We start from the raw sequence: 110,718 nt of genomic DNA, 5'->3' as shown, positions 1-110,718 counted from the left end.
CTGGTCAGGCGAAACACGCATTCGGGCACTCCATCCTTCCCTTGCCGCTCCGATATGGGAGCGGTCGGCTATTCCTTCAACAGGCGGCCCAAAGGATGCACCGCGCGGGCATTGGGCTGAAACCCCGTCAGCCGGGGCGAAACGGCCGACCAGCGCAGCGGTGCGGCGATGGGGATGAAGGGCATATGCACGATGAAGGCGGCATCGGCCTCCTTCAGCTTCAGCGCACGCTCCGGCAGAGAGAGCGTGTCGCGCGCCTCCTCCAGCGCCTTTTCGGCCGCCTTGTCGCACGGCAGACCGGCCGCGCAGTTGATCCGGCGCAGATACCAGGTCGCGCTGTCACTGGGGGAGACCGAATCGATCAACCGGAGATCGGCGGCCTCTTTCGCCCCCACACGCACCGCTTGAAGCCCGATCGCGCGCAGATCGCTGGCGAGGCGGGCAAAGAGCATCCGGGAACCAGGGCCGTCGGGCAGCGCGATCCGCAGCGGCGGCACCTCATCATAGCTCGCGATCCAGGCGTTTACGCGCGCGCTGGCAAGTGCAAGGCGCACGTCGCGGCCGAGCCTGATCCAATCGGGCAAAGCAGGGTCGCCCGCCATGTCCAACTTCTTTGGCAGGAGGGAGAGCACAGGCCGCCAATCGCGCACGCCGGACAAAGCGGCGATCGCATCGCGGTCGATCGCCATGGCCACTGCATTGCGATTGTCGGCCCGGCCCAGAAAGCCGCTTTTCGCAGTCACGGCCAGGCCGAACAGCCCCTGCGCCGGATCGAAGCGCAATTGCGCCGGCGGCAGATTGGCGGCGCGGGCGATGGGCAAATCGGCGAACGTGCCGCCCAGGACGCTGGCGCTCGTGCCACGCTTGAACCGGATCAGCGCCAGCGCGGCGCGTTCGCTCCGCATCTGCACGGGATAATGAACCTGCGGATCTTCGGCGGCGTCCTTGGGAATCAGCGCTTCGAGCGCGATGACGCCGTCTTTTGACGATAGGATCCGATAAGGGCCGCTGCCTTGTGCGCGGCGGATCAGCCCCAACTCCGGCTGGGCGAGCAGGGGCAACAATAAGGGACGGGGCGCTTTCAGGCGAATCTCGATCACCTGCGGCGTGACCGCCACGATCTTGTCCACCGCGCCTAATAGCATTGCCAGCCGGTTGTTGCCGCCATCGCTCATCGCGGCGCGCAGGCCCGCAACCACGTCATTGGCCGTGACCGGACGGCCATCAGCCCAGGCGGCATCGCGCAGCCGGAAGATATAGCTCATCCCGTCATCGGAGACGTTCCAGCGTTCGGCGAGACCCGCTTCGATCTGGCCGGCGGCGTCGAACGAGACGAGTCCCTGCGCCACGGCGGGCAGAAACGCCGCCTGCGGTGCGGATGGCTCGGTGCGTGCGGGGATCGCCAGCGCCGGCTGCGATCCGATCACACTCACGCTGAGCGGACCATCATCTCCCACATCTCCGCAAGCGGCGGGGAGGAGCAGCGCCAGAGACGCGAGGAGGCAGGCGAAGGGACGCATGGATGCGATCAGGTCTTAACGCGGAAGATCAGCGCTGTCATGCACACCGGGATGCCGCCACCACATCTCGCGCTTGGACGTCATAACCTTCATCATGCTGGTGCGGACGGCGGGACTTGAACCCGCATTTCCAGAGGAAGGCAGATTTTAAGTCTGCTGCGTCTACCGATTTCGCCACGTCCGCTTGTGCGCAGACCAAAACCGCAGATGGCGCGCGGGGTCAAGCATTGGCTTTTGCGCATGGGCATCGGCGGGCGGACCGGCTAAGGGAGTGCGATGCAGCCGATCATCTCGATTTCCAATCTCACCAAGACTTATAAATCCGGCCATCAGGCGCTCAAGCGCGTCGATCTGGATATCCGCAAGGGCGAAATCTTCGCGCTGCTGGGGCCGAATGGCGCGGGCAAGACGACGATGATCAGCATCATCTGCGGGATCGTGAACCCCAGTTCGGGCACGGTGACCGCGGATGGGCATGACATCGTGCGGGATTTCCGGGCGGCGCGGACAAAGATCGGGCTGGTCCCGCAGGAATTGCACACGGATTCGTTCGAGACCGTGATGGCGACCGTCACTTTTTCACGCGGCCTTTTCGGCAAGGCACCCCATCCGGCGCATATCGAGAAGATCCTGAAAGACCTGTCGCTCTGGGAAAAGCGCAACACCAAGATCCAGGAACTGTCCGGCGGGATGAAGCGCCGGGTGATGATCGCCAAGGCGTTGAGCCACGAACCCCAGATCCTGTTCCTCGATGAGCCCACCGCGGGCGTGGATGTCGAGCTGCGGCGCGATATGTGGGGGCTGGTGCGCGAATTGCGGGAAAGCGGCGTGACGATCATCCTGACCACCCATTATATCGAAGAGGCCGAGGAAATGGCCGATCGGATCGGGGTGATCACCAAGGGCGAACTCATCCTGGTGGAAGACAAGAGCGTGCTGATGCAGAAGCTCGGCCGCAAGACGTTGACGCTCAATCTTTCCGAACCGATGACGACGATCCCAGCCGAACTGGGCGAATGGGCATTGACGCTGAAGGCCGATGGCAATGAGCTGGAATATGTGTTCGACACCAATGCCGAACGCACGGGCATTCCTTCCCTGCTGCGGCGGATGAGCGATCTGGGGATCGCCTTCAAGGATTTGAACACCCGGCAAAGCTCGCTTGAGGAGATATTCGTGAATCTGGTCCACACGCCGGCGGGAGAGGCATCATGATGTTCAACCGCCACGCCGTCTGGTCGATCTACAAATTCGAAATCGCGCGTTTCGGGCGGACGATCCTCACGAGCCTGCTGACCCCGGTGATCACGACTTCGCTCTATTTCATCGTGTTCGGATCCGCGATCGGATCCCGGATGACCGAGGTGGGTGGCGTTCCTTATGGCGCGTTCATCGTGCCCGGACTGATCATGCTTTCGATGTTCACCGAGAGCATCTCCAACGCCAGCTTCGGGATCTACATGCCCAAATGGGCCGGCACTATCTATGAACTGCTGTCGGCCCCCGTATCGCCTTTCGAGACCGTGGTGGCCTATGTGGGCGCCGCGGCGACCAAATCGCTGCTGCTGGGGCTGGTGATCTTCGCGACCGCGCATCTGTTCGTGGACGTGCAGGTGGCGCATCCATTGCTGATGCTGGGGTTCATGGTCCTGATCGCGGCGACATTCTGCCTGTTCGGCTTCATCATCGGCATCTGGGCGAAGAGCTTCGAGCAATTGCAGGTGGTGCCGCTGCTGATCGTGATGCCGATGACGTTTCTGGGCGGTGCCTTCTATTCGATCGACATGCTGCCCGCCGCATGGCGCACGGTCGCTCTGTTCAATCCCATCGTCTATCTGATCAGCGGCTTTCGCTGGACCTTCTTCGGCAAGGGCGATGTGGCGATCGGCATCAGCCTGGCGGCGACCTGCGGATTTCTGGCGATCTGTCTCGTCATCATAAGCTGGATGTTCAAGACAGGGTATCGGCTGAAGAACTGAGGGGCGGAGAGGGGCTTTCAGAACGCCGTCATGCTGGACTTGTTTCAGCATCCATTCGTCCGTCCGCAATATGGTCGCGACTTCTAAATGGACCCTGAAACAAGTTCAGGGTGACGGGGGGCGCCGGATAGGCCAGCATCGCCGTCAGACGTTCAGGCGCTCGCGCATTTCCTTGCCTGGCTTGAAATAGGGGACGCGCTTGGCGTCCACCTCGACCGCTTCTCCGGTGCGAGGATTGCGGCCGGTGCGGCCGCCCCGCGCGCGGGTGGAGAAGGCGCCAAAGCCGCGCAGCTCGATGCGGCCGCCTTCGGCCAGCCGCGCGCTGATCTCATCGAAGAACACATCGACGATGCGCTCGATATCCTTGGCCGACAGATCGGCATTTTCGGCGGCCAGCTTCTGGACAAGTTCGGACCGGATCATCGCATTCCCCATAGTGAAGAACGCCCGAGAGGCGTCCCCACAACGCCCGGTCGGTCCGTTCTACGGACGTCAAAATGTATGTGGCCAACGGACAGCATCAATTGACTAACATCGATCAACATGCCGAAATTCCGGTTTATTTGCAAGCCGTTGCCGCCCGCGTCCGCCGGATTTCAGCCGATCCCTTCCAAAATGGCGTCAAATTTGCGCACGCAATTGTAAAGGCACAAAAAAACGCCGCCGCCCGGATGGGCGACGGCGTCATTCTGTGCGTGTGGACTAAAGTCCGATTACTTCTTCTCTTCGGTCCGCGCCTTCAAAGCCTCGCCGAGGATGTCGCCCAACGACGCGCCCGAGTCGGACGAGCCATATTGCGCAACAGCCTGCTTCTCGTCGGCGATCTGCATCGCCTTGACCGAGAAGTTGGGCTTCTTGGAGCGATCGAAGCCGATGACCATGGCATCGAACTTCTGGCCAACCTGGAAACGCTCCGGACGCTGCTCGTCGCGGTCGCGGCCGAGATCGGTGCGCTTGATGAAGCCAGTCGCGCCATCGTCGCCCTGCTGGACTTCGAGGCCGCCATCGCGAACTTCGAGGACCGTGACGGTGACGATCGCATTCTTGTTGAGGCCCGAAGCCGCAGCGTTGGCGGTGCCGCCGACAGCGGGCGCGCCCTTTTCAAGCTGCTTCATGCCGAGCGAGATGCGCTCCTTCTCGACATCGATGTCGAGAACGATGGCCTTCACGCTCTCGCCCTTGCGATGCAGGTTGAGCGCGTCTTCGCCGGAGATGCCCCATGCGATGTCGGACATGTGAACCATGCCGTCCACGTCGCCATCCAGACCGATGAACAGGCCGAATTCGGTGGCGTTCTTGACTTCGCCTTCGACTTCGGTGCCCACGGGATGACCGGCAGCGAATGCTTCCCAGGGATTGTTGATCGCCTGCTTGAGGCCCAGCGAGATGCGACGCTTGTCTTCGTCGACCTCGAGGATGATGACGTCCACTTCCTGCGAGGTGGAGACGATCTTGCCCGGATGCACGTTCTTCTTGGTCCAGCTCATTTCGGAGACGTGGACCAGACCTTCGATGCCGGCTTCCAGCTCAACGAACGCACCATATTCGGTGATGTTCGTCACGCGGCCCGACAGCTTGGCACCGATCGGATATTTGGCCGACGCGCCATCCCATGGATCGCTTTCGAGCTGCTTCATGCCGAGGCTGATGCGCTGCGTTTCGCGGTTGATGCGGATGATCTGCACCTTCACCGTGTCGCCGATGTTGATCATCTCGGACGGGTGATTGATGCGCTTGTAGCTGAGATCGGTGACATGGAGCAGGCCATCGATGCCGCCCAGATCGACGAACGCACCATAATCGGTGATGTTCTTCACGATGCCTTCGATCACCTGGCCCTCGGTGAGCGTCAGGATCAGGCCCGAACGCTGTTCCGCGCGGGTCTCTTCGAGGATGGCGCGACGCGACACCACGATATTGCCGCGGCGACGGTCCATCTTGAGGATCTGGAAGGGCTGGGGGATGTCCATCAGCGGGGTGACATCGCGCACCGGGCGGATATCGACCTGCGAACCGGGCAGGAAGGCCACGGCGCCGTTGAGATCGACGGTGAACCCGCCCTTGACGCGGCCGAAGATGACGCCTTCGACGCGGGCGCTCTCGGTGAACTCGGCTTCGAGCTTGTCCCAAGCGGCTTCGCGGCGGGCGCGATCGCGCGAAAGCATCGCTTCGCCATGGACGTTCTCGACGCGATCGACATAGACTTCGACTTCGTCGCCGACCTTGAGATCAGCCTTCTGGCCCGGCGCTGCGAATTCGCGCAGCGGCACGCGGCCTTCGGATTTCAGGCCCACGTCGATGACGGCCATGTCTTTTTCAATGGCGGTGACGGTGCCCTTTACGACGCGGCCTTCAAAGCCTTCGTCTTCGCCACCAAGAGATTCGTTGAGCATTGCCGCGAAATCGTCGCGGGTCGGGTTTGGCAGTGTAGCCATGTGTTAGAGTGTCCTGTCTTCTACTTTATCCGGCCAGCCGGTTGTATCCGGCGGTCTTGACCAGAACTGCCGCAAGAACCCCATGCCCATGCGGCATCCAGCGTTTTCAGGCACTTATGGGCGCCGGCAGGGAAAGCGAAAAGGGCGCGTCAAGCAGGCGGCCTATCGCCGTGCCGCTCTCGCGCCTTGCAACTCAAACCCTCGGGGACGGTCAGCGGTCCGCTGCGCCGATCCGGGCGTCCACAAGCGCAATCGCACGCTGGACGGCCGCGTCTATAGAGAGGAAGCTGGTATCGAGCAAGTCTGCATCCTCTGCCTGGGCCATGGGCGCGGTCACCCGCCCGGCGTCACGCCGATCGCGTGCGCGGATATCGGTCAGCACATGATCGAAGCTCATCTGGCTGCCCGATTTCTGCATCTCCGCATGACGGCGCAGCGCACGCGTCCTGGGTGTGGCGGTGATGAACAATTTGGCGTCGGCATTGGGCGCGATCACGGTGCCGATATCGCGACCGTCCAGCACCGCGCCGCGCTTGCGCCTGGCGAAATCGCGCTGACGCTTCATCAGCGCGGAGCGGACGAGCGGGTGGGCGGACACGATCGAGGCGACCCGCCCCATTTCTTCGCCCTTCAGCGCGGGATCGGCGAGCAAGGCATCATCGAACGAGCAGGCCGCCAGTGCATCCTGTTCATTTTCCGCCTCACCATGGCCATGAACCAGCGTATGCGCCACCGCACGGTATAATAGCCCGGTGTCCATGTGCGGCAGATTGTAATGCGCGGCGAGGGCGCGCGCGATTGTGCCTTTGCCCGATGCGGCGGGTCCGTCGACGGCGATGATCATGGAGTTTGAACGACTCGATTCTGCAAAATCTCCACAAGGGAGAAAAAATCTGGAAAACTGGTGGCGATCGGCGCGATATCGTCGATCGTGAGGGCACTTTTAGAGACCAGGCCGGCGATGACGAAGCTCATCGCGATGCGGTGATCGAGCCTTGACGCGATCGTGCCGCCCCCGGGCAGGGGATCGCCACCCGAACCCTGGATGATGAGGCCATCGGGCGTTTCCGTGGCGATGACGCCGATCGCTGCCAGACCTTCGGCCATCACGCTGATCCGGTCCGATTCCTTGACGCGCAATTCGTCCAGCCCGCGCGTCACGGTCTGTCCCTGCGCGCAGGCGGCGGCGATGAAGAGAATCGGAAACTCGTCGATCATCGACGGTGCGATCTCGGGGGGCACTTCGATTCCGGTCAGCGAGGAATGGCGCACAGCCACATCCGCCACGGGTTCGCCGCCCACGATCCGCTCGTCCAGCAGCGTGATATCGCCGCCCATCGCGCGCAGGATTTCGATCAGCCCGGCACGAGTGGGGTTCAGCCCGACATTCTCCACCACCACATCCGACCCCGGTACGATCAGCGCGGCCACGATCAGGAAACCGGCAGAGGAGGGGTCTCCCGGCACGTCGATCACCTGCGGCCTGAATTCAGCCTCGCCATGCAGCGAGATGATCCGCGTGCCATCGCTTTCGGTCTCCACGTCCAGCTTGGCACCGAAGCCGACCAGCATCCGCTCGCTATGGTCGCGCGTCGGAACAGGCTCGATCACGCGGGTGATCCCCGGCGTGTTGAGGCCGGCAAGCAATATGGCGGATTTCACCTGCGCCGAGGCGACGGGCAGGCGGTATTCGATCGGAACGGCGGGGCAGAGCCCGCGCACCATCAGCGGCAGACGCCCGCCGGGGCTGGCGGTGAAGGCCGCACCTGTCCGGCTGAGCGGGTCGATCACGCGGTTCATCGGGCGGGCGGAGAGCGAGGCGTCTCCGGTGAAGGTCACGGTGATCGGGTGGCTGGCGACCAGGCCCATCAGCAGGCGGGTGGAGGTGCCGCTATTGCCCATGTCCAGCGCGGTCCGCGGCTGGAGCAGGCCACCCACGCCCACGCCGTGCACCGTCCAGATCCCGTCATCCCCGCGTGCGACGTCAGCGCCCATCGCGCGCATCGCGGCGGCGGTGGCCAGCACATCCTCACCCTCCAGCAATCCGCTGATTCTGCTTTCGCCCACGGCGAGCGCCGAAAACATCAGCGAACGATGCGAGATGGATTTGTCACCCGGCACGCGCACGCGGCCCCTTAACGGGCCTGATGCGGAAAAGCTGCGGGAAACGGGCGCTGCGTGAGACATAAGGGAAGGGCAATCCGGCTGGAAACAGCCGTGGCTTTTGACAGCGGCTTATAGCTATGGCAAGGCGCGCCGCGTGTGGCGGGGCATCGAAAGGATGCGCCGCTGTTTTCAATTTTATTCTGGAGGCAAGGCGGCACATGGTGAAGCCTGAATGGGGCACGAAACGGACCTGTCCGAAGTGCGCAACCCGATTTTACGATCTGGGCAAGGACAATCCCGTCAACTGCATCGAATGCGGTAACGTCTGGGAACCCGATCCCGTGCTCAAATCGAAGCAGCCGCTTCCGTTCGACGCGCCGAAGAAGGAAAGCGAAGCCAAACCCGTGGATGGCGCGCCCATTGACGAGGATCTGGATCTGGACGTGGTGGACGATGAAGAGCCATCGCCCGACGACGATGTGGATCTGGGGGGCGACGACGATCTGGGCGTCGATACCTCGGATGGCGAAAGCGATGCGAACAATTGATCGCTCACCATGCAAGGGTCTGCAACTGACCCTTGCAAAGGCGGCGCTGCCGACATAAAGGCAGCGCCTCACCGCCGCAGCACCCAGCGCGGCGCAGATGGATACGGGGCCTTAGCTCAGCTGGGAGAGCGCTACACTGGCAGTGTAGAGGTCAGCGGTTCGATCCCGCTAGGCTCCACCATCTCCTTTAATCACGCGCGATCGATCAGCGCTTTATGCTTGGATTCTTATTTCAGCGCAGGTTCATAGAGTTTGCGGTAAGAAAGCCCTTCATCGGCTTTCAAGGATAAGATGATGCGCATGATTGCGATTCTGATGGGCGCTGCCCTGACCGTCACTGGCGTTCAGGCTTCCGCTGCGAAAATCGACAATGGCCGCGCCGAAGCGCGGCTTGCCAAGGCTCTGGCCGGGCATGTTGCGGGAAAGCCCGTGGATTGCCTGCAATTGCGCGATATCCGCTCCAGCCGCATCATCGACCGGACCGCGATCCTGTATGAGACCAGCGGCGGCAAGATGTATGTCAATCGCCCGCGATCCGGCGCGACTTCGCTCGATTCGGGCGACATCATGATCACCGATACGCATTCTTCCCAGCTTTGCAGCATCGATATCGTGCGGCTCTATGATTCGGGTGCCCGGATGCAGAGCGGTTTCGTGGGGCTTGGCAAGTTCGTGCCCTATGTGAAGACCGCGCGGCGCGACTGAAGCACCGCTCAGCTTGCCAGCCTGTGGTCCAGCCGCTCCACGGGCGGGCGATAGCGGACAATGCCACCGCCCTTGCGCTTGATATCGACCAGCGCTTCATCGGCGCACGCCATCAGCGTTTCGAGTTCATTGCCGCATACCGACGACAAGGCATAGCCGACGCTGGTGCCGATCGTGATGCGATGACCCTCGATGATGAAGGGTTCGCCGATGGCACGCAGGATGCGGCGTGCCAGCATGTCGGCCTGCTCTGCATAGACCGCACCCGTCTGGATGATCACGAATTCGTCGCCGCCCAGCCGCGCGGCAAAATCGCTGCGGCGCAGAAGCGCGGTCAACCTTTCGGATACCGCCCTCAACAGCGCATCGCCCACCGGATGGCCATAAAGATCGTTTACCGGCTTGAACCGATCGAGATCGAGGCAGTGGACGGCAATCCCGTTCTGCGCATCGGATCCCGCCATAAAGGCTTCGAACCGCTCCCGCAGCGACAACCGATTGGGCAGACCCGTCAGATCGTCGCGGCGGGCGAGCGCCTGGAACACCTGGCTCTCCATTTCCTTGTGCGCGACCACGCGATAGCGCGCGAGCATACTTTCCACGCCGCCAATCGTGAAAATCGCAAGCAACAGCCCGACGGCGACATAGCTGATGGAAGCGGACAATAAGGCAATGATGATCGTGGGCAGGGTCGCGATCAGGATGCTGGTCACGCTGATCCAGGGACGCAGTGACAGGCCGGCCGCCACGCCGGCACCATAACCGAACAGCAATCCGATGATCAGCATATGCGCTTCAGCGCCCGCCACCACAAAGGCGCGCGCTGAAAACGCGCTGAAGGTGGCTGCGAAACTGAAATAAGCGCAGGCGAACCGCCGTTCCAGCGTGCGCGCCCGTTCCCAGCTCAATCTGGCTGTAGCAGCTTCCTTCTTGTGCAGAATCAGGACGCTGAGCCGCGCGATCAGGGCAAGGCCGCCCAGCAGCATCAGGATGGCGAGCAGGAGATCGGGTGTCTGAAAGTTGATGACCGCACCCACGGTCAAAAAAGCCGTGGTCATGATGACCGTCGGCAGAAGCGTGGCAAACAGGCTTCTGACCAGTTCGACATAGGTGTCGTGGGGCAGCGACCTGCGCTTATCGCTCAAAAAACCTGCTCCCTCGAATCGCGATGGCCCTGCGCATGAGCGCGGGGATCAACGATTGGTTCCATTTGGCGGCGTTCGCCGCAATTTCGGATTATACTTAAGCGGCGTTAACGGTTCGTTAGCCGGTGACAGCCTGTCTCATTTCGGGGGACGATTAGCCTCATCCCAGATGCGCGCGGCTTTTCATGAGCGGCTGGATCTTCGTCCCGAAATCCTCGACGCCCTGAAGGAAATCGTCGAAGGTGAGCAGCACGCCACCTGTATTGGGTATTTGAGCCATTTCGTCCAGCATTCGCGCGATGCTGGCATGGCTGCCGACGAGCGTGCCCATATTGATGTTCACCGCGCCTTCGGGCGCAGCGAGCTGGCGGACATTGGTGTCGGTGTTGACCGTATCCTTCGCACCCTGATCGGCAAGCCAGGCGATCGCATCCAGATCGACGCCCGCATTATAGGATTGCCACTTGGCCACAGCGGCCTCGTCGGTTTCGGCCGCGATGATCATGACGAGCACATAGATGGAGACGGCGCGCCCCGTCTTTGCGGTGGCCGCGGCAAGCCGGTCATTGTTGGAGGCGAAGGCGGTGGGCGTGTTGACGCCCTTGCCGAGACAGAAGGCGTAATCCGCCCATTTGGCGGAGAAAGCGAGCCCCTCGTCAGATGAACCTGCGCAGATGATCTTCATGGCACCGCCCGGCTGCGGCTTCACGCGGCAATCGTCCATCTGATAATAATCGCCCTTGAAGTCCGACACGCCGGTGTCCCAGACTTCGCGCAGGATGTGGGCATATTCATCGAGCATCTTGTAACGATTGCGGAAATGCTCATCGCCCGGCCATAGACCCATCTGCGTATATTCGGGCGGCTGCCAGCCGGTGATCAGATTGAGTCCGAAGCGGCCGTGGCTGATCGAATCGATCGTGTTGCACATCCGCGCGGCAAAAGCGGGCGGGATGATCAGCGTGGGGCAGGTGGCGTAGATCTTGATCTTTTCGGTCACGGCGGCGAGCCCGGCCATCAGCGTGAAGCTCTCCAGCCCATATTCCCAGAATTCGGTCTTGCCGCCAAAGCCGCGCAGCTTGATCATCGAGAGTAGGAAATCGAGGCCGTATTTCTCGGCGCGCTGGGCGATCTCCTTGTTGAGATCGAAGCTCGGCATATATTGCGGGGCGTTTTCGCTGATCAGCCAGCCATTGTTGTTGATGGGAACGAAAACGCCGATTTCCATGATTCAATCCCCCAGGGTGATTTCGAGCACAAGCTGGTTGAAGCTCTCCGCCGCGGTGACATTGCAGCCATGGCCGCCCCAGCGCATCATCGCCAGCTCGGCGCCGGGAATGCCGTCCGCCAACCGCTCCGAGCAGGTGGAGGGCACCAGCATGTCGTCCGCAGCGGCGAGCGCGACCGTGGGCACCGTTACGTCGCCCAATCGCGCATCCACATCGAAGGCGCTCAGCGCCGCGATGCGCTTCTCATAAGTCTCGACGCCTGCAAATTGCTCGACCTGGCCGATCAGTTCGGCGTCGAGCACGGCGCTATGCTCGGAAATCCAGGTGGCGGGGAACAGGAAGATCGGTTGCGCCGCCAGATAGGCGCGCGGCCCTGCATGACGCAGCAGCGCGAGCCTTGCATCGAAACAGCGCGCGAAATGCGGATCGGGCTTGGACCAGGCGTTGACCAGCACCTGAAACGCGATCCGCGCGGGCGCTTTGAGCGAAGCCGCCAGCGATGCGACTTCGCCCGCCGCATGTCCCATCACCGCCGCGCTTTCCACCCCCAGCGCGTCGATGACGTTGAGCAGATCATCCGCCATCTGATCGACCGTCACGGTCTCGGGAAGCGTTCGATCGCTCCGCCCGGTGCCGCGATGATCATAGGTCACCACGCGGAAATGTTCGGCAAGCGAAGGGATGTTGGGTGCCCAATACTGTCCCGATCCGCCAAGGCCCGCTGACAGGATCAGCGGCGGACCATCCGCGCGGCCATGCTCTTCAAAATAAAGGCCGCCGGCCATGGGCATCAGGCGATGTGCGCCACGCTGGCGATCTCCACCAGGCAATCGGGCTTTACCAATTCGGTCTTGATGCAATAGCGCGCTGGCTTTGCACCGGGAAAATATTCGGCATAGACCTGATTGAACGCGGCGTAATCGGCCAGATCCTTTAGGAAAATATGGTTCATCGCGACATCGGCCATCGTCGCGCCGGCGGCCTCCAGCGTGATTTTGATTACGTCCAGAACATGGCGGGTCTGCGCGGCGGCGTCGCCCACATGGAGCACTGCGCCGCCTTCGCCCAGCGCCAGCACGCCTGAGACATAGACGGTGTTTCCCGCTTTGGCTCCGGCTGAATAGGGTGCGATCGGCGTGGGGAATTGCGGCGGGTTGATCGGTTCGAAAGGCATTAAATCTCTCCAGTCATGTTTCGATTGTCAAAACCCGTTCGAGTTAAAATTTCCAAGATCCGTTCGGGCTGAGCCTGTCGAAACGGGGGAGGCGGTGGCATCACGGCGCGGTCTGGCCGAATGCGCCGCAGAAATCGGCGGTGGTGGATACCCAGCCGAAGAATTTTTCGATATTATACACGCTTGCCTGCTGCATGGACTCCGGCCCCAGATGGTGCGTCGCATCCTCCAGCATCACGCCGAAATATTCGAAGTGAAAGCCATCGCGCAGCGTACTCTCCACGCAGACATTGGTGGCGATGCCGACGAACACGATATTGCGGATGCCCCGCGCGCGCAGCGTGGAATCGAGCTGCGAATTGAAGAAAGCGGAATAGCGGGTCTTGTGAAGCGAGATGTCGCCCGGCTGCGGCGTCAGCGCCTCCACCAGATCATAATCCCAGCCGCCGCGCGCCAGCAACTGGCCGGAGAGTTCGGGCCGCGCCCGCATCGTCTTCAGTGCATTGGATTTGTGCCAGTTGGGCGAGCCCGGCCCGCCCGCCTCGGCATATTCCGCATCCCAGCCATTTTGCAGATAGATCACCTGCACGCCCGCTTTGCGCGCGGTTTCCAGCACATTGGCGATCTTGTCGATCACGCCCGCCGCGCCTGCTATATCAAAGCCCGCCAGATCGACATAGCCGCCGGGTGAGGCATAGGCATTCTGCATATCGATCACGACGACGGCGGTGTTGGCGGCAGTGAGCGTCAGCGCCTCCGGCCGCGCGGGCAGGGTGAGCGATGCGCCGCCTTGGCCCATGGTCGTATCGATCGCCGTCACGCTGCCTCCCTGTTGCAGGTGCGAAGTGTCGGCCGGTGTGGCGGCTGCGTCAATCCCCGGCGAGGCGCGCGACGATATCGTCCAGCAAACGGGACGCACCGAAGCGGAACAGCGCGGGCGTCATCCATGCTTCGCCCAATTCAGTGCGGAGGAGAGCGAGCCATTGGAGCGCCAGATCGGCCGTACCGATGCCGCCCGCCGGCTTGAAGCCGACGCGCGTGCCGGTCTGATCATGCCACTCGCTGATGGCGCGCATCATGATCAGGCCGGCGGGCAGCGTGGCATTCACCTTTTCCATGCCGGTGGAGGTCTTGATGAAGTCCGCGCCCGCCGCCATGCAGACTGTGGATGCGCGCGCGATCATCGTGGCGTCGGTCAATTCGCCGGTCGCGATGATCGCCTTCATATGCGCGGTGCCGCAGGCGGCGCGGAAGGCGGAAACCTCGTCGTACAGCGCCTGCCAATCGCCGGTCAGCGCGTGGCCGCGCCGGATGACGATATCGATCTCGGTCGCGCCTGCCGCAACCGAAGCATGGATCTCCGCGATGCGGGTGGACAGCGGCGACAGGCCATGTGGGAAGCCGGCGGAGACTGCGGCCACGGGGACTTGGCTGCCCGAAAGCGCGGCGCGAGCGGCGGGCACCATCGCGTGATAGACGCACACGGCAGCCGTGGTGAGTGTTGGATCGCCTGGCAGCGGCGCTTTCGCGCGCGCGCACAAAGCCCGGACGCGATCCTCGGTATCGTCGCCCTGCAAGGTGGTCAGATCCATGCAGGCGATGGCGAGGCGGAGATCGGCGTGCGCGGCCTGGCCTGTGGCGGGCGCAATCCGGGCGACGGCGCGGTCGATCTCGGCCTGATCGACGCTGATCCGGTAAATGGCGGCGAGATCGAACATCAGGCGAGCAATATGCCGGCCAGCGCGGCGCTCATCAGATTGGAGAGGCTGCCTGCGACCAGCGCCTTCAGCCCGAGCTTCGCGATGATCGGCCGCTGATTGGGCGCCAGATTGCCCGTGACCGCCATCTGGATCGCGATCGAGCTGAAATTGGCGAAACCGCAGAGCGCGAAGGTGACCACGGCGATTGTGACCGGAGAGAGCGTCGGCTGGAGCTTGCCCAGTTCGATAAAGGCCACGAATTCGTTGAGCACGATCTTGGTGCCGAACAGGCCGCCCGCGATGCCGGCCTCGTTCCACGGCACGTTGAGCATGAACATGATCGGCTGGAACACCCAGCCCAGCAGCATCTGGAAGGACAGTTCAGGATAGCCGAACCACGCACCCATGCCGCTCAATATGCCATTAGCGAGCGCCACGAGCGCGACGAAGGCCAGCACCATCGCGCCCACGGCCACGGCCAGCTTGACGCCGGTCTGCGCGCCCTGCGCGGCCGCCATGATCAGATTGGCGGGCTTTTCCTCGTCATGGCTGGCTTCGGCAATGGCGATCGGCTCGATCTCCCCCATATTGGGATCGTCGGGCATCATGATCTTGGCCATCAGGATGCCGCCGGGCGCGGACATGAAGCTGGCGGCGAGCAGATAGGGCAAAAGCTGCGCGCCGATCATGCTGGCATAAGCGCCGAGGATCGTGCCGGCCACGCCCGCCATGCCCACGGTCATCACCGTGAACAACTGCGATGGCGTGAGGCTGGCGAGATAGGGCCGGATCACCAGAGGACTTTCGGACTGGCCGACGAAGATATTGGCGGCCGCCCCCAGCGATTCGATCTTGGTGATCCCGGTCATCAGCCGGATCGCGCCGCCCACCCATTTGATGATGAACTGCATGATGCCGAGATAATAAAGGATCGAGATCAGCGAGGCGAAGAAGATGATCACCGGCAAAGCGGCGATCGCGAAGCTGGTCGCGCCGATGGCTGGCCCGGCGATCGGGCCGAAAATGAAATCGGTGCCCGCCTTGGCATAGCCCAGCAGATTGGACACGCCTTGGGACATGCCGCCGATGATCGTCTGCCCCCATGGCGTGCCCAGCACGAGCGCTGCGATCCCCACTTGGAGCGCAAAGGCCGCGCCCACCACGCGCAACCGAATCCAGCGCCGGTTGGATGACAACGCGACGGCGATCGCGAGGATGATGAGAATGCCCGCGATCCCGATCAGATATTTGGTCATGCGTTCGTGAAACCTGTTCCCCCTGGGCCAGCGGATATGATCTCGTGGATCACGGCTCCCGCAGCCGGTCTATCGGGCGAGACGATACACGCGGCGATGAAATCCGCTACCCCTTGATTGGCGGCGTCTTCGCTCGCGGCATGGACGAAGCCCAACGGGGCGTCCGGCCCGGTCTCCGCGCCGATCGGCGAGACCGCTGAAAAACCGACGCGGTGATCGATCGCATCATCGGCGCGCAACCGCCCACCGCCCAGGCGGATGATCGCATGGCCGATCGCGCGAGCGTCCATCGCGGCCAGATAGCCGGCGGCGGAGGGCAGGATCGCAACGCGCACGGGCGCATGGATCAGGTGCGTGTCCGGCTGTTCGAGCAGATCGGATGGCCCGCCCAGCGCGGCGACCATGCGCGCGAAATGCTCCGCCGCGCGGCCCGATGCGAGCGCTGTCTCGGCCTGCGCTTCGCCCGTGGTGCGGTCCGGGGCGAGGCCGCCTATCATCAGCATCTCGGCGGCCAGCGCCATCACGCACGCATGAAGCCGCGGATCGCGCGCGGTGCCGGTGAGATAATCCACGGCTTCAGTGATCTCCAGCGCATGGCCCGCGCTGCTGCCCAGCACCTGATTCATGTCGGTGATGATGGCGTGGGTGGTCATGCCGAGCTCGGCACCCGATCCGATCAGGCTTTCGGCCAGCGCGCGCGCCTGATCCATTGTCTCCATGAACGCGCCGGAGCCGGTCTTGATATCCATCACCAGCCCCTGAACGCCCGCGGCGACCTTCTTGGAGAGGATGGACGCGGTGATCAGCGGCGTGGATTCGATCGTCGCCGTCACGTCGCGGATTGCATAAAGCCGGCCGTCCGCTGGGGCCAGTTCCCCGGTCTGGCCGATGATCGCGCAGCCAATATCTTTCACGACCGTCCGGAAGCGTTCAAGATCGGGATAGGCATCATAGCCCGTTATGCTCGCCAATTTATCCAGCGTGCCGCCGGTATGGCCAAGGCCGCGGCCGGAAATCATCGGTACATAGCCGCCGCAAGCCGCGATGATCGGCGCGAGCATCAGGCTCACCTTGTCGCCCACGCCGCCGGTGGAATGCTTGTCGAGCACGGGGCCGTCGAGACCGGCCTCGGACCAGTCGATCACCCGTCCGGACTGGGCGAAGGCGCGCGTGAGCGCGGCTGTTTCGGCATGATCCATCCCGTTCAGATAGATCGCCATGGCCAGCGCTGCCGCCTGCTCCACGGGGATCGAGCGATCGGCGAGGCCGGCGGTGAATGCCGCGATCTGCGCCGTGGAGAGCGCTTCGCCGTCACGCTTGCGGCGGATCATGTCCTGAAAGGCGGGGGATGGAGGCATCCGTCCTCATACCCTGCTTTTGCGCTGACGCCAGCGGGCGCGGCATCGTCCCATCGCGGCACGCCGTTAACCCTCTTTTGCGGTGGTCAATATGGCTAACAAGACGTTAACATTCGCTTATGGAACGTGCACTCACCCTCACAGACACCGCTGCCAGGCACCCCTTGCGCCGGGCGTTGGCGATCACCGAAACGCCGGGGGACCGTTGGGAAAATACCCGGCTGTTCCTGATGACCTTCGTCGCCGGTTTTCTCGCCTTTTACGGCATGATCGCCTGATCAGAAGTTGATCCGCAGTCCGATCGCGCCGGACGTCGATTCCCCCGGCGCAAATCCGGCGGTGCGGATGATGGAGAGATCGGCGGTTAGCTGGTCAGACAGTGAGAATGACGCCGTCGCCCCATATTCCCCCCAGCTATCCGCGCCACCCGGTCCGTCACGCAAACCGGCCGGCTGGCGGATGACGCCGCCGACGCGCGTATTGCCATAAGCGGTGGTGTTCGATGTGGTTGCAAAGGCACCGTAAAGGCCGATGCTGCTCCCCGATTTGCCCAGCATATGTTGCAGGGTCGCGCCGGCGGCCCCCGATACACCATCCTGCTTTTCCTTGCGCGCGACCAGTCCGGTGGCCGGGATCACCACGGCGCGCGCGATATCCACGCGATCATAATCGAGCGAAGCAAAGGGGGAGAGGAAGACGCTGCGGCTGATCGGCACATCATAAGCCAGCGCGATCCCCGCGCCGGCCAGTTTGCCGTCGCTTTCCACGCTGATCACATTGCCATTGGCGCGGGTATAGGCCTCTGCCTGGAAATCGCGCCGTCCCAGCGACACGCTGGCGTCCATACTGAGCGCGCCGAAACTGGTCCCGCCGCTCAAGGCAAGCTGCCAGGTCCGCGCGGGCACGGTGTTCAAAACGCCCTGATCCGCTTTATTGTCCAGCATCGTTCCGGTCAGTTTCACATAACTTTCGCCAAATTCCCGGCCGAGACCGAGCGAGACGAAGGGTTGATCGCCCTGGCCCTGCATCGTGGCGATCCCAGCGCTGGCGCTGAGGGTCCAGGGGCGCTCGGGTGGCGCGTCCTGCGCCTGCGCCGCCGCCATGGCCGGGGCCGAAAGCGCGCCCATCAAAGCCATGCCGCGTGAAAATCCGATCAACATTCCATATCCCCGCTCGTTACGATTGCGGGCTTAACGCGGGCCGACCGAAAAACCTTCGCGGAGAAACGAAGGGTTTAACGGATCCGGCCGTATAAGGGGCAACGGTCCGACGTCCGGGCCGTCACGAGGATGAGGCTTTTTGCTGGCAAGCCGTTTTCCGGAACCCGTCACCGGGTCTGTCGCGCTGGGGGACGCATTGATGGCGCGCGTCTGCCAGCGGGATGCCGATGCGTTCGGGATGCTGGTGGATCAGAATGCCGTGATGCTACGCCGGATCGCTTATCGGATGCTCGCCGATCCGGTGGAGGCGGAGGATATCGCGCAGGAGGCGATGCTCCGGCTATGGACGCAGGCGGCGCAGTGGAAGTCAGGCGGTTCGGGCGTATCGGCCTGGCTCACGCGGGTGGCGATGAATCTGTGCCTGGACCGGCTTCGGCGGCGGCGCTTTTCAAGCGACGAAGATGCGCCGGAACAGATTGACTCCGCGCCGATGGCCGACGTGGCGATGGATGAAGAGCGGCTGCGGACGGCCACCATCGCCTGTGTCGCGGCCTTGCCCGAACGACAGCGCGCCGCGATCGTGCTGACATATTATGAGGAATTGCCCAACATCATGGCCGCCGCTGCGCTCGACATGAACATCAAGGCGTTCGAATCGCTGCTGCTGCGCGCGCGACAGGCGCTGCGCCCTCTGCTGGAAGAAAAAGGGCTGCTGCAAGACGCCCTGGAAGGGCATTCGGCATGACGAACATTCCGGATACCGGCGTCGACCCGGCCATGGCGCGCGCGCTGGACCGGTTTTCGGTGCCCGCGCCCTCGGTAGATTTCGCCGACCGGATCCTGCAGGCGGCGCAGGCGACCCCCGTTTCGCCCGTCACCGGCAATCGGCACCCGCCCGTGCGCGGAGGACGACGCTGGACGCGCGGCCGCAATATTGTGATCGGGACGGTCGCCTTCGGGCTGATGAGCGCGACCGCGGCCGCAGCCGGGCTGTTCGGCGACATTGCCGTGCGCGTACCGGTGATCGGGCGACTGATCGCCGCCGCCACGCCTGAAAGCAGACCAGCCAAGGCGATCAAGGTGAAAAGGGCGGCGAAGGTGCAGGAAGCGCCCGCCGCCGGAACGCGCGCCGATGTGCCGCCGGCTGCCATGCCGCAGGATGGTTTGGCGCAGCGCCGGGAAATCATTGCCGAGCGGATCATGACACGGGTGGAGCAAAGGGATGCCCAGCGCGCGGCCATGGGATTGCCCTCGCGCACGCCCAGAATTTCAAAGGCCGTTGCGGCGTTGCGCGAAGCCGCACCGGAACAACGCGCGGCGATGATCGAGACGATGCGGACGAAGTTGCAGGAGCGTCGCGCGGCGATCAGGGCGGGAGAAATGCCGACCCTCGCCCCCCGGATCGCGCCCGCAGAGAATGCCGCAACCCAGACTGCTCCCGCAACCCCGCTGCCGCACACCGGTGTGACCGAGACGGAGGGTGAGGCCGACGCAAAGGCGCTTCCGGCGCGCGATACGCTGCGGGAACGAGTGACCGCCGATCAACTCCGGCAATTGCGCGAATTGCGCGAGCAGCGCAGCCGTCTCCGCCAGCAACGCCGCCGTTGAATGCCGCGCGAAGGGTTTTTCGATCAGCCGCGTTGACGGGATGAAGACGCGGCACTGCTGCTCGTGTCATCCCGTTAAGGAGAGTAAGATGAAAACCCTCTTGATCATTCCCGCGCTGGTCATGCTGACTGCAACCCCGGCGCTGGCCGCGCCCACCACCCGCACCATGACGGTGGATAAGCCCAATTTCGAAGGCAGCAAGACCGTGACGCGCGATCCCGAGACGAGGACGGTCGCGCGCGATACCGAAGTGACCCGCAAGAGCGACGGCGCAACCGCGACCCGCAGCTATGATCGTGCCCCCACCGAATCCGGCATGTCCGCTTCGGGATCGGCAACCGGGTTCAACGGAAAGACCCGCAGTTTCGAGGTGGATCGCAGCCGGACGGATACGGGCTATGTCGCCAGCGGCACGGCGACCGGCGGCAATGGCGGCACCTATGCGCTGAGTGCTTCGCGTGACCGCACCGAGACGGGCTATGTTTCCAACCGGAACGTCACCAACGGCGCGGGCGAAACCGTCTATAATAAGGATAAATCGGTGTCCCGCGCGAATGGGCAACTCAGCCGTTCGGTCGATGTGACCCGCAAGCAGGGCTTCCGGCCACGGCGCGCGCGCCGCTGAACGGACGATCAGGATGCCCCGGTTCTCGCGTTCCCCCCAACCCCCGAACCGGGCTTGGCGATCGGCGCAGTCTGGCGATCGCCACGGAAGGCCCGGCCGCCTATCTGGCCGGGTCTTCCATTTCAATCGCAGGCGCGGTGGAGCTTTTGCGCCAGCCAGGCCGAGACGAGGCACATGGTGGCAACGAACAGAAGCTGTTCCACCGCGCTCACGCCCACCGCGCTCAGCGCCATGGCGATCAGCGATCCGACGACCATCGCGCCGGAATTGACGATATTGTTCGCGGCCACGGTGCGCGCGGTTTCGCTCTTGTCCACGGTGGTGGTGAGAAAGGCATAGAGCGGCACCACGAACATCCCGCCGAAGATCGCGACGAGCAGCAATGTGCCCAGCAACAGCGGCGCATCGGGGAGCGCGACAAAGCCCGCGAGATCATAGAGTCGTCCATCGGGCAGACTCTCCCAGCCGCGCACGACGAAGAAGAATAGGATGATGCACACGCCCATGCCGATCACCGAAATCGGGGCGTAGCGCGCCGAAACATGGCCCTTCAGCATCCGGTTGATCGCGATCGATCCAATCGCCACGCCCACCGAGAAGGTAGCCAGCAACAGGCTGTTGACCGCCGGATTACCGGTGAGCACATTCTTTACGATCGGCGGAAATTCGACGAACAGCACCGCGCCGATAGCCCAGAAAAAGCTGATCGAGACGATCGCCAGGAAAAGGCGGGGAACGTGCATCGTGTTGGACACAAGCGTCCAGGACGACCGGAAAGGATTGAGATCGAGCTTGACGCGCGCGACGGAGGGCGGGGCGGGGGGCACTTCGCGCCCGGAAAGCCAGCCGATGATCGCCACGCCGACGACCATCGCCGCGGCCGCCTGCGCGCTTCCGGCCACGACACCTGCGACGATGGTGCCCAGAAGGATCGCGATATAGGTGCCCGCTTCGACCAGACCGGTGCCGCCAAGCACCTCATCCTCTTTCAGATGCTGGGGCAGGATGGCGTATTTGATCGGCCCGAAGAAGGTGGAATGCACGCCCATCGCAAACAGCGCGAGCAGCATCAGCGGCACGCTGGGCAGCAACAGGCCGATCGCGCCGACGATCATGATCCCGATTTCGGCGGTCTTCACCCAGCGGATCACCTGCGCCTTGTCGCGCGAATCCGCGAGCTGGCCGGACAGTGCCGAGAGCAGGAAAAAGGGCAGGATGAAGATGCCCGTGGCCACCGCGTTGAACCAGGTTTCCTGCAACGGATCGGAATAGACCTGATAAGTGACGAACAGGATCATGGCCTGTTTGAAAAGATTATCGTTGAAAGCGCCGAGGAGCTGCGTCGTGAAAAGCGGCAGAAATCGGCGGTGCGCGAGCAACCGGAGCGATGTTTTCATAAGATTGCGAACGGGCTCCGTGCTGTTCCGTGGAGGCGGTCATAGCGGAGACCTTCCGGCCCTCCAAGGAATCTCTCCACAGCGCGCCCGTCCCGCGCTATGGCGGGAATTGCTATGCTGACCTTGCCGAACATCCTGACCCTATCGCGCATCTTCGCGGTTCCCCTGCTCGTCTTCCTGCTGTGGCCCACGCCCAGGCCGTTCGATTATTTTGTCGCCTTCGCGCTCTACTGTTTGATGGGCATAACGGATTATTTTGACGGATATCTTGCACGCGCCAAGGGCACCGTCTCACGCCTGGGCATCTTCCTTGATCCGATCGCGGACAAGATCATGGTCGTGGCGGTGATCGTGATGCTGGTGTTCATCGATAACATCCGCGGGTTTCACATGATCGCGGCGATGATCATCCTTCTGCGCGAGATCATGGTATCGGGCCTGCGCGAATTTCTGGCGGGGCTGAGCGTCTCCGTACCGGTGAGCAAGCTCGCCAAGTGGAAGACGACGTTGCAACTCGTTTCTCTGGGCGGGCTGATCCTGGCCGGCGCGCTGCCGCACTGGCCGATGCTGATGAAAGTCGCGCTGATCACCTTGTGGGCGGCGGCCGTGCTGACGATGATCACCGGATGGGATTATCTCCGCGTCGGTCTGAAGCATATGGATTAATCCATTGGAATTGCTTTATTTCGCATGGGTGAGAGAAAGCATCGGTCTGGATGGGGAGCGGATTGATCCGCCCGCCGACGTCCGCACCGTGGCCGATCTCATCGCCTGGCTGGCGCGCCGGGGCGGCGGCTATGCCGAGGCTTTCGCCGATCCTGCGCGCATCCGCGCCGCGGTGGATCAGGCCTTTGTGCAGGGCGATGCGGCGATTGCCGGCGCAAAGGAGATCGCGCTGTTTCCGCCGGTGACGGGCGGATGATCCGGATCGCCGCGGGGCCGGAGGATTTCGACAGCGCTGCTCTTGTCGTTGCGCTCGAAGCGCTGGGCGGCGGCGCGGTGGCGACCTTTACCGGGCTGGTGCGCGGGGAGGGTGGCCTGACCGGTCTGCAACTCGATCACTATCCGGCAATGACCGAAAAGGTGCTGGGCGTCATCGCCGCCAGCGCGATGGAACGCTGGCCGCTGAAAGGCATTACGATCGTGCACCGCACCGGCCTGCTCGCGCCGGGCGCACGGATCGTATTCGTGGGCACCGTTTCCGCGCACCGCGCCGCGGCGCTCGAAGCCTGCCATTTCCTGATCGACTGGCTCAAGACCGAAGCGCCCTTCTGGAAGAAGGAGCATTTCGCGGATGGCGGGCAATGCTGGATCGAAGCGCGGGCCGAGGATGATGCGGCGAAGGACAAATGGGTTTGACGTAGTCGTCGGCTTTTCGGGGCGGGTCTCTCCAACGAAAAAGGGCGGCGCTTTCACGCCGCCCTCCTCGGGACAATCCTGTGCGCGATCAGCCGAGCTTGGGAGCTAGCACGCCGTTCACGACATGGATCACCCCATTGGACTGATTGACGTCCGCCTGGGTAATATATGCGGCATTGCCGATGACATCCGTCAGCAGGATATTGTCGCCTGCTTCGAGCGACACCGAGATTGGGCTGCCTTCGAGCGTGGTCAGCGTGGTCTTGCCGCCACCCGCCTTCAGCTTCGCCAGCAGTTCTTCACGCGTGATCTTGCCCGCCACCACATGATATTTCAGAACCTTTTCGAGGTTCGGCTTGCTTTCCGGCTTCATCAGCGTGGCCACAGTGTCCGCGCCGAATGCGGTGAAAGCATCATTGGTGGGGGCAAAGACGGTAAACGGCCCTGGACCGGAGAGCGCTTCGACCAGACCCGCCGCGGTGATCGCCGCAACCAGCGTGGTGTGATCTTTGGAAGCGGAAGCGTTTTCGACGATCGTCTTGGTGGGAAGCATTTCCGCGCCGCCGACGACAGGATTGGCGGCAGCTTCTGCCGGCGCTGCCGGAGCGGCTTGCGCCTGCATGGCATTGGCTGTGCCGGCACAGATCATCAGGCTGGACGAGGTCATCAACAACGCAACGAATTTCGAAAACGACATTAGCAATCTCCAAGGAATGATTGTTCTAAAATGAGCCAGGCAGTTGAACCTATCATGAACTCTACGCCCGAGCGGGCGAATCGTTTCATGCGCGCAGGGCGGCGGCGCTATTTTTGAGAACACCGGCCAGCAATTGAAAGTCTTTTTCGCGGGGGCTGCCCTTGCGCCACACCAATGCGATCTGCCGTGCCGCATTTTCGGCGTCCAGCGGCCGCGCCTCGATGCTGGTGCCTGAAAGAATGCCGGCATCCAGCGCCATTTCGGGCAACAGCGTCACGCCAAGCCCGTTATCCACCATCTGCACCAGCGTATGTAGCGAGGTGCCCAGCATCGCCGCTTCCGCGCGCAATTCCGGTCGGTTGCACGCGGACAGCGCATGATCCTTCAGGCAATGCCCGTCTTCCAGCAGCAGCAGGCGGCTCTCGTCTATCGCATCGGCTGAAACGATATCGGGCAGATCGGCTTTCTCACCCTTGGGAAAGGCGACGAAGAGACGATCCTCGAACAAGGTCTCATGCTCAACGTCGCCGCAGGCGTAAGGCAAAGCGAGCAGCACGCAATCGACCTGCCCATGATGCAGCGATTCGCAGGCCGCGCGGCTGGTTTCCTCGCGCAGATAGAGTTTCAGATCGGGCCAGTCGCTGCGCAGCCGGGGCAGGATGCGAGGCAGAAGGAAGGGCGCGATCGTGGGGATCACGCCCATGCGCAATTCGCCGGACAGCGGCTTGCCCGCCGCGCGCGCCATCCCCGCCAGATCCTCTGCCTCCCGCAGCACCCGGATCGCCTTGTCGGCGATCTTTTCGCCCAGCGGCGTGAAGCGGACGACACGGCGCGTGCGCTCCACCAAGATGATGCCGATCAGCGATTCGAGTTCGCGCAGCCCCGCCGACAGCGTGGATTGCGTAACGAAACAGGCTTCGGCGGCGCGCCCGAAATGCCCGTGATCGCGCAGGGCGACCAGATATTGAAGCTGTTTCAGCGTTGGCAGATATGTGGACATTAATCACCCCAATCGATCAGTGGGGTGAATGTAAGTGTGTTTTTGAATAATTCCAGTCCGCTCAGCGCAGCGCCGAATAAACCGTATAGAGGCTGGTCAGCGTGAGCAGGATGCCGACCATGGCCATCAATGTGCGGGCTGGTACCCGTTTAGCCAGATAGCCGCCGAAGGGCGCTGCGATCAGCCCGCCGATCAACAGTCCGGCCGTGGTCAGGGTAAACGCCTTGAAACCGATATTGGCAATGAACGTCGCCGAGATTGTTGTGGTGAGAAAGAATTCAACGGTGTTGACGGTGCCGATGGTGGTGCGCGGGCTGGCACCCTGGATAAGCAGGTTTGAGGTCACCACCGGCCCCCATCCGCCGCCGCCGGCCGCGTCCAGAAAGCCTCCTGCCAGGCCCAGAGGTTCGATGATGCGGGGCTGGCGCGGCTCGATCTGCCCGCGCCAAGCGCGGAACAGTAGATAGATGCCGATCGATGCGAGATAGGTCATCACATAGGGCTTGGCGACTGACGCATCGATATTGGAAAGCAGATAGGCGCCCAATGCGCCGCCGATCATTCCGGGGATCACCAGCCGGGCGAACAGCTTCCAATCGACATTCTTGTGAAGAACATGGCTGATTCCCGAAGCGGCGGTGGTGAAGGATTCCACCAGATGCACGCTGGCCGACGCTGTTGCGGGGGGAATGCCGAGCACACTCACCATCAATGTGCTGTTGATCACGCCGAAGGCCATGCCCAGCGCTCCGTCTATCATTTGTGCGGCAAAGCCCACGGCGATGAATGGCAGAATATTCTGCCAGTTTTCGCTGATGAATTCGATCATCCGGTAAGCTTCCCTTACGTATCGTATCTTTTTGCCTAGCTGCACGAGCGGGGCCATGCGGACAAGACAGTTTCCCTATCAAGGCACTAGACAAGCGCTTTCAGCCTTATTGAAGCCGATACTGGAAATCTTGGGATTTAGCGCCTAAATTAACGTCGGCACCAGGGAGGCCGTCGCGATGCTGGAACAGCTCAAACAATATCTGGATTCGATCAAGGCGCGTGATCCTGCGCCGCGGTCCCGCTGGGAAGTTTTGCTTTATCCGGGCGTGCTGGCCGTGGGGATGCATCGGGTGGCGCATTGGCTTTATGAAGCCGAAATGCACTTCCTCGCGCGGTTCGTGAACCATCTCTCCCGCTTTTTGACCGCGATCGACATCCATCCGGGTGCGAAGATCGGCCGCAATCTGTTCATCGACCACGGCTTCGTGGTGATCGGCGAGACCACTGAAATCGGCGATAATGTGACCATTTATCAGGGCGCGACGCTGGGTGGGACGAATCCGACCAATGGTGTGGGCGGCAAGCGCCATCCCACGATCATGGACGGTGCGATGATCAGCCTCGGCGCTGCGGTGCTCGGCCCGATCACGGTCGGCCCGCGCGCGCGCATCGGCGCAAATGCCGTGGTGACCAAGGATGTGGCCGAAGGCGCGATCATGGTCGGCATTCCGGCCAAGCCGATGCTGATGGACGTGAAGGAAATCCAGAAGGGCTTCGTGCCCTATGGCACCCCCTGCAGCGAGAAATTCGATCCGGCGACGCAGAAGCTGGAAATCATGCGCTGCGAACTGGAAACGATGCGCAAGCGGCTGGACGAGTTGCTGGCCGAACGCGCGGATGACAAGGGCAAGCGCGAAAGCGCATGAACGGAGTCGTCACGCCGTTCCCGGTGCCGCGGGGCGCGGCGACGCAGACGGGGTTCGAACGCGCCGAACTGACCCGGATCCTCGATCTTTATGGCCGGATGGTCGCCGCTGGCCATTGGAAGGATTATGCCATGGATATGGGCCGCGACGCCGCGATCTTTTCCGCTTTTCGCCGGGCCGCCGAGCGCCCCGAATATCGGATCGAAAAGCGCCCCGCGCTCAGGCAGCGGCAGGGCATGTGGGCGCTGGTGAATGAATCCGGCGTGGTATTGAAACGTGGCCATGATCTGGCGGGCGTGCTGGCCCCGGTCGAACGGCGGCTGATGAAGCTGGTGGCCGAATAAGCAAAAAAGGCCGCACGCTCGATTCGAGCGCGCGGCCAGTCTGTCGCGGTCCGGCTCAGGCGGGTGTTGCGATGGCCGGACGGTCGAGTACGGGGAGGCGCTCACGCAGATCGCCGGGCAGCGTTTCCACCACGATCTTGCGCACGGGATGCCAGAAGGCGGAGAGCAGCAGCAGCGCTGAACCGATCACCAGCCCGGTCAGCGCGACATTGAGGCTGACCGCGCCGAACTGCTCGAACAAGGCGCTCATCGCATAGAGCACATAAGCCAGCGACGAAACGAGCAGCGCGCGCCGGTCGATCGTCAGCGATACCAGCGCGAAGAAGATATAGAGCGCGATCACGAAGGCCGCGGCCCCGGCGGTGATCGTGCCGCCATCCAGCACGCCCAATTGATGGAAAATCGGGTGCGCGATCATCGGTGCGGCTGCCAGATGGAGCCAGAAGGCGACGTCGGAACGGCGCGTCAATCGGGTGCGGTCCTGCGCATCCCAGTGCATGGCGAGCACGAAGATGCCGATGCCGCCCGCCAATGCGAACCAGGGCGCATGATCCACCAGAGCGGGGCTGACCGCCAGCACCAGCGCCACGGCCACCCCGACCAGCGCAATCGCGCCCGCCGCCACGGTGATCGGCACATGGAAACGCCGCCAGTGCAGCCAGGCTGCACCCGCCGTGATCAGGCCGATGCCCGCCAGCACGAGCGCGCCCGTGCGTTCGCCGAGATCGGGCTCGATATCGGTCAGCGCGCCGATCATGGTGGCGGCAACGCCGCCGGTGAAGCTCAGCAGCAGCAGGATGCTGGGCAGCGCCATCCGGCGACACCGCGTGAAATATTCCGCCAGCCCCCAGCTTGCGACGGCGACAACCGCGCCGCCGAGCGCCGCGGCGCGGTCACCGCCGATCCACGCCAATGCGGTGAGCAGCAGCGCGATGGCGATCGAGACGAAAATATCGTTGAACCCCGTGAGCAGGCGGAAACTCTCTTCATCCACCGCCGGGGTCGATCGCGCGGCTGAAACATGGTTTCTAAACGCAGTGGCCGCCGCGGGGCTGATCGCCCCTGCGGCGATCGCGGCCTCGATATCACTTTCGCTATACATGATGCTTCTCGACCCCTTTGCAGGATGAAGTATAGCATTGCTGTATTAATACGGCAATACAGCAATTCCTCCTGAAGCGAGGGGGGGAATGAATTTACGACCCCTGCAGCTTGCTCATGATCACCATGGATTGCTCCGCACCCGATTGCGGGACGATCTCTCCGCTACGGTCGGTGATCCGGGACCACGCTGCAGCAATGCCCTCCGGCGTGCGCTGGTCGGGCGGCAACAGTGCGCCGGGTGTCATCGTGACATAGGCGGCGTGATATACGCCTGCCCCCGCGCCGATGATCGCATTGCTGGGAGCCTCCTCCGAGACCAGATAGAGCGCAGCGGGCACCACATTTTCCGGAGCGAAGGCCGCGAAGGCCTGTTCGGGGAAGATATCCGCCGTCATCCGCGTACCCGCCACGGGCGCGAGTGTGTTGACGCGGATATTGTTCTTCGCGCCTTCCAGATAGAGCGTCTTGGTCAGCCCTGCGAGACCGAGCTTGGCCGCGCCATAATTCGCTTGGCCGAAATTGCCATATAGTCCGGTGGACGAGGCGGTCATCAGCACGCGGCCGTAATTCTGTTCGCGCATGGTTTCCCACACCGCCTTGGTGCAATTGGCGGAGCCGCTCAGATGCACCTTCACCACCAGATCGAAATCTACGGGCTCCATCTTGGCGAAGCTCTTGTCGCGCAGGATTCCGGCATTGTTGATCAGGATATGGACGCCGCCCCAGGCCTCCTTTGCCTTGGAGACCATCTCTACCATCTGATCATATTCGGTCACGCTGCCGCCGTTGGACATGGCGATCCCGCCCGCAACCTCGATCTCCTGCACCACCTGCAGCGCGGCGTCCGAATGGCCCGTGCCGTCGCGCGACGCGCCCAGATCGTTGACCACGACCTTGGCACCGCGCCGGGCGAGTTCCAGCGCATAGGCCCGCCCAAGTCCGCCGCCAGCCCCGGTGACGATGGCAATGCGATCCGTGAAGTCGATGGTCATGAAACAGTCTCCAGAATGTCGTGCCCCCTGACTAGACCATCTGGATAGCAGCACAAAATACGCTGCGGCCTGGCCGCCTCCCGCGTCAGAAATATGTTTCCGCTTCTATAATGAGACGTGACGAACCAATAATGCTTTGTAACAAACATGACTTATACAGGTCTTGGGACTGTCACACTGCAGCTCTAGGGGACTGACACCGCGCGTGGCCGGAGGGAATCGGGATGACTGACTGGGGTAAGCGGCTGGCGCTGCTGATGGCGGCGAGCGCTCTGTGCGCGCCGGGCCTCGCCTTGGCGCAGAGCGCGGACGATGTTGCGGCGCTGCGCGCGGAAATCCAGCGGCTGAAGGATCAGGTCTCCACGCTGGAAACCAGGCTGGACGCGATGGCGCCGGCTTTGGCCAATCCGGCGCCCCCAGCGGCAGCCCCGGCACCGATGGCGGCTGCCGCCCCGCCGAAGCCCGCCGATCAGACCAAGATCGCCTGGAAGGGCGCGCCCGAAATGAGCCAGTCGAGCGAATGGCTGTTCAAGATCCGTGGCCGGATCCAGGCGGACATTGGCTATGTCGATGCGCCGAGGGCATCCACCGATCGCGGGCTTGGCTCGGTCTCCGAAATGCGCCGCGCGCGGATCGGCGCGGAAGGCACGATGCCGGGGGGCTTCGGTTACAAGATCGAGGCGGATTATTCCGATAATCAGGTGGAGATGGTCGATGCCTATCTGACCTATGCGCATGGCCCGATGACCGTGATGGTGGGCCAGCAGAATCCCGGCTGGTCGCTCGACGAGCTGACCAGTGACAGCGGCACCAGCTTCATGGAGCGTGCCGCATTCACGGATGCCTTCGAATTCGAGCGACGCGTGGGTGCCTCGATCACCTATATGGGCAAGGCCTTCACGGTGAGCGGCGGCGGGTTCACCGACAATGTCGGCGATCTTTCCAATGCCGTGGATGGCCCCTCCGGCGGAGACGAGAATAACAGCTACAGCGTGGATGCCCGCAGTGTCTGGTTCCCGGTCGCGGGCAAGACGCAATTGCATTTTGGCGGATCGGTCCACTGGCGCGATCGCGGTGATCTGTCGCGCGCGTTGACGCGCTATCGCCAGCGCCCCTTTCTTCACGGCACGAACACCCGTTTCCTCACCACCGATGCGTTCAACGTCCAAAGTGAATTGGGCTATGGGGCGGAATTCGCCGCGGTCCGCGGATCGCTGCATGTGGCGGCGGAGGCGGCGTGGCTGCGCGCGGATATGGTGTCTGGCGAACGCCCCACCTTCTTCGGCAGCTATGGCGAGATCGGCTATTATCTCACCGGCGAAACCCGTGGTTATAAGAACGGCATATTCGCCCGCACCAAGGTGCGCCGTCCGCTCGGCAAAGGCGGAATGGGCGCATTCCAGGTCAATCTGCGCTATGACTATCTCGATCTGAGCGATGATGGCGTGATCGGCGGCAAGCAGGACGCCTATCTGGCCTCGCTGATCTGGACCCCGGTCGATCTGATGCGTGTCTCGCTCAATTATGGCTGGCTGGATTATCATGATGCGCTGCGCTCAAGTGGCGTGCGCGATGATTTCGGCGTCAGTACTGTGGGGATGCGCGCCGAAATCGATTTCTAGGCGATCCGCCGCGCTCCAGATTCGCGCGGGCGCTTTTCATCAAACGCCGAAAACTGGGGCATTCCATATGGCTCGGCGCGGGGCAGGCGGCGGCGTGCCGAAGGCCGTGCCTGAGCGCTTCGAGCTGCCTTATCATCTGATCGAGCTCATCCGCTTTCGCTTCAAGCAGCGCGCGATCGACTTGCGGCCCTTCGTTCCGGCCAAACATGCCGCCGATCTCATCCAGCGAGAAGCCAGCCATCTGCCCCAAGGCGATCAGCGACAGGCGATCGAGCACGTCTGCGCCGAACAGCCTACGCAATCCGCGCCTGCCGAGCGACTCGATCAGGCCTTTCTCCTCATAGAACCGCAGCCTGGAGGCAGACATCCCGCTGCGTTTCGCGACCTCGGCAATATCCAGAAGTTTCACTCTTGACCTCAAGTCAGCTTGAAGTGGCAATGTGCGGCGGACTGCTCGTCTAGACAAGGAGAATCGGCATGAAAGCCTCATCAACCCAAGCCAATCAGGCACAATCGGCATTATGGAACACGCGCGCCGGTGCGGCCTGGGTGGCGCAACAAGCCCTGCTCGATCGGCTGTTCCTGCCCTTTGAACATATGTTGACGCAGATCGCGCAGGATAGTGGCGCATCGCAGATCCTCGATATCGGATGCGGCGCGGGGGCGACCACGCTGGCGGTGGCCCAGTCTCTGGCAGCCTCTGGCCACTGTACGGGCGTGGACATATCGCTGCCGCTGATCGAAGCCGCCCGCCGTCGTGCGCAGGCCCGGCATATCGCCGCCGCATTCCTCGCGGACGATGCGCAAACGCACCCGTTTCAGCCACAAGGCTTCGATGGGGTTATTTCGCGTTTCGGCGTGATGTTCTTCGATGATCCGGAAGCGGCGTTCGCCAATCTTCGCCGCGCCGTTTGTCCGGGAGCCAGCCTCACCTTCATTGCCTGGCGCGGACGCGACGAAAATCCGTTCATGACCGCGGCGGAGCGGGCGGCTGATCGCTGGTTGCCGCAACTGGATGTCATGGATGCAACCGCGCCAGGCCAATTCGCCTTCGCCGATGCCGCGCGCGTTCGCGGGATTTTGTCGGGGGCCTGGCTGGATATCGACATCCAGCCGCTCGATGTGCCCTGCGCCCTGTCCGAAGCGGATCTGCACACTTATGCGCTGGGCATGGGGCGGGTCGGCGTGCGGCTTCCCGATCTGGCGGACCCGCTGCGCGCCACCGTGTCCGACGCGATCCTGCAGGCCTATGCGCGTTACATGTCAGCCGGCATGGCGCATTTTACCGCCGCCTGCTGGCTTGTGCGCGCTCGCGCCGGCTGATCGGCGGGGCTATGCCGCGTCGGTATCCAGCGCGTAGCCAGCCGAGCGGATCGTGCGGATCAGATCGGATTTGCCGCCGGCGTTGATCGCCTTGCGCAGACGCCGGATGTGCACGTCGACAGTGCGCGGTTCGATTTCGCTATCGCGACCCCAGACCGAATCCAGCAGGCGTTCACGCGAGAAGACCCAGCCCGGATGCTCCAGGAAATGCTTGAGCAGGCGGAATTCAGTGGGGCCGAGCGGCACAACATCGCCATTGCGCTTCACCTTATGGCCCACGGTATCCATTTCCAGATCGGCATAGCTGAGCGATTCCCCCGCCAGCGCGGGGCGCACGCGACGCAGCACGGCACCGACGCGCGCGACCAGTTCGCGCGGGGAGAAGGGCTTGGTCACATAATCATCCGCACCGGTATCAAGGCCGCGGACGCGATCCTCTTCTTCGCCGCGCGCGGTCAGCATGATGATCGGCACGTTCGCGGTCTCGGGCGCGCGTCGCAGACGGCGGCAGACCTCGATGCCGGACAGGCTTTCCACCATCCAGTCCAGCAGCACGATATCGGGCGCCGATTCCTGCGCCAGGATCAGCGCTTCCTCGCCATCGGGCGTGTGCCGAACCGCGAAATCCTCGCGCTTGAACGTGTAGATCAGCAGTTCCGCAAGCGCGGCGTCGTCTTCGACCAGCAGCATGTCTGCGCGTGCCATGGGGTTTACCCTTCGTTGGGATCGGCGGGATTGTCCCCGCGCTCGCGGTCCGCGAGATAATGTCCGGTGGCGGCGAAATAGACCATTTCGGCTACATTCGTGGCGTGATCGCCGATCCGCTCGATATTCTTGGCGATGAACAGCAGATGCGCCGCTTCGCCGATGGTCTTGGGGTTTTCCATCATGAAGGTGACGAGCGTGCGGAAGATCGAATTGTAGAAATCGTCCACCTCGCGGTCCCGTTCGATCACCCGCAGCGCGCCTTCGGCATCGCGGGCGGCAAAGGCGTCAAGCACGTCATGCACCATCTCGGTCGCCACCCGGGCCATGGCCGGGATCAACGAGATCGGCTCGATCATGCGGCGGCTTTCGAACAGCGGCACGCGTTTGGCGATGCTCTTGGCATAATCACCGATCCGCTCGACCACGCCCGCGATCTTGAGCGCGGCGACGACTTCACGCAGATCGTCCGCCATGGGCGCGCGCAATGCGATCACCCGCACGGCCAGCTTGTCCACTTCGGTTTCAAGCGCGTCGATCTTCTTGTCTTCGATCACAACCCGGCTCGCGGTCTCGTTATCGCGTTTGACCAGCGCCTCGATCGCGGCCGTCAGTGCGGCTTCGGCGCGGCCACCCATTTCGGAAATGAGTCCGCGCAATTGGCCGATGTCATCGTCGAATGCCTTGATCGTGTGTTCGGTGCCCTGAGCCATATTGCGTTCCTTCAGCCGTAACGGCCGGTGATGTAATCCTTCGTCTTTTCCTGACGCGGATTGGTGAAGATTTCAGATGTTTCGCCATATTCCACAAGCGTGCCGAGATGGAAAAACGCGGTGCGCTGCGAAACGCGGGCGGCCTGCTGCATGTTGTGGGTCACGATCACGATGGCATAGCGGCCGCGCAATTCGTGGATCAGTTCCTCGATCTTGGCGGTGGCGATCGGATCGAGCGCCGAGCAGGGCTCGTCCATCAGGATCACTTCGGGATCCACCGCAATGGCGCGCGCGATGCACAGGCGCTGCTGCTGGCCGCCCGAAAGCGCGGTGCCGCTATCCTGAAGCCGATCCTTCACCTCGTCCCACAGGCCGGCACGGCGCAGCGATTTCTCCACCACCTGATCCATCTCCGGCTTGCCCGCGGCCAGCCCATGGATGCGCGGCCCATAGGCCACATTTTCGTAAATGGATTTGGGGAAGGGATTGGGCTTTTGGAAAACCATGCCGACCCGCGCCCGAAGCTGCACCACGTCCATGCCAGAGGCATAGATATCCTCGCCATCCAGCTCGATCGTGCCTTCGACACGCGCGATCGATATCGTGTCGTTCATGCGATTCAATGTGCGCAGAAAGGTGGATTTGCCGCAGCCGGACGGGCCGATGAATGCCGTGACATTCTCCATGTCCACATCGATCGAAACGCTGTCGATCGCCTTCTTGTCGCCGTAGAAAACGGAGACGTCGCGCGCGATCATCTTGTGGTTTGTCGTCATGTTTCCAATCACCAGCGCTGTTCGAATTTGTTGCGAAGATAGATGGCCAACCCGTTCATGGAGAGCAGGAAGACAAGAAGGACGATGATCGCGGCGGAGGTCTTCTCCACAAAGCCACGGCTCACTTCATCCGCCCAGAGATAGATTTGCACGGGCAATACGGTCGCCGGATCGGTGATCCCCGCGGGCGGGGCGGGGATGAAGGCGCGCATCCCGATCATCAGCAGCGGCGCGGTTTCGCCCAGCGCGCGCGCCATGCCGATGATCGTGCCAGTCAGGATGCCGGGCAGGGCGAGCGGCAGCACATGATGGAACACCACCTGCACCGGCGATGCGCCGATGCCCAGCGCCGCGTCGCGGATCGAGGGGGGGACGGATTTGATCGCATTGCGCCCGGCGATGACGATAACGGGCATCGTCATCAGTGCCAGCGTGAGGCCACCCACGAGCGCGGCGGAGCGCGGCAGGTGCATCACGTTCAGGAAGACGGCAAGCCCCAGCAGGCCGAAGATGATTGAGGGCACAGCCGCCAGATTGTTGATCGAAACCTCGATCAGATCGGTCCAGCGGTTGCGCGGGGCATATTCCTCCAGATACAGCGCCGCCAGCACGCCGATCGGGAAGGCCAGCAGCAGCGTGACGATCATCGTGAGCAGCGATCCCTTGAACGCGCCCCAGATGCCCACCAGCGTGGGATCGTTGGAATTGGATCCGGTGAGGAAGTTCAGATTGAAGCCGGTGCTGAGCCGTCCGGTGGCTTCCAGCTTCTGATAGGCCGCGCGAATTTCGGGGTCAGCGCCGTTCTTGGCCGCAATGTCGATATGGGTGGAGGCGGGAACCGCAATATCCACCGTCTTGCCCAGGATCGCCGGATCCTTGCGGATAGCGGCGCGCACGGACAGCCAGGCACCGTCGGAGATATAATCGGCACCGTCCGGCCCGAAGGCGGCTACGGCGGCTTCTTCAGTGGCCCCCTGGATATTGGCGGCCGCCAGCGCGGCCTCCGCATTCGGCCCCGTCAGCGCAGTGGGATCCAGCATCAGCGAGGTCTGCGCGAAGTTCACGGGAAGGCGGATATCCGTCTGCGTGAAGCCGCGCGCGCCATTGCCGATCATCGTGATCAGCAGGAAGGCGAGAAACGCGACCGAGAGCGACACCGCGGCGAGGCCGATGAAGCGGAACCGGCGTTCCGAGGCGTAGCGCTTGCGGATGCGGCGCTGCATCAGATCGCTCTTCCAATCGGTCGGAATGCGCTTGGGTGCGGTGGGCACCGGGGTCATGGCGGCCAGCTCAGTCATAGGCTTCCCGGTATTTCTTCACCACGCGGAGCGCGACGATGTTGAGCAGCAGGGTGACGATGAACAGCACCAGGCCGAGCGCGAAGGCTGCGAGCGTCTTGGCGCTTTCGAACTCCTGATCGCCCGTCAAAAGCTGGACGATCTGGGTGGTCACGGTGGTCACGCTGGCGAAGGGATTGAGCGTGAGATTGGCGGCGAGGCCAGCGGCCATCACCACGATCATCGTCTCGCCGATCGCGCGGCTGACGGCGAGCAGGACACCACCAACCACGCCGGGGAGCGCAGCGGGGAGCAAGACCTTGCGGATCGTCTCCGAAGGCGTGGCGCCCATTGCGAGCGACCCATCGCGCATCGACTGCGGCACAGCGGCAATCGAATCATCGGCCATGGAGGAGACGAAGGGAATGATCATCACGCCCATCACGATGCCTGCAGCGAGCGCGGATTCGGAGGAGGCGTTGCTGATCCCGATCATCACAGCGAAATCCCGCAGCGCCGGTGCCACGGTGAGTGCCGCGAAATAGCCATAGACGACGGTTGGCACGCCCGCGAGAATCTCCAGGATCGGCTTTACCCAGCGGCGTGTGGAGGGCTTGGCATATTGGGTGAGATAGACCGCGCTCATCAGGCCAAGCGGAATGGCCACGATCATCGCGATGATCGCGCCGATAAAGATCGTGCCCCAGAACAGCGCCACGGCACCGAACGCGCCGGACGATCCCACCTGATCCGCGCGGATTGCCGTCTGCGGGCTCCACTGCGTCCCGAAAAGGAATTCCAGCGGAGAGACCATGTTGAAGAAACGCCAGGATTCGAACACGAGCGAGCCGAAGATGCCGATCGTCGTAAGAATCGCGATCAGCGAGGCGATCAGCAGCGCGCCCATCACGAGACGCTCGACGCGCGTGCGTGCCCGGAAATCGGAGCGCACCTTGGTGAAGGCGAACGCGCCGCCGGCGAAAGCGAGGATCAGCGTGACTGCCGCCCCGATCAGGCCATAGTGCATGATCGCGGTGCGATAGGCCGGCGCGAGCGATGCCGCCTGTGCGTGGAAGCCGCCATGCACTGCGCCGGTGGCAATGGCGCGGGCTTCGGAGAGCACCGCGGCGCGCTCCATGCCGAATGCCGGCAAATTTGCCGCGCCCGGCGTCGCCAGCACAGCCTGGCTGATCAGACCGGGCGAAACCGACGCCCAGACAGCAAGGAACAGCAGCGCGGGGATGGTGACCCACAGCCCGACATACCAGCCGTGATAGGATGGCAGCGAATGCGGACGATCGGAGCCGACGCCGCGCACGAAGCGCGATGCGCGCATACGAGCGCTGATCCACGAGATCAGGCCGAGACCGAGAACCAGGAAAAGGATGGCGAGCAGAGACACGGCGCTGTTTCCAGCCTTTCAGTAAAGCAAAGGGCAATGGCCGGACGGAGACGATCTCCGCCCGGCATTGGTGTCAGTGGTATCAGCTCAGATCGGCACCGGTCATCATGGTGAGCTTCTGGACGATCTCGGCATTCTTGGCGCGGATCGCGTCAGGCGAGGCGATCAGGCCGCGCTTGGCGAGATAGCCGCCGGGGGTCCAGGCGTTGGCATATTCGGCCAGGAATTCCTTCAGGCCGGGAATGGCCGTGAGATGCGCGCCCTTCACATAGATGAACATCGCGCGCGCGCCGGGATAGGTGAAGCCGGCGATCGTTTCATAAGTCGGCTCGACGCCGTTTATCGCGATGCCGCGCACATCCTTCAGATTTTCCTCGAGGAAACTGTAGCCCAATACGCCGATCGCATCGGGATTGGCGGTGAGCTTCTGGACGATCAGATTGTCATTCTCACCCGATTCCACATAGGCACCATCTTCGCGCACCTTCGTGCAAATGTCCTTATGCTTGTCGGCATCGCTCTTCTTCAGCGCTTCCATCTCCGGATTCTTGTTGCAGCCCTTGTCCAGGATCAGTTCGGCCAGCGAGTCCCGCGTGCCCGATGTGGAGGGCGGGCCGAAGACCTTGATCGCGATCGCGGGAAGCGCGGGGTTCACGTCTTTCCAGGTCTTGGCCGCATTGGGCTTGCCATAGGGATTGGCGGCGATCGCCTTGTAAACGTCCTCCACGGTCAGGTTCATTTTCGGGCCTGCATTGGATTCGATCAGCGCCAAGCCGTCGATGCCCACCTGAACCTCGACAATGTCTTTCACGCCATTTTTCTGGCAATCTTCGAACTCGGATTTCTTCATGCGGCGCGACGCATTTTCGATATCGGGATGGCCCGCGCCGACGCCTGCGCAAAACAGTTTCATGCCCGAACCCGTGCCGGTCGATTCGACGACGGGGGTCTTGAAACCCGGATTGTTGCGGCCAAAGGTTTCGGCCACGGCGGATGTGAACGGGTAGACAGTCGATGAACCGACGATCTTCACCTGATCGCGTGCACCGCCAGCGCCGCCGGTGGCGGGATCGCCGCAGGCAGACAGGGCAAGCGCGCTCACGGCAACGAGGGCGAAAGTCTTGAACATCTGGATCTCCATTGCAGCCAGGACCGGCTGCCTGGCGCTCGCCCTAGCAGCGAGTCTTGAGCCTTTTGTTGCAAAATGATTGCAGTTTTATGACAGCGCTTGCGGCAAGTCAGGGCGCTGTCGGCAGCATGATGCTGACCGTGGTTCCCGTTCCCGGAATGCTGGTGATATCCAGCCGCCCGCGGTGACGCTCCACAATGTGTTTCACGATCGACAGGCCAAGGCCGGTGCCGCCCATCGCGCGGCTGCGGCCCGAATCGACCCGGTAAAACCGTTCGGTCAGGCGGGGCAGATGCGCGGGCTCGATTCCATCGCCTTCGTCCTGCACCGCTAGGCGGATCATGTTCGCGCCCGATCGCGCCATGGAGATGCGAATCGGCGATCCCGCGCGGCCATATTTGATCGCATTGCCCACGATATTGTGGAGGAGCTGCGAGAGCTGCCCCTTGTCGCCCGCCACAGCGGCCACATCGGGCTCGATCGTCACGATCAGTTCGCGGTCCTTGCCGCCCGGCCCCTGTTTGACGACGCGGTTCACTTCGCCGATCAGGCCGGCGAGATCCACCGCGTCATCGGGCGCGCGATGCTTGTCCGCCTCGATCCGCGAGAGCGAGATGAGATCATCCACCAACCCCTGCATCCGGCGCGCCTCATTCATCATCACGCCGAGAAAGCGATTGCGGGTTTCCGCATCGCCGCCCGCATCATCATCCCCCAGCGTTTCGATAAAGCCCAGAATCGCGGCCAGCGGCGTGCGCAATTCATGGCTGGCATTGGCCACGAAATCGACACGCATTCGTTCCGCCGCGTGTGCCATGCTGCGATCGATCAGGTGAACGAGCATCAGTCCCTGGCCCGTTTCAGCGACCCGCATCAGCCAGCGCTGATCGCGGGTGCCGAGGCCGACCAGTTCGATGCCGCGATCCGGCCTTTCCCGCTCGGCGCTCGCCAGATGCTCGGCCACGGCGGGATGGCGGATGGCGGTGCGCACATCCTCGTCGATGATGTGATTGCCGAGCAGCAGCTTCGCTGCGCCATTCGCAGCGACCACCCGGCTTTCGCTCACCAGCAAAACCGGATCGAACAGCGCATCGAGATAATCCTGCAGGGCTGCCGCGTTGGAGGGCTGTGGCGCTGTGACGGCATCGGTATCCGCATGACTGAGCAACGGAAAGATCGCGAGCAGCACCGCGCCCCAGCCGCCGATGAGGAAGATCAGCGCGGCTTCCCATGTGGCGCCCAGCACGAGCCCCGCGACCGCGATGATCAGGACCACGATGGCGGCGGCGATGGTCCAGGGGGAAGGGGCAGGCTGCATGGGCGTGCTCCTTAATCGCAAATCATGGCTTTCGCGCGCGGAAATTTGTTACACTCTTCTTTCAGGGTTAACGCCGTCGTGGCGCTGCAGCTTTTCCGATATGGTAACCGTTCGATGATAAAGGTGAGCGATGAGCGAGCGCGATCAGAAGGACGCAGAGGCAGGCAGCACGCGGCGTCGTGCGCTGATGCTGGGTGCGGTCGCCGCATCGGCGGTCGTCTCGATCCGTCCCGCGCTGGCGCAGACGGCGGGCTCAGTGCTCAATTGCCAGATCCCGGTGCCCGATGCGGGCCGCGCCAGCAATTACATCACTGCGGAAGGCAAGCTCGTTCCGCCCAACACCCCCGGTGCCTTCCCGCCTTCGCCGCGCCCGTTTGCCGGGGAACAGGTGAAAGCGGCGTTGCGGGGGCGTTCGCTGCCGGGTGCGGATCCGCAGCGCAGCCAGGCCTATACCAATTATATCCGTCGTTTGCAGATCGGCCAGAGCGGCTTCACCTGCTACGCATCACTGCAGAATCCACGGCGCTGAAGCTCCGCTGATGGCGGCGATCCTGTATGCGGCCGATCCGCCCGAAGCGCGGCGGCGGGTGTCCCTGGATGCTCTGGATGCGATCCATCACCGGCCTTCGGGGCAGACGCATCTCGTCTGCGAACCCATACCGCAGATATTGGAAGCGCTGGCGGCCGGACCGGCGGACGCGGCCGGGATCGTCGCGCGGCTGGCGATCGCCCATGAATTCGATCCGGCAGACGCAGCGACGATCATCGCGGCGCGGCTGGCGGAGCTTGAGGCGATCGGACTGCTGTGGCGCGTATGAGGCACGCTTTCGCCGTCAGGATCGGCCCGGTGGGATTTCGCATAGGATCCGCCTGGGCCGGGCCGGTCGAACACCTACGCACGCTTTATGCGGGCTATCCCACGCCCGATGATGGCGTCGCCGATTTCACGGTGCGGCTGGAGGCTGAGCGGCCCTGGCGACGCTGGATCCGGCCTTCGGTTGCGATCCGCGGGGATTTCACCTTGCCCGATGCCGCGCCCTTGCCGCTGGCGCAGGGGCTGCTCGCCGCTGAAATGGGCATGAATTTGCAGATGGCGCTGGGGCAGCGGCGCTATCTGATCCTTCATGCCTCCGCGGTGGAGCGCGATGGCCGGGCGTTGCTGATGACGGGCCATTCGGGCGCGGGCAAATCGACGCTCGCCGCGCTTCTGGGCGAGCGCGGCTGGCGTTTCATGGGCGATGAATTCGCGCTGCTCGATCCAGCCACGGGGCAACTTCACGCCTTTCCCCGCATGATCAGCCTGAAGAATGAAGCGATCGCGACGATGGCGGCCGACGTGGACTCCAGGCGCTTCGGTCCCTTGCTGAAAGGCACGCCCAAAGGCGATATCCGTCATTTGCGGCCCAATGATGCGGCGCTGGCGGCGATGGATCGGCCAGCCCGGCCCGCGCTGATCCTGTTTCCGCGCTTCGGCTTCGAAAGCGCCGAGCGACCCATGGCCCCAAGCGAGGTGTTCGTCAGGCTGACCCAGGCGTCGACCAATTATGTCGCGCTGGGCGAGCCGGGCTTTGCGGCGTTGACCGGGCTGGTCAAATCGGTGCCGTCCATCGCGATCGACTATCCCGATACCGCGCGTGCTGTGGCGCAGGTCGAGCGGCTCTGGGCGACCTTGGCCTCATGAAGGCGCTGGTCGATGCTATGCGCGATCCGGGGTCCATAGCGACGCTGGACGCTGATGGCTGGACGGGGCTGATTGCCGCGGCCCGCGCTGAGCAGATGATCGGCAGCCTCGCCTTCAGGCTGGAAGGACAGGCCTTGCCGATCGCGGTCGCCCGCATGTGCGAGGAGGCGCGGGCATCGTCGGCAGAGTGGCGGCGGACGGCCTTGTGGGAGGCGGAAATGGCGCACCGGGCACTGTGCCCGCTGGGCATTCCGGTGGTTCTGATGAAAGGCACGGCCTATGTGGCTGCCGGTCTAGACGCGGGTGTCGGGCGTTCGATCGGCGATCTGGATGTCATGATCCCGCGCGCCGCGCTGGGCAACGCTGAGGGTGCCTTGATCGCGGCGGGATGGGAATGGGTGAAGCCCGATCCCTATGACGACGCTTATTATCGCGATCACATGCACGAACTGCCGCCGCTCATCCATCGCGAGCGGGACCGGATGATCGACGTGCATCACACCATATTGCCGCTGACGGCGCGGCAGACGCCGGATGCGGCCGCCATGATCGCGCAGAGCGTGACTTTGGGGGACGGGTTGAGGGTGTTTTGCCCCGAAGACATGATCCTCCACAGCGTGGCGCATCTGTTTGCCGATGGCGATCTGGCGGGTGGCTTGCGCAATCTTTGGGACCAGGACCGGCTGCTGCGGCAATTCGGCGCGGTGGACGGATTTGGGGAGCGGCTGGCCGCGCGCGCGGCGCTGCACGGATTGAGCCGCCATCTGGCCCGCGCCTTGCGCCAGACCCATGCGCTGTACGGGACGCCGGTTCACGCCGGTCCGCTGCATTTGTCCGACCGGCTCTATCTTCGCCGGTTGACCGCGCGCGATCGATGGGGGCGCGAGACCCGCCCATTCACGCGGTTGTTATTCTACATACGCTCGCACTGGCTACGAATGCCGCCACTGATGCTGATGCGGCATTTATGGACGAAGTGGCGCAAAGGCGGGATCCGTCTCCCTGGAACCGACGGCGGTGAAGCGCGTTGATTGAGAGCGGAGGGTTTTCCGAGACAGTTTTGCTGCTTGCGGGTGGCCCTCCGCATTTCCCTATTCAGCCGCCCAGTCGTTCCAGCGCCGGGATGAGCTCGTCATAATGATCGATCACCGCATCGGCTTCGAGCGCTTCCACCGGCCCGAGCAGAAACCCGAAGCTGACCGCAACGCTGGGGATGCCCGCATTTTTTGCAGCCATCGTATCGAAGATCGAATCCCCCACGAACGCTGCGCGCCCGCCGCCTGACCGCGCGATCATTTCGTGGATCGGCACGGCGCTGGGCTTGGCATGGCCTTTGCCCATCGTATCGCCGCCGATGACGCAGGCGAAGCGATCGATCAGATCGAGTTCGGTCAACAACTTCACCGCCAGATGCTCGAATTTGTTGGTGCAAACCGCCAGTCGCACGCTGCGGGCATCCAGGGTCGACATGGCGTCGAGCAGGCCGGGAAAAGGCAAGGTGCCGTTCGAGAGATTGTCTTCATAAAAATCGAGCAACGCACGATAGAGCCGCTTCATCTCTTCCGGTTCGCACCCGCCGGTGGCGTTCAGGCCATGCTCCAGCATCTTCTTCGCCCCGCCGCCGATCATCGGCTTGATCTGGTTCACGGTCAGCAGAGGGCGACCTGCCAGATCGAGCGCGTGGTTCACGGCATCCGCAAGATCGCGGCTGGTGTCCAGCAAGGTGCCGTCCAGATCGAAGCCGATGACGGCAAAGGGAAAATCACTCATGCGCGGTCCTTGCCCGTGGGGCTATGGAATTGGCAAGCAGATCGTGGCAATGCCAGCGGATGAGGAACCGAGCATGACCCAGCCCGTTGCAGCGATCATCCTGGCCGCGGGGCAGGGGACGCGGATGAAATCCGATATGCACAAGGTGCTTCATCCGATCGCCGGGCGGCCGATGTTGCATCACCTGCTGGGCAGTGTGGCAAAACTCGCGCCTGCCGAAACGGTGGTCGTCGTCGGCGCTGGACGCGAGCAGATCGAGGCGTCGCTTGCGGGCAGTGCAGTGAAATTCGCGGTGCAGGCCGAACAACTCGGCACCGGCCATGCCGTGCAGCAGGCCGAGGCCGCGCTGGCGGGTTTCGATGGCGATGTGTTGATCCTTTATGGCGATGTGCCGCTGGTGAGTGATGGCACGATGGCGCGGATGATCGCACGATTGCACGCTCAGGATGCGCCCGCCGCGGTCGTGCTGGGCTTCCGTCCCGCCGATCCCGCGGCTTATGGCCGGATCGTCGCCGATGCCGATGGCGGCATCACCAAGATGGTCGAATATAAGGATGCCAGCGCGGAGGAGCGCACGGTCGATCTGTGCAACTCCGGCCTAATGGCGGTGCGTGCGGCCGATCTGTTTGGTCTGCTGGGCCGTGTGAAGAATGAGAATGCGGCGGGCGAATATTATCTGCCCGATATCGTGATGCTGGCCGCCGCCGACAGCCGGACGAGCGCGGTGATCGAGACGGACGCATGGGAAGTGGCCGGCGTGAATAGCCGCGCTGAGCTGGCGGGCGTCGAAGCCGCATGGCAGCGGCAACGCCGCGGCGAGATGATGGCGGCGGGCGTGACGCTGATCGCGCCGGACACGGTCTGGTTCGCGCATGACACTGCGATCGGCCGCGATGTCGTGATCGAGCCCTATGTCTTCTTCGGCCCGGGCGTGACGATTGCGGAACAGGCCGTGATCCACGGGTTCAGCCATATCGAGGGCGCGACGATCGGGCAGGGCGCAGAGGTCGGCCCCTATGCCCGGCTGCGTCCCGGCGCGGTGATGGGGAAAAAATCCAAAGTCGGCAATTTCGTCGAGATGAAAAAGGCTGTGCTGGGTCCGGGTGCCAAGGCCAATCACCTCACCTATCTGGGCGATGCGGATGTCGGCGCGGGCGCTAACATCGGGGCCGGCACGATCACCTGCAATTATGACGGCTTCTTCAAATACCGCACCGAGATCGGTGCCGGCGCATTCATCGGATCGAACAGCGCGCTGGTGGCACCTGTGAAGATCGGCGAGAATGCGATCGTGGCCGCAGGCAGCGTTGTAACCAAGGATGTCGCCGCGGATTCGCTGGCGCTGGTCCGTCCGCCGCAGGAAGAAAAAGCCGGTTGGGCCAAGCGCTTTCGGGCGGCGATGATGGCGAGAAAGGCCGCATCCCAATCTTGACATGATATCATGATATGATATCAGTATATCATTATGCGCTTTCTCGCCGATATCCCCGACGAAGATGTCAAATGGCTTGATGATCTTGCCAGAAAGCAGGGCAAATCGCGCGCGGCGATCTTGCGTGAGGCGGTTTCGACCTATCGTGCCGAAACCGCCGCCGAGGGCATCGAGAAATATTTCGGCATGTGGAAAGACCGCGCAGACATCGGCGATGCCGTCGAATGGCAGCGCCGGCTGCGCGCCGAATCCACACGTCCATGGGATCCGGATTATGACGCGGTTCGCGCCGAATTTCCCGATCTGTTCAGTGAAGAAGATGATCGCGAACGTGAGCGTTACCGCAAGTGACCGAAGCGGTTTTCGATTCAAACATTCTGATCGACGCCTTGAACGACGTGAAAGCGGCGCAAGCCGAACTCACACGATACACGCGCCGTTTCATCAGCCGCATGACATGGATCGAAGTGATGACTGGTGCCTTGCCCGACGACGGGGTACGCGCCGAAGGCTTTATGGGGCATTTCAGCATTATCGAACTGAACGAAGAAATCGGCCGGAGAGCGGCGACGCTTCGGTCCGAACGCAAGCGGTTGAAGCTGACCGATTCGATCATTTTGGCCTCGGCGCAGGTGTCCGGTCGCATTCTCGTCACCCGCAATACCAAGGATTTTCCGGCAGCCATGCTGGGCGTCCGCATCCCTTACCAGCTTTGAGACGGATCTAAATCATGTGCGGAATCATCGGTATCCTTGGTCATGGCGATGTCTCATCGCGTCTTGTCGATGGCCTGCGCCGTCTGGAATATCGCGGCTATGACAGCGCGGGCGTGTGCACCGTGCATGATGGCGTGCTTGATCGGCGGCGGGCGGAGGGCAAGCTCAACAATTTGGTCCGCGTGCTTGAAGATGCGCCGTTGGCCGGCGCGATCGGCATCGCACACACCCGCTGGGCGACGCATGGCGCGCCGACGACGAGCAATGCACACCCCCATGCCACGGGCGAAGTGGCGCTGGTCCACAATGGGATCATCGAGAATTTCAAGCCGCTGCGCGATGAACTCATGGCGCGCGGGCGGATTTTCACCAGCGAGACCGATACCGAAGTGGTCGCACATCTGGTGAGCGAATTGGTCGAGGCGGGGAAGTCGCCCAAGGACGCAGTGGAGGCGATACTGCCCCGGCTGCACGGCGCATTCGCGCTCGCGATCCTGTTTCGCCAATTTCCCGATCTGCTGATCGGCGCGCGGCTCGGCTCGCCTTTGGTCGTTGGCTATGGCGAGGATGAAACCTATCTCGGGTCCGATGCGCTGGCGCTGGCCCCGCTCACCCAGCGCATCGCCTATCTCGAAGAAGGCGATTGGGTGGTCATTACCCGCGATGGCACGCAAATCTATGACAAGGCGAATCAGCCAGTCACGCGCGAGATCACGATTTCCGGGATCACCGGCCTTTCGGTGGACAAGGGCAATCACCGGCATTTTATGCAGAAGGAAATCTTCGAGCAGCCGGTGGTGGTGGCGCAGACGCTGAAATCCTATCTCCGCCGGCTGGAAAACCAGGTCGCGCTGCCCGATATGAGCTTCGATCTGAGCGAGATCCGCCGCGTGACGATCGTCGCGTGCGGCACCAGCTTCTACGCCGGAATGGTCGCCAAATATTGGTTCGAGAAATTCGCGCGGATGCCTGTAGATATCGATGTCGCGAGCGAATTCCGTTACCGTGAACCCGTGCTTGAGCCCGGCGGCCTCGCGCTGTTCATCTCGCAATCGGGCGAGACCGCAGACACGCTGGCGGCGCTGCGCCATGCGCGCGCGGAAGGGCAGAAGATCGCCGTTGTGGTCAATGTGCCGACGAGTTCGATGGCGCGCGAGGCGGATCTGCTGCTGCCCACGCACGCAGGGCCGGAGATCGGCGTGGCCTCCACCAAGGCGTTTACGTGCCAGCTCGCCGTGCTGGCCGCGCTTGCCGCCAATCTGGCGCGCGCCAAAGGCCGGCTGACGGCCGAGGAAGAGGCCGAAATCGTCGCGCATCTGGCGGAGGCACCCGAAGCGATGAACCATGCGCTGGGCCATGATGAAGAAATTCAGGCGATGGCGCATCTGGTGTCCGGCGCGCGCGACGTGCTCTATCTGGGGCGTGGCCCGGATTATCCCATGGCGCTGGAGGGTGCGCTCAAGCTGAAGGAAATCAGCTACATCCATGCCGAGGGCTATGCCGCGGGCGAAATGAAACATGGCCCGATCGCGTTGATCGACGAATCCGTGCCGGTGATCGTGATCGCGCCTTCGGGGCCGCTGTTCGAAAAAACCGTGTCCAACATGCAGGAGGTGCAGGCGCGCGGCGGGAAGGTGATCCTGATTTCCGACAAGGAAGGGATCGCGCTGGCGGGGGAAGGCTGCATCGCGACGATCGAGATGCCGCGGGTTCACCCGCTGATCGCCCCGCTGGTTTACGCCGTCCCGGTGCAGTTGCTCGCCTATCACGTTGCGGTGGCAAAGGGCACGGATGTGGATCAGCCGCGCAATCTGGCGAAGTCCGTTACGGTGGAGTGAGGCCCGTTGCGGGCGTGATCAGGCGACGAGGAGGCTCGTCAGCCGGCCGCGGATGATCGCTTCGGCATCGCGCACGATGCGGCTAATCAGTTCATCGCAGGTGGGGATGTCGTGGATCAGCCCCTGGATCTGTCCGGCCCAGATCAGCCCGGCATCCAGATCACCGGTTTCGAGCGCGATCCGGCCCTTGGCACCGGATACGAGCGGCTGCACATCCTTGAATTCGGCACCAGCCTGACCGCCGATGGCCACCACTTGATCGGACACCGACGTTTTCGCCACGCGCCCCGTATTGCGAAAGGCGCGGAAGATCAGATTGGTGGCGCGCTCGTCATTGCTGACAAGAAGCTGTTTCACATTCTCATGGATCGGCGCTTCGACCGTGGCGCAGAAGCGCGTGCCCATGTTGATCCCTTCCGCCCCCAGCGCCAGCGCGGCGGCCAAACCGCGACCGTCGCCAAAGCCGCCGCTGGCGATCATCGGGATTTTCACCTGATCGGCGGCGGCCGGGATCAGAACGAGGCCGGGAATATCATCTTCGCCCGGATGGCCCGCGCATTCGAAGCCGTCGATCGAGATCGCATCGACCCCCATGCGCTCGGCCGACAGCGCATGGCGCACTGCGGTGCATTTATGGATCACCTTGATGCCATGCGCCTTGAAATCGTCCACATGCTCCTGGGGCTTGTAACCCGCAGTTTCGACGATCTTGATCCCGCTGTCGATGATCGCGCGGCGATATTCGGCATAGGGCGGAGGGGAAACCGAAGGCAGGATCGTGAGGTTCACGCCAAAGGGCTTGTCGGTCATCGTCCGGCAGCGATCGATCTCGCGCCGGAGATCGTCGGGCGTGGGCTGGGTGAGCGCAGTGATCAGGCCGAGACCGCCGGCATTGGACACCGCCGCTGCAAGCTCGGCGCGGCCGACCCACATCATGCCGCCCTGAACGATGGGATGTTCGATCCCTGCAAGTTCAGTGAATCGTGTGCGCAATGCCATCCCAGATGCCCTCGTCCGACTGATTGGTCTATTCTATTCCCGTGAGTAGAATGCGCGCTGCTGCCCTGTCAATGGGAGGTGTCAGCGTGGTGCCAGCCCGCCCGTCAGAATGTCGACCATTTTGGCCGCGACGTCCTCGGGGCGGCTCTTTCCATCGGCGCGATGCCAGCGGGCGGGCCAATTGAGTGCGCCCGCCAAGGTGAATGACGTGAGCCTCACATCGAGCGGCGCAATCGAGCCATCTGCAATCCCGGCCTCCAGCAATTCGCGCATCGCATCGTCGATTTCGCGTTTCAGCGCCCGAAAACGCGCACTGCTTTCGTGGGTCAGTGCTTCATCGGCGGTGCGGATCACGCAGCGCCCGAAATCGTCCATGATGATCTCGGAATAGCAACGCAGAAAACTGCGCAGCCGATCGAGCCCGGTGCCCGGCAAGGCCTTTGCGGCGTCGGCCGCATCGCGCAATTGATCGACGCCGCGGGTGACGCATTCGAACAGCACCTGATCCTTATTGCCGAGATAGTGATAGATCGTCGGCTTGCTGATCCCCAGGCTCGCCGCCACGTCTTCCAGCGAGGCTGCGTGAAATCCGCGCTCGTTGAACAGCCGCACCGCGGCGCGCAACACGGCTTCGCGCTTCTCTTCACGATCGGCCTTTCGCTGATCTGATGTCCGGAAAGGCGATGTCTGCATCGGGGCCATAATTCTCCAAAAGGTTGTCATCTCCATGATTGACGCGCGGCCATATAACAAGCAATATGCTGACGGGTAAATTATTGACCAGTGGGTTTTATGCTTCTCAACGAAATTCAGACCGCGATCCAGGATTCGGTGCGCAGTTTCGCGCAGGAGCGTTTGCGCCCGCGCGCCGCGATATTCGAGGCGGCGGGCGGCTACCCGCCAGAAGTGTTCGCTGAAGCGGCTAGCCTTGGCTTGATGGGGATGACCGCGCCGGACGCATTCGGCGGAGCGGAAGCCGATTACGTCTCTTATGCGCTCGCGCTGATGGAGATTGCTGCGGGAGACGGCGCGCTTTCGACGATCATCTCGATCCAGAACAGTCTGATCGTATCGGCGCTGTTGCGGCTGGGCACCGAAGCGCAAAAAGAGAAATATTTGCGGGACCTGATCGCCGGCCGGATGATCGGTGCGTTTGCGCTGACAGAAGCCGATGCCGGATCGGACGCCGCGGCGCTCCGCACCCGCGCCACGCGCGTGGATGGCGGCTGGACGCTGGATGGTGCCAAGCAGTTCATCACCTCCGGCCGGATCGCCGGTCTCGCGATCGTCTTTGCAGTCACCGATCCCGCGGCGGGAAAGAAGGGCATTTCCGCCTTTCTCGTGCCGACCGACCGGGAGGGCTATTCGGTCGACAAGGTGGAGCATAAATTGGGTCAGGCGGCGTCGGATACCTGCGCCATCCGCTTTGACGGGCTGTTCATCGAAGACGCGCTGATGCTGGGCGGCGAAGGGGAGGGCTATCGTATCGCGCTCTCCAATCTGGAAGCCGGGCGCATCGGGATCGCGGCGCAATGCGTTGGCATGGCGCAGGCGGCGCTCGATATCGCGGTGGACTATGCCAAGGATCGCAAGAGCTTCGGCAAGCCCATCGTCGAGCATCAGGCGGTGGGCTTCCGCCTTGCCGATCTCGCGACCCGCCTGGAGGCGTCGCGCCAGATGGTCCTTCACGCCGCCGCGCTGAAAGATGCAGGCGAACCCTGCCTGATCCCCGCCTCCATGGCGAAATTGTTTGCATCGGAAACCGCCGAGGCCATCGCCTCCGGCGCGATCCAGACGCTGGGTGGCTATGGCTATCTCGAAGAATATGGACTGGCGAAAATCTATCGCGATGTCCGCGTGTGCCAGATTTACGAAGGCACGTCCGATATTCAGCGCATGGTGATTGCGCGTGCCCTTTAAGGAGTTTTGAAATGTCCGCATCAGATCCCGTTGTTATCGCTGGCTACGCGCGCACCCCCATGGGCGGCTTCATGGGCGAACTCGCCGGCCTGAAGGCCACCGAGCTTGGTTCGGCCGCGGTGAAGGCCGCGGTGGAGCGCGCCGGCGTTGATGCCGATGCGATCGACCGCATCTTCATGGGCTGCGTGCTGCCCGCCGGTCTGGGCCAGGCACCGGCACGTCAGGCGGCTCTGGGCGCGGGCCTGTCCACCGGAACGCGCGCCACCACGGTCAACAAGATGTGCGGATCGGGCATGGAGGCTGCGATCATGGCCTATGATGCGCTGGCTGCGGGCAGCGCCGATGTGATCGTGGCGGGTGGCATGGAAAGCATGTCCAACGCGCCTTATGCGCTGCCCAAGCATCGCGCCGGCGCGCGTCTTGGTCATGGCCAGATCATCGATACGATGATGATGGACGGGCTTGAGGACGCCTATACGCCGGGCAAGGCGATGGGCGCGTTCGCCGAAGATGCCGTGCGCGAATATCAGTTCACACGCGAGGATCAGGATGCCTATGCAATCCGCTCGCTCTCCCGCGCCAATGCGGCGATCGACAGTGGCGCTTTCGAGCGCGAGATCGTCTCGGTCTCCGTGCCCGGTCGCGGCGGTCCGACGACGGTCGCGATCGATGAACAGCCCGGCAAGGCCAAGCCGGAGAAGATCCCCGGCCTGAAACCGGCATTCATGAAGGATGGCACGATCACCGCGGCCAATGCCTCGTCGATTTCCGATGGCGCGGCGGCTTTGGTGATGACCCGCGCCAGCATTGCCGAAAAGCGCGGCATGAAGGTGGTTGCCCGCGTTGTGGGTCATGGCGGTCATGCGCATGAACCCGGCCTGTTCACCACCGCGCCGGTGCCCGCGATCCGCGGCCTGATGGAGCGGGTCGGCTGGACCATGGATGATGTGGATCTGTTCGAGATCAACGAGGCGTTCGCGGTTGTTGCGATGATCGCCGCGCGCGATCTGGGTATTCCTGATGACAAGTTGAACGTGAATGGCGGCGCGACCGCGCTGGGCCATCCGATCGGTGCCAGCGGTGCGCGGATCATGGCGACCCTGCTCGGTGCGCTTGAAAATCGCGGGCTCAAGCGCGGTATTGCCAGCCTGTGCATCGGCGGCGGCGAGGCTACGGCGGTCGCGCTCGAACTCGTTTGACGCGATCGCTTTGGGCGACCGTCTGGTTCTGCTAGATCGCATCGGATCAGCAACCAGACGGTGTTCCTTTGGCCCATATCCATCACGATTCCACAGCGCCTGCCGCTGATCCGATCACATTCGATCAGTTTCTGGCGGTCGATATCCGCGTCGGCACGATCGTCGAAGCGGAGGCGTATCCCGAAGCGCGCAAACCTTCGATCAAGCTGGTGATCGATTTTGGGGCCACCATCGGGTGCAAGAAATCATCGGCGCAGATTGCAACGCACTATACGCCCGAAACGCTGGTGGGCCGTCAGATCGCCGCGGTGGTCAATTTCCCGCCGCGCCAGATTGGCAAATTCATGTCCGAAGTGCTGACGCTCGGCTTTCCCGATGAAGCGGGCGAAGTCGTGCTGATGATGCCGGCGCATCAAGTGCCTGATGGCGGACGACTGTTTTAGCAGCAGCCTGAATTTCGCCCGCTTGTCTTCCCCATCTGGACAACGCATAGTTGGGCATGGGCAAGAAAATCAGCATCGCGGCGACAGCCGATCCCGTCCGTGCCTATCATCATGGCGCGCTCAGGCCGGCGTTGATCGCCGCCGCCGAAGAGGTGATCGCCGAACGCGGCATAGACGGCTTTTCGCTTCGAGAAACCGCGCGCCGGGCGGGGGTTTCGCCGTCCGCACCCGCGCATCATTTCGGTGACAGCCGGGGGTTGCTCACCGCGATCGCGACGCTGGCCTTTACCGGGCTTGGCGATGCGCTCGAGGTGGCGGATCGTGAGGATTATCCGGATCGGCGTTCACGGATCCTGGCGCAGGGTGTCGCCTATGTCCGTTATGCGCTGGCCCATCAGGCGCGGTTCGATCTGATGTGGCGTTCGCCCTTGCTGGACAAGGCCGCCCCCGGCTTCGCCTTCGCATCGCGCCGCGCCTATGTCGTGATGGAGCAGGCGGTTCTGGGCGATGATTCAGGCGGCCCGTTCGGGCCGGATCACGCCCCGGCTGTTGCCTGCTGGTCGATGGTGCACGGCTTTGCCCGGCTGGCGATGGATGACGCATTTCCGGTGAAGAGCGGGGATTCCCTGGATGACATGCTCGATGACCTGCTGGCGGGGATGCTCTCGCATCTGGACGTTTAGGCGGTCTCTTGCCGCCGCCCTGAAACCCCTTAAAGATCGCTGATGATAAGAGGGGATTTCTGAATGACGGACATTGCGGCCGATAGCGCACGGGCGCCGACGAAGAGCGAGATCAGGCTGGTCATCGCCTCGTCATCGCTTGGCACCGTGTTCGAATGGTATGATTTCTTCATTTACGGCACGCTGGCCGCGATCATCGGGCGGACTTTTTTTCCCGCCGGTAACCCTGCGCTCGAACTGATCCTCTCGCTCTTCGGCTTTGCGATCGGCTTCGGCTTTCGACCGCTCGGCGCGGTGCTGTTCGGCTATCTGGGCGACAAGCTCGGACGGAAATACACGTTTCTCGTGACCATCACCGTGATGGGTCTGGCCACTGCGGCGATCGGCTTCGTGCCCGCCGCCGCCAGCATCGGCATGGCGGCACCGATCATCCTGCTTGGCCTGCGCATCCTGCAGGGATTGGCGCTGGGCGGCGAATATGGCGGCGCTGCGATCTATGTCGCGGAACATGCGCCACCGGACAAACGCGGCTTCTACACCAGTTTCATCCAGGCCAGTGTGGCGGGCGGCTTCATCCTCTCGCTCGCGGTGGTGCTGACCACCCAGGCGATCGTCGGCAAGGATGCGTGGGAGGCTTGGGGCTGGCGCATCCCCTTCATTTTCTCGCTGCTGCTGCTCGCCATATCGCTGTGGATGCGGCTGAAGCTTTCCGAAAGCCCGGTGTTCAAGGCGATGAAGGCGAAGGGCGAACTCGCCAAAAATCCGCTCAAGGAGACTTTCACCTATCCCGGCAACAAGCGCCGGCTGTTCGTGGCGTTGTTCGGCATCGCCGCGGGGCTGACCGTGATCTGGTACACCGCCTTGTTTCAAGTGCTCTATTTCATCCAGAATTCCATGCGGGTGGAGGATCAGACCGCGCAATTGCTGGTGGGTGTCGGCGCGGCGTCGGGCCTGTTCTGGTTTTTGCTGTTCGGCTGGGTGTCCGACAAGATCGGGCGCAAGAAGCCGATCGTGATCGGCTATGCGCTGACGCTGCTGCTGTTGTTCCCGATCTTTCATCTGATCGGCGGCGCGGCCAATCCCGGACTCGCGGCGGCCGCGGCGCGCTCTCCCGTCGTGGTTTCTGGGCGGGACTGTCGCTACGATCCCCTGGCGAAGATCCAGGCCAGCGATTGCGGCAAGCTGCTCGATCATTTCTCCAAAAAGGGCGTGAGCTACACCACCCGCGACGGGGCGGAAGCCGGAGTCACGATCGGCGCTGTGGCTATTGCCGACACCAGCCCTGCGGGATTGGACGCCGCGCTGGTGGCGGGCGGCTATGATCTCGCCAAGGTGAAGCCTTCGGGCAGGGACGTGGCGCTGATCCTGATCGGCATCCTGGCGCTCGCTGCCTTGTCGGGCATGACCTATGGCCCGGTGGCGGCGCTGCTCGCCGAACTGTTTCCGCCGCGGATCCGCTATAGCTCCATGTCCATCCCCTATCATATCGGGACCGGCTATTTCGGCGGGTTCCTGCCCGTGATCAGCCAATATATCATCGCGCGCACGGGCGATCCCTATTCGGGGCTTTGGTATACCTGGGTGGTGACCGCGATGGCGCTGATCGTGACGCTGCTGCTGCTGAAGGAAACGCGGTGGAACGAGGCGACGTAAAGTGCTGGATCATCGGCCGGCAAATGCTCTAACGCGCCGCGGGTGACCGATATGTCCTCTCCGCTCCGTCTGCGCCTTGATGGCGACGCGCTGGCGCATAACTGGTGCTGGCTGAATGACATGAGCGGGGCCGCCGCTTGCGGTGCGGCGATCAAGGCTAATGGCTATGGCTTGGGCGCTGCCGGGGTGATGACGCGGCTGGCCGCGGCGGGCTGCCGCGATTTTTTCGTCGCCACCTGGGCCGAGGCTGCTGCGCTGATGCCGATGGCCGATGGGCTGGCGCTCTCCGTATTGCACGGTGTGCGGGATGAGGACATGGCGATCGCCAATGCGATTTCTGCCCGTCCGGTGCTCAACACCCGCACCCAGATGGCGCGCTGGCGCGATGCCGGGGGCGGGCCATGCGATGTGATGGTCGATACGGGGATGAACCGGCTTGGCATTTCGGCCGCGGATATTGTGGATGGACTATTGGATGGTCTTTCCGTCGAAACGCTGATGAGCCATCTCGCCTGTGCGGATGAGGCTTCTTCGCTTAACGCCCTGCAGCGCGATCGGTTCGCGGCACTGGCCGGGCGCACATCGGCCCGGCGGACGAGCCTTGCCAATAGCGCGGGCATCTGTCTGGGCGCGGATTACGCTTTCGATCTCGTCCGCCCCGGCTTGGCGCTTTACGGCGGGATACCGCGGGGCGAGGCCACTGGGCATATCCGGCAGGTGGTTCGTCCGGAAGCGCAAATTCTCCAGCGGCGAACCATCACGCCGGGCGAGACCATCGGCTACAATGCGACCTTCACGGCAGACCGGCCCACCGACGTCGCCATTTTGAACCTCGGCTATGCCGATGGCTATCTCCGGGGCTTTTCAGGCAGGGGACATGCGCTGGCTGGCGACGTCCCCTTGCCTTTGCTGGGCCGGGTTTCGATGGATCTGATCGCGATCCGGGTCGACGCCGCTCCCGATCTGCGCGAGGGGGATTGGGTGGAGATCGGCTATGCCCTGCCCGAAGCCGCGGCGGCTTCGGGCCTGTCGCAATATGAATTGCTCACCGGCCTTGGCCAGCGGTTCGATCGGATATGGGCTTAACGCTCGATGCAGAGCGCAATGCCCATGCCGCCGCCGATACAGAGCGTGGCAAGCCCCTTTTTCGCGTCGCGCTTTTCCATCTCATAGAGCAATGTGGTCAGCACGCGCGCGCCTGAAGCGCCGATGGGATGGCCGATCGCGATCGCACCGCCATTCACGTTCACCTTGTCCGGATCGAAGCCCAGTTCCTTGCCCACGGCCAGCGCCTGTGCGGCAAAGGCTTCATTGGCCTCGATCAGATCGAGGTCACCGACGCTCCAGCCCGCCTTTTCCAGCGCGCGCTTGGTGGCGGGGACGGGGCCGAGCCCCATAATCGCCGGATCGACGCCCGCCGAGGCCCAGCTTGCGATACGGCCGAGAATCTTGCTACCGCGCCGTTCGGCTTCCGCGCGGGTCATCAGCACGAGCGCGGCTGCGCCGTCATTGAGGCCGCTGGCATTGGCGGCGGTAACGGAGCCGTCCTTCTTGAAGGCCGGACGCAGGCCCGACATCGTTTCAATGGTTGCGCCATCGCGGATATATTCGTCATTTTCCACCACGGTGTCGCCTTTGCGGCCCTTGACCGTGACCGGCGCGATCTCGTCCTTGAACCGGCCGGAGGCGCGCGCCGCCGACGCGAGATTTTGCGAGCGCACTGCGAACACATCCTGCTGCTCGCGCGTCACCTGGCATTGGTCAGCCACGTTTTCCGCGGTGATGCCCATGTGATATTGATTGAACGCATCGGTCAGACCGTCGCTGATCATGGTATCGACGAGTTGCACATTGCCCATCTTCTGACCCGCGCGCAGCGCCTGCGCATGATTGGACAGCGACATGCTTTCTTGCCCGCCCGCAACCACGATGGTGGCGTCGCCATTGGCGATCGCCTGGGCCGCCAGCGCGACGGCGCGCAGACCCGAACCGCACACCTGATTGACGCCCCAGGCTGGCACTTCCTTGGGCACGCCGGCGGCCATGGAGGCCTGGCGCGCGGGGTTCTGGCCCTGTCCGGCGGTGAGCACTTGCCCGAGGATGACTTCGGACACGTCTTCGGGGGCGACACCGGCCTGCGCCAGCGCGGCTTCGATCGCGACGCGGCCGAGTTCATGCGCGGGCACGCTGCCGAATGCGCCGAGGAAACTGCCCACGGGCGTGCGCTTGGCGGCGGTGATGACGATATCGGACATGGCGGCGACTCCTAGGAAAAATCTGTGCTGCCCTTAGCATTCACACTGAAGTTGCGAAAGCCACGCGGCCAGCGGTTCCCACAAGGCGGTGCGCGCGCCACGCCCGACGATCATGCCGACATGGCCGGCGCGCAGATCGATCCGGTGGGGCAGGTTGGCCGCGCTCGCGGCGGGCACGATGCGATCGTTCAGCGATACGATGTCGATGGCGGGGCAGGTGAGGCGCGATGGATCGATCAGGGCTCCGCCCACCCGCCATTGCCCAAGGCCCGGTTTGTTGGCGGCGAACAGATCCTCAAAGGCTTCGCGCGCCGCCGCAAGCGTGAGGGGCGCGCCGCCATTGGCCCAATCTTCCAGCGCGATGAAGGCCGCGGCCTCGGCCCCGGCGGGATCGAGCGCGGCGAACGTCTCGAACTTGCGCACCGTCCGCCCCGGATCGAGCCGCCAGAAACCGGACTGCAGCATTTCCATGGGCATCAGGCCCAGCGGTTCGCAGGCCGGGGCCGCGCTGGCCCATAATGAGGCCATGTCGGCGCGGGCGGACGGGGGGAAGCCCGCGAATTGCCAGGGCGTGGCGATCAGGGCGAGGCCCGCGACATCGCGCAATTGCGCGGCGGCAAGCGCCATCGTGCCGCCCAGGCAATAGCCCGCCAGCGCCGGGCGCTCCCCCAGGGCGTCGATCAGCGGCAGCAGCAAATGCTCGACATGCGCTGCAATATCCTGGTCGCGGTCCGCCGGTTCGGGTGCACCCCAATCGACGAGCAATGGCCGCACGCCCTTGCGCGCGAGCCAGCGCAGCAGCGAATTCTGTGCGGTCAGATCCAGAATGAAGGGCGGATTGATGAGTGAAGGGATGAAGATCACCGGCAGGCCGCTGCCACCGTAATCGCGCAGCATCGCGCGGCCCGCGGTCGCGACGATTGGCATGGGGGCAGGCCGGGATCGCCGCGGGGCTTGCTGATACGCCCTCAATCCCGCCAATGCCGCAACGCGGCGGTCCGGCGATGCTGCGGTTTCGCTGCGCAGCAGTTCAAGGAAGAGGGGCAGGGGGTGCGGCCCTTGTTGCGATGCGGCATGAAATGGTGCAATGTTCGTCATAACTTTATTGCGGGGCACCTGATCGATGAAAAAGAACAGTTCCGGAGACGATGTCGTCATCATCAAGAAATATGCGAACCGCCGCCTCTATAACACGGATACGTCGAGCTACATCACGCTTGAGCACCTTGCCCAGATGACCCGCGAAGGCCGGGAATTCAAGGTGATCGACGCCAAGAGCGAAGAAGATATCACGCACAATGTGTTGACCCAGATCATCATGGAAGAAGAATCACGCGGGCAGACGATGCTTCCGGTGAATTTCCTGCGCCAGCTCATCTCCATGTATGGCGATTCGATGCAGGCGATGGTGCCAGGCTATCTCGAAGCTTCGATGGATAGCTTTCGCCGTAATCAGGAACAGTTCCGCACGGCGGTGGAAGGCGCATTCGCCAACGGGCCGTTTGCCGAGATGGCCAAGCGCAATCTCGCCATGTTCGAAGCCGCGGCCAGTGCGTTCAAGCCGGGCACCGCGCCCGCCGCCGAAGCGCCCAAGCCGAGCAGCAAGGATGACGAGATCGAAGCGCTGAAAGCGCAGCTCGCCGGGCTTCAGGACAAGATCGACAAGATCACCAAATAACCACCGGAACCAGCGCCGCCCTTCAACCATTCTGCTCCGGTAACGACCGGAGACAGAGGCATGGCCGCGCGCGCATATTGGCAGGGACAGATCAGGCTGGCACTGGTCTCCATCCCCGTCGAAATCTATCCCGCCACCAAATCGGGCGCGGCGGTCACCTTTCGCCAGATTCATGAGCCATCGGGCAAGCCGGTGAAATATGAAAAGACGGTCACCGGGATCGGCGCGGTGGACGTCGACGAAATCGTGAAGGGCTTCGAATATGAAAAGGGCAGCTATGTGCTGCTCAAGCCCGAGGAGATCGAAGCGGTCAAGCTGGAGAGCAAGAAGACGCTCGAACTGACCCAGTTCGTCGATGCGCATGAGATCGACGTGCTCTATTACGAGAAGCCCTATTTCGTCGTGCCTGCGGACGATCTGGCCGAGGAGGCCTATGTCGTACTGCGCGAGGCCTTGAAGCGGACGAAGAAGGTGGGGCTGGGCCAGCTTGCGATGCGCGGGCGCGAATATATCGTCAGCCTGAAGCCGTGCGGGCGCGGCATGGTGATCGAGACGTTGCGCTATGCCGATGAGGTGAACAAGGCGCAGACCTATTTCCGCGAGATCGGCGACGCCAAACCCGATCCCGAATTGCTCGATCTGGCAGAGACGCTGATCGAGAAGAAGAGCAGCGCCTTCGACGCGGGCAAATTCCATGATCGCTATGTGGATGCGGTGAAGGCGCTGGTGGAGCGCAAACGCAAGGCCAAGGGCGGCAAGGTGACGCCCGAGAAGGATGATGCGCCAGCGCGGGCGGGATCGAATGTGATCGATCTGATGGCGGCGCTCAAGAAATCGCTGGATGCGCCCAAGGCCGGGGCGGCGAAACCGGCCGCCAAGACGCCGGCACCTGCGAAAAAGCCGGCGGCGAAGAAGCGGGCTTAACGGATGTCCGCCCTGCAACCGTTTGTCCCGAGCGAAGTCGCGGGACGCAGGTGCTTAGTCCCGCGTCCCGCGACTTCGCTCGGGACAAACGGGTCGGGGGCTGGAAATCGAAATGGCTAACGACCCCCTTGCCACCTACAACGCCAAGCGCGATTTCGGCAAAACCGCCGAGCCCAAGGGCACGCGCGCCAAGGCCAAGGGCAATAGCTTCATGGTCCAGAAGCACGATGCGACCCGGCTGCATTTCGATTTCCGGCTTGAGCTGGATGGCGTGTTGAAAAGCTGGGCGGTGACGCGCGGCCCCAGCCCCAATCCGGATGACAAGCGCCTGGCAGTGCGCACCGAAGATCACCCACTGAGCTATGCGACGTTCGAAGGGACGATCCCCAAGGGCGAATATGGCGGCGGCACCGTGATGCTTTGGGATCGCGGCACATGGGCCTCGCTGCCGGGCAAGGATCCCAGCAAGACGATCGAAGAGGGGCATCTCCATTTCACGCTGTACGGAGAGAGGATGAAGGGCGAATGGCTGCTGGTCCGCATGAAGCCGCGCCCCGGCGAGAAGCGCGAAAACTGGCTGTTGCGCAAGGTGGATGACGCCTTTTCGGCGGGATCAGACGATCTGGTGGGGCGTGCGCTGACCAGCGTCGCGACTGGGCGGACGATGGCGGAAATCGAAGCCAATGCGCCCGAAACGTCGCTGAAGGGCAAGCGCGGCAAGGCGTTCGATGCCGCCATGATCAAAGCCAGCACGGCCAGCCCCAAGCCGAAGCCGCGCCAAACCGCTGCCACGCTGCCCGCCTTTCGCAAGCCCCAGCTCGCGACCCTCGTCGATAGCGTTCCAGCCGGATCGGGATGGCTGCACGAGGTAAAATACGATGGCTATCGCTGCCAATTGGCAGTTTCTGCCGGGCAGGCGAAAATCTACACGCGCAGTGGTCTGGACTGGACGGACAAGTTTCAGGCAATTGCCGATGCCGCCATGGCGCTCGATCTGCCGCCGGCGTTGATCGACGGCGAGATCGTGAAGCTGGATGCCGAGGGCAATCCCAGCTTTTCCGGATTGCAGGCCGCGCTCAAGCAAGGCGACGGCGACCTCACGCTTTTCGCCTTCGATCTGCTCTCGCTCGAGGGACAAGATCTCACCGGACTGCCCAATATCACGCGCAAGGAGCGCCTGGCGGCGTTATTGGCCGGGGTGCAGGAGCCGATCGTCTATGCCGATCACATGTTGGGATCGGGTGAAAAGCTGTTCGATGCGCTGTGCGGGGCGGGGCAGGAGGGGATTATCTCCAAAAAGGCGGATGCGCCCTATCGGGGAATGCGCACGAAAATGTGGCTCAAGGTGAAATGCACCCGGCGGCAGGAATTCGTGATCGTCGGATGGCTGGCCAGCGGAGCGAAGGGGCGCAATCTCAAATCCCTGCTGCTCGGCGTGAATGACGATGATGGGCTGCGTTACGCCGGCAAGGTCGGGACGGGTTTCGATCTGGACACCGCCGAGACGCTACTGGCTCAATTGCAGAAGATCGAAAGACAGACCGCGACCGTGGAGGCACCGCGTGCGGCGGTACGGGAGGCACATTGGGTGGCCCCCAAGCTGGTCGCCGAAATCGCCTTTGCGGAATTTACCGCGGACAATGTGGTGCGCCATGCGAGCTTTATCGGGTTGCGGGACGACAAGCCCGCCAGCGCGGTAAAGCCGGAGAAACCCGTGCAGCATATGGCCGCGCCCATTGTGAAGATCAGTAGCGCAGACCGGATGATCTTCCCCGAATCGAAGGTGACCAAGGGCGATCTCGCAGCCTATTATGAATCCGTCGGCCCGGTCATGGCCGAATGGGCGCTGCGCCGCCCGATCAGCCTGGTGCGCTGTCCGCAAGGTCGTGCCAAGCACTGCTTCTTTCAGAAGCATGATGCGGGCAGCTTTGGTGACCATGTCCATCATGTCGATATCCGCGAAAAGGACGGCGGCACCGAGCCCTATCTGTATGTGGAGGATAGCGCCGGGCTGATCGCCTGCGTGCAGATGGGCACGATCGAATTCCATGGCTGGGGATCGTCAATCGGCGATGTGGAAAAAGCGGACCGGATGATCTTCGATCTCGATCCGGATACCGCGTTGACGTTCGAAGACGTGAAGAAGGCTGCGGTCGATATCAGGCGGCATCTGGAGGATATCGGGCTGGCCAGTTTCCCCTTGCTTTCGGGTGGAAAGGGCGTGCATGTCGTGGTGCCGCTGATCCCCGATGCGGAGTGGCCCGCGGTCAAGGATTTTGCACAGCGCTTTGCACAGGCGCTGGCACAGTCCGAGCCGGACCGCTTCATCGCCACCATGTCCAAGGCCAAGCGCAAGGGGCTGATCTTTATCGACTGGCTGCGCAACCAGCGCGGCGCGACCGCCATTCTGCCCTATTCGGCGCGTGCACGGCCGGGTGCACCGGTATCGGCACCGGTGAGCTGGGAAGAGTTGGAGACGATCGACACGCCGTCGCGGTTCAGCGTGAAGGACGCGGATCTCTTGCTGGAGCGCGCGACGTCCAAGGCGCTGAAAGGCTGGGGTGAGGCCGCGCAGAGGCTGCCTGATTTGTGAGAGGCACACAGCACAGACGTTCCGTTTGTCCCGAGCGTAGTCGAGGGACGTGGAACAGCGCCCACGTCCCTCGACTACGCTCGGGACAAACGGTCAGGTTCCGATATCCAATCTCTACTTGGGCTTCACGAATTTCAGCGTCATGCGGTCGCTTTCACCGATGGCCTGATATTTCGCCTTGTCCACATCGCCATTGGCCAGGGTGGGCGGGAGCGTCCAGACGCCCTTGGCCCAATCCGCAGTATCCTTGGGATTGGCATTGATCTCGGTTTCGCCGGCGAGTTTGAAGCCGGCCTTTTCCGCCAGCGCGACGATCGTCGAGCGCTTCAGATAACCGCTGCTTTTTTCGAGCGCGATATCCCGATCTTCGGGCAGGCGATGATCGACCACGCCCAACACGCCACCGGGCTTCAACGCGCGGAAAAAGCCGGCGAAAGCCTGATCGGGCACGGTGGTATCCTTGTCCATGATCAGATTGTGGACATTGCGGAAGGTGAGCACCACATCAGCACTGCCATCGGGGATCGCGGTGCCCTTCATCGGAAATTCGGAGAATTTCACCTTGCCATAGGTCGCCGTATCGGCGGCGAATTTGGCGGTCAGTCTATCCCGGCCCTTGCCTTCAGATTGCGCAAGATACAGCGTGCCGCTCTTCGCCAGATACGGGGCCAGGATTTCGGTATACCAGCCGCCGCCCGGCAGGGCTTCGACCACGACAGCGCCGGGCTTCACGCCGAAGAAGGCGAGCGTTTCGGCGGGGTGGCGATATTGATCGCGCGGGGTGTTTGCCGGGGTTCGCGTGGGCGCGGCGATGGCCGTCTTGAGCGCGGCCGTATCGGCGGGCATCATATGGCCCTCATGCTGCGCAAGGGCGGGGGCGCTGGCAAAAATCAGCGCGGCGGAAAGCAACAGGGGGTGGCGCATCTCGTCTCCAATACTATTTGATGGAGCAGAGTGTGGCGATGGTGTGGAAGGCTGGCAAGTGCATCTATGGACTTTGGCGGGAAGTTCCGCCGCGATCGCACTGTTCGCGAGCTTTGCAGACTGGCGGCGTAACCGCCGTCGCGACCCCGACAAGGTGGGATTCATGCCCTGGAGTTTTATCACGGTGATGGGCGTGCTCTGCGCGCTGATGCTGGCGGGCGCTGCGCTGAAGATTCATTGAGCGGCCGGAGAACCCTACGCGTGCGTGCGTAAGGTTCTCCGTACCGGGCGGGTTTAGAAGGCGGCGCGCAAGGTCACCTGGAACAGGCGGCCCGATTGTTCCTGCTCACGCTCATATTCATCGACATCGCCTGCCGCGCGATTGGCCAAAATTTCGTCATAGCTATCCCCGTCATATTTCAGGAACGCTTCCTTCTTCTTGCGGTTGAGCAGATTTTGGGCCGACAGGCGCAGCACGAAATTGGTGCCGAAGCGCTTTTCGACAAAAGCTTCCAGATCGGGCGTGTAGCTCAGCTCGACGGTTTCATCGAAATTGCTTTCCACCGCTTTGCTGCGACCCGAGATGGTGGCACCAAAGCTGGCGTCCGCCGCGCGAACCGTCTGGATGAAGCCAATGTTGTAGACGTGATGCGGCTGATTGTTGAACCGGCGCTTTTCACTCGTGAACGGATCGGTCGTTTCGCTGTCCAGATAGGTGTAGTTGGCGAACAGGCCGGTATCGGGCATCCCCAGCGCGGTCAGCGGCGCGGAGAAATCCAACTCCAAACCCCAGACCTTGCCGCTCCCGATATTCTGCGGCGTGTAATAGCTGCCGATCGGATCGCCATCATCATCGAGAACGTCATCGCCGGCGACCAATTCGGTCAGATCACTGATCTTGCGGTAGAACGCATTGACGCCGAAGATGCCGCGGCTGCCCAGGCTGTGCTCATAACCAAGGTCCACGCCCCAGGCCCGTTCGTTCTTGAGCGCCGGATTGCCGATCGTGATGTCGTCATCGCCCGGGCTTTCCTCTTGCTCATAAGGCGAAATCAGATCGTAGCTTGGCCGGCGCACCGTGCGCGCGACCGAAAAGCGGATCTGATCCGCGCCGCCGACCGCATAGCGCGCATGGAAGGAGGGGTTAAGCGATTCGCTGTTGTAGGACACGCTATCACCAGCATTCGTGGTGGTGCGGCGGGTGATTTCATAGCGGAGACCGGCATCCAGGCTCAATGCGCTGGAAGGCTCGAAGGTCAGCCGCACATAGGGATCGTAGCGCTTTTCCTTGATCCGGAAATTCACCGCGGGATCGGGATCTTCGGCCTCATCATCTTCCACGTTGAACACGGTGTTGGCACCGTTGCGCGTCTTGCTCAGCAGATCGATGCCGCCCTTGATGCGGAAAGGCGTATCCTTGCCATAGGTCAGGCTGAGCGTGCCGGTATATTCATCGTCCTTGATGTCCAGCGCTTCGGTTTCCACGATTGCCAGATCCGAAAGATCCTCGTCACCCGCTTCGGACAAGATCACATCGGTATTTTCGCGATAGCCATTCCAGCTCGCTGCCAGCCCGAGTTCCAGTCCGCCGATCGGGATCACGGCATCCGATGTGATCGCATAGGTTTTCTGGTGGATGTCTTCATGCTGCACTTCGGCACCGTCGAAATCGAGATCGCCACCCTCATAGGTCAGCGAAGTCTCATCCTCGTCGCGATTGGTATCGACCACGAAGCCTCCGATGCGGATGCGTCCGCCGCCCGCAAACTGATGCGTGATTTCCGCATTGCCGGAAATATCGCGGCCATCGCGGGTATCGTCCTGAAGCTCGGTATTGTCGAAGTCGTCATTGGTCTCATCGAGCGGACCGGTCGTGAAATCGGAAAAACGCAGCGACACCTTTTTCTTGGGATTGCGGCGTTCCTGATAATTGCCGGCGATCCAGAAGCTGGTCGCATCACCCAGCTTGCCGGCATAAGCCAGCGCGCCAGAGGGACGGACGCCGCCATCTTCATTGATCAACATGCCGGCCTTGGCGAAGCCGCCCTGGAAGGTCGCTGATTCCTTGGTGATCACGTTCAGCGTGCCGGCAATGCCTTCGCTGGGCTGATCGGCGCGCGGCGCGCGAACGATTTCGATGCGCTCGACCAGTTCGGCGGGGATGCGATCCACGAAGAAGCTGCGATCCGATTCACCACCGGGAGCGCGGCGGCCGTTGATCAGCACCTGCGTGAAGCCTGGCGGCAGGCCGCGCATCTGGGCACCGTCATATTCCAAAACGTCCGACGTGAAGGTCACGCCGGGGACGCGCTTGAGCATCTCGCCGACCGAGACAGGCTCGAAACGCTGAAAATATTCGAGATCGTAGGAGAGCACGGGATTGGCATCCTCCGTGCGATTGCGGAAGGCGATATCGCCGTTCACGATGATCTCGGCCGCGGTCTCAGTCGCTTCAGGCGAAGACTCGTCACTGGCTTCAGCCACTGCTGCTGCAACGTCTTCTGCATACACTGGGCTTGCCAGCATGAATGGCGCGAGAATGCTTCCTGCCAACAGCAGTTTCTTTATAGTCATCATTGCCCCCGATGGAGTTATTCTGGAATTTGACGTCCCAACAATATTGTGTAGGAACGCCTTCAACTGGGGCCAATAGGAAGCAACCGTGACTCATTCGCGACTTAATCATTTCAGTTTTATTTCTTTGTGTTGCACTTTTTTGACAGTGACGGCGTGCGCAACTGCTGAAGTGCCGATCGAAACCCGTATTGCCAACGCCACGCCGGCGGTATCAGTCACCGCAAGGGGCGAGACGGTGCCGGTGGGCACGTCCAATGCCGATGCGGCGGATGATCCCGCCATCTGGCGCAATGCGGCGGATCCCGCGGCAAGCCTGATCATCGGCACGGACAAGAAGGCTGGGCTGTATGTCTATGGCCTGGATGGCAAGGTGCGCGATTTTCTCGATGCGGGCCGGGTCAACAATGTCGATCTGAAGGACGGCGTGACGATCAACGGCACGTCCGGCATCCTCGTGGTGGCGAGCGATCGCAATGATCCGCTGAATGCCAAATTGGCCTTGTTTCGGCTCGATCCAGCCAGCGCGAAGCTAACGGCGCTGGGTACGGTCGCGGGCGGCGCAGGCGAGGCTTATGGCGTGTGCATGTACCGCGATACTGCGGGCGTCTATGCGTTCATCGTGCTGAAGGATGGCACGATCAATCAGATCGCGCTGGATACGGCTGGGGGGGCGGCTTCGGGCACGATCGTGCGCACGATGAAGCTCGGCACGCAGTCCGAGGGTTGCGCGGCGGATGACCGCACGGGGCGACTTTATGTGGCAGAAGAAGATGTCGGCCTGTGGCGCTTCGATGCGTCAGCCGCAGGTGGACTGACACCGGCGAAGATCGCTGCGGCGGACGGCAAGAATATCGTGGCCGACGCCGAGGGCGTGGCGATTGCCGCAATCGGCGAGGCGCAAGGCTATGTCGTCGTCTCCAGCCAGGGGGACAATGCCTACACGCTCTATCGCATCGCGGATGAAAGCTATGTCGGCCGCTTCCGCATCGCTGCCGGCGTGGTGGGCGGCACGGAGGAAACCGACGGCATCGAATTGATGCTCGGCGATTTCGGCCCAGCCTATCCCGGCGGTCTCTTCATCGCGCAGGATGGCTTCAACGCGGCCGGCGCACAGAATTTCAAGCTGGTCGCCTGGAACGATATCAAGGCTTCGCTGGGGCTTTGACCGACATCAAATATCCAGCCGCCGCATGACTTGATCCAGCCGCTGTTCCGGCGCGGCGGCTGGATCGCAGCCCCCGGGGCGGATGAAGATGCACAGATGGGCGGGACCATAGTCATCGCCGATATTCTGGTCCGGCAACGTGAAACAATCGCGCTTGGCAAAAGCCTCGGGTAGACGTGATTGCGATCGCGAGGGTGCCAGGATGGCGTTATAGGCCTTGGTTGCGGCTTTGGGGGCCATCTCTCCTGCTTCGCTGCTCACCGAATAGAGTGGCAGCGCCTTGTGGAGATAGGAATATCCCCCGGTCTGCCAGAATTCGAGATCGTAGATCGCGATGCCACAAATGCCCGGCATGGCACGTAGCGCCTGAAAGCTGTGGAAGCTGGCACCATAAGCGGTCCAGCGCGGACGCATATAGTCACTGGACGCAGCGGTGGCGGACGCGCCCGTCCAGAGCAACAACAGCGCCACGGGGGTAAATCGCGCGGCTGGCACGGAGAGACGGTGCCTGATCATCTGCATGATCTCCACCGAGCCGATGGCTGCGAGAATCACGAGGATCGTAGTGGTCAACAATATGAACCTATATTCCTTGTGCCCAATCATCGAATGGATGAGCAGATTGACCATGGCCATCCAGAACAGCGCCCTGTGCCGCTTGATTACGGGCATCAGGCATAAGAGAATCGGCAGAAGCCAGATGCCCCAACTGCGCGTGTAGAATGTGAAATACGCGATCGGCCCCGAGACGCCAAAGCCGGCCGCGCGATCCACCGTGATATTCTGATGAAAATTCTCCAGGATCCAGCCATAGGGCGTCAGGCCCATGGCGAGATCGATCAGTCCTCCAATCGTCAATGCGATGAAGCCGCCCATGATGAGTGGCAGCCATCGGCTGCGCCATTGCAGAGCGCAGGAAAGGATCACGAAAATCCCTATCGCCGGCGCATAATGGAAGCGGAAGATCACGCCTAGGCCAAGCAGCCAGCCCGCCAGCATCAGTCGCCGTCCGGAGGCATTGTCCGCCGCCATGAGCGCTGTCGCCGCCATTACCGCCGCCACCGCGATCGTTTCGCTCAGGGTATGCGCGCCGAAATAGACGCATTCGAACCAGACGGCTGCAACGAACATCGTGATGATCGCATGAAGCGGCGACCATCGCCGCCCCAGCGCATAGGCCGCCGCGACGACGCCGAGAGAAAAGATGGCCACCAACAGTTTGGGCAGGACGATATACAGGCTGGTGTCCGGCGCGATCGTGTGGCCGAGCCACATAGGGCCGCTCAACATGACGGGAAACAGCCAGCCCCGCATATTGTAGCGATATTCCCAACTGACGACGCCATTGCCGAAAATCAGGCGATGCGCCTGTTCGAGATATTGAAAAATCTCGTCGGGATGGATCATTGCGGGGATTAGCGCGACGCCAGCCCTCAAGGCGAAGGCCAGCGCCAATACGGCCAAAATCGCCCGGCGCGTGTTGCGCCACGAAGCGAGAACCTCTGATGTCACGCGCTTCCCCCTCCCGGCGATGATATCGCCTAGAGGCAGGCCTCAAGAAAGGGTTGGTCGAAGCCATATTGCTTGGCTTTTTCCAGCGTGTAGGGGCGCAGGCCCATGGCGCGATATTCGCCGATGATCTTGCCGTCTGCGCTCTCGTCCAGATATTCGAACTTGAACAATTCCTGCGTCACGATCACATCGCCCTCCATCCCGATCACCTCGGTGATGTTGGTGGTGCGGCGCGAACCGTCGCGCAGACGCTTCACCTGGATGATGAGATCGACCGAATCCGCGATCTGGCGCGAGATAGCTTCCTTGGGCACCTTGATGTCCGACATCATCACCATGTTTTCCATACGGGCGAGCGCCTCGCGCGGGGAGTTGGAGTGAAGCGTGCACATGGAGCCGTCATGGCCTGTATTCATGGCAGCGAGCATGTCGAAACATTCCGAGCCACGAATTTCGCCCAGGATGATGCGATCGGGACGCATACGCAGGGCGTTCTTCACGAGATCGCGAATGCTGATTTCGCCCTGGCCTTCCAGATTGGGCGGCCGCGTTTCCAGCGGGAGCCAGTGCGGCTGCTGCAGGCGAAGCTCGGCGGCATCCTCGATCGTCAGCACGCGCTCGCCCGGATCGATCATCTTGGACAAAGCATTGAGCATCGTCGTCTTGCCCGAGCCGGTGCCGCCCGAGATGACGATGTTGAAGCGGCTGGCACCCGCAATCTTGAGTGCGGTCGCCATCTTTTGCGACATGGAGCCAAACCCGGCCATCATATCGAGCGTGATCGGCTTTTCGGAGAATTTACGGATCGAGATCGCGGTGCCGCGCAGCGACAGCGGTGGCACGATCACGTTGACGCGTGAACCGTCTTTCAGGCGCGCATCGGCGAGCGGCGAGGTCTGATCAACGCGACGGCCGACCGAATTGCAGATCCGCTGTGCGATCTGAAGCAGATGCTCCTCATCGCGAAACTGGATCGGGGCGATGATCAATTTGCCCTTTTTTTCGATATAGGTCTGCAGCGGCCCATTGACCATGATGTCCGAAATTTCCGGATCGGACAGCAATTCTTCCAACGGCCCGAGGCCCAGAAGCTCGTCGACCAGCACCTTTTCCAGCGCGAACTGCTCGCGGCGGTTGAGCGTGAATTTCAGCTCGGCCAGCACTTCGACGATGATCGGGCGGAATTCCTCGGCCAGTTCGTCCTTGTTGAGCGTGGCGGCGGCTTCGGGATCGACGCGCTCCAGCAGGCGCGGCAGCACCTGCTCCTTGATCTTGTGGACCGACGCCTCAAACCCCTCCACCTTGCTGCTATGCTCGGTGACATTGTTCATCCGGCTGTCGAGCCGGGTCATCGCGTCGGATTGTGGGCCTTTTTCGGTGAGCAGGTCGGGCTCGGGCAGTGGCACGGAATCGATCGGTGGAAATTGCGCGCCGCCCAGCGGCTCATGATCCGGACCCTTGGCGGCAGCGCCGCCCTGCATCGGGCGCGCCACGCCAAAACTTGGGCGTCCACCCGTCGTTCCGTTGACACCCCCTCGTTTACCGAATGCGCTCATTGGCCGTCCGCAGTCCTTTCCGGCGCTCGTCGAAAGCAGCCTTGAAGATAGGGTGAATAATCCGGAAACTTTGACAATTAGCTAATGGCGCGGTGAAATGCCGCCATGGGCAACACGGGATAACGGACGGGGAGGCGAACAATGAAGCGCTTGGCGGCGGGTTTTCTTTTGATGCTGATGGGGGCGTCCGAGCCGCATTTCGCAGCCGCTCCGGTCGCGATGGAGGGGGCGGCGACCGCGGAGACGCTGGGCTGGATGAGCGGCGACTGGGTGGTGCTGGACAAGGACGGCCGCTGGACCGAGGAAATCTGGAGCGCACCGCGCGCCGGGATGATGATCGGCACCAGTCGGACGGGGGCAGGCGGGGAGATCGGGAGCTTCGAATATATGCGGATCGCGGCGGGCGAGGATGGGGCGCTGAATTTCTTCGCCAGCCCCAATGGCGCGGCACCGGTGGTGTTCGTCCTCACGTCATGGGGCGAAAAGACCGCGACATTCGAAAATGCGGCGAACGATTATCCCAAGCGGATCAACTACATGCGCAAAGGGCTGATGTTGGTTGCGGAGATATCGGGGGATAAGGATCAGCCGGTGATGCGCTGGGCCTATGAGAAGAGGTGAGCAGTCTGCTTACAAATAGCCGTTGGTCCCGAGCGAAGTCGAGGGACGTGTCACCTGCACAGTGCGTCCCTCGACTCCGCTCGGGATGAACCGAATTGCTAGGCTAATCAGCCCTCTGCGCGTTCCGCCAGGACCGTGAGACCCTTTTCATTGACCTCGGCAAAGCCGCCTTCGATGCGGATCTTTACCGGTTCGCCATTCTCGGTCTTGTAGATCGCCAGATCGCCGTCGCGGACGGTGGACATAAAGGGCGCATGGCCCTGCAGCACGCCGAATTCACCCTCGGTGCCGGGGACGACGACCATATGGACCTCTTCCGAACGGACGAGGCGTTCCGGGGTGACGAGTTCGAAATGCAGAGCCATTGTTCAGTCTCGCTCCCTTCCCGCTTGCGGGAGGGGTTGGGGGTGGGAAAGGGTGGTTCTGCGCGGCAGAGGCCCACCCCTGGCCCCTCCCGCAAGCGGGAGGGGAATATTGGATTAAGCCGCTTCAGCCAGCTTCTGGGCCTTGGCTACGGCTTCTTCGATGCCGCCGACCATGTAGAAAGCGCTTTCGGGCAGATGATCATATTCGCCTTCGACCACAGCCTTGAAGCTCTTCACGGTATCTTCGATCGCGACAAACTTGCCGCTGATGCCGGTGAAGACCTCGGCGACGTGGAAAGGCTGCGACAGGAAGCGCTGGATCTTGCGGGCGCGGCTGACGGTGAGCTTATCTTCTTCCGAAAGCTCGTCCATGCCGAGAATGGCGATGATGTCCTGCAGCGACTTATACTTCTGGAGCGTTTCCTGAACCGCACGGGCGGTGTCATAATGCTCCTGGCCGACGACGGCCGGGGTCAGCACGCGGCTGGTGGAATCGAGCGGATCCACGGCGGGATAGATGCCCAATTCCGAAATCGCGCGGTTCAGCGTGGTGGTGGCGTCCAAATGCGCGAAAGACGTTGCAGGCGCTGGATCGGTAAGATCGTCGGCGGGCACGTAAATCGCCTGCACCGAGGTGATGGACCCCTTGTTGGTGGAGGTGATACGCTCCTGCAGTGCGCCCATGTCGGTCGACAGCGTCGGCTGATAGCCCACAGCCGAAGGAATACGGCCGAGCAGAGCGGACACTTCCGAACCGGCTTGGGTGAAGCGGAAAATGTTGTCCACGAAGAACAGCACATCCTGGCCTTCGACGTCGCGGAAATATTCGGCATTGGCGAGGCCCGAAAGCGCAACGCGGGCACGCGCGCCCGGCGGCTCGTTCATCTGGCCGAACACCAGCGCCACCTTCGAACCTTCGGGCGTGGGATCGCCATTGGCGTCCTTGGCGATGACGCCTGCGTCGAGGAATTCGTGATAGAGATCATTGCCTTCGCGCGTGCGTTCACCAACGCCGGCGAACACGGAAACGCCGCCATGGCCCTTGGCGATGTTGTTGATCAGTTCCTGGATCAGCACGGTCTTGCCCACGCCGGCGCCGCCGAACAGGCCGATCTTGCCGCCGCGCGCATAAGGCGCGAGCAGATCGATCACCTTGATCCCGGTGACCAGAATGCTGGCTTCGGTGGACTGATCGATAAAGGCGGGTGCCTCGGCATGGATGGGGTTGGTGAAAGGGGAATTGACGGGGCCGCGCTCGTCGATGGGCTCTCCGATCACGTTCAGGATGCGGCCAAGCGTCATCGGGCCAACGGGCACGCGGATCTGCGAGCCGGTATCCTTGACCGGCTGGCCGCGGGTCAGACCCTCAGTCGCGTCCATGGCGATCGTGCGCACGGTGTTCTCGCCGAGATGCTGGGCTACTTCGAGCACGAGGCGGTTGCCGTTATTGTCGGTTTCAAGCGCCGAGAGAATGGCGGGCAGGCGGCCCTCGAAGGTCACATCGACAACAGCGCCGATGATCTGGGAGATGCGGCCGGTCGCGCCGGTTATCGCCGCCTTGGGCGCAGGCGTCTTTACGACAGCCTTGGGCGCGGCAGGTGCCTTGGCCGCAGCGGCGGCTTTGGGAGCAGCAGCCTTGGGCGCTGCCTTTGCGGCAGCAGGTGCCTTGGTGGTTTTCGGTGCGGTTGCCATGACGGTCTTCCTTGCTTGCAATTCTTGAGGCACTTGCGCGCCAGCGATGATCGGGTTGGTTACAGCGCTTCCGCGCCGGCAATGATTTCAATCAGCTCGGTCGTGATCGCAGCCTGACGGGTCCGGTTATACTGGATCGTCAGCTTGTTGATCATGTCACCCGCATTGCGCGTGGCATTGTCCATCGCGGTCATGCGGCTGCCCTGTTCGGACGCCGCATTTTCCAGCATCGCGCGGAAAATCTGGATCGCCACGTTGCGGGGCAGGAGATCGGCGAGGATCGCTTCCTCGTCCGGCTCATATTCCACGGCCGCGCTCGCACCCGTATCCGCTGCGCCCTTGGGCACGGCGACGGGAATGATCTGCTGGCCGGTTGGCTCCTGAACCAGCGCGGACTGGAACTTCGCGTAGAACAGATGTGCCACGTCGAACTCGCCGGCTTCATAACGCGCTGTGATATCCTCGGCCAACGCCTGCGCGTCGGAAAAGGCCAGCTTTTTGATATGGCCCAGCTCGAAATCATGCGCGATCTGCTTGGCATGGAAGCGGCGCAGAACCGCGCGCCCCTTTTTGCCGGCGACATAGAAGCGCACTGTCTTGCCCGCGTTCGTCAGCTCTTCGGCCTTCTTGCGCGCGGCGCGGACGATATTGGTGTTGAAGGCACCCGCCAGACCGCGTTCGGACGTGGCGACAACGATGAGATGGACCTGATCGCTGCCCGTGCCCGCCAGCAGCTTGGGTGAAGATGCGCTGATCGTGACCTTGGAGGCCAGGCTCGCCATGACCGACTCAAGCCTTTCGGCATAAGGACGGCCGGCGACCGCTGCTTCCTGCGCACGGCGCAGTTTCGCGGCGGCGACCATCTTCATCGCCTTGGTGATCTTCTGCGTCGACTTCACCGAGCCGATGCGGATCTTAAGAGCTTTGAGACTTGCCATTGAATCCTATCCGATCAGGCAAATGTCTTCACGAACGCGTCGAGTGCGGCCTTGAGATCGGCCTTCACTGCATCGCCCAGATCCTTGGTATCGCGGATCGTCTTGAGCACGTTCGGATGGTTGGCGCGCAGATCGGCGATCATTGCGGTTTCGAAGCGGGTCACGGCGTCCACGGGGATGCCGTCCAGATAGCCGCTGGTGCCGGCGAAGATCGAAGCGGTCTGCTCTTCGAACGGCATCGGGCTGTATTGTCCCTGCTTGAGAAGCTCGGTGAGGCGCGCGCCGCGGGCCAACAGCTTCTGCGTGGACGCATCGAGATCCGAGCCGAACTGCGCGAAAGCCGCCATTTCGCGATATTGCGCCAGCTCGAGCTTGATCGAGCCGGACACCTTCTTCATCGCCTTGGTCTGTGCGGCGGAACCCACGCGAGACACCGAGAGACCCACGTTGATGGCGGGACGGACACCGGCGAAGAACAGATCGGTTTCGAGGAAGATCTGGCCATCGGTGATCGAGATCACGTTGGTCGGGATATAGGCCGAAACGTCACCAGCCTGGGTTTCGATGATCGGCAATGCCGTCAGCGAGCCATTGCCATTTTCGTCGTTCAGCTTCGCAGCACGCTCCAGGAGACGTGAGTGGAGATAGAAAACGTCGCCGGGATAGGCTTCGCGGCCCGGCGGGCGGCGCAGCAGCAGAGACATCTGGCGATACGCCACGGCCTGTTTGGAGAGATCGTCATACACGATCACAGCGTGCATCCCGTTGTCGCGGAAATATTCGCCCATCGTCACACCGGTATAAGGCGCGAGATACTGGAGCGGTGCGGGCTCGGATGCGGTTGCGGCGACCACGATGGAATATTCCATCGCGCCATTTTCTTCCAGCGCGCGGACGATCTGCGCCACGGTGGAGCGCTTCTGGCCGACGGCGACGTAGATGCAATAGAGCTTCTCGTTTTCGTCAGTGCCCTTGTGCGCTTCCTTCTGGTTGATGAACGTGTCGATCGCGACGGCGGTCTTGCCGGTCTGGCGATCGCCGATGATCAATTCGCGCTGACCGCGGCCGACGGGAACGAGCGCGTCGAGCGCCTTGAGGCCGGTCTGCACGGGCTCATGGACCGATTTGCGCGGGATGATGCCCGGTGCCTTCTTTTCCACGCGCATACGCTGGGTATATTCGATCGGGCCTTTGCCATCGATCGGATTGCCGAGGCCATCGACCACGCGGCCGAGCAGACCCTTGCCCACGGGAACGTCCACGATGTTGCCGGTGCGCTTCACAACGTCACCTTCGCGGATTTCGCTATCGGTGCCGAAGATCACGACGCCGACATTATCGGCTTCGAGGTTCAGGGCCATGCCCTGGATGCCGTTGGCGAATTCGACCATTTCACCCGCCTGAACATTGTCCAGGCCGTGAATGCGGGCGATGCCATCACCCACGGACAGCACGGTTCCGGTTTCGGAAACCTGAGCTTCGGTGCCGAAATTGGCGATCTGGTCCTTGATGACCTTAGAGATTTCAGCGGCGCGGATATCCATGTTCAGCCTTTCATCGCGTGCGCGAGGGTATTGAGACGGGTCTTGATCGAGCTGTCGATCATCTGCGAGCCGATCTTGACCACGAGACCGCCGAGCAGGGCGGGATCGACAGAAAGATCGACGGAAACTTTACGGCCGACGCGCGCGGTGAGCTGCGTCTTGAGCGCGGTCACCTGGGCCGCGGTCAGCGGATGGGCTGACACCACCTGCGCGGTCGTCTCGCCGCGGTGGTTGGCTGCGAGCGTGGCGAAGGCGCGGATCGTGTTGGCCAACTCGCTCAAGCGGCGGTTGCCTGCGAGCACACCCAGGAAATTGGTGGTCAGCGAATCCAGCTTGAGCACTTTGGCCGCCCCGGCGATGCCTTTGCCGGCATCGGTGCGCGACAGCAGCGGGCTGCTGGTCAGCAGACGGAAATCATCCGATTCGGCCAGAGCGCCGTTCAGGGTGGAAAGGCTGTTTTCAACAGCCTCGATGGTGTTCGATTCGCGGGCGAGTTCGAACAGAGCCGTTGCATAACGCCCTGCTAAGCTAGCCTGAATGCCGCCGGAATTCTCCACGCGCTCTTATGTCCTTTTAGACAAACGGAATTGGCCCCATGCGAAAAGGGGGCCGCAAAAGCGCCCCCAGATGGGTCGCCGGGCTGCTAGCATCGCTTTTGCGGGGATGCAAGACGAACGGGACATAGGATTCCTGTCTTGGAACTGTAATAATTTATTAACCCTGATTTCAGCTTTGCCTGCGAAAGCCGCGCCAATCCTCGAAAAAGGGAATGTCGCGAATCATGAAGCCGTTTCTGCCTACGCTGTTTCTTTCGGGTTCGGGAGGTGCGGGATCGATCAAGGGTCAGCTCAAACTGATTCTCGGTGCCTTGCTGGCGGTGCAGCTTGTGTTGGCGATCGCGCTCGTCACGACCACCTTGGTGACCCGCAATACAGTGACGACCTTGCTGCATGATCGTATCGAGCCGATCAGCGATCTTCAGGATGTCTCGAGCGGATATGCCGAAGCGCTTGCCATCGCGAACAAGGTGCGTAGCGGCAACATGTCTCCGGCGAGCGGCGTGGGCGCGGTGGAGGCGGCCAGAGCGCGCGCGGACGAAGCATGGCGCGTGTTTGCCGGCCTCACGCTCGGCCACAGGCACGATGCGGCGGCCGCCCACGTTAGGGAAGCCCGCGCGGATGCGAGCAAGACCACCGCACGATTGATCGCGCTGCTGCGCACCGGCAACACCGATGATCTGGATTTCTTCGTGAGCGGTGCGCTGTACGCGGCGGTCGATCCCTTGACGAATGCAAGCCGCACGCTGGTGGAGGATCTGCGCGCGGATGCAGCCGCAGAGGGGCGGCGGCTCGATCTCGGGCTGGTGGCCGCCTATGGTATTGCGCTGTTCCTGACGCTCGCGGCCATAGCGATCGGCTATTGGGGCGTGCGCGCGGCCAGGCTCAATATTGATCGTCCGCTGGAAGAGATTGCCGAGGCCACCCGGCGGATCGGGCTGGCTGAGGCCGACGGCCTGATACCCGGTCTCGATCGCGAAGATGAGATCGGCGATATCGCCCGCGCCCTGCTTTATGCCCGCGAGCGTGCGGGTGAAGCGCGGCGGCTTGAATTGCACAGCCGCAGCATCGAAGACGAGCGCCACGCGCGAGACGCCGAAATCCTCAGCGCGCGCACGCGCCGCGCCGAAGAGCTTGATACCGTATTCGCCGGATTTGAAAGCGATATCGCGCAAAGCGTGGGCAATCTCGTTCGGGCGGGTGGGGATATGCGGGTGACGGCAGCCGCCATGTCCGGAGAAGCCACGGTTTCGGAGGATCTGGCTCTGTCTGCCGCCTCTCTGGCCGAACAGACCGCGACCACCGTCAATGTGGTCTATGAAAGCGGTCAGGCGCTCGCCGGCGCTATCGCGCGGGTTCGCGATACCGCCCAGAATGCTCGCCTGAATGCGCAGGCCGCGCGTGGCCAGGCCGCGAGCAGCCGGGATCGTGCAATGAAGCTGGCCGAACTGGTCACCGAAATCTCCCAAGTGCTCAATATCATCAGCGGTGTGGCCAAGCAGACCAATTTGCTTGCGCTCAACGCCACGATCGAAGCATCGCGCGCCGGCCTTGCCGGGGCTGGGTTCGCCGTTGTGGCCGACGAGGTGAAGGCGCTCGCCCGCCAGACCCAGGCGGCCGCCGCCACGATCGGAGATCGGCTTCACAGCATCGACCGGACGGCGCGAGAGGCCGTCGGCAGCTTCGAAACGATTGACGGGCTGATCGCCGGACTGGACGAATCGGCCAGTCTCATCGCTCAGGCGGTTGAAACGCAAAGCCGCGCCAGCCAGGATATCGCCGAATCGATCGGCTTCGTCGACACGGGAAGCCGCGATACGGCGCAAAGCATGACCGGGCTGAAGCAGCGCGCGGAAGCCGCTCGGCGGATGGCGGGAGGATTGAGCAGCGCGGCCGACTCAGTGGCGAGCCAGACCGAATTCCTGCGCAACGAGATCGCGCGGATGGTGGAGCGGGTAAAGGCCGTCTGAGGCTGATTGAACCGACTTCTTTTCCGAACGCATGGGGGTCGTGCTTTGAAAGCAAGCGCTGGGATGTGTGGCGGCGCATGAGCCGCTACATCGTGCTTCATGAGTATGAACCTGCATCTCGATCCCGCCATCGCCTGGACAGCGTTCGAACGGCGCGACCGCAGCTTCGACGGTCAATTCGTCGGCGCCGTCAAAACCACGGGCATCTATTGCAAGCCGAGTTGCCCGGCGCGGCATCCTCGGCGCGAGAATGTGGAATTTTTCGCCGATGGCGCGGCGGCACTGGCGGCGGGCTATCGCGCCTGCCTGCGCTGCAAGCCAGATGAAGTGGGGCGGGACCGGGTCGCGGTGGCGCGGGCCATCGCTTTGATTGATAACGCCGAAGACAGCCTGTCGCTCGACGAACTGGCCGCATGGGTGGGCTATGCGCCGCATCATTTCCATCGCCTGTTCAAACGCGCCACGGGCGTGACACCCGCGGCCTATGCGCGCGGATTACGTGTGAACAGGGCAGCCAAGGCTTTGACCAAGGAGCGCAAAGTGACCGACGCCATTTATGATGCGGGGTATGCCGCGCCAAGCCGCTTCTATGAGGATGCCAGGCAGCGCCTGGGCATGACGCCCAGCGCATGGAAGCGCGGCGGGGCGGGGGTCACGATCCGCTGGACCATCGCCCCCACCAGCCTGGGACCGCTGCTGATCGCCGCGACGGACAAGGGATTGTGCCGCGTGTCGTTCGATGAGGGAGAAGAGGCTTTGCGCGAACGCTTTCCTGCGGCGGATATCCAGGCCGGCGGCCAGGCGCTGGAAACGCTCGCCGCGCGTGTGGTGGCCGATGTGGAACATCCCGAGCGGCATCATGATCTGCCGATGGACGTGCAGGGCACGGCGTTTCAGGAGGCCGTATGGCAAGCGCTCCGGGCCATCCCGATCGGGGAGACGCGGACCTATGGCGAACTGGCCGCCATTGCCGGCAATCCCAGGGCGGTTCGCGCGGCGGGCACGGCCTGCGGCGCCAATCATATCGCGATCGCCATTCCCTGCCACCGCGCCCAGCGCGCCGATGGCACGATGGGCGGCTATGCTTATGGGATCGATCGCAAGCTGGCATTGCGGAAACGCGAAGGGGTGAAGTGACGGCGAACCGGCGATTCAGGCTGGATCATTCGCCCGATGGCGCTTCGGTCGTTTCTGCCTTTGACGCCGGAGCCGGTTTGCCGTCGATGGTCGCAATCATTTCGCGGGCAGCGTCACGGCCTCCGCCGGCATGAGGCGCATAGGCGATCGGCAGCAGCACATTGCGCGCATTCTTGAACTTTTTCTCCATCATCAAATGCTGCGCGAAAGCCATGCGGATGTCATCGGATTGCGGAGCGAGCTCATAGGCGCGGAACAGCCCGTCAACGGCGACCTCGGGCGGGTCTATCCCTGATCGCGATAGGATTGATAATAACGGAACAGTGCGACCGTATTGTCGTTATCGGCGCGATTTGCCTTCACGATCAGCGCTCGGACCGCTTTCCAATGTGCCTGCTCATCCTCCGCTTCGCCTGAAGCGTCCGCCAAGGCCGCGGCCTTGCGCAGCAGCGCGGGAATGTGATCGGGCTTGATCTGGAGCAACCGTTCATCGGCCGCGGCCACGCCCTTTTCATTGTCCGTCAGCTTCTCGGTCTCGGCCAGCAAATCCCAGGCATAGGGGCTGTCTGGGTAAAGCGCGGCTTCCCTACGCACCTTGCTGATAAAGCCGTCTGCTTCTTTCTCTTCAATGCCGGTCATCAGGTTGAGCCGTTCCGGGATCAGCGCGTCTTCTGCAGGACTGACGGCTTGGATCATGATCGACGCGCCCTTGATGCTGAGGCCCGATAACTGGCGATAGGCCATCTTGCGCGCGACGAGATAGCGTTTCAGATCCTCCTCCAGCCCGGATATCGGCCCGAACGCATCCGTGGCGGCTTTTTCCGCGGGGACGCCATTGGCATAAGCGTCGATATATTTCGTGAGCTGGCCTTTGCGGGGCGGCGAAAAGCTCAGCATGTGCGTCAACAGCCAGGCACGGCCATAATAGGCATCGCCCTCCTGACCATTTCGGGGATTGGGATCGTCGGAGAGAAGCCGCTTGATCGGAAATGGTGCCGAAAGGTTCAGCCCATAAGCGCGGTGGTAAGCGGGTTTGCCGATGGAGGCTGTCCCCTTGTCGCTATCCACCTCCGCTGTCGAATAATATTCAGCAAAACCTTCGACATACCAGGGCGGATAGGCGTTTGCGAAATATTGCATCATGAAATGATGAGCATATTCGTGAAACAGCACGGTTTCGCCATCAAGATCATATTTGTCGCTGCCTTCGCTCCGCGGAACAAGCGCGAGCGCGCCGGACATGTTGGGGAGATAAATGCCCGATACGTTCCGCCCGGCGCGGCCCAGGATCCTGTGGATCGATGCCTGGTCACGCAGCAGATATATCTCCAGTCGCTTGGGTGCGGGGGGTGCTTCCAGCCGGGTGACCAGTCTGAGCAGGGAATCGAAGGCTTCCACCTTGGCTGCGAATTTGCGGAGTCCCTCTTCACTGCCGTTGGAATAGACCAGGAAATTGTCCGAAGTCGCGCGCTTCCACCCCGCATGGGCCATGCCAGGCATGATGATCCAAACGGCAAGACATATAATGAAACGAAAGAACATATCGCAAAGCCCCCCCAGCCCGGACAATGCTAGCGCGACTATCGGGCATGATGCAAGGCAGTCTTTTCCCGCGAAGAGGATCGGATACTGTTACGATTATGTGTCTTGACTATAGAAAGCTGTAAGGGTCCACATCCACAGCGACGCGGACCTTTGTGCCCCATTCCAGCGCCCCCAGCCAATCGCGGATCACATCCTGCACGTCCAGCGCGCGGCGAGCGTGGACGAGCAGACGGAAACGGTGACGCCCGCGCAGCATCGCGAGTGGCGCAGGTGCGGGGCCATAGACCTGCATTCCCTCTACCTTGGGCGCGGTGCGTCCGATCAGCGTGGCCGTTTCCAGCGCGAGCTTCTGATCCTCGGATGAAACGATGATCCCCGCATAACGGCCAAAGGGCGGCGCGCCGGCGTCGCGACGGGCTTCGGTTTCGGCGGCATAGAAGCTCTCGGCATCGCCCGAAATCAGCGCTTCGATCACGGGCGCGGTAGGGCTGTGCGTCTGGATTAGCACATGGCCGGGCTTTTCCCCGCGACCCGCGCGGCCCGACACCTGCATGATCTGCTGAAACGTGCGTTCCGACGCGCGCAGATCGCCGCCCTCAAGCCCGAGATCGGCATCGATCACACCCACCAGCGTGAGATTGGGAAAATGATAGCCCTTGGTGACGAGCTGTGTGCCGATCACGATATCGATGTCGCCGGCCTCCATCCGGTTGACGAATTCGGCGGCCTTGGCGGGAGACCCGATCGTGTCTGACGTGATGATCGCGGTGCGCGCTTGCGGAAAAAGCGCTTTCACCTCATCCGCAATGCGCTCGACGCCGGGGCCGCAGGCCACCAGACTATCCTCCTCCTTGCATTCGGGGCAGGCATGGGGGGGCGGCATGGTATGGCCGCAATGATGGCAGGCGAGGCGGCGGATCAGCCGGTGTTCCACCATCCACGCGGTGCAATTGGGGCATTGGAAGCGGTGTCCGCAATGGCGGCACAGCGTCAGCGGCGCATAACCGCGGCGGTTGAGGAACAGCAATACCTGCTCGCCGCGCTCCAGCGTCTCGGCCGTCGCCGTGACCAGGCGGGGCGCGATCCAGGTGCCGCGCTCGGGTGGCTCGGCGATCAGGTCGATCGCCTGGATATCCGGCATGGTCGCGTTGCCAAAGCGCGCGGGCAGGCGGAGTTCGGTATAACGGCCCAGCTCCACCTGCTGGCGCGTCTCGATCGCTGGTGTTGCTGATGCCAGCACGACCGGGCAACCCTCGAAATTGCCGCGCATGACCGCCACGTCGCGCGCATGATAATGCACGCCTTCCTCCTGCTTGAAGCTGGTTTCGTGCGCCTCGTCGACCACGATCAGCCCCAGATTGGCATAAGGCAGAAACAGGGCGGACCGTGCGCCGACCGTCACCAGCGCCTCGCCGCTGGCGATCGCACGCCAGGCCCGGCGACGCTGCGACTGGCGCAGATCCGAATGCCAGGCGACGGGGCTATGACCGAAACGCGCGGTGAAGCGCTTCAGGAAAGGCTCGGTCAGCGCGATTTCCGGAAGAAGAATCAGCGTCTGCTTTCCAGCACGAATCGCCGCGGCGACCGCCTCGAAATAAACCTCGGTCTTGCCCGATCCGGTGACGCCATCGAGCAGGAAGGGTTTGAATGCGGCGGATTGAACCGCTTCCACCATGGCGTCGGCGGCGGCGGTCTGCACGGCCGAGAGATCGGGCTGATGATGATCAGGATCAGGCGGGTTGAAGGGCATATCGATATCGACTTCCACCGGCTCGATCGCGCCCGCCTTCACCAGGCCGCGGATCACGCCATCCGACACATTGGCGGCGATGGCGAGTTCGCGGATCAGACCCTGGCGTTCCGCCAGCCGTTTGAGCGCCTGTTCGCGTTGCGCGGTCATGCGCTCGGGAATAAAGCCGGTGAGCCGATATTCGGTGATCGTGCGCGCGCCTTCCAATGCAGAGGCCGACGCCAGCGCCATGCGCAGCACCGCAGCAGGCGGCGCGAGATAATAATCAGCGGTCCATTCGATCAGGCGACGCAGGGAGTCCTTGAGCGGCGGAAGATCATAGGTGGAAAGCAAGGGGCGCAGGCGATTATCACCCACCTCTCCGGCGGAGGGCATCCGATCCTCTTCCCACACCACCCCGGTCAATTGGCGGGGGCCGAGCGGCGCGAGCACGATCGAACCCGGCTGGACCGTCATGCCATGCGGCACGCGGTAATCCAGCGGGCCGAGCGCGGCATTGAGCAACAGGACGCGGGCACGAGTCATGCTGCCTAGTTAGGGACGGTTGCCGAGAAAAGGAATCTGTTCGCCGTTTTACGAGGAGATTTGTGTTGATGCTAAACACACCGCGATCAGCAGATCACGCGCAAATAATGATCCATCTTCTTGAAAGCCTCATTGGTCATCGTCACGATCGTGCAGCGTGCATCGGTGAGGGAGGGCGACAAGGTCACCATGCCCGCGCGCTTCAATTCGTCGATCCATCGATGGCCGGTCGCGCTTGGAATGTTTGTGGCGTGGGAAAGACCAGTCACCGACAATTCGATTGTCTCCGCGCGACAGCGATAAAGCTCGAGTAACAACGGCCAGGCCGGATCGCGCACGAGATTTTCGGGGAAATATTGCAGCCGCTGTTGCCGCTCCCGTTCAAGGCGTTTGGCACATTGCAGGGGGAGGTCTGACTGGACCGTAGATGCGGTTCCGCTGCGCTGAACCGGCAAATGTTGCAGCGCTTCCTGAACCTCGTCCGTCAGCTTGCGAATATGGGCAACCCAATCTTCCTGAGAGAAAGGATTGTTGCGATTGCCCCTGAAAGGAAAACCGCTGCGGCTATAATCCATGCAATCCCGTCCTTGGTACGGCACCGATCCTGTGTGCATCGAGAGATCAAGTTTCTGGTCGGTGTCTTCAAGGGACGAAGGAGATGATCTTTTTGTTCCAATTTTTGCGATATTTTATTTCAATTTCAATTGTGACGTGAATTAAGAAATTTAATTTCGAATAAATCGACTTTGATGTGAATATCATATGCCGGCGATGATCTGAAATATCTGTCATTGACGACCTGTGAATGCAGAAGATGTTCAATTTCCTTTCTTTTTAGTATCTGTTTTCAAGATGATATGATTGAACTACTGTAGTCCGCAAGCGGCTCGACGGACAGTGTGCGCGGCGCGCGTGCGGGGGTGGCGCAAGCGATCAATTCTGTATGAGTGCCAGCGTCGCAACGCCTATAGAGCGTCCAACCGAATCACCCGCGAGGCTATCCCATGAAATTTTTCGTCGACACCGCAGATACCAAGGACATTGCGGAACTGGCCGCCACCGGCCTGCTGGACGGGGTCACCACCAATCCGTCGCTGATCCATAAGGCGGGCCGCGATTTCGTGGAGGTTGTCACTGAAATCTGCGGCATCGTGGACGGGCCGGTCTCCGCCGAAGTCGTCGCGCTCGATCACGCCACGATGATGAAGGAAGCCGAAATCCTGCGCAAGGTGGCAGATAACGTCTGCATCAAGGTGCCGTTGACGCTCGATGGCCTGAAGACTTGCAAGGCGCTTTCGAGCGAGGGCACGCTGGTGAACGTCACATTGTGCTTCTCGGCCAATCAGGCGCTGCTCGCGGCGAAGGCGGGCGCGAGCTTCATTTCACCGTTCGTCGGTCGGCATGACGATATTGGTTATCCCGGCATGGAATTGATCGCCGATATCCGGCTGATCTACGATAATTATGATTTCGGCACCGAAATCCTTGTCGCCAGTGTGCGCAATCCCATCCATGTGCTGGAAAGCGCGAAGATCGGCGCGGACGTGATGACCGCGCCGCCATCGGTGATCAAGATGCTGTTCAATCACCCGCTCACCGACAAGGGGATCGAAGGGTTCATGGCGGATTGGGCGAAGACCGGACAGAAGATCGGCTGAGCCGCGATCGGGGGCGATTGCGTCGCAACCGACGTTGCGCGCATAGTCACCCGATGACCGCCAGCCTTCTCATCACATCGTGGCGTGACCATCTGCTCAACGGTCGCAGGCGGTCCGAGCATACCATTCGCGCCTATGTGGCGACGGCCGAGCGGCTCGCGGCATTTTTGCAGGACCATCGCGGCGGCGCGGTGGATCGCGCGTTGCTAGTATCGCTCGAGCCGGCCGATCTGCGTGCATTCCTCGCGGCGCGCCGGGGCGACGGAATCGGCAACGCATCGGCGGCGCGCGAACTGTCGGCGGTGCGCAATTTCCTGCAATTCGTGGCGGGGGAGGGCGGCACCATCCCCCGGCTGAAAGGACCGCGCGTCAAACGTGGCGTCCCGCGCCCGATATCGCCGGATGAGGCCGTGGCGCTGGCGGGCGACGTTGCGGATCAGGCGCGGGCTCCCTGGATCGGCGCACGGGACTGGGCCGTGCTGCTGCTGCTTTATGGCGCGGGCTTGCGCATTGGCGAGGCGATGGGTCTCACGGGGGCGGTGCTGCCGCTGGGCGAGACGCTGAGTGTGACCGGCAAGCGTAACAAGACGCGCATCGTGCCGCTGCTGCCTCAGGTGCGGCAGGCGATCGACGATTATGTGGCGCTTTGCCCCCATGCGTTGGCCAAGGATCAACCGCTGTTCCGCGGTGCGCGCGGCGGGCCACTGTCTCCGGCGCTGATCCGCCGCGTCGTCCAGCGATCGCGCGGGCGGCTCGGCCTCTCCGATCGCACCACGCCACATGCGTTGCGGCATAGCTTCGCGACGCATCTGCTGGGGCGGGGCGCGGATCTGCGTGCGTTGCAGGAACTGCTCGGTCATGCCAGCCTCAGTTCGACGCAAATCTATACAGCGGTCGACGCCGCGCATTTGATGGACGTCTATCGCAATGCCCACCCCCGGGCGTGACGCGGTTTGCAATTTGCGGATCGACCCGCGCGCGGGGCAGGCCTAAGCATGGCACATGAGCACCTCCCTTTACGACCTGACGATTCCGGTCTTCATCCGCGGCTTGAACGCGCTTTCCCAAATCCTTGAAAAGGGCCGCACCTATGCGCAAGAACAGGGGATCGATTCCACTGATCTGCTGGCGACCCGTCTGACTGCGGACATGGCACCGATTACGGCCCAGATTCAGCGCGCGAGCGACACCGCCAAGGGGACCGCCGTCCGGATCGGCAAGATCGAAAACGTGGTGTTCGAAGACAATGAGGCGAGCTTCGATGATCTGCAGGCGCGGATTGGGAAGACCATCGCATTTCTTGAAGCCGTGCCGCGCTCGGCCATGGAGGGGCGCGAGGCGGATGAAGTCATATTGACGACCCCGAACCGCGAGATCGCGTTTACGGGGCAGAGCTATGCGCTCAGCTTCGCGATCCCCAATTTCTTTTTCCACATGACCACCGCCTACGCCTTATTGCGCCATCGCGGCGTGCCCATCGGCAAATTGGATTATCTGGGCAGCGCTTGAGTCACAGCGATCACCCATAAAAAAACACCGCGCGTCCCAAAGGAAACGCGGTGTTTTTTTTACAAAGTCTGACGGGATCAGGCGGTGGCAGTTGCCAGCTTGGTGCGACGGCCGCGACGCATACCCGAACCCACCATGCCGAAGCCGGTGATCATCATCGCCCAGGTGGCGGGCTCGGGAACGGCGTTCGAAAAGCGGATGTTGTCCAGTTCGAATGCCGTGCCGTTCGAGATGAGGCCGATCTTCTTGATGAGACCTGACGCATTGCTGAAGCTTGCCAAAATGCTGGTTGTGCCGCTCGTGGTGATGCCGGCAAGAGCCAGAATTTGCGTACCGGTGAAAGTTTCATAAAGACTATCGGTGGAATAGATGCGCACCGAATTGTGCGTATCGACCGAACCCCAGTAAAAGCTGACCGTGTCGAAACCGGGGCCGCTGGATACGTTGAAATAATCCACGCCGTTGGAATTGCCCGATCCGATGGCTTCGACGCGCAGATATTTTGAGGTGTCGCCCGCTGGGGTCAGCCACTGATTGGCGACCGAACCTTGTTTGATGTCAGCGCCTTCGAGACCGGAAGAGGTGATGCCCTGAGGATTGGCGGCGTCGAAGGTGATGATCTTGCTGTTGCCGATCACAGCGGAGGAAGCGGCAAAAGCCCCGGCACCTGTCGTGATCGTGACGTTCACAGCGGCGTGGGCGGAAGTCGACACAGCCAATGCTATGGCGGCCGACAAAATCAATTTCTTCATGATACGCTACCCTTTTTGAAAATGGTCCTGTGCTGGGCCTCGAAACCAGCCGATCGGGTATCATTATAAGAAGGCTTCGCCCGCGAGCACTTCCGTTGGTTCCTAAACAGGCTTTAACGAAAAATTAGCGTTCACCTAACGGCAATCCAACAATCCTGTGTCGGATTGACACAAAAAAGCAATAAGATGGTAAATCTTGTCAAATTAAAGAGTTAACAGCGTAACGAAGCTGCCATGCAGGGGCGACGCGATGCGATTCGCTCAAGAACAGCCCACGGCTTTGGTCTGTCCGCCGTCACTCGCTGCCCGCTCTCCACGCCTCTTCCTCGCTCTTCATCGCGCGGCGATCTGCGAACCATTGCTGGAGCATCAGGGCCGTGCACCCGGTTTGCCCGCTGGAGCCGACGGCCGAGCAGCTATTGGGCCGGGTGAAGCGGGTGATCTGATCCATGGATTCCACCCGCGCCCCCCACGCCTGCGCGGCCGGCGCATCATCCGGCCGTTGGCCTCGGAACCGCTTGGGGACGCGGAAGCGCTCGGTTTCGGGTTCATGCGCGCACACGACGATCTCATCGGGATCCGTGCTTTGCGGGCAGCGTTCGTCACCATAAGTGGTCATCACGCGCGTGCGCTGCGGGATTTCGCCTTCAGCCGCCATGGCAGCGCCGGAAAGTCCGCCGACGATAAGCGCCATGCCCAGAATGATTCGTTTCATCCAATCGCTATAGCCAGCCAAGGTGTATGCAGGATTGCTGAATGTTGCACTCATCCTGCGTTCCCATGTCGGAGTGCCATGCCCATGGTCTGCCGTGAAGGTGCGGATTGCAATGGTCCGAAACCACCTCAGCCTTCCTTATGGTTACCACTATCTTATTCAAACAGAATGCCATTTTTTTAATACCGTTCCCCCAAAAGCGGTCCGTCGCCAGATGGCTTTAAGCGTTCGATGTCTTGATTCGGTCGCGTTGCAAGGGAACAGGGATTATGAAGATTTTGAAATTGGCCGCTGCTGCCGCACTCGCTACCGTATCGGCCACCGGCCATGCCGCCGTGACGCTGACCGTGGAAGCGGCCGGCGTTCAGAACACCACCACAGCATACACCGGCGGCGTCGCTACGTTCAACACGCTGAACGGCTATAACGAAAACGTCGCAGTGGCGCTTGGCGGCAATACGGCCACGTTCAGCCGCCTCAACGCCAGCACCGCCAATGTCTATGGCGGCGCGAACGGCAGCAATTTCATCACGGTGGCGAACGATACGGTCATCGGCCTGTCCACCGCGGTCAATTATTTCGGCCTGTGGGCATCGGCTCTGGATGGCGGCAATGCCGTTGAGTTCTTTTCCAACGGTGCGTCGCTGGGCAGCTTCAATCTGACCGCCTTCGCGCTGGACAGCGCCTATGCCGGCAATCCCAATGGCGGCGGCAATGCTGGAGAGAAATACGCTTTCTTCAACTTCAACAGCGATACCAAGTTCGACCAGGTCAAGCTGATCCAGAATGGCGGCGGCGGCTTCGAGGTGGACAATGTCACGCTCGGCAATGCCGTTCCGGAGCCTGCCACCTGGGCGATGATGCTGATCGGCTTTGGCGTGGTCGGTTACGCGATGCGCCGCAAGGTTAGCGTCAAGACCAGCTTCGCCTGATCGAATTTCCGCCGTTCGGCCGCATCCGGGATGATACGGATGCGGCCGGGCATGACGGATATATTGACGGCGGTTTTTCGGCATCCTCGGCGCGCCATATCCCTTGCGATGTCGGCATGAAGCAAGAACGACAAGGCCGCGCCTTATTCATCGCAAGACAGACCTCAGGCGTCCACAGATGGACTGCCTGTCAAAGCGCCGAGCACTTGGGCGGCGATCGTGAAAGAGCGCTTGCGCGCCTCATGATCGAACATCTGGCATGAGATGATCAGTTCGTCCGCGCGGGTGCGCTCGATAAATGCAGCCACCTTGCGGCTCACCGTCTCCGGCGATCCGATGGCGGATGCCTGCAGCACCTGATCCAGCATTGCATTGGCCTGCGGCGGCAGCGTATCCCGATAGTCCGGCACCGGCGGCGGAAGCTGTTGCGGATTGCCCGTGCGCAGTGCCACGAACGCTTGTTGCATCGAACTGGCGAGCAGCATGGCCTCTTCATCGGTATCAGCGGCAAAGATGTTGAACGCGGCCATGGCATAGGGCTGGCCAAGCTGTGCCGAAGGACGGAAATCGCGGCGATAGATCGCCAGGGCTTCGTCGAGATCGCCCGGCGCGAAATGCGACGCGAAAGCGAAGGGCAGGCCGAGTGCGGCGGCAAGCTGCGCACCGAACAGGCTGGAACCCAGAATATAGAGCGGCACGTCTTCGCCCGCCCCTGGGATGGCGCGGATGCCCAATTGCGGATCGTCTGCGAAAAACGCCTGCAATTCCATCACGTCGCGGGGAAACTGATTGGCGTCCGTATTGAGGTTGCGGCGCAGCGCCTGCGCCACGCGCTGATCCGATCCGGGCGCGCGGCCCAGCCCCAGATCGATCCGCCCGGGATGAAGCGCTGCCAGCGTGCCGAATTGCTCGGCGATCATGATGGGCGCGTGATTGGGCAGCATGATCCCGCCCGATCCGATGCGGATCGTCTTGGTGCCCGCCGCCACATGCGCGAGCGCGACGGCGGTCGCGGCGCTGGCGATCCCGCTCATGCCATGATGCTCCGCCATCCAGAAGCGCTTGAAGCCGAGCGCTTCGCCGTGCCGCGCCAGATCGAGCGAATTGGCCAGCGCCTGGCCGGCGGTGCTGCCTTCGACGATGGAAGAGAGATCGAGAATGGAAAATGCTGTCATGGCGGCAATATGGGGAGGCGGGGAGCAAGCGACAATCCTCGGCGCGCGATCAAACGCGGCCAATCGCCGTATCTCTAGGGTTGGCGGCGCCTTCACCTTATAATGGACGAGGTCGTGGAAGCGGCAGACACTTTTCCAGCCGCCCCTCGCTTAACCTGTTACGGCGGCCATTGTTACGAACCCGGCTTCGACCGCAATGGTCGTTGGCATGGAAACCACCCGCCAAGAGAGACCGTTCCCTATGCCGTTTCGTCTAAGCCGCTTCTCCAGCCTGTTTTTATGCGTTCTGATCGCCGGGATATCCATCATCCTGCTGCCCTATCGGCATTGGCTGATCGTGCCGGCCATCGTCTTTGGGCTTTTGACTCTGCTTGGTCTTCGCGACCTGCTCCAGAAGCAGCACGCCATTCAGCGCAACTATCCCGTCATCGGCCATATCCGATGGCTCGCCGAAATGGTCCGGCCCGAAATCCGCCAATATCTGTTCGAAGCCGATGAGGAGGCCGCGCCCTTCTCGCGTTCCCAGCGCTCGCTGGTTTACCGGCGCGCCAAGGATGAGGCTGGCGATCATCCCTTCGGCACGCTCCTCGACGTGTATCGCGATGGCTATGAATTCATCGGCCATTCCGCGCGCCCGGTCCCCGCGGCCGATCCGGCCGGGTTCCGCATCACCATCGGCGGCGATCAATGTGCGAAGCCCTATTCGGCCTCGGTCTTCAACATTTCGGCGATGAGCTTTGGCTCGCTATCCGCCAATGCCATCCGCGCGCTGAACAAAGGCGCGAAGCTGGGCGGCTTCAGTCACGACACCGGGGAGGGGAGCATCAGCCCCTATCACCGCGAATTCGGCGGCGACATCGTATGGGAGATTGCCAGCGGCTATTTCGGATGCCGGGACGAAGCGGGAAAATTCGATGCTGCCCGCTTTGCGGCCCAAGCGACCAGCGATCAGGTGAAGATGATCGAAATCAAAATGAGCCAGGGGGCCAAGCCCGGCCATGGTGGCATCCTGCCCGCGGCGAAGGTGACAGCGGAGATCGCGGGGACGCGTGGGGTTCCGATCGGTCAGGATTGCATATCGCCGCCCAGCCACAGCGCCTTTTCCACGCCGCTCGAAATGATGGCGTTCATTGCGCAATTGCGGACCTTATCCGGCGGCAAGCCGGTGGGATTCAAATATTGCCTGGGGCACCCCTGGGAATTCATGGGAATCGTCAAGGCGATGCTCGCGACCGGCATCTATCCCGATTTCATCGTCGTGGACGGGGCAGAAGGCGGGACGGGTGCCGCACCCGTCGAGTTCAGTGATCATATCGGCGTCCCGATGCGCGAGGGGCTGCTGTTCACGCATAATGTGCTGACCGGTGCCGGCATACGCGACCGGATCAGGATAGGCGCCGCCGGCCGCATCGTGAGCGCATTCGATATCGCCAGCGTCCTGGCGATCGGCGCGGATTGGGCCAATTCCGCACGCGGCTTCATGTTCGCGATCGGCTGCATCCAATCGCTGTCATGCAACACGAACCGTTGCCCGACGGGCGTGGCAACGCAGGATGCGGTGCGGCAGCGCGCGCTGGTCGTGCCCGACAAATCGGAGCGTGTGCATCGGTTTCACGCCAACACGCTTCGGGCCTTGGCGGACATGCTGGCGGCCGCGGGATTGCATCATCCCAGCGATCTTGGCCCGCATCACCTCGTCCGGCGGATCAGCACGACCGAAGTGAAACAGTTTTCGGAACTGCACAGCTTCGTGACGCCCGGCTCGCTGATCGACGAAAGCTGCGATCACGGCTTTTACAAGCGCAACTGGGCTCTGGCGCGCGCCGAGGCTTTCTGAAGCGGCGCGCGACGAAAGGCACGCGACCGATTGATCTGGTTAGCGATACGCCTGTTCGAGCGTCGCGATCGAGGCTTCGTGGGTCAAGTCCAGATGGAGCGGGGTCACCGTGATATAGCCGTCCGCAATCGCCTCCAGATCGGTCTGGTGGCCGGGCGTGTTCTCGGTGGCATCAAGGCCGAACCAGTAATAAGCATAGCCACGTGGATCCATGCCCTTCACGATCGTGGAGCGACCATAATCATGGAAGCCCTGTCGCGCGATCTTCACGCCCTTCACCTGATCCGGCGTCAGCGCTGGAAAATTGATGTTCACCAGCGTGCGATGGCCCAGATCCACGTCGAGCAACGGCCGGATGACCTTCTCGCCCCAGGCTTCAGCCACGGCAAAGGGCACGCTGTCCCCCATGCCTTCCTGCGCATAGACTTGGCTGAGCGCGATCGAACGCACGCCGGCCAGCGCACCTTCCATCGCAGCGGAAACGGTGCCCGAATAGGTCACGTCCTCCCCCAGATTGGCGCCGCGGTTGATGCCCGAGAGCACCAGATCGGGCTTGGCACCCTCGATCAACTCGCCCAGCGCCATCAGCACTGAATCGGTCGGCGTGCCGCTGACCGACCAGCGCCGTTCGCCATGCTTGCGCACGCGGACGGGGCGGGAGAGGGTGAGCGAATGGCCCGCACCCGATTGCTCCTCGGACGGGGCGACCACCCACACATCATCGGACAAAGACCGCGCGATCGCCTCCAGCACTTTCAGGCCGGGGGCGTGGATGCCGTCGTCATTGGTCACGAGAATGCGCATGATCAGGGTCTTTCGAAATTAGGAAGGGACCACCCCCAACCCCTCCACGAAGGCGTGGAGGGGCGTTGCATTGTGCTTGTCTTCTCCCCTCCGAGCCTTCTTGGAGGGGCCGGGGTGGCTTCTACTCTTTGCTATGCCGGCATCAGCACGTCGATGCCGCCCATATACGGAAGCAGCACCTGCGGAATGCGGACCGATCCGTCTGCTTCCTGATAATTTTCCAGCACTGCGACGAGCGTGCGGCCGACCGCGAGACCGGAGCCGTTCAGCGTGTGGACGAAATGCGTGCCCTTCTGGTCGCCGGTCTGGCGATAGCGGGCGGCCATGCGGCGCGCCTGGAAATCGCCGCAGTTTGAGATGCTGCTGATCTCGCGGTAGCAATCCTGCCCCGGCAGCCAGACTTCGAGATCGAACGTCTTGCGCGCGGAAAAACCCATGTCGCCGGTGCACAGCAGCATCTTGCGATAGGGGAGATCCAGCGCCTGAAGGATGGCTTCGGCCGCCTCCGTCATCCGCTCATGCTCGGCTTCCGACTGATCGGGGGTCGCGATCGTGACAAGCTCCACCTTGTCGAACTGATGCTGACGGATCAGCCCGCGCGTGTCGCGGCCCGCAGCACCCGCTTCGGAGCGGAAGCAGGGGGTGAGCGCAGTCAGGCGGATCGGGAGCGCGGCTTCCTCAAGGATCGACTCCCGCACCAGATTGGTGAGGCTCACCTCGGCTGTGGGGATCAGATAGCGATCGTCGGTGGTCTTGAAGAGGTCTTCCTCGAACTTGGGAAGCTGGCCCGTGCCGAACGCGGCTTCCTTGCGAACGAGCAGGGGTGGAGCGATCTCCGCATAGCCCGCCTGGCCCTGACGATCGAGCATGAACTGACCGAGCGCACGGTTGAGCCGCGCAATCCCGCCGCGCAACACGGCGAAGCGCGATCCGGAAATCCTGGCCGCGCTTTCGAAATCGAGGCCCAGCGCGGGCGCGAAATCGGGATGCTCCAGCGGCTTGAAATCCATGCTGCGCGGCGTGCCCCAGCGGGCGACTTCGACATTCTCGGTCTCGTCTGCACCCTGAGGCACATCGTCCGCGGGCAGATTGGGGAGAGCGGCGAGCGCGTCGTCCAATTCTGCGCCGATAGCGCGCTCATCCTCCTCGATGGCGGGCAGGCGCTCCTTCAGCACGGCCACCTCGGCCATCAGCGTGGCGGCTTCGTCTTCACGCTTCTGCGCCTTTGCGGCACCGATGGCTCGGGATGCTTCATTGCGCCGCGCCTGTGAGATCTGAACCTCTGTGATCAACGCGCGGCGCTTCTCGTCAAGTGCAATCAGCGTGGCCGATACTGCGGCCGCGCCCCGGCGTTCCAAAGCGGCGTCGAAAGCGGCGGGGTTTTCCCGGATCTGGCGGATATCGTGCATGGCGTGGCTATGGCGGGGCGAATTGGTGGTTGCAAGCGCAACTGCGCGGCGCGGCGGGCGTTGAGGAGTTGGCACATAATAAGAGGAGAATGCCGATGCGTATCCCGCACAAGGGTTTCGTCGTGGTGGCCGATGGCCGCAAGATGCTGTTTTTCCGGAATGAAGGCGACGCGCTTTATCCCAATCTGGAGCTGGTGCGGCAGCGCGAACAGGATAATCCGCCGGATCGGGAGCATAAAAGCGATGCGGCGGGCCGGGCCTCCTCCCCCATGGGCGGCGTCCGCAGCGGTTTCACCGAAGTGGATTTTCATCAATTGGAGGAAGATCGGTTCGCCAGCGAGACTGCGGATTTGCTCAAGAAGCGCGCGCTGAACAACGATTTCGAATCGCTGATTATCGTGGCCCCGCCCAAAACGCTGGGCGAATTGCGCAAACATTATCACAAAGAAGTGGAAAGCCGTCTGGAGGGCGAGATCGCCAAGGATTTGACGGGGCATCCGGTAAGCGAAATCGAAAAGATCATCTCCGAAGCCTGAAAATGTGAAAAGGGCGGCCCGCCTTAAGACGAGCCGCCCTTCCCGCTGTCCCGCTCGAGAGCGGGCTATCCGGCTTTCGCGGCCATGCGACGACGGGCGACAAGGCCCGCGGCCGCTGCGCCGAAGAGCAGGATGATGGGAGGTGCCGGGACGGGTGTGCCGCCGCTGGATCCGCCATTGGAGCTGTGATGGCCCCCGTTGGACCCGCCATAGCTGCTGGAGCCATTGCTGCTCGATGACGTACTGGTGCTGGAACTGGTCGAACTGCTGGTGGATGTCGACACGTTCCCGCTGCTCGACGAACTCGTGCTGGTCGATGAGGACACATTGCCGCTGCTCGACGAACTTGTGCTGGACGAGACGTTGCCGCTTGAGCTGGACGTGCTGCTGACGCCGCCGGTGGACGTGCTCGTGCTGGATCCACCCGTCGAACTGCTGGTGCTCGATCCGCCGGTGGATGTGCTCGATGTGGAGCTGATTCCGCCCGATGTGCTGCTCACGCCGCCGGTAGACGTGCTCGACCCGCCGGACGTGCTACTGATGCCCCCCGTGGATGTGCTTGATCCGCCGCTGGAGGTGGAGCCGCCCGACGTGCTTGTCGATCCCCCCGAAGACGTGGAGGAGACCACGATGCTCCCGCCGCCGCCGCCGCCGCTGCTGCCGCCGAAAAATCCGCCTCCGAAGAAACCGCCGCCGCCAAAGCCGCCGCTGCCGCCGATCACCACGGGAGGCGATCCGCCACCGCCGCCTTCGAACGGAACACCGGGATAGGGCAGGGGCATCGGCGCTGGTGCGGGCAGGGTGATGATCTGCGGCATGGCGCAGGCCGTGGTGGTCGTGGTCGTCACGCGTTTGCGCATCTTGGGCTTGGCGCGATAGACCGGCTTTTTGGCGTAGACGGGTTTGATCTTGACCGACTTCAGCGTGCGGACCTGCGCAGTGCGTGGCTTTTCCGCGACATGGACGGCACCGCCGCCGATCACCGCGCCGCCGCACGCACATGCGCATAATTTCGCCAGAGCCATCCGTACCGACATCGCGCCACTCTCGTTCGTGTCTGGCCGGTCGTTGCTCCATCGGGTGCTGACCCATGGGTACGACCGGACCGATGTCTCCACTGGCCATCTTTTCGAGGGGGGTAACAGATCATTAACCCTCTTTTTGGCGCTGCAGAGGCGAAAGTCGCCGCCTAATTGCGAAGAGATCTGGTTAATGTGCCGTTACGAAGCGATCGCCCGACTGGCGGCACGCGGGCGACGGATGTTTCACCATCCGATTCATCAAGGCGTAACATCAAGCCGCTTAAGCGGCGTGGCCAAGGCACTGTGGCTGAACGCGTTTCTCGGGGCTTTGACGGTGGCCGCGCGATTCGCCGGCTTGTGTGGCCTTGGGGGCATGGCTATAGGCGCGCCGAGGTAGGGATGTTGCAACTGGTAAAAGCCGGGCGACGACGTGATGTGACGGAGACTGACGATGGCGACGGCATTGAGCGCAGGCGAACCGGGAGACGATCCCCTTCTTCGTCCGCCCGTCCTGACCGATACGGATTACCGGCCCTCGCCGGACGAACCCTTTATGAACGACCGACAGGTTGCCTATTTTCGCGCCAAGCTGAACGCCTGGAAAGACAGCATCCTGAAGGAATCACGCGATACGCTGAACCAGCTTCAAAATGATTCGCTGCGCGAACCGGATGTGACCGATCGCGCTTCGAGCGAAACCGACTGGTCGATCGAACTGCGCACCCGCGATCGCCAGCGCAAGCTGATCTCGAAAATCGACGCTGCGATTCGCCGCATCGCCGAGGGCGAATATGGCTATTGCGAAGTCACGGGCGAACCCATTTCGCTCGCACGACTGGAAGCGCGCCCGATTGCGACAATGACTGTCGAGGCGCAGGAGCGCCACGAAAAGCAGGAAAAGGTGTCGCGCGACGAATAAGCCGACGCGGGTGCCCAGGGCGCGGCGCGGACGCCGCCACCCTGAACCGAAGCAGCAAAGCTAGATTTCGCTCAGCTCTTCCTTGATCCTGAGTTTGCGCTTTTTGAGATGCGCCAGTGTGACGGTATCAGGGATGGGGCGGCGACTCTCTTCGGCAATGCGGTGTTCGAGCGTGGAATGCTTGGCTTCCAAAGCCGAGAAATGTGCCTGTTCCATCCTTTAGTCTCCTTCTGGCGGATATATCGACAAGGGGATTGAAGCATGAACCGGAGCATTTGTCTTCATGTGATTCGGGCCAAATCGGCGAACCGCCGTGCCAGATGCGACCACTCGCTGGACGATGGCGCTTGAGCGCGGGCGGGGGGCATTCTATCGCGATGCCAAGGGAGCGACAGCCGCATGGGCAATGACGAGATCAGGGCACAATTGGAAGCGATGCGGATCGAGCATCGCGATCTGGATGATGCCATCGCGTCGCTCGCGGAAAAACCCGTGCTTGACCAGCTTCAGATGGCGCGATTGAAGAAGCGCAAGTTGCGGTTGCGCGACGATATTTCGATCCTGGAAACACGGCTGATCCCCGACATCATCGCCTGATCGGCGACGCGCCCCAGTTCGGGACAGCGCGTGCGCACAAAGCGTAACGATCCGCGCGTTCGCTGTTTTTCGCGGCGGTCAGTTGTGGCATGATCGCACGATGGATTCGGGGACAAAGAAGATCGGTTTGACGCCACGGCTGGTGAGCGCGCTTTACACCGAAGCGATGCTTTTGGCGGACGAGGCACGCGCCTATTTCGATGAGCATGGCCGCGACGATCGCGATACGCTCGCTCCGATGCTGCGCGTCGGCTTTTCGTGCGAGTCGCTGAAAGTGACCACGCGGCTGATGCACGTCATCGCCTGGCTGCTCACGCGCCGCGCAGTGGAGGCGGGTGAACTAAGCGAGAGCCAAGGGCTGCATAATTCGCGGCGGCTGGGTCATGCCGCGGAAAGCGATATGGTACTGGTGGCGCAATTGCCCGCGGATGCGCAGTCGATGATCGAATCGAGCATAGAGCTTTATGCGCGGGTGAAACGGATCGACACCGGTCTGGATGCGGAGATGGAGGCGGGTAGCCCTGCCAACACGCTGCTGAAACGGCTTCAGGCTTCTTTCTAAAGTCTGTCGAAACGCGAGATCAGCCGCGATAGGCCGCATCCAGCGCCGCCTTCGCGGCACGATATTCGGCTTCCAGCCGGTCCACGCGGTCCGCGACGCTCTCCACCTTGGTCACCGCGCCAATGCCCTGACCCGATCCCCAGATATCGCGCCATGCCTTTTTGGACTGGTTGTCGCCCGATCCAAAGTTCATCGTCTTGTAATCGCCCTCGGGCAAATTGTCGGGATCGAGACCCGAGGCTTCGATCGAGCCGCGCAGATAATTGCCATGCACGCCGGTGAACAGGCTGGAATAGACGATATCGGCGGCCTGCCCGTCGACGATGCCCTGCTTATAAGCGGCGTCCGCATTGGCTTCTTCCGTCGCGATAAAGGCCGAGCCGATATAGGCAAAATCAGCGCCGAGCGCCTGCGCCGCCAAGATCGAGCGACCATGCGCGATGCTGCCCGACAGCGCGACCGGGCCATCGAACCAGGCGCGGATTTCCTGCATCAGCGCGAAGGGCGATGTTACGCCGGCGTGTCCGCCTGCGCCCGCGGCCACGGGGATCAAACCATCCGCGCCCTTCTCGATCGCCTTGCGTGCAAATCTGTCGGTGACGACATCGTGCAGCGTGATGCCGCCCCATCCGTGCACCGCCGCATTCAGATCCGCGCGCGCGCCAAGCGAGGTGATCACGATCGGCACCTGCCATTTGGCGCAGGTGGCGAGATCGGCCTCGAGCCGGTCATTGGATTTGTGGACGATCTGATTAACCGCGAAGGGCGCGGCGGGGCGATCGGGATGATCGCGATTCCACGCGGCCAGTTCTTCGGTGATGCGGTGCAGCCATTCATCCAGCAGCGTCTGCGGCCGCGCGTTCAGTGCGGGAAAGGAGCCGACGATGCCCGCCTTGCACTGCGCGATCACCAGTTCCGGACCGGAAACGATGAAAAGCGGCGAGCCGATAACCGGCAGGCGGAGGCGATCGAAGAGCGGGGATGGTATGGTCATGATCTTTCATACCGCAAGCCGATGGGCTGTCCAGACCGGTCGGCGTGACGGTACGGCAAGGCGGCACCCGTCGTAAACGGATCTGTCCGGCAAGCCGTGCATTCGATTCGACTCGCGAAGGTTTTCTGGACGCAGGGCGGCTTTTCCATGTCCGGCCACTGTCCCCCAAAGGATACAAATCGGAATTTTATGACAAGAATTTACCTGGAAACCGGTGTCAATGTCGAATCCATCCAATGAACCGTCCGGATGTTGCGCTATAGGGGGTCAGGCTTTCCGCAAGCCGGGTGGGGGCAGTGTAGACGCGACCCGCATTGCTTCCCACCTTACTTGCGGGGGTCGACCTTCCGATACATTGGCAAAATTCAGAGGCTGACGCGCCGTGCATGAAGCCATGCACGTCATGCCGGTTTTCCTTTGCGCGCGGGGCGCTTATCATCGCGCGATAGGAATGGAGACCGGTGTGATCGACAGGCGGCAGATATTGGCAGGCATCAGCGCGACGATGCTCGCCGGCTGCGGGCGGCGGCAGGCCGAGGAGGAGGCCGGAAAAGCCGCTGGCCTGGCGGACAGGGTCACATTGCCCTTCGCCAATGGCGAACGTCCGCTGGTCACTTATCCCCAAAAGCGTCCGATGATCGGCCTGACTGTGCGGCCACCGCAATTGGAAACGCCCTTTTCGGTTTTCGGCGAAGGCGCGATCACGCCGAACGACGCCTTCTTCGTGCGCTATCACATGGCGGATATTCCCTTGAGCATCGATCCAGCCGCTTATCGATTGGCCGTCGGCGGGCATGTGAAGATCCCGCTATCGCTGTCTCTGGCGCAATTGAAGACGGATTTTGCCCCGACGGAGATCGTCGCAGTCAATCAATGCTCGGGCAACAGCCGCGGTTTTTCCGATCCGCGCGTGGGCGGCGGGCAGCTTGCCAATGGCGCGATGGGCAATGCTCGCTGGCAGGGCGTGCCGCTGAAAGCCGTGCTCGAGCGCGCGGGCGTGCGCGGCGGTGCAAAGCAGGTCACGTTCAACGGGCTTGATAACCCGCCATCGCCGGGCATCCCCGATTTCGTGAAGGCGCTGGATGCGGATCATGCCCTTGATGGCGAAGTGATGCTGGCCTGGGGCATGAACGGCGAGGATCTGCCCTTTCTGAACGGCTATCCGCTGCGGCTGATCGTGCCGGGCCATTATGGCACCTATTGGGTGAAGCATCTGAGCGACATCATGGTGACCGATGCGGAGTATGACGGCTATTGGATGAAGACCGCGTATCGCATTCCCGACAATGACTGCGCTTGCGTCGCGCCGGGCACCAAGCCGGACAAGACCCGACCGATCGGGCGGCTGAATATCCGTTCTTTCGTGACGAGCCATATTGATGGCGCAGTGGTGAACGCGGGGACGGCCACCGAGATCAAGGGGATCGCCTTCGATGGCGGCACCGGGATCGCTCAGGTGCTGGTTTCGGGGGATGATGGACGAAGCTGGCAGCCGGCGGCGCTGGGTGAGGATCTGGGGCGCTATTCCTTTCGGGAATGGCGCGTTCCGCTGACGCTGGGCAAGGGTGATCACAGGCTGAAGGTCCGCGCGGTGGGCCGCGGGGGTGAGACCCAGCCGCAAGAACCGCGGTGGAATCCGCCAGGCTACATGCGCAATGTGGTCGAAGCCATCACGCTGAGGGCCGCATGATGCGGCGCGCGATGCTGTTGGCCGGTGCCGGTCTCGTCTTGATCGGGGCGGCCGCCGCCCGGCCGGTGACCTACGCCCTCCCGCCGGAAAAGGAGATCATCCTGCCGACCGGTGCGGGCGGCGAGCTGACGCAGGCGCAGTGCGGGGCGTGTCATTCGCTGGATTATGTCCAGACCCAGCCGCGCGGCAAGGGGCCGCAATTCTGGAAGGATGCGGTGGGCAAGATGGTCAAAATCTATGGCGCGCCGATCGAGCCCGGGGATGCGGATGCGATCTCCCTCTATCTGGCAAAGACTTACGGCTAGCCGCGCTCCACCCGTCCGGTAAGCCGGATCAAATTCCACGCCGCTTCCCTGTCCGCACGGCCCTTGAAGGCGGCATCGGGATCGGGCGCTTCACCGAGCATGTGCATCAGCGACCATAAGGCGAAACGACGACCGGGATCGCGTTCGACGCCGAAATCGATCGACAGCGCTTCATGGCCGCGCGCGATCGCGGCTTCATCGAGCGCCTCGAGATCATCACTGCCGAAATAATGAGCGAGCAGGCCATCGAGATCCATCAGGCCGCTTCCTGATCGGCGTCTGCGGGCGCTGTGGTCCAGCCGAGGCGGGGGAGCGCGATCGAGCGCTTGCCCGACAGATCGATGCGCGAAGCGATCAGCCCGCGTGTCTCGATAAAGGCGAGCAGTCGCTTTACCCGGCCGGGAGACCGTGTGCCGTACACCAGCGCGAGCGTGGAATCGGCGGGGCAGGGCGCGGCTTCTCGCGCGGCGCGCGCGAGCAGCAGGAAGGGTGCCAGCATATCCTCCGGCAGTTCTGCGGCGAGATCGAGCGCATCCTGCCAATGTTCGGACAGGCGCGGATCGATCCCGGCACGGGCGATGGCCAGGCGGCGCGCGAAATCGGCGAGATCGACCGGGGGGCGGGGATGGCCGCGCATCCGGCAGCGCATCTGGAAATCCTGGAACAACACGGGTGCGGCGCGATAGGCGGTTTCGGGATCGGCGACGAGCTCGGCCAGCGCATCCGCGGCGGCATCCTCGAACGCCTCCATGTCGATGGGCGCAGGCTCTTCGGCGCGTTGCGGATTGAGGATGGGCCGCGCGATCCCGCGCAAAATATCTTCCGACCCAATTCTGGGTGCTGCTGGCGGCGGCGGTGGCGGGGGTGGATCATGCGCCACGGGGGCAAGCAGCCGATCGCGCATCCCCGCATCCGCGCCGGGCAGCGGCAACAGGCTGACATTGGGGTTGCGCCCACTGGTCTGCACAGGGCCGATGCGCACCGAGACGGGACGTCGCGAAATGGCGGGGCCAAGCGCCAGAAAAGCACCGCGCTGGAGATCGCGGATCTGTTCGGCCTGCCGTCGTTCCATTCCCAGAAGATCGGCGGCGCGCGCCATGTCGATATCGAGAAACGTGCGCCCCATCAGGAAGTTGGAGGCTTCCGCCGCCACATTCTTGGCGAGCTTGGCCAGCCTCTGTGTGGCGATGATTCCGGCCAGGCCGCGCTTGCGGCCGCGGCACATCAAATTGGTCATGGCCGAAAGCGAAGCGCGGCGGATTTCGTCCGAAACATCACCCGCGGCGGCCGGCGCGAAGAGCTGGGCTTCATCGACCACGACGAGCGCTGGATACCAATGTTCGCGCGGCGCATCGAACAGGGCGGAGAGAAAGCCGGCGGCGCAGCGCATCTGCGCTTCGGCATCCAACCCTTCGAGACTGAGCACGACCGAGGCGCGATGCTCCCGGATGCGCGACGCGAAACGGGCAATCTCGCGCTCGCTATGCTCTGACGCCTCGATCACGACATGGCCGAACGGACCGGCGAGCGTCACGAAATCGCCCTCCGGATCGATGACGATCTGCTGGACCAGCCCGGCACTGCCCTCGAGCAGCCGGCGCAGCAGATGCGATTTTCCCGATCCCGAATTGCCCTGGACAAGGAGGCGCGTCGCGAGAAGCTCCTCGACGTCGATCGGCACCGATTTCCCGGCCCCGTCATTCCCCATGTCCACGGTTACACTCACCCTGTGCCTTTGGCCGAGGGCGAGGGGGGCGGGCAAGCGTTTATCGTCGGCCAGGCGATGCGCGTCGCGCTTTTTCCATATGGCATCGGGCGGATAGAAGGGGGCGGTGCCTGAGCGTAAGATCATTCACATCGATATGGACGCCTTTTATGCGTCGGTGGAGCAGCGGGACAATCCGGCTTTGCGCGGCAGGCCGGTGGCCGTTGGCGGCGCGGGCGGCCGCGGTGTGGTGGCGGCCGCGAGCTATGAGGCGCGCGCTTTCGGCGTCAAATCGGCGATGCCGTCCGTTACGGCGATCCGGCGCTGCCCCGATCTCGTTTTCGTAAAGCCCCGGTTCGATGCCTATCGCGCGGTGTCTCAGAAGATCCGCGCCATCTTTGCGGACTATGCCGATCTGGTCGAACCGCTCTCGCTCGACGAAGCGTATCTGGACGTGACCGAAGATCGACTGGGACTGGGATCGGCGACGGCGATCGCCGAGCAGATCCGCGCCCGAATTTTCGCTGAAACCGCGCTCACGGCGTCGGCGGGCGTTTCCTATAACAAATTCGTCGCCAAGCTGGCGTCGGATCAGAACAAGCCGGATGGATTGTGCGTGATCCCGCCGGCAAAGGGGCCGGCGTTCGTGGCGACCCTGCCCGTTCGGCGCTTTCACGGTGTGGGGCCGGTAACGGCAGCCCGGATGGAGACGCTGGGTATCCACACCGGTGCCGATTTGCGCGAACTCAGCCCTGAGTTTCTCGCCCGGCATTTCGGCAGCAGCGGTGCCTATTTCCACCGCGCCGCTCGCGGGATCGATCATCGCGCCGTCACGCCGAACCGTCCGCATAAATCAGTGGGTTCGGAGACGACTTTTTTTGAAAACCTGATGAATGAGGAAGCGGTTCTCGCCGCGCTTGACGATATCATGCCAGGCCTGATGCGTCGGGTAGTTTCGGCGGGCGTGGCGGGGCGCACGATCACGCTCAAGGTGCGCTATGCCGATTTCACCCAGATCACGCGATCGCGCACAGCGTCGGCTGCGACCTGCGATGCGGATGTGATCGCAGAGACAGCGCGGACCCTGATCCGGCACCTGCCCGGCATCGTTCCCGGCATCCGGTTGCTCGGCGTTACCCTGTCCACTCTGGTGCCGCAGGGAGACCCTCAGGCAACCGATCCACAAGCCGCGCTTCCGATGTAGGACGGTTTGTTTCCCTGTAACAACAATTAACAATTGCTGTTGCGATGCAGCAATGGCAAAATGAGGAAAGCAATCGAATCGCACGGGGACCGTGATGATGATGAAAGCACGCTTTCTGGCCGTGATCATCCTAAGCAGTGGCACGCATCAGGCGTGCGCGGCAGCCTATGTCGCGCCGTCGAACAACGCGCTTGCAGCATCCATTTTCAATGGGGGTGTCCGGGTGGCCGCGACGTCTGCGCCCGCCGTGCCGATTGACGTCATGGCCTATACGCCACCGGCACCAGGCCCGACGATACGCCAGACGGGGTTTGCGCATGATATGAGCGCGCCGGTGGCGAAAATACCGCCGGCAGCCATCGTGAGTGCGCCGCTGGACAATGAGATGCCCGAACCGCAGACTTGGATGCTGATGATGGTCGGTCTCGCAGTGGTCGGCCGGGCCATGCGCCAACGGGCCAGAAGCTTCTGCTAGGCTAGGCCGCCGATTTCAGCGTGACCCAGATATCGACCGGTGCCGCGAATTTCCCCGGTGCCGGCTTGCCGATATCCACGCGTTGCGCGGTGACCCTTTCCCCGGTCTCGAGCACGAAGGCGGCCCCCGCGCGCGGCATCCGGCCGAAGCTCATCTTCTGAATCGGCTGCCCCGTCGCGGCGTTCATGATCATAGCGTTGATACCCATGGCGCGCCGATAGCGGGATTGCCGCGGGCCTGTCGACGGGAATATTTTTTCGGCACAGGCAGCATGGCGGTGCGCGGTTTCCGGTAATGCAGCTTTTCCAGTCCGCGCCATTTTGCAGATAAACTGCGTCCCGATTTAGGACAATTGCGCAGACGTCTGGAGACGTCGGTCTTCTGATCCGTCCATCCGGCAGCTTCATCCTGCCGCCCTTCCCAAAGGGTTTTGGCGGGTTGGCTGCGATGTCTCGACCCGCCCGTCCGATCCGCTGCGTCCGCCGGAGCGCTTCCCGAAATCAGTGAAAAATCCCGTTTTGCGAACCGTTCGCAGGCTTTTTTTGTGCGTCCCCGTCGGGGGATATCTTGGCGGGCCGTGTCGTCCGATTTTCATCAGCAGACGTCGGCGATTCCATTGGTGTCGCACGCCGAAGTCAAAGCCCCGGCCTGAATGGGGAGGGGTAATTCTAAACCGATTGGGAGATTTGACATGGCACGCACACGCACACCTCCGGGCACTTCAGGCCCGACGCTTCCTCCGCCCCCGACACCGACACCACCCGCGCCGCCCGCGACGCCCTGGATCATCGGCACGGATCTGAACGATGTCATGAACCTGCGCGAACCTTCGTCTGCAGCGCATCTGCCCGCCAATGCACGGGCAGGGGCCGGCAATGATTTCGTGATGGGCAATTTCAACCAGAACGTCATCGAAGGCAATGAAGGCAACGATACGCTCGTTGGCGGAACCGGCTCCTCGGTGCTTCCCGGTACGGACGATACACGGGTCGCCAGCGGCCAGGATTTCATCCAGGGCGGTGACGGCAATGACGTGATCGTCGGTGACGAAATCGATTCCGAGGCGAACACGATCGTTCCGATCGAAAACCCGTTCGACGGCAATGATCAATTGTCCGGCGGCAACGGCAACGATCTGATGTACGGCAATGGTGGCAATGACACCATGGTCGGCGATGCTGGAAACGACACGCTCCATGGCGGTTCGGGCAACGACGCGCAGGCCGGCAATGCAGGCGATGACGAGCTGTATGGCGACTCCGGCAATGATACCCAGACGGGTGGATCCGGTGACGACTATCTCGAAGGCGGCGCCGGCAATGACGACCAATATGGCAATGAAGGCCTGGATTACATCACGGGCGGCGACGGCAATGACTCGCAGCGCGGTTCGGCCGGAAACGACACGCTGGAAGGCGATGCCGGCAATGACGTGCAACGCGGCGGTCAGGGCGATGACGACATCTCCGGCGGCACTGGCAACGACACCATGTTCGGTGACGATGGCAATGATGCACCGGGCGGCGACATCGGCAATGACGGCCAGGAAGATGGCGTCGATACCGATGAAGGTGGCGACGACTATATGGACGGCGGCGACGGCGATGATCGTCTCGACGGCCAGCTTGGTGACGACACGCTGCTCGGCGGCAACGGCAATGACGATCTGCGCGGCGATACCGGCAATGACTCGCTTCTGGGCGGGGCAGGCGCTGATTTCGTTCAGGCGGGTGCCGGCGACGATTATGTCGATGGCGGCGCGGACCGCGACGTTCTGAATGGCGCCGATGGTGAAGACACCATGTATGGCGGCACCGAGAATGACGAAGTCCGTGGCGATGCCGGAAACGATCTGCTCTTTGGTAATGCTGGCGACGATCTCGTCGAAGGCGGCACCGGAAGCGATACGATCGAAGGCAATGGCGGCGACGACGTTCTGCGCGGCAATGAAGGCAATGACGACGTCGATGGTGGCGACGGCAATGACCTGATCGAAGGCAATGAAGGCGACGACGGGGAAGTCGGCGGCGTCAACGGCCTGTTCGGCGGTGCCGGCAACGACACCATGTACGGCAATGACGGCGACGACGATCTGTTCGGCGAAGACGGCAACGACCAGATCTACGGCGGCGAAGGCGACGACTATGCCGAAGGCGGGGCTGGTGCCGACTTCATGCAGGGCGACAACGGCAATGATTCGCTGTTCGGCGATAGCGGCAACGACACCATTGGTGGCAATGCCGGCAATGACTATCTCGAAGGCGATGACGGCAACGACGCACTGTCTGGTGGATCGGGTGCCGATTACATCGGCGGCGGCGAAGATGACGATACGCTGGAAGGCGGACTCGACAATGACTCGCTGTTCGGTGACGGAGGCGACGACGATCTGTCTGGCGGACGTGGTGACGATTATCTGGTCGGCGGAGACGGGGACGATATCCTCACCGGCGGTCAGGGTCGTGACATCTTCGGCTTCGATTACAATGGCTATGACGATGGCGAAGAAGGGCTTTCGTTCGATGCTGGCGATGACGTCATCACCGACCTCAGCCTGGCCAACCGCGATACGATCCAGATCGACGTGGATACGCCTGTGTCGTTTAACCAGGCGCTGGTCAGCGTTGTCGACGACGGCACCAACACCACGATCAGCTTCGGCGGACAATCGGTGTTGATCGAAGGACTGACCGGTGGCTCCTTCGCCATCCTTCAGTTCGACAGCGTGGCGGACGTCAATGCGTTCAGCCAGGGCAATGCTGGATATGATGTGATCCAGTTCGTCTGATCGGATCGAAATGACCAGAAACTTGGGGGCGCTTCGGCGCCCCCTTTTTTGTGCATTTTTGGGAAACCGATCATCGCGTGCTGACGTGTCCCCACATGGGGGCATATTGCGCAGCATTTATTGCACATGTTCCCTGATGAGGATCGCTCCGCCCTTGGAGAGTCCGCATGGGGGACAATTTTGCGATGATGAGTCTTCGCCCGCCCGAACCGGGGTCTCTGCGTGGCGGTGCATCCACCGTGATGCCCGTCGCCCCACCACGTCCTGTGTTCCAACTCGACACCTCGATGCGCGGCAATAAGGGCGATGACGATCTGTTTCCGGAGGATCCGGATGATCAGGATCCCGATCCCGCAGACCCCGATCCGGTCGATCCGGGCGAAGAGGATCCTGATCCCGCAGACCCCGATCCGGTCGATCCGGGCGAAGAGGATCCCGATCCTGAAGATCCCGATCCGGTCGATCCGGGCGAGGAGGATCCCGATCCCGCAGATCCCGATCCGGTCGATCCGGGCGAAGAGGATCCCGATCCTGAAGATCCCGATCCGGTCGATCCGGGCGAAGAGGATCCCGATCCTGAAGATCCCGATCCGGTCGACCCGGGCGAAGAGGATCCCGATCCTGAAGACCCCGATCCGGTCGATCCAGGCGAGGAGGATCCCGATCCCGAAGACCCTGATCCGGTCGATCCGGGTGAAGAGGATCCCGATCCACAGGATCCCGAGCCCGAAGTTCCCGGTGGTGGCGGGCGCGGCGGCTCGGGTCGTCCCCGCAATGAACCAGGGCATACTCCCGATATTCCCGCGCCGGTGCTGGGATCGGGCGTTATCATCCAGGGCGCGCAGATCATCGGCACCGAAAGGGCGGAACGGCTCGATCTGGCGTTGGGCGGAATGCCCGACAATGCGCGCGGTGGCGGGGGAGATGACATCATCCTCGGCCAGGAGGAGCGCAACCGGCTGGAAGGCGATGAAGGGGCGGATCTGATCATCGGCTATTCGGGTGGCTTGGGTGGCGATGGCGATTGGATCGAAGGCGGGGAGGGCGATGATACGCTGATCGGCGACGATATGGCGGATGGACCGCCGGATACGCCCGCGGGCGCTGATCTGGCTGGCGACGAGAAGGACTGGATCGCGGGCGGCGCGGGGCAGGATCTGATCTGGGGCGGCGGCGGAAACGACACGCTTGCGGGCGGTGCGGGCGACGATGTGATCCGTGGCGGGTCGGGTGACGACGGCATTGCGGGCGATGAGGGCCATGATGCGATCCATGCCGGGACGGGGAATGATATTGTGCTCGGTGGCGCGGGCAATGATCTGGTGCTGGGTGAGAATGGCGATGACGAGATCCATGGCGAAGATGGTGATGACCGGATTCTGGGCGGGGCCGACAATGATCGCGTTTTCGGCGGGCGTGGTGACGACACGATCTTGGGCGGACTGGGCAGCGATGCGTTGCGCGGGGACGATGGCGATGATCAGCTAAGCGGCGATGATGGCGACGATTCCCTGTTTGGTGGCGCAGGGGCCGATGTGTTGGATGGCGGCGATGGTATGGACCGGATCGACGGCGGCATCGGCGGTGACACGCTCACGGGCGGGGCGGGCAGCGACGATCTGCGTGGCGACGCCGGTGCCGATCTGCTGCAGGGCGGCGCCGGGGGGGATTATCTTCAGGGCGGCGCGGATGACGACACGATCGACGGCGGCGAGGGCGATGACATTCTGGTGGGTGCCGACGGCTTTGACAGTCTGATCGGCGGCAGCGGGGATGATTGGCTTGGCGGTTATGAGGATGACGACTGGATCGATGGCGGCGCGGGTGACGACACGCTGGATGGCGGCACCGGGCAGGATCTCCTTTTCGGGGGCACCGGCGATGACTGGCTTTCGGGCGGGGACGGCGACGATCGGCTGTTTGGCGGGGACGGGAATGATACGCTGGACGGCAGCATGGGCGATGACGATATCGACGGCGGTATCGGCAACGATCTGATCGGCGGCGGCGCGGGCGATGATATTCTGACCGGCGGAAACGGTTTGGACATTCTTTTCGGGCAGGATGGACATGATACGCTGCTGGGCGGTTTGAACAGGGACACCCTTGTCGGTGGCCTTGGCGATGACGATCTCTATGGCGGCGGAGATGATGATGATCTGATCGGCGACGAAGGACATGATTGGTTGATGGGCGACGACGGCGAAGATTTGCTGGAAGGCGGCGATGGCGGTGACGGCCTTGAGGGCGGTGATGGCAACGACGGCCTGTATGGTGGATCGGGTGACGACACGCTTTATGGCGATGGCGGCGACGACGCGCTGCATGGTGAAAGCGGAGACGATCGGCTGGAGGGCAATGCGGGCGATGATACGCTAACGGGTGGCCAGGGCCGCGATGTCTTCGCGTTCGACTTCGACGAGGCCGGGCATGACATCATCGCCGATTTCAGCCTCGCGGCGCGCGATCAGATCGAGATCAGGATCAATGATCCGGTGACGTTCGATATCGAGCAACTCCGCATCGTCGACGACGGCGTCGATATTCACCTCGTCTTCGGCGATACGTCGATCACGCTTGCATCCATGGGCGGTGGTGGTTTTGCCGCGATGGGGATCGACAGCATCGAGGATCTCAATGCGCTGAGCCAGGGTTCGGCTGGCTATGACATGGTCATATTCACCTAGGCGCCTGATCGGTGGGCTCGCCGCCGCGCCGCTGGCGATGGCGATGGGCGCACCCAATGCGGCGATCCCGACGCTCTTGCTGCCGGTGACGTGCGATATGGCGACCCTGTGCAGCATCCAGAAATATTACGATCGCGCTCCTGGGCCGGAACGGCAGGATTATCGCTGCGGAATGCTGACGACTGACGGGCATGACGGGCTGGACATCCGCTTGCGCCGCACGCCGGACATGGTGCGCAATATTCCGGTGGTGGCGGCGGCGGACGGCATCGTGCTCCGCACGCGGGACGGTGTTGCCGATGCCAATGTCCGCATCACTGGCGGGGCTGGCATGGGCGATCGCCTGGCCGGTAATGCGGTGGTCGTTGACCATGGCAGTGGCTGGGTGACGCAATATAGCCATTTGAAACAGGGCAGCGTCACGGTATCGCCCGGCGATCGGGTCGCTGCCGGGGCCAGACTCGGGGCGATCGGCATGTCCGGCAATGCGGAGTTCCCCCACCTCCATTTCGCGGTGCGCCGGGATGGCGTTTCGGTCGATCCATTTTCTTACGGAACGTCGACGGGGTGCACGCTCGGCGCAGCATCCCTCTGGAGCGCTGACGCGCGAATGCGGCTGGCCTATCGAGAGGCTGATGTGCTGAGCGCCGGTTTCGCCACGGACCGCAATGCTGCACTTGGAATGCGGCACGCGCTGGCAGCAAAACATGAGTTTGCCGATCCGCCCAGCCTGATCCTATGGGGTGTGGCAACGGGCGCGCGCGAGGGGGATGAACAGCATTTCGTCATCAGCGTCCCTGACGGGGAACGTCTGCTCGACCGTCGCGAGCGAGTCGCGGGAGGGGGGCTGGACTGGGTGGGTTTCGCCGGTATGCGCCGCCCGGCCGATGGCTGGAAAACCGGTCTCGTTGAGGGCCATTACACGTTGATAAGAAACGGAAAAATAGTAGGCTCCGCAAAGTCTGTAATAAAGCTGCAATAAGTTAATGATTTTTTAAATACTGATTGACTCCGGACGTCGATTGGTTTCATATCCCCTTGCTGGGGCAAGCCCCGTGTATCCAATCTGATTCCAAAATCTGGTCGCACAGAAATCAACTTTCTAATCCGGGGAAGGATAGTTGAGTTGCAAAGTGACGGCCAGAAGGTCGGCACCCTTTTGGAGAGGGTGACCGGTCAGATTAGGAGATATGCCTGGTTGATGCTCGCCCTTTCCGGCGTCATCAATATACTCGGTATTACCTTATCCCTTTATATCATGCAGGTTTTTGACCGTGTGCTGTCAAGCCGGAGCACCGACACATTGGTGTTTCTCTCGATCGCGGCGGCGCTGGCGCTGGCGACGGCGGCCGCGCTGGACGGAATCCGAAGCCTCATCCTCGGCCGGCTGGCCGATTGGGCGGCCCGGCGGCTCGCTCCCGATATTCTTGTGCGCTCGATCGAACGGCGGCTCGTCGAAGGAAATCTGCGATCCGAATTGCTCAGAGACCTTTCGCAGGTTCGCGCTTTTATTTCCGGTCCGGGGGTTCCATCACTCCTAGATCTTCCATGGATGCCAATTTACTTGATTGTTGCTTTCCTGGTTCATCCGATTATTGGATTTATTGCCTTGATCGGCGCGATTATCCTGTTTTCGATGACGCTTTTGAACGAGCGTTTGAACGGAAAGGATATCCGCAATGCCGCCGGGCTTTCCGCCGTGGCGATGCGCGATAGCGACGCGATCATGCGCAATGCCGAAGTGATCGACAGCCTTGGCATGGCTCCCCAGGTGGCGAGCCGCTGGTCATTCGGCCTGAGCCGCGAACTCGATCTGCAGGAGAAGATCCAGCGCCGTTCCGCTGCGATCATGAGCGGCACGCGACTGATCCGCGCGCTCATCCAGGTGGTGCTTTATGCTGCGGCGGCCGGGCTGGTGCTCAGCAACGAAATGACTGGCGGCGCGATGATGGCGGGATCGATCATCGTCAGTCGCCTGCTGGCCCCGGTGGAGGCCGTGCTTGTGCATTGGCGATCCCTGTTGATGGTGCGTGAAAATTACAGCCGTATGAAGCGCTTCTTCGCGCTGCCGCAGCTTCGCTCCACCCAGACCGAACTGCCAGCGCCGCGCGGTGCCCTGACCGTCGAGCGGTTGACGCTGCTTTTGCCCGGCCATCCCATGCCGATATTGCGCAACGTGGATTTCGCGCTGCCGGCGGGCGAGCATCTGGCGATCGTCGGCCCGGCGGCTTCGGGCAAGACGACGCTCTCACGCGCGCTGCTGGGCATATTGCGGCCACAGAGCGGCGTGGTGCGGCTGGACGGCGTGGACGTCTCCAAATGGAACCGCGCTGAATTCGGTAAATATGTTGGTTATCTGCCGCAGGATGTCGAACTGTTCAGTGGGACGGTCGCGGAGAATATCGCGCGGTTCACCGCCTGCGAGGATAGCGAGATCATCCGGGCGGCACGCATGGCAGGGTGCCACAGCATGATCCTGTCTCTGCCTGACGCTTATGACACCGAAATCGGGGAGGGTGGCACGCTGCTGTCCGGCGGGCAAAGGCAGCAGGTGGGGCTGGCCCGTGCGCTGTTTGGCCGGCCGCGCTATGTCATTCTGGACGAGCCCAATTCGAATCTGGATGTCAGGGGCGAGAATGCGCTGCGCCTCGCGCTGGAGCGCCTGAAAGAGGCGCGTGTCACCGCGATTATCGTGACCCATCGCCAAACGATCATTTCGCAGATGGATAAGCTGCTCGTGCTGGAAAGTGGCGCGATCAAGATGTTCGGCCCCACCGATATGGTGCGCGAGGCGATGCGCACCGGCGTGATGCCCGCGCGCGTGCCGATCCCCAGACCCGACGGGCCATCCGAACCCGCCGCTGATTCGCCCGCGCTT

Annotated in this window: 113 protein-coding genes and 2 tRNA genes (2 of these 115 running past the window's edge); 56 read left to right on the top strand and 59 right to left on the bottom strand. The window is 62.4% G+C overall.

What is annotated here, in order from left to right; genetic code table 11:
* The 3 genes from FHS49_RS07850 to FHS49_RS07840 all read right to left on the bottom strand — a co-directional run.
* Window positions 1-21, bottom strand: partial view of a DUF4112 domain-containing protein gene (locus FHS49_RS07850; RefSeq protein ID WP_184017009.1) — the 5' portion only. The gene continues 402 nt to the left of window position 1, outside the view; only the first 21 of its 423 coding nucleotides appear in the window; its start codon is at window positions 19-21; its stop codon lies beyond the left edge, outside the window.
* 47 nt (window positions 22-68) lie between these two features.
* Complete coding sequence (locus tag FHS49_RS07845; protein WP_184017007.1) at window positions 69-1,433, bottom strand: ABC transporter substrate-binding protein; 1,365 nt, start codon at window positions 1,431-1,433, stop codon at window positions 69-71.
* Between the two features lie 185 nt (window positions 1,434-1,618).
* A tRNA-Leu gene (locus FHS49_RS07840) sits at window positions 1,619-1,704 on the bottom strand.
* A 92-nt stretch (window positions 1,705-1,796) separates the two neighbouring features.
* On the opposite strand from FHS49_RS07840, the gene FHS49_RS07835 reads away from it, so the two are divergent.
* Both FHS49_RS07835 and FHS49_RS07830 read left to right on the top strand, forming a co-directional pair.
* Window positions 1,797-2,735 (top strand): ABC transporter ATP-binding protein, encoded by a 939-nt coding sequence (locus FHS49_RS07835; RefSeq protein ID WP_184017005.1) that lies wholly within the window; start codon window positions 1,797-1,799, stop codon window positions 2,733-2,735.
* Entirely contained in the window at window positions 2,735-3,499 is a 765-nt protein-coding gene (locus FHS49_RS07830; RefSeq protein WP_184017441.1) for an ABC transporter permease, read from the top strand. The genes FHS49_RS07835 and FHS49_RS07830 overlap by 1 nt, the downstream gene beginning before the upstream one ends.
* Before the next feature lie 144 nt (window positions 3,500-3,643).
* Here FHS49_RS07830 and FHS49_RS07825 read toward each other — a convergent pair whose 3' ends face one another.
* The 4 genes from FHS49_RS07825 to aroA all read right to left on the bottom strand — a co-directional run bounded on the left by FHS49_RS07825 (window position 3,644) and on the right by aroA (window position 8,121).
* Window positions 3,644-3,922 (bottom strand): integration host factor subunit beta, encoded by a 279-nt coding sequence (locus FHS49_RS07825; protein WP_184017003.1) that lies wholly within the window; start codon window positions 3,920-3,922, stop codon window positions 3,644-3,646.
* A 290-nt stretch (window positions 3,923-4,212) separates the two neighbouring features.
* On the bottom strand, window positions 4,213-5,934 hold the full coding sequence (rpsA, locus tag FHS49_RS07820; protein WP_184017001.1) for a 30S ribosomal protein S1: 1,722 nt from the start codon (window positions 5,932-5,934) through the stop codon (window positions 4,213-4,215).
* Between the two features lie 211 nt (window positions 5,935-6,145).
* Window positions 6,146-6,778 carry a (d)CMP kinase gene (gene cmk / locus FHS49_RS07815; RefSeq protein WP_184016999.1) on the bottom strand — a complete coding sequence of 211 codons (633 nt, stop codon included), beginning with the start codon at window positions 6,776-6,778 and terminating at the stop codon, window positions 6,146-6,148.
* Window positions 6,775-8,121, bottom strand: coding sequence for a 3-phosphoshikimate 1-carboxyvinyltransferase (aroA, locus tag FHS49_RS07810; protein ID WP_184016997.1), 1,347 nt, complete (start codon window positions 8,119-8,121; stop codon window positions 6,775-6,777). Before aroA ends, cmk begins: the two co-directional genes overlap by 4 nt.
* 137 nt (window positions 8,122-8,258) lie before the next feature.
* Between aroA and FHS49_RS07805 the strand changes: the two genes are divergently transcribed.
* From FHS49_RS07805 to FHS49_RS07795, 3 genes are all read left to right on the top strand, one after another.
* Complete coding sequence (locus FHS49_RS07805) at window positions 8,259-8,588, top strand: TIGR02300 family protein (protein ID WP_184016995.1); 330 nt, start codon at window positions 8,259-8,261, stop codon at window positions 8,586-8,588.
* Window positions 8,589-8,693: 105 nt separating this feature from the next.
* Window positions 8,694-8,769: transfer RNA gene (locus FHS49_RS07800), tRNA-Ala, on the top strand.
* 110 nt (window positions 8,770-8,879) lie between these two features.
* Entirely contained in the window at window positions 8,880-9,293 is a 414-nt protein-coding gene (locus FHS49_RS07795) for a hypothetical protein (RefSeq protein ID WP_246350432.1), read from the top strand.
* An 8-nt stretch (window positions 9,294-9,301) separates the two neighbouring features.
* On the opposite strand, the gene FHS49_RS07790 is transcribed toward FHS49_RS07795, so the two are convergent.
* The 9 genes from FHS49_RS07790 to FHS49_RS07750 form a co-directional block, all read right to left on the bottom strand.
* Window positions 9,302-10,438, bottom strand: a complete 1,137-nt coding sequence (locus FHS49_RS07790; protein ID WP_184016993.1) for a GGDEF domain-containing protein — start codon at window positions 10,436-10,438, stop codon at window positions 9,302-9,304.
* A gap of 160 nt (window positions 10,439-10,598) precedes the next feature.
* Entirely contained in the window at window positions 10,599-11,666 is a 1,068-nt protein-coding gene (gene rutA / locus FHS49_RS07785) for a pyrimidine utilization protein A (RefSeq protein WP_184016991.1), read from the bottom strand.
* Window positions 11,667-11,669: 3 nt separating this feature from the next.
* A complete protein-coding gene (gene rutD, locus FHS49_RS07780) occupies window positions 11,670-12,458 on the bottom strand; it encodes a pyrimidine utilization protein D (RefSeq protein ID WP_184016989.1) in 789 nt (262 codons plus the stop codon).
* The gene (gene rutC / locus FHS49_RS07775; RefSeq protein WP_184016986.1) at window positions 12,458-12,841 is read right to left on the bottom strand and encodes a pyrimidine utilization protein C; all 384 of its coding nucleotides are present in this window, start codon (window positions 12,839-12,841) and stop codon (window positions 12,458-12,460) included. The genes rutD and rutC overlap by 1 nt, the downstream gene beginning before the upstream one ends.
* A gap of 100 nt (window positions 12,842-12,941) precedes the next feature.
* Window positions 12,942-13,640, bottom strand: coding sequence for a pyrimidine utilization protein B (gene rutB, locus FHS49_RS07770; protein WP_184017437.1), 699 nt, complete (start codon window positions 13,638-13,640; stop codon window positions 12,942-12,944).
* A gap of 70 nt (window positions 13,641-13,710) precedes the next feature.
* The gene (gene deoC / locus FHS49_RS07765; RefSeq protein WP_184016984.1) at window positions 13,711-14,559 is read right to left on the bottom strand and encodes a deoxyribose-phosphate aldolase; all 849 of its coding nucleotides are present in this window, start codon (window positions 14,557-14,559) and stop codon (window positions 13,711-13,713) included.
* Complete coding sequence (locus FHS49_RS07760) at window positions 14,559-15,797, bottom strand: NupC/NupG family nucleoside CNT transporter (RefSeq protein WP_184016982.1); 1,239 nt, start codon at window positions 15,795-15,797, stop codon at window positions 14,559-14,561. Before FHS49_RS07760 ends, deoC begins: the two co-directional genes overlap by 1 nt.
* Entirely contained in the window at window positions 15,794-17,155 is a 1,362-nt protein-coding gene (deoA, locus tag FHS49_RS07755; RefSeq protein ID WP_184016980.1) for a thymidine phosphorylase, read from the bottom strand. Before deoA ends, FHS49_RS07760 begins: the two co-directional genes overlap by 4 nt.
* Window positions 17,156-17,433: 278 nt before the next feature.
* The gene (locus FHS49_RS07750; RefSeq protein WP_184016978.1) at window positions 17,434-18,315 is read right to left on the bottom strand and encodes an autotransporter outer membrane beta-barrel domain-containing protein; all 882 of its coding nucleotides are present in this window, start codon (window positions 18,313-18,315) and stop codon (window positions 17,434-17,436) included.
* A gap of 139 nt (window positions 18,316-18,454) precedes the next feature.
* On the opposite strand from FHS49_RS07750, the gene FHS49_RS07745 reads away from it, so the two are divergent.
* The 3 genes from FHS49_RS07745 to FHS49_RS07735 all read left to right on the top strand — a co-directional run bounded on the left by FHS49_RS07745 (window position 18,455) and on the right by FHS49_RS07735 (window position 20,548).
* Window positions 18,455-19,060 (top strand): sigma-70 family RNA polymerase sigma factor, encoded by a 606-nt coding sequence (locus FHS49_RS07745; RefSeq protein ID WP_184016976.1) that lies wholly within the window; start codon window positions 18,455-18,457, stop codon window positions 19,058-19,060.
* Window positions 19,057-19,923: a flagellar biosynthesis protein FlhF gene (locus tag FHS49_RS07740; RefSeq protein ID WP_184016974.1), complete on the top strand. Its 867-nt coding sequence runs from the start codon at window positions 19,057-19,059 to the stop codon at window positions 19,921-19,923. Before FHS49_RS07745 ends, FHS49_RS07740 begins: the two co-directional genes overlap by 4 nt.
* 88 nt (window positions 19,924-20,011) lie before the next feature.
* Window positions 20,012-20,548 (top strand): hypothetical protein, encoded by a 537-nt coding sequence (locus FHS49_RS07735; RefSeq protein ID WP_184016972.1) that lies wholly within the window; start codon window positions 20,012-20,014, stop codon window positions 20,546-20,548.
* Between the two features lie 122 nt (window positions 20,549-20,670).
* On the opposite strand, the gene FHS49_RS07730 is transcribed toward FHS49_RS07735, so the two are convergent.
* Window positions 20,671-21,945, bottom strand: coding sequence for an MFS transporter (locus tag FHS49_RS07730; RefSeq protein ID WP_184016970.1), 1,275 nt, complete (start codon window positions 21,943-21,945; stop codon window positions 20,671-20,673).
* A gap of 114 nt (window positions 21,946-22,059) precedes the next feature.
* Between FHS49_RS07730 and pgsA the strand changes: the two genes are divergently transcribed.
* Genes pgsA through FHS49_RS07715 form a run of 3 tightly spaced genes read left to right on the top strand, consistent with a single transcriptional unit; the run spans window position 22,060 to window position 23,304 of the window.
* The gene (gene pgsA / locus FHS49_RS07725) at window positions 22,060-22,611 is read left to right on the top strand and encodes a CDP-diacylglycerol--glycerol-3-phosphate 3-phosphatidyltransferase (RefSeq protein WP_184016968.1); all 552 of its coding nucleotides are present in this window, start codon (window positions 22,060-22,062) and stop codon (window positions 22,609-22,611) included.
* Between the two features lie 4 nt (window positions 22,612-22,615).
* Entirely contained in the window at window positions 22,616-22,867 is a 252-nt protein-coding gene (gene moaD, locus FHS49_RS07720; protein ID WP_184016966.1) for a molybdopterin converting factor subunit 1, read from the top strand.
* Window positions 22,864-23,304 (top strand): molybdenum cofactor biosynthesis protein MoaE, encoded by a 441-nt coding sequence (locus FHS49_RS07715; RefSeq protein ID WP_184016964.1) that lies wholly within the window; start codon window positions 22,864-22,866, stop codon window positions 23,302-23,304. Before moaD ends, FHS49_RS07715 begins: the two co-directional genes overlap by 4 nt.
* Window positions 23,305-23,392: 88 nt before the next feature.
* On the opposite strand, the gene FHS49_RS07710 is transcribed toward FHS49_RS07715, so the two are convergent.
* From FHS49_RS07710 to FHS49_RS07700, 3 genes are all read right to left on the bottom strand, one after another.
* Window positions 23,393-23,971 (bottom strand): fasciclin domain-containing protein, encoded by a 579-nt coding sequence (locus FHS49_RS07710; RefSeq protein ID WP_425502675.1) that lies wholly within the window; start codon window positions 23,969-23,971, stop codon window positions 23,393-23,395.
* 115 nt (window positions 23,972-24,086) lie between these two features.
* Complete coding sequence (locus FHS49_RS07705; protein WP_184016962.1) at window positions 24,087-25,001, bottom strand: hydrogen peroxide-inducible genes activator; 915 nt, start codon at window positions 24,999-25,001, stop codon at window positions 24,087-24,089.
* A gap of 61 nt (window positions 25,002-25,062) precedes the next feature.
* Window positions 25,063-25,830, bottom strand: coding sequence for a sulfite exporter TauE/SafE family protein (locus FHS49_RS07700; RefSeq protein ID WP_184016960.1), 768 nt, complete (start codon window positions 25,828-25,830; stop codon window positions 25,063-25,065).
* A 178-nt stretch (window positions 25,831-26,008) separates the two neighbouring features.
* Here FHS49_RS07700 and epsC point away from each other — a divergent pair, with 178 nt between their 5' ends.
* Window positions 26,009-26,698 carry a serine O-acetyltransferase EpsC gene (gene epsC, locus FHS49_RS07695; RefSeq protein ID WP_184016958.1) on the top strand — a complete coding sequence of 230 codons (690 nt, stop codon included), beginning with the start codon at window positions 26,009-26,011 and terminating at the stop codon, window positions 26,696-26,698.
* Window positions 26,695-27,042: a DUF2794 domain-containing protein gene (locus FHS49_RS07690; RefSeq protein WP_184016956.1), complete on the top strand. Its 348-nt coding sequence runs from the start codon at window positions 26,695-26,697 to the stop codon at window positions 27,040-27,042. The genes epsC and FHS49_RS07690 overlap by 4 nt, the downstream gene beginning before the upstream one ends.
* Before the next feature lie 55 nt (window positions 27,043-27,097).
* On the opposite strand, the gene FHS49_RS07685 is transcribed toward FHS49_RS07690, so the two are convergent.
* Together FHS49_RS07685 and FHS49_RS07680 are read right to left on the bottom strand one after the other, a co-directional pair.
* The gene (locus tag FHS49_RS07685) at window positions 27,098-28,144 is read right to left on the bottom strand and encodes a hypothetical protein (protein ID WP_184016954.1); all 1,047 of its coding nucleotides are present in this window, start codon (window positions 28,142-28,144) and stop codon (window positions 27,098-27,100) included.
* Between the two features lie 94 nt (window positions 28,145-28,238).
* A complete protein-coding gene (locus tag FHS49_RS07680; RefSeq protein WP_184016952.1) occupies window positions 28,239-29,138 on the bottom strand; it encodes an SDR family NAD(P)-dependent oxidoreductase in 900 nt (299 codons plus the stop codon).
* A gap of 224 nt (window positions 29,139-29,362) precedes the next feature.
* Here FHS49_RS07680 and FHS49_RS07675 point away from each other — a divergent pair, with 224 nt between their 5' ends.
* Window positions 29,363-30,760 carry an OprO/OprP family phosphate-selective porin gene (locus FHS49_RS07675; protein ID WP_184016950.1) on the top strand — a complete coding sequence of 466 codons (1,398 nt, stop codon included), beginning with the start codon at window positions 29,363-29,365 and terminating at the stop codon, window positions 30,758-30,760.
* On the opposite strand, the gene FHS49_RS07670 is transcribed toward FHS49_RS07675, so the two are convergent.
* A complete protein-coding gene (locus tag FHS49_RS07670) occupies window positions 30,723-31,127 on the bottom strand; it encodes a helix-turn-helix domain-containing protein (RefSeq protein ID WP_246350496.1) in 405 nt (134 codons plus the stop codon). The genes FHS49_RS07675 and FHS49_RS07670 overlap by 38 nt on opposite strands.
* Before the next feature lie 110 nt (window positions 31,128-31,237).
* Between FHS49_RS07670 and FHS49_RS07665 the strand changes: the two genes are divergently transcribed.
* Window positions 31,238-32,083, top strand: a complete 846-nt coding sequence (locus tag FHS49_RS07665; RefSeq protein ID WP_184016948.1) for a class I SAM-dependent methyltransferase — start codon at window positions 31,238-31,240, stop codon at window positions 32,081-32,083.
* Window positions 32,084-32,092: 9 nt separating this feature from the next.
* Here FHS49_RS07665 and phoB read toward each other — a convergent pair whose 3' ends face one another.
* The 7 genes from phoB to FHS49_RS07630 form a co-directional block, all read right to left on the bottom strand.
* Complete coding sequence (gene phoB / locus FHS49_RS07660) at window positions 32,093-32,788, bottom strand: phosphate regulon transcriptional regulator PhoB (RefSeq protein WP_184016946.1); 696 nt, start codon at window positions 32,786-32,788, stop codon at window positions 32,093-32,095.
* 5 nt (window positions 32,789-32,793) lie between these two features.
* A complete protein-coding gene (phoU, locus tag FHS49_RS07655; RefSeq protein WP_184016944.1) occupies window positions 32,794-33,501 on the bottom strand; it encodes a phosphate signaling complex protein PhoU in 708 nt (235 codons plus the stop codon).
* 11 nt (window positions 33,502-33,512) lie between these two features.
* On the bottom strand, window positions 33,513-34,277 hold the full coding sequence (gene pstB / locus FHS49_RS07650) for a phosphate ABC transporter ATP-binding protein PstB (RefSeq protein ID WP_184016942.1): 765 nt from the start codon (window positions 34,275-34,277) through the stop codon (window positions 33,513-33,515).
* 8 nt (window positions 34,278-34,285) lie between these two features.
* A complete protein-coding gene (pstA, locus tag FHS49_RS07645; protein ID WP_184016940.1) occupies window positions 34,286-35,575 on the bottom strand; it encodes a phosphate ABC transporter permease PstA in 1,290 nt (429 codons plus the stop codon).
* Complete coding sequence (pstC, locus tag FHS49_RS07640) at window positions 35,568-36,956, bottom strand: phosphate ABC transporter permease subunit PstC (RefSeq protein WP_184016938.1); 1,389 nt, start codon at window positions 36,954-36,956, stop codon at window positions 35,568-35,570. The genes pstA and pstC overlap by 8 nt, the downstream gene beginning before the upstream one ends.
* An 82-nt stretch (window positions 36,957-37,038) precedes the next feature.
* Entirely contained in the window at window positions 37,039-38,085 is a 1,047-nt protein-coding gene (locus FHS49_RS07635) for a substrate-binding domain-containing protein (RefSeq protein ID WP_246350429.1), read from the bottom strand.
* 109 nt (window positions 38,086-38,194) lie between these two features.
* Window positions 38,195-39,403 carry an ATP-binding protein gene (locus tag FHS49_RS07630; RefSeq protein ID WP_184016934.1) on the bottom strand — a complete coding sequence of 403 codons (1,209 nt, stop codon included), beginning with the start codon at window positions 39,401-39,403 and terminating at the stop codon, window positions 38,195-38,197.
* 130 nt (window positions 39,404-39,533) lie between these two features.
* On the opposite strand from FHS49_RS07630, the gene FHS49_RS07625 reads away from it, so the two are divergent.
* Genes FHS49_RS07625 through FHS49_RS07610 form a run of 4 tightly spaced genes read left to right on the top strand, consistent with a single transcriptional unit; the run spans window position 39,534 to window position 42,115 of the window.
* Window positions 39,534-39,932 (top strand): hypothetical protein, encoded by a 399-nt coding sequence (locus FHS49_RS07625; RefSeq protein ID WP_184016932.1) that lies wholly within the window; start codon window positions 39,534-39,536, stop codon window positions 39,930-39,932.
* 10 nt (window positions 39,933-39,942) lie between these two features.
* Entirely contained in the window at window positions 39,943-40,221 is a 279-nt protein-coding gene (locus FHS49_RS07620) for an HPr-rel-A system PqqD family peptide chaperone (RefSeq protein WP_184016930.1), read from the top strand.
* Window positions 40,218-41,084: an HprK-related kinase A gene (locus FHS49_RS07615; RefSeq protein ID WP_184016928.1), complete on the top strand. Its 867-nt coding sequence runs from the start codon at window positions 40,218-40,220 to the stop codon at window positions 41,082-41,084. The genes FHS49_RS07620 and FHS49_RS07615 overlap by 4 nt, the downstream gene beginning before the upstream one ends.
* Entirely contained in the window at window positions 41,081-42,115 is a 1,035-nt protein-coding gene (locus tag FHS49_RS07610) for a nucleotidyltransferase domain-containing protein (protein WP_184016926.1), read from the top strand. Before FHS49_RS07615 ends, FHS49_RS07610 begins: the two co-directional genes overlap by 4 nt.
* Before the next feature lie 64 nt (window positions 42,116-42,179).
* Here FHS49_RS07610 and FHS49_RS07605 read toward each other — a convergent pair whose 3' ends face one another.
* On the bottom strand, window positions 42,180-42,854 hold the full coding sequence (locus FHS49_RS07605) for an HAD hydrolase-like protein (RefSeq protein ID WP_184016924.1): 675 nt from the start codon (window positions 42,852-42,854) through the stop codon (window positions 42,180-42,182).
* 73 nt (window positions 42,855-42,927) lie between these two features.
* Between FHS49_RS07605 and glmU the strand changes: the two genes are divergently transcribed.
* From glmU to glmS, 4 genes are read left to right on the top strand one after another with little or no spacing between them, the layout of a single operon-like run.
* A complete protein-coding gene (gene glmU / locus FHS49_RS07600) occupies window positions 42,928-44,286 on the top strand; it encodes a bifunctional UDP-N-acetylglucosamine diphosphorylase/glucosamine-1-phosphate N-acetyltransferase GlmU (RefSeq protein WP_184016922.1) in 1,359 nt (452 codons plus the stop codon).
* A gap of 33 nt (window positions 44,287-44,319) precedes the next feature.
* A complete protein-coding gene (locus FHS49_RS07595; RefSeq protein ID WP_184016920.1) occupies window positions 44,320-44,637 on the top strand; it encodes a ribbon-helix-helix protein, CopG family in 318 nt (105 codons plus the stop codon).
* Window positions 44,634-45,002, top strand: coding sequence for a PIN domain-containing protein (locus FHS49_RS07590; protein ID WP_184016918.1), 369 nt, complete (start codon window positions 44,634-44,636; stop codon window positions 45,000-45,002). The genes FHS49_RS07595 and FHS49_RS07590 overlap by 4 nt, the downstream gene beginning before the upstream one ends.
* A 14-nt stretch (window positions 45,003-45,016) precedes the next feature.
* Window positions 45,017-46,840, top strand: a complete 1,824-nt coding sequence (glmS, locus tag FHS49_RS07585; RefSeq protein ID WP_184016916.1) for a glutamine--fructose-6-phosphate transaminase (isomerizing) — start codon at window positions 45,017-45,019, stop codon at window positions 46,838-46,840.
* Window positions 46,841-46,858: 18 nt separating this feature from the next.
* On the opposite strand, the gene FHS49_RS07580 is transcribed toward glmS, so the two are convergent.
* Window positions 46,859-47,839 carry an NAD(P)H-dependent flavin oxidoreductase gene (locus FHS49_RS07580; RefSeq protein WP_184016914.1) on the bottom strand — a complete coding sequence of 327 codons (981 nt, stop codon included), beginning with the start codon at window positions 47,837-47,839 and terminating at the stop codon, window positions 46,859-46,861.
* Between the two features lie 81 nt (window positions 47,840-47,920).
* On the bottom strand, window positions 47,921-48,532 hold the full coding sequence (locus FHS49_RS07575; protein WP_184016912.1) for a TetR/AcrR family transcriptional regulator: 612 nt from the start codon (window positions 48,530-48,532) through the stop codon (window positions 47,921-47,923).
* Window positions 48,533-48,631: 99 nt separating this feature from the next.
* Between FHS49_RS07575 and FHS49_RS07570 the strand changes: the two genes are divergently transcribed.
* The 6 genes from FHS49_RS07570 to alr all read left to right on the top strand — a co-directional run bounded on the left by FHS49_RS07570 (window position 48,632) and on the right by alr (window position 54,823).
* Window positions 48,632-49,759 carry an acyl-CoA dehydrogenase family protein gene (locus tag FHS49_RS07570; protein ID WP_184016911.1) on the top strand — a complete coding sequence of 376 codons (1,128 nt, stop codon included), beginning with the start codon at window positions 48,632-48,634 and terminating at the stop codon, window positions 49,757-49,759.
* 11 nt (window positions 49,760-49,770) lie between these two features.
* Window positions 49,771-50,958 (top strand): acetyl-CoA C-acyltransferase, encoded by a 1,188-nt coding sequence (locus tag FHS49_RS07565; RefSeq protein WP_184016909.1) that lies wholly within the window; start codon window positions 49,771-49,773, stop codon window positions 50,956-50,958.
* Window positions 50,959-51,026: 68 nt separating this feature from the next.
* Window positions 51,027-51,401, top strand: a complete 375-nt coding sequence (locus FHS49_RS07560; RefSeq protein WP_184016907.1) for a tRNA-binding protein — start codon at window positions 51,027-51,029, stop codon at window positions 51,399-51,401.
* A 56-nt stretch (window positions 51,402-51,457) separates the two neighbouring features.
* Window positions 51,458-52,084, top strand: a complete 627-nt coding sequence (locus FHS49_RS07555; protein ID WP_184016905.1) for a TetR/AcrR family transcriptional regulator — start codon at window positions 51,458-51,460, stop codon at window positions 52,082-52,084.
* Window positions 52,085-52,147: 63 nt separating this feature from the next.
* Window positions 52,148-53,737, top strand: a complete 1,590-nt coding sequence (locus FHS49_RS07550; RefSeq protein WP_184016903.1) for an MFS transporter — start codon at window positions 52,148-52,150, stop codon at window positions 53,735-53,737.
* A gap of 51 nt (window positions 53,738-53,788) precedes the next feature.
* Window positions 53,789-54,823, top strand: coding sequence for an alanine racemase (gene alr / locus FHS49_RS07545; protein WP_184017431.1), 1,035 nt, complete (start codon window positions 53,789-53,791; stop codon window positions 54,821-54,823).
* Here the strand turns inward: alr and FHS49_RS07540 are convergent.
* Together FHS49_RS07540 and FHS49_RS07535 are read right to left on the bottom strand one after the other, a co-directional pair.
* A complete protein-coding gene (locus FHS49_RS07540; protein WP_184016901.1) occupies window positions 54,820-55,992 on the bottom strand; it encodes an acetyl-CoA C-acetyltransferase in 1,173 nt (390 codons plus the stop codon). The genes alr and FHS49_RS07540 overlap by 4 nt on opposite strands.
* A gap of 33 nt (window positions 55,993-56,025) precedes the next feature.
* Window positions 56,026-57,090 (bottom strand): alpha/beta fold hydrolase, encoded by a 1,065-nt coding sequence (locus FHS49_RS07535; protein WP_184016899.1) that lies wholly within the window; start codon window positions 57,088-57,090, stop codon window positions 56,026-56,028.
* A 25-nt stretch (window positions 57,091-57,115) separates the two neighbouring features.
* Here FHS49_RS07535 and phaR point away from each other — a divergent pair, with 25 nt between their 5' ends.
* From phaR to ligD, 3 genes are all read left to right on the top strand, one after another.
* Entirely contained in the window at window positions 57,116-57,670 is a 555-nt protein-coding gene (phaR, locus tag FHS49_RS07530; RefSeq protein ID WP_184016897.1) for a polyhydroxyalkanoate synthesis repressor PhaR, read from the top strand.
* Window positions 57,671-57,730: 60 nt separating this feature from the next.
* A complete protein-coding gene (gene ku, locus FHS49_RS07525; RefSeq protein WP_184016895.1) occupies window positions 57,731-58,594 on the top strand; it encodes a non-homologous end joining protein Ku in 864 nt (287 codons plus the stop codon).
* Between the two features lie 112 nt (window positions 58,595-58,706).
* Complete coding sequence (gene ligD, locus FHS49_RS07520; protein WP_184016893.1) at window positions 58,707-61,187, top strand: DNA ligase D; 2,481 nt, start codon at window positions 58,707-58,709, stop codon at window positions 61,185-61,187.
* Between the two features lie 114 nt (window positions 61,188-61,301).
* Here the strand turns inward: ligD and FHS49_RS07515 are convergent, their stop codons facing one another.
* On the bottom strand, window positions 61,302-62,111 hold the full coding sequence (locus tag FHS49_RS07515) for a class I SAM-dependent methyltransferase (protein ID WP_184016891.1): 810 nt from the start codon (window positions 62,109-62,111) through the stop codon (window positions 61,302-61,304).
* 73 nt (window positions 62,112-62,184) lie between these two features.
* Between FHS49_RS07515 and FHS49_RS07510 the strand changes: the two genes are divergently transcribed.
* Window positions 62,185-62,352, top strand: a complete 168-nt coding sequence (locus FHS49_RS07510) for a hypothetical protein (protein WP_184016889.1) — start codon at window positions 62,185-62,187, stop codon at window positions 62,350-62,352.
* 53 nt (window positions 62,353-62,405) lie between these two features.
* Here the strand turns inward: FHS49_RS07510 and FHS49_RS07505 are convergent, their stop codons facing one another.
* Entirely contained in the window at window positions 62,406-64,595 is a 2,190-nt protein-coding gene (locus tag FHS49_RS07505; protein WP_184016887.1) for a TonB-dependent receptor domain-containing protein, read from the bottom strand.
* Between the two features lie 262 nt (window positions 64,596-64,857).
* Here FHS49_RS07505 and FHS49_RS07500 point away from each other — a divergent pair, with 262 nt between their 5' ends.
* Window positions 64,858-65,853, top strand: a complete 996-nt coding sequence (locus FHS49_RS07500; RefSeq protein WP_343052927.1) for a phytase — start codon at window positions 64,858-64,860, stop codon at window positions 65,851-65,853.
* 6 nt (window positions 65,854-65,859) lie between these two features.
* On the opposite strand, the gene FHS49_RS07495 is transcribed toward FHS49_RS07500, so the two are convergent.
* Window positions 65,860-67,365, bottom strand: coding sequence for a glycosyltransferase family protein (locus FHS49_RS07495; RefSeq protein ID WP_184016885.1), 1,506 nt, complete (start codon window positions 67,363-67,365; stop codon window positions 65,860-65,862).
* A 29-nt stretch (window positions 67,366-67,394) separates the two neighbouring features.
* Window positions 67,395-68,921, bottom strand: coding sequence for a TadA family conjugal transfer-associated ATPase (locus FHS49_RS07490; protein ID WP_184016883.1), 1,527 nt, complete (start codon window positions 68,919-68,921; stop codon window positions 67,395-67,397).
* Between the two features lie 141 nt (window positions 68,922-69,062).
* On the opposite strand from FHS49_RS07490, the gene FHS49_RS07485 reads away from it, so the two are divergent.
* Window positions 69,063-69,542, top strand: coding sequence for a DUF6265 family protein (locus FHS49_RS07485; protein WP_221240416.1), 480 nt, complete (start codon window positions 69,063-69,065; stop codon window positions 69,540-69,542).
* 107 nt (window positions 69,543-69,649) lie between these two features.
* On the opposite strand, the gene FHS49_RS07480 is transcribed toward FHS49_RS07485, so the two are convergent.
* From FHS49_RS07480 to FHS49_RS07460, 5 genes are all read right to left on the bottom strand, one after another.
* Window positions 69,650-69,907 carry an ATP synthase F1 subunit epsilon gene (locus tag FHS49_RS07480; protein ID WP_184016882.1) on the bottom strand — a complete coding sequence of 86 codons (258 nt, stop codon included), beginning with the start codon at window positions 69,905-69,907 and terminating at the stop codon, window positions 69,650-69,652.
* Window positions 69,908-70,021: 114 nt separating this feature from the next.
* Window positions 70,022-71,599: a F0F1 ATP synthase subunit beta gene (atpD, locus tag FHS49_RS07475; protein WP_221240415.1), complete on the bottom strand. Its 1,578-nt coding sequence runs from the start codon at window positions 71,597-71,599 to the stop codon at window positions 70,022-70,024.
* A 59-nt stretch (window positions 71,600-71,658) separates the two neighbouring features.
* Window positions 71,659-72,537 (bottom strand): F0F1 ATP synthase subunit gamma, encoded by an 879-nt coding sequence (locus tag FHS49_RS07470; RefSeq protein WP_184016879.1) that lies wholly within the window; start codon window positions 72,535-72,537, stop codon window positions 71,659-71,661.
* A gap of 14 nt (window positions 72,538-72,551) precedes the next feature.
* Window positions 72,552-74,081, bottom strand: coding sequence for a F0F1 ATP synthase subunit alpha (gene atpA, locus FHS49_RS07465; protein WP_184016877.1), 1,530 nt, complete (start codon window positions 74,079-74,081; stop codon window positions 72,552-72,554).
* A gap of 2 nt (window positions 74,082-74,083) precedes the next feature.
* A complete protein-coding gene (locus tag FHS49_RS07460; RefSeq protein WP_184016874.1) occupies window positions 74,084-74,638 on the bottom strand; it encodes a F0F1 ATP synthase subunit delta in 555 nt (184 codons plus the stop codon).
* A 224-nt stretch (window positions 74,639-74,862) separates the two neighbouring features.
* Between FHS49_RS07460 and FHS49_RS07455 the strand changes: the two genes are divergently transcribed.
* Both FHS49_RS07455 and ada read left to right on the top strand, forming a co-directional pair.
* Entirely contained in the window at window positions 74,863-76,608 is a 1,746-nt protein-coding gene (locus FHS49_RS07455) for a methyl-accepting chemotaxis protein (protein ID WP_184016873.1), read from the top strand.
* Window positions 76,609-76,707: 99 nt separating this feature from the next.
* A complete protein-coding gene (ada, locus tag FHS49_RS07450; protein ID WP_184016871.1) occupies window positions 76,708-77,745 on the top strand; it encodes a bifunctional DNA-binding transcriptional regulator/O6-methylguanine-DNA methyltransferase Ada in 1,038 nt (345 codons plus the stop codon).
* Between the two features lie 25 nt (window positions 77,746-77,770).
* Here the strand turns inward: ada and FHS49_RS07445 are convergent, their stop codons facing one another.
* From FHS49_RS07445 to FHS49_RS07430, 4 genes are all read right to left on the bottom strand, one after another.
* Complete coding sequence (locus FHS49_RS07445) at window positions 77,771-77,959, bottom strand: hypothetical protein (protein WP_184016869.1); 189 nt, start codon at window positions 77,957-77,959, stop codon at window positions 77,771-77,773.
* Between the two features lie 71 nt (window positions 77,960-78,030).
* Window positions 78,031-79,245: a hypothetical protein gene (locus tag FHS49_RS07440; RefSeq protein ID WP_184016867.1), complete on the bottom strand. Its 1,215-nt coding sequence runs from the start codon at window positions 79,243-79,245 to the stop codon at window positions 78,031-78,033.
* Window positions 79,246-79,396: 151 nt separating this feature from the next.
* Complete coding sequence (locus FHS49_RS07435; protein WP_184016865.1) at window positions 79,397-81,565, bottom strand: primosomal protein N'; 2,169 nt, start codon at window positions 81,563-81,565, stop codon at window positions 79,397-79,399.
* Window positions 81,566-81,651: 86 nt separating this feature from the next.
* Window positions 81,652-82,140, bottom strand: a complete 489-nt coding sequence (locus FHS49_RS07430; RefSeq protein ID WP_184016863.1) for a MarR family winged helix-turn-helix transcriptional regulator — start codon at window positions 82,138-82,140, stop codon at window positions 81,652-81,654.
* A gap of 429 nt (window positions 82,141-82,569) precedes the next feature.
* Here FHS49_RS07430 and fsa point away from each other — a divergent pair, with 429 nt between their 5' ends.
* Genes fsa through FHS49_RS07415 form a run of 3 tightly spaced genes read left to right on the top strand, consistent with a single transcriptional unit; the run spans window position 82,570 to window position 84,732 of the window.
* The gene (gene fsa / locus FHS49_RS07425; RefSeq protein ID WP_184016861.1) at window positions 82,570-83,223 is read left to right on the top strand and encodes a fructose-6-phosphate aldolase; all 654 of its coding nucleotides are present in this window, start codon (window positions 82,570-82,572) and stop codon (window positions 83,221-83,223) included.
* A 53-nt stretch (window positions 83,224-83,276) separates the two neighbouring features.
* Entirely contained in the window at window positions 83,277-84,170 is an 894-nt protein-coding gene (locus FHS49_RS07420; RefSeq protein WP_184016858.1) for a tyrosine recombinase XerC, read from the top strand.
* 55 nt (window positions 84,171-84,225) lie between these two features.
* The gene (locus FHS49_RS07415) at window positions 84,226-84,732 is read left to right on the top strand and encodes a DUF1993 domain-containing protein (protein ID WP_184016856.1); all 507 of its coding nucleotides are present in this window, start codon (window positions 84,226-84,228) and stop codon (window positions 84,730-84,732) included.
* A 77-nt stretch (window positions 84,733-84,809) separates the two neighbouring features.
* On the opposite strand, the gene FHS49_RS07410 is transcribed toward FHS49_RS07415, so the two are convergent.
* Window positions 84,810-85,484, bottom strand: a complete 675-nt coding sequence (locus FHS49_RS07410) for an Npun_F0296 family exosortase-dependent surface protein (RefSeq protein ID WP_184016854.1) — start codon at window positions 85,482-85,484, stop codon at window positions 84,810-84,812.
* A 295-nt stretch (window positions 85,485-85,779) separates the two neighbouring features.
* Window positions 85,780-86,199 carry a hypothetical protein gene (locus FHS49_RS07405; RefSeq protein WP_246350427.1) on the bottom strand — a complete coding sequence of 140 codons (420 nt, stop codon included), beginning with the start codon at window positions 86,197-86,199 and terminating at the stop codon, window positions 85,780-85,782.
* Window positions 86,200-86,468: 269 nt separating this feature from the next.
* On the opposite strand from FHS49_RS07405, the gene FHS49_RS07400 reads away from it, so the two are divergent.
* The gene (locus FHS49_RS07400; protein WP_184016852.1) at window positions 86,469-87,131 is read left to right on the top strand and encodes an Npun_F0296 family exosortase-dependent surface protein; all 663 of its coding nucleotides are present in this window, start codon (window positions 86,469-86,471) and stop codon (window positions 87,129-87,131) included.
* A gap of 164 nt (window positions 87,132-87,295) precedes the next feature.
* Here FHS49_RS07400 and FHS49_RS07395 read toward each other — a convergent pair whose 3' ends face one another.
* Window positions 87,296-88,306: an LLM class flavin-dependent oxidoreductase gene (locus tag FHS49_RS07395; protein ID WP_184016850.1), complete on the bottom strand. Its 1,011-nt coding sequence runs from the start codon at window positions 88,304-88,306 to the stop codon at window positions 87,296-87,298.
* A gap of 241 nt (window positions 88,307-88,547) precedes the next feature.
* On the opposite strand from FHS49_RS07395, the gene FHS49_RS07390 reads away from it, so the two are divergent.
* Window positions 88,548-90,143, top strand: coding sequence for an FMN-binding glutamate synthase family protein (locus FHS49_RS07390; protein ID WP_184016848.1), 1,596 nt, complete (start codon window positions 88,548-88,550; stop codon window positions 90,141-90,143).
* Between the two features lie 39 nt (window positions 90,144-90,182).
* Here FHS49_RS07390 and surE read toward each other — a convergent pair whose 3' ends face one another.
* Both surE and serS read right to left on the bottom strand, forming a co-directional pair.
* Entirely contained in the window at window positions 90,183-90,947 is a 765-nt protein-coding gene (surE, locus tag FHS49_RS07385) for a 5'/3'-nucleotidase SurE (protein ID WP_184016846.1), read from the bottom strand.
* Window positions 90,948-91,078: 131 nt separating this feature from the next.
* Window positions 91,079-92,356 carry a serine--tRNA ligase gene (gene serS / locus FHS49_RS07380; RefSeq protein WP_184016844.1) on the bottom strand — a complete coding sequence of 426 codons (1,278 nt, stop codon included), beginning with the start codon at window positions 92,354-92,356 and terminating at the stop codon, window positions 91,079-91,081.
* Between the two features lie 95 nt (window positions 92,357-92,451).
* Here serS and FHS49_RS07375 point away from each other — a divergent pair, with 95 nt between their 5' ends.
* The gene (locus FHS49_RS07375; RefSeq protein ID WP_184016842.1) at window positions 92,452-92,892 is read left to right on the top strand and encodes a host attachment family protein; all 441 of its coding nucleotides are present in this window, start codon (window positions 92,452-92,454) and stop codon (window positions 92,890-92,892) included.
* A 65-nt stretch (window positions 92,893-92,957) separates the two neighbouring features.
* Here FHS49_RS07375 and FHS49_RS07370 read toward each other — a convergent pair whose 3' ends face one another.
* Complete coding sequence (locus FHS49_RS07370; protein ID WP_184017482.1) at window positions 92,958-93,176, bottom strand: PEP-CTERM sorting domain-containing protein; 219 nt, start codon at window positions 93,174-93,176, stop codon at window positions 92,958-92,960.
* Here FHS49_RS07370 and FHS49_RS07365 point away from each other — a divergent pair.
* The 3 genes from FHS49_RS07365 (at window position 93,163) to dksA (ending at window position 94,833) form a co-directional block, all read left to right on the top strand.
* Window positions 93,163-93,663 (top strand): hypothetical protein, encoded by a 501-nt coding sequence (locus tag FHS49_RS07365; RefSeq protein ID WP_343052925.1) that lies wholly within the window; start codon window positions 93,163-93,165, stop codon window positions 93,661-93,663. The genes FHS49_RS07370 and FHS49_RS07365 overlap by 14 nt on opposite strands.
* A gap of 132 nt (window positions 93,664-93,795) precedes the next feature.
* Window positions 93,796-94,311, top strand: coding sequence for a hypothetical protein (locus FHS49_RS07360; RefSeq protein WP_184016838.1), 516 nt, complete (start codon window positions 93,796-93,798; stop codon window positions 94,309-94,311).
* A gap of 54 nt (window positions 94,312-94,365) precedes the next feature.
* Window positions 94,366-94,833, top strand: a complete 468-nt coding sequence (gene dksA, locus FHS49_RS07355; RefSeq protein ID WP_184016836.1) for an RNA polymerase-binding protein DksA — start codon at window positions 94,366-94,368, stop codon at window positions 94,831-94,833.
* 60 nt (window positions 94,834-94,893) lie between these two features.
* On the opposite strand, the gene FHS49_RS07350 is transcribed toward dksA, so the two are convergent.
* Window positions 94,894-95,049, bottom strand: a complete 156-nt coding sequence (locus tag FHS49_RS07350) for a YdcH family protein (protein WP_184016834.1) — start codon at window positions 95,047-95,049, stop codon at window positions 94,894-94,896.
* 183 nt (window positions 95,050-95,232) lie between these two features.
* On the opposite strand from FHS49_RS07350, the gene FHS49_RS07345 reads away from it, so the two are divergent.
* Together FHS49_RS07345 and FHS49_RS07340 are read left to right on the top strand one after the other, a co-directional pair.
* Window positions 95,233-95,430 (top strand): YdcH family protein, encoded by a 198-nt coding sequence (locus FHS49_RS07345; RefSeq protein ID WP_184016832.1) that lies wholly within the window; start codon window positions 95,233-95,235, stop codon window positions 95,428-95,430.
* Between the two features lie 100 nt (window positions 95,431-95,530).
* The gene (locus tag FHS49_RS07340; RefSeq protein WP_184016830.1) at window positions 95,531-95,992 is read left to right on the top strand and encodes a DUF1465 family protein; all 462 of its coding nucleotides are present in this window, start codon (window positions 95,531-95,533) and stop codon (window positions 95,990-95,992) included.
* Between the two features lie 19 nt (window positions 95,993-96,011).
* Here FHS49_RS07340 and FHS49_RS07335 read toward each other — a convergent pair whose 3' ends face one another.
* A complete protein-coding gene (locus FHS49_RS07335) occupies window positions 96,012-96,986 on the bottom strand; it encodes an NAD(P)H-dependent flavin oxidoreductase (protein WP_184016828.1) in 975 nt (324 codons plus the stop codon).
* A 451-nt stretch (window positions 96,987-97,437) separates the two neighbouring features.
* Between FHS49_RS07335 and sorA the strand changes: the two genes are divergently transcribed.
* Together sorA and sorB are read left to right on the top strand one after the other, a co-directional pair.
* Window positions 97,438-98,676, top strand: coding sequence for a SorA family sulfite dehydrogenase catalytic subunit (sorA, locus tag FHS49_RS07330; RefSeq protein WP_184017421.1), 1,239 nt, complete (start codon window positions 97,438-97,440; stop codon window positions 98,674-98,676).
* Window positions 98,673-98,981 carry a SorB family sulfite dehydrogenase c-type cytochrome subunit gene (gene sorB / locus FHS49_RS07325; RefSeq protein WP_246350425.1) on the top strand — a complete coding sequence of 103 codons (309 nt, stop codon included), beginning with the start codon at window positions 98,673-98,675 and terminating at the stop codon, window positions 98,979-98,981. Before sorA ends, sorB begins: the two co-directional genes overlap by 4 nt.
* Here sorB and FHS49_RS07320 read toward each other — a convergent pair.
* Both FHS49_RS07320 and FHS49_RS07315 read right to left on the bottom strand, forming a co-directional pair.
* Window positions 98,978-99,238: a hypothetical protein gene (locus FHS49_RS07320; RefSeq protein ID WP_184016826.1), complete on the bottom strand. Its 261-nt coding sequence runs from the start codon at window positions 99,236-99,238 to the stop codon at window positions 98,978-98,980. The genes sorB and FHS49_RS07320 overlap by 4 nt on opposite strands.
* Window positions 99,238-100,707 (bottom strand): helicase HerA domain-containing protein, encoded by a 1,470-nt coding sequence (locus FHS49_RS07315; RefSeq protein WP_343052923.1) that lies wholly within the window; start codon window positions 100,705-100,707, stop codon window positions 99,238-99,240. Before FHS49_RS07315 ends, FHS49_RS07320 begins: the two co-directional genes overlap by 1 nt.
* Before the next feature lie 136 nt (window positions 100,708-100,843).
* On the opposite strand from FHS49_RS07315, the gene dinB reads away from it, so the two are divergent.
* Both dinB and FHS49_RS07305 read left to right on the top strand, forming a co-directional pair.
* Window positions 100,844-101,890 (top strand): DNA polymerase IV, encoded by a 1,047-nt coding sequence (dinB, locus tag FHS49_RS07310; protein WP_184017414.1) that lies wholly within the window; start codon window positions 100,844-100,846, stop codon window positions 101,888-101,890.
* A gap of 94 nt (window positions 101,891-101,984) precedes the next feature.
* Complete coding sequence (locus FHS49_RS07305) at window positions 101,985-102,365, top strand: PEP-CTERM sorting domain-containing protein (RefSeq protein WP_184016824.1); 381 nt, start codon at window positions 101,985-101,987, stop codon at window positions 102,363-102,365.
* Between the two features lies 1 nt (window position 102,366).
* On the opposite strand, the gene FHS49_RS07300 is transcribed toward FHS49_RS07305, so the two are convergent.
* Entirely contained in the window at window positions 102,367-102,573 is a 207-nt protein-coding gene (locus FHS49_RS07300) for a hypothetical protein (protein WP_184016822.1), read from the bottom strand.
* A gap of 483 nt (window positions 102,574-103,056) precedes the next feature.
* Here FHS49_RS07300 and FHS49_RS07295 point away from each other — a divergent pair, with 483 nt between their 5' ends.
* The 4 genes from FHS49_RS07295 to FHS49_RS07280 form a co-directional block, all read left to right on the top strand.
* Window positions 103,057-105,153, top strand: a complete 2,097-nt coding sequence (locus tag FHS49_RS07295; protein ID WP_184016820.1) for a calcium-binding protein — start codon at window positions 103,057-103,059, stop codon at window positions 105,151-105,153.
* Between the two features lie 167 nt (window positions 105,154-105,320).
* Window positions 105,321-107,840, top strand: coding sequence for a calcium-binding protein (locus FHS49_RS19830; RefSeq protein WP_184016818.1), 2,520 nt, complete (start codon window positions 105,321-105,323; stop codon window positions 107,838-107,840).
* The gene (locus tag FHS49_RS07285) at window positions 107,818-108,822 is read left to right on the top strand and encodes a M23 family metallopeptidase (RefSeq protein WP_184016816.1); all 1,005 of its coding nucleotides are present in this window, start codon (window positions 107,818-107,820) and stop codon (window positions 108,820-108,822) included. Before FHS49_RS19830 ends, FHS49_RS07285 begins: the two co-directional genes overlap by 23 nt.
* A gap of 186 nt (window positions 108,823-109,008) precedes the next feature.
* Window positions 109,009-110,718 carry the 5' portion of a type I secretion system permease/ATPase gene (locus FHS49_RS07280; protein ID WP_343052921.1) on the top strand. It continues 48 nt past the right edge of the window, so the window shows 1,710 of its 1,758 coding nt (coding positions 1-1,710); its start codon is at window positions 109,009-109,011; its stop codon lies beyond the right edge, outside the window.

Origin of the sequence: Sphingobium boeckii (assembly GCF_014199215.1) — a bacterium.
Lineage (GTDB): Bacteria > Pseudomonadota > Alphaproteobacteria > Sphingomonadales > Sphingomonadaceae > Sphingobium_A > Sphingobium_A boeckii.
This window is presented reverse-complemented; position numbering and strand designations above follow the sequence as displayed.

Excerpts from the sequence above, each read along its gene's own strand:
- dksA (WP_184016836.1), top strand. The coding sequence starts at position 94,366 with ATGGCGACGGCATTGAGCGCAGGCGAACCGGGAGACGATCCCCTTCTT.
- FHS49_RS07420 (WP_184016858.1), top strand. The coding sequence starts at position 83,277 with ATGACCGCCAGCCTTCTCATCACATCGTGGCGTGACCATCTGCTCAAC.
- FHS49_RS07555 (WP_184016905.1), top strand. The coding sequence starts at position 51,458 with ATGGGCAAGAAAATCAGCATCGCGGCGACAGCCGATCCCGTCCGTGCC.
- FHS49_RS07630 (WP_184016934.1), bottom strand. The coding sequence starts at position 39,403 with ATGCAGCCTGCCCCTTCCCCCTGGACCATCGCCGCCGCCATCGTGGTC.
- FHS49_RS07580 (WP_184016914.1), bottom strand. The coding sequence starts at position 47,839 with ATGGCATTGCGCACACGATTCACTGAACTTGCAGGGATCGAACATCCC.
- FHS49_RS07455 (WP_184016873.1), top strand. The coding sequence starts at position 74,863 with ATGAAGCCGTTTCTGCCTACGCTGTTTCTTTCGGGTTCGGGAGGTGCG.
- FHS49_RS07750 (WP_184016978.1), bottom strand. The coding sequence starts at position 18,315 with ATGTTGATCGGATTTTCACGCGGCATGGCTTTGATGGGCGCGCTTTCG.
- FHS49_RS07375 (WP_184016842.1), top strand. The coding sequence starts at position 92,452 with ATGCGTATCCCGCACAAGGGTTTCGTCGTGGTGGCCGATGGCCGCAAG.
- FHS49_RS07625 (WP_184016932.1), top strand. The coding sequence starts at position 39,534 with ATGAGCGAGCGCGATCAGAAGGACGCAGAGGCAGGCAGCACGCGGCGT.
- FHS49_RS07295 (WP_184016820.1), top strand. The coding sequence starts at position 103,057 with ATGGCACGCACACGCACACCTCCGGGCACTTCAGGCCCGACGCTTCCT.
- FHS49_RS07670 (WP_246350496.1), bottom strand. The coding sequence starts at position 31,127 with ATGTCTGCCTCCAGGCTGCGGTTCTATGAGGAGAAAGGCCTGATCGAG.
- FHS49_RS07445 (WP_184016869.1), bottom strand. The coding sequence starts at position 77,959 with ATGGCTTTCGCGCAGCATTTGATGATGGAGAAAAAGTTCAAGAATGCG.
- deoA (WP_184016980.1), bottom strand. The coding sequence starts at position 17,155 with ATGCCTCCATCCCCCGCCTTTCAGGACATGATCCGCCGCAAGCGTGAC.
- ada (WP_184016871.1), top strand. The coding sequence starts at position 76,708 with ATGAGTATGAACCTGCATCTCGATCCCGCCATCGCCTGGACAGCGTTC.
- ligD (WP_184016893.1), top strand. The coding sequence starts at position 58,707 with ATGGCTAACGACCCCCTTGCCACCTACAACGCCAAGCGCGATTTCGGC.
- FHS49_RS07340 (WP_184016830.1), top strand. The coding sequence starts at position 95,531 with ATGGATTCGGGGACAAAGAAGATCGGTTTGACGCCACGGCTGGTGAGC.
- FHS49_RS07320 (WP_184016826.1), bottom strand. The coding sequence starts at position 99,238 with ATGGATCTCGATGGCCTGCTCGCTCATTATTTCGGCAGTGATGATCTC.
- dinB (WP_184017414.1), top strand. The coding sequence starts at position 100,844 with ATGGACGCCTTTTATGCGTCGGTGGAGCAGCGGGACAATCCGGCTTTG.
- FHS49_RS07605 (WP_184016924.1), bottom strand. The coding sequence starts at position 42,854 with ATGAGTGATTTTCCCTTTGCCGTCATCGGCTTCGATCTGGACGGCACC.
- FHS49_RS07485 (WP_221240416.1), top strand. The coding sequence starts at position 69,063 with ATGAAGCGCTTGGCGGCGGGTTTTCTTTTGATGCTGATGGGGGCGTCC.
- FHS49_RS07595 (WP_184016920.1), top strand. The coding sequence starts at position 44,320 with ATGCGCTTTCTCGCCGATATCCCCGACGAAGATGTCAAATGGCTTGAT.
- FHS49_RS07665 (WP_184016948.1), top strand. The coding sequence starts at position 31,238 with ATGAAAGCCTCATCAACCCAAGCCAATCAGGCACAATCGGCATTATGG.
- FHS49_RS07430 (WP_184016863.1), bottom strand. The coding sequence starts at position 82,140 with ATGGATTATAGCCGCAGCGGTTTTCCTTTCAGGGGCAATCGCAACAAT.
- FHS49_RS07575 (WP_184016912.1), bottom strand. The coding sequence starts at position 48,532 with ATGCAGACATCGCCTTTCCGGACATCAGATCAGCGAAAGGCCGATCGT.
- FHS49_RS07410 (WP_184016854.1), bottom strand. The coding sequence starts at position 85,484 with ATGAAGAAATTGATTTTGTCGGCCGCCATAGCATTGGCTGTGTCGACT.
- FHS49_RS07700 (WP_184016960.1), bottom strand. The coding sequence starts at position 25,830 with ATGATCGAATTCATCAGCGAAAACTGGCAGAATATTCTGCCATTCATC.
- atpA (WP_184016877.1), bottom strand. The coding sequence starts at position 74,081 with ATGGATATCCGCGCCGCTGAAATCTCTAAGGTCATCAAGGACCAGATC.
- glmS (WP_184016916.1), top strand. The coding sequence starts at position 45,017 with ATGTGCGGAATCATCGGTATCCTTGGTCATGGCGATGTCTCATCGCGT.
- phaR (WP_184016897.1), top strand. The coding sequence starts at position 57,116 with ATGAAAAAGAACAGTTCCGGAGACGATGTCGTCATCATCAAGAAATAT.
- aroA (WP_184016997.1), bottom strand. The coding sequence starts at position 8,121 with ATGTCTCACGCAGCGCCCGTTTCCCGCAGCTTTTCCGCATCAGGCCCG.
- rutD (WP_184016989.1), bottom strand. The coding sequence starts at position 12,458 with ATGCCCATGGCCGGCGGCCTTTATTTTGAAGAGCATGGCCGCGCGGAT.
- deoC (WP_184016984.1), bottom strand. The coding sequence starts at position 14,559 with ATGTTCGATCTCGCCGCCATTTACCGGATCAGCGTCGATCAGGCCGAG.
- FHS49_RS07835 (WP_184017005.1), top strand. The coding sequence starts at position 1,797 with ATGCAGCCGATCATCTCGATTTCCAATCTCACCAAGACTTATAAATCC.
- FHS49_RS07470 (WP_184016879.1), bottom strand. The coding sequence starts at position 72,537 with ATGGCAAGTCTCAAAGCTCTTAAGATCCGCATCGGCTCGGTGAAGTCG.
- FHS49_RS07690 (WP_184016956.1), top strand. The coding sequence starts at position 26,695 with ATGAACGGAGTCGTCACGCCGTTCCCGGTGCCGCGGGGCGCGGCGACG.
- FHS49_RS07490 (WP_184016883.1), bottom strand. The coding sequence starts at position 68,921 with ATGAGCGCATTCGGTAAACGAGGGGGTGTCAACGGAACGACGGGTGGA.
- sorB (WP_246350425.1), top strand. The coding sequence starts at position 98,673 with ATGATGCGGCGCGCGATGCTGTTGGCCGGTGCCGGTCTCGTCTTGATC.
- phoB (WP_184016946.1), bottom strand. The coding sequence starts at position 32,788 with ATGGCACGCGCAGACATGCTGCTGGTCGAAGACGACGCCGCGCTTGCG.
- FHS49_RS19830 (WP_184016818.1), top strand. The coding sequence starts at position 105,321 with ATGGGGGACAATTTTGCGATGATGAGTCTTCGCCCGCCCGAACCGGGG.
- surE (WP_184016846.1), bottom strand. The coding sequence starts at position 90,947 with ATGCGCATTCTCGTGACCAATGACGACGGCATCCACGCCCCCGGCCTG.
- FHS49_RS07435 (WP_184016865.1), bottom strand. The coding sequence starts at position 81,565 with ATGACTCGTGCCCGCGTCCTGTTGCTCAATGCCGCGCTCGGCCCGCTG.
- atpD (WP_221240415.1), bottom strand. The coding sequence starts at position 71,599 with ATGGCAACCGCACCGAAAACCACCAAGGCACCTGCTGCCGCAAAGGCA.
- serS (WP_184016844.1), bottom strand. The coding sequence starts at position 92,356 with ATGCACGATATCCGCCAGATCCGGGAAAACCCCGCCGCTTTCGACGCC.
- sorA (WP_184017421.1), top strand. The coding sequence starts at position 97,438 with ATGGAGACCGGTGTGATCGACAGGCGGCAGATATTGGCAGGCATCAGC.
- FHS49_RS07565 (WP_184016909.1), top strand. The coding sequence starts at position 49,771 with ATGTCCGCATCAGATCCCGTTGTTATCGCTGGCTACGCGCGCACCCCC.
- FHS49_RS07760 (WP_184016982.1), bottom strand. The coding sequence starts at position 15,797 with ATGACCAAATATCTGATCGGGATCGCGGGCATTCTCATCATCCTCGCG.
- FHS49_RS07550 (WP_184016903.1), top strand. The coding sequence starts at position 52,148 with ATGACGGACATTGCGGCCGATAGCGCACGGGCGCCGACGAAGAGCGAG.
- FHS49_RS07805 (WP_184016995.1), top strand. The coding sequence starts at position 8,259 with ATGGTGAAGCCTGAATGGGGCACGAAACGGACCTGTCCGAAGTGCGCA.
- rutC (WP_184016986.1), bottom strand. The coding sequence starts at position 12,841 with ATGCCTTTCGAACCGATCAACCCGCCGCAATTCCCCACGCCGATCGCA.
- FHS49_RS07415 (WP_184016856.1), top strand. The coding sequence starts at position 84,226 with ATGAGCACCTCCCTTTACGACCTGACGATTCCGGTCTTCATCCGCGGC.
- cmk (WP_184016999.1), bottom strand. The coding sequence starts at position 6,778 with ATGATCATCGCCGTCGACGGACCCGCCGCATCGGGCAAAGGCACAATC.
- FHS49_RS07740 (WP_184016974.1), top strand. The coding sequence starts at position 19,057 with ATGACGAACATTCCGGATACCGGCGTCGACCCGGCCATGGCGCGCGCG.
- FHS49_RS07305 (WP_184016824.1), top strand. The coding sequence starts at position 101,985 with ATGATGATGAAAGCACGCTTTCTGGCCGTGATCATCCTAAGCAGTGGC.
- FHS49_RS07680 (WP_184016952.1), bottom strand. The coding sequence starts at position 29,138 with ATGACCATCGACTTCACGGATCGCATTGCCATCGTCACCGGGGCTGGC.
- FHS49_RS07350 (WP_184016834.1), bottom strand. The coding sequence starts at position 95,049 with ATGGAACAGGCACATTTCTCGGCTTTGGAAGCCAAGCATTCCACGCTC.
- FHS49_RS07620 (WP_184016930.1), top strand. The coding sequence starts at position 39,943 with ATGGCGGCGATCCTGTATGCGGCCGATCCGCCCGAAGCGCGGCGGCGG.
- FHS49_RS07515 (WP_184016891.1), bottom strand. The coding sequence starts at position 62,111 with ATGCGCCACCCCCTGTTGCTTTCCGCCGCGCTGATTTTTGCCAGCGCC.
- FHS49_RS07730 (WP_184016970.1), bottom strand. The coding sequence starts at position 21,945 with ATGAAAACATCGCTCCGGTTGCTCGCGCACCGCCGATTTCTGCCGCTT.
- FHS49_RS07395 (WP_184016850.1), bottom strand. The coding sequence starts at position 88,306 with ATGACAGCATTTTCCATTCTCGATCTCTCTTCCATCGTCGAAGGCAGC.
- FHS49_RS07440 (WP_184016867.1), bottom strand. The coding sequence starts at position 79,245 with ATGCCTGGCATGGCCCATGCGGGGTGGAAGCGCGCGACTTCGGACAAT.
- rutB (WP_184017437.1), bottom strand. The coding sequence starts at position 13,640 with ATGGGCCAAGGCGGCGCATCGCTCACCCTGCCCGCGCGGCCGGAGGCG.
- FHS49_RS07715 (WP_184016964.1), top strand. The coding sequence starts at position 22,864 with ATGATCCGGATCGCCGCGGGGCCGGAGGATTTCGACAGCGCTGCTCTT.
- FHS49_RS07535 (WP_184016899.1), bottom strand. The coding sequence starts at position 57,090 with ATGACGAACATTGCACCATTTCATGCCGCATCGCAACAAGGGCCGCAC.
- FHS49_RS07390 (WP_184016848.1), top strand. The coding sequence starts at position 88,548 with ATGCCGTTTCGTCTAAGCCGCTTCTCCAGCCTGTTTTTATGCGTTCTG.
- rpsA (WP_184017001.1), bottom strand. The coding sequence starts at position 5,934 with ATGGCTACACTGCCAAACCCGACCCGCGACGATTTCGCGGCAATGCTC.
- glmU (WP_184016922.1), top strand. The coding sequence starts at position 42,928 with ATGACCCAGCCCGTTGCAGCGATCATCCTGGCCGCGGGGCAGGGGACG.
- FHS49_RS07830 (WP_184017441.1), top strand. The coding sequence starts at position 2,735 with ATGTTCAACCGCCACGCCGTCTGGTCGATCTACAAATTCGAAATCGCG.
- fsa (WP_184016861.1), top strand. The coding sequence starts at position 82,570 with ATGAAATTTTTCGTCGACACCGCAGATACCAAGGACATTGCGGAACTG.
- FHS49_RS07570 (WP_184016911.1), top strand. The coding sequence starts at position 48,632 with ATGCTTCTCAACGAAATTCAGACCGCGATCCAGGATTCGGTGCGCAGT.
- FHS49_RS07480 (WP_184016882.1), bottom strand. The coding sequence starts at position 69,907 with ATGGCTCTGCATTTCGAACTCGTCACCCCGGAACGCCTCGTCCGTTCG.
- FHS49_RS07285 (WP_184016816.1), top strand. The coding sequence starts at position 107,818 with ATGACATGGTCATATTCACCTAGGCGCCTGATCGGTGGGCTCGCCGCC.
- FHS49_RS07335 (WP_184016828.1), bottom strand. The coding sequence starts at position 96,986 with ATGACCATACCATCCCCGCTCTTCGATCGCCTCCGCCTGCCGGTTATC.
- rutA (WP_184016991.1), bottom strand. The coding sequence starts at position 11,666 with ATGGAAATCGGCGTTTTCGTTCCCATCAACAACAATGGCTGGCTGATC.
- phoU (WP_184016944.1), bottom strand. The coding sequence starts at position 33,501 with ATGGCTCAGGGCACCGAACACACGATCAAGGCATTCGACGATGACATC.
- epsC (WP_184016958.1), top strand. The coding sequence starts at position 26,009 with ATGCTGGAACAGCTCAAACAATATCTGGATTCGATCAAGGCGCGTGAT.
- FHS49_RS07400 (WP_184016852.1), top strand. The coding sequence starts at position 86,469 with ATGAAGATTTTGAAATTGGCCGCTGCTGCCGCACTCGCTACCGTATCG.
- FHS49_RS07735 (WP_184016972.1), top strand. The coding sequence starts at position 20,012 with ATGAAAACCCTCTTGATCATTCCCGCGCTGGTCATGCTGACTGCAACC.
- FHS49_RS07615 (WP_184016928.1), top strand. The coding sequence starts at position 40,218 with ATGAGGCACGCTTTCGCCGTCAGGATCGGCCCGGTGGGATTTCGCATA.
- FHS49_RS07300 (WP_184016822.1), bottom strand. The coding sequence starts at position 102,573 with ATGGGTATCAACGCTATGATCATGAACGCCGCGACGGGGCAGCCGATT.
- pgsA (WP_184016968.1), top strand. The coding sequence starts at position 22,060 with ATGCTGACCTTGCCGAACATCCTGACCCTATCGCGCATCTTCGCGGTT.
- FHS49_RS07675 (WP_184016950.1), top strand. The coding sequence starts at position 29,363 with ATGACTGACTGGGGTAAGCGGCTGGCGCTGCTGATGGCGGCGAGCGCT.
- FHS49_RS07345 (WP_184016832.1), top strand. The coding sequence starts at position 95,233 with ATGGGCAATGACGAGATCAGGGCACAATTGGAAGCGATGCGGATCGAG.
- pstB (WP_184016942.1), bottom strand. The coding sequence starts at position 34,277 with ATGACGACAAACCACAAGATGATCGCGCGCGACGTCTCCGTTTTCTAC.
- FHS49_RS07610 (WP_184016926.1), top strand. The coding sequence starts at position 41,081 with ATGAAGGCGCTGGTCGATGCTATGCGCGATCCGGGGTCCATAGCGACG.
- ku (WP_184016895.1), top strand. The coding sequence starts at position 57,731 with ATGGCCGCGCGCGCATATTGGCAGGGACAGATCAGGCTGGCACTGGTC.
- FHS49_RS07795 (WP_246350432.1), top strand. The coding sequence starts at position 8,880 with ATGATGCGCATGATTGCGATTCTGATGGGCGCTGCCCTGACCGTCACT.
- FHS49_RS07685 (WP_184016954.1), bottom strand. The coding sequence starts at position 28,144 with ATGTATAGCGAAAGTGATATCGAGGCCGCGATCGCCGCAGGGGCGATC.
- FHS49_RS07540 (WP_184016901.1), bottom strand. The coding sequence starts at position 55,992 with ATGTCCGATATCGTCATCACCGCCGCCAAGCGCACGCCCGTGGGCAGT.
- alr (WP_184017431.1), top strand. The coding sequence starts at position 53,789 with ATGTCCTCTCCGCTCCGTCTGCGCCTTGATGGCGACGCGCTGGCGCAT.
- FHS49_RS07710 (WP_425502675.1), bottom strand. The coding sequence starts at position 23,971 with ATGACCTCGTCCAGCCTGATGATCTGTGCCGGCACAGCCAATGCCATG.
- FHS49_RS07825 (WP_184017003.1), bottom strand. The coding sequence starts at position 3,922 with ATGATCCGGTCCGAACTTGTCCAGAAGCTGGCCGCCGAAAATGCCGAT.
- FHS49_RS07705 (WP_184016962.1), bottom strand. The coding sequence starts at position 25,001 with ATGTCCACATATCTGCCAACGCTGAAACAGCTTCAATATCTGGTCGCC.
- FHS49_RS07405 (WP_246350427.1), bottom strand. The coding sequence starts at position 86,199 with ATGAAACGAATCATTCTGGGCATGGCGCTTATCGTCGGCGGACTTTCC.
- pstA (WP_184016940.1), bottom strand. The coding sequence starts at position 35,575 with ATGACTGAGCTGGCCGCCATGACCCCGGTGCCCACCGCACCCAAGCGC.
- FHS49_RS07635 (WP_246350429.1), bottom strand. The coding sequence starts at position 38,085 with ATGTTCAAGACTTTCGCCCTCGTTGCCGTGAGCGCGCTTGCCCTGTCT.